The organism is Bosea sp. F3-2, from assembly GCF_008253865.1.
Lineage (GTDB): Bacteria > Pseudomonadota > Alphaproteobacteria > Rhizobiales > Beijerinckiaceae > Allobosea.
Genome location: NZ_CP042331.1, coordinates 389666 through 501798 on the forward strand (window position 1 = coordinate 389666; position 112133 = coordinate 501798).

Annotated in this window: 104 protein-coding genes and 1 pseudogene (2 of these 105 running past the window's edge); 68 read left to right on the plus strand and 37 right to left on the minus strand. The window is 66.6% G+C overall.

Annotation, left to right across the window (positions count from 1 at the left end; genetic code table 11):
* Positions 1–525, minus strand: the 5' portion of a protein-coding gene (locus tag FQV39_RS01910) for a TetR/AcrR family transcriptional regulator (RefSeq protein ID WP_149128766.1). Its footprint begins 144 nt before the window's first position; 525 of the gene's 669 nt are visible here — the first part of the coding sequence; its start codon is at positions 523–525; the stop codon falls past the left edge of the window.
* 117 nt (positions 526–642) lie between these two features.
* On the opposite strand from FQV39_RS01910, the gene pcaD reads away from it, so the two are divergent.
* Both pcaD and FQV39_RS01920 read left to right on the plus strand, forming a co-directional pair.
* Positions 643–1416: a 3-oxoadipate enol-lactonase gene (gene pcaD, locus FQV39_RS01915; RefSeq protein ID WP_149128767.1), complete on the plus strand. Its 774-nt coding sequence runs from the start codon at positions 643–645 to the stop codon at positions 1414–1416.
* Positions 1417–1595: 179 nt separating this feature from the next.
* Entirely contained in the window at positions 1596–4166 is a 2571-nt protein-coding gene (locus FQV39_RS01920; protein WP_149128768.1) for a bifunctional acetate--CoA ligase family protein/GNAT family N-acetyltransferase, read from the plus strand.
* A gap of 48 nt (positions 4167–4214) precedes the next feature.
* On the opposite strand, the gene FQV39_RS01925 is transcribed toward FQV39_RS01920, so the two are convergent.
* Positions 4215–4922, minus strand: coding sequence for a YcbK family protein (locus FQV39_RS01925; RefSeq protein ID WP_149128769.1), 708 nt, complete (start codon positions 4920–4922; stop codon positions 4215–4217).
* 340 nt (positions 4923–5262) lie between these two features.
* Between FQV39_RS01925 and FQV39_RS01930 the strand changes: the two genes are divergently transcribed.
* From FQV39_RS01930 to queA, 26 genes are all read left to right on the plus strand, one after another.
* Complete coding sequence (locus FQV39_RS01930) at positions 5263–5643, plus strand: NADH-quinone oxidoreductase subunit A (protein ID WP_400510278.1); 381 nt, start codon at positions 5263–5265, stop codon at positions 5641–5643.
* A 65-nt stretch (positions 5644–5708) separates the two neighbouring features.
* Entirely contained in the window at positions 5709–6293 is a 585-nt protein-coding gene (locus tag FQV39_RS01935; protein WP_149128770.1) for a NuoB/complex I 20 kDa subunit family protein, read from the plus strand.
* Between the two features lie 130 nt (positions 6294–6423).
* Positions 6424–7029 carry an NADH-quinone oxidoreductase subunit C gene (locus tag FQV39_RS01940; protein WP_149128771.1) on the plus strand — a complete coding sequence of 202 codons (606 nt, stop codon included), beginning with the start codon at positions 6424–6426 and terminating at the stop codon, positions 7027–7029.
* A complete protein-coding gene (locus FQV39_RS01945; RefSeq protein ID WP_149128772.1) occupies positions 7029–7469 on the plus strand; it encodes a GFA family protein in 441 nt (146 codons plus the stop codon). The genes FQV39_RS01940 and FQV39_RS01945 overlap by 1 nt, the downstream gene beginning before the upstream one ends.
* On the plus strand, positions 7466–8656 hold the full coding sequence (locus tag FQV39_RS01950; RefSeq protein ID WP_149128773.1) for an NADH-quinone oxidoreductase subunit D: 1191 nt from the start codon (positions 7466–7468) through the stop codon (positions 8654–8656). Before FQV39_RS01945 ends, FQV39_RS01950 begins: the two co-directional genes overlap by 4 nt.
* A gap of 117 nt (positions 8657–8773) precedes the next feature.
* A complete protein-coding gene (gene nuoE / locus FQV39_RS01955; RefSeq protein WP_149128774.1) occupies positions 8774–9703 on the plus strand; it encodes an NADH-quinone oxidoreductase subunit NuoE in 930 nt (309 codons plus the stop codon).
* 11 nt (positions 9704–9714) lie between these two features.
* Entirely contained in the window at positions 9715–11019 is a 1305-nt protein-coding gene (gene nuoF / locus FQV39_RS01960) for an NADH-quinone oxidoreductase subunit NuoF (RefSeq protein WP_149128775.1), read from the plus strand.
* Positions 11020–11023: 4 nt separating this feature from the next.
* Positions 11024–13087, plus strand: coding sequence for an NADH-quinone oxidoreductase subunit NuoG (gene nuoG, locus FQV39_RS01965; RefSeq protein WP_149128776.1), 2064 nt, complete (start codon positions 11024–11026; stop codon positions 13085–13087).
* Between the two features lie 6 nt (positions 13088–13093).
* The gene (nuoH, locus tag FQV39_RS01970; RefSeq protein ID WP_149128777.1) at positions 13094–14146 is read left to right on the plus strand and encodes an NADH-quinone oxidoreductase subunit NuoH; all 1053 of its coding nucleotides are present in this window, start codon (positions 13094–13096) and stop codon (positions 14144–14146) included.
* A gap of 2 nt (positions 14147–14148) precedes the next feature.
* Complete coding sequence (locus FQV39_RS01975) at positions 14149–14343, plus strand: hypothetical protein (protein WP_149128778.1); 195 nt, start codon at positions 14149–14151, stop codon at positions 14341–14343.
* Position 14344: 1 nt separating this feature from the next.
* On the plus strand, positions 14345–14575 hold the full coding sequence (locus FQV39_RS01980) for a hypothetical protein (protein ID WP_149128779.1): 231 nt from the start codon (positions 14345–14347) through the stop codon (positions 14573–14575).
* 19 nt (positions 14576–14594) lie between these two features.
* Positions 14595–15083 carry an NADH-quinone oxidoreductase subunit NuoI gene (gene nuoI, locus FQV39_RS01985; protein ID WP_038367698.1) on the plus strand — a complete coding sequence of 163 codons (489 nt, stop codon included), beginning with the start codon at positions 14595–14597 and terminating at the stop codon, positions 15081–15083.
* A 274-nt stretch (positions 15084–15357) separates the two neighbouring features.
* Complete coding sequence (locus tag FQV39_RS01990; protein WP_149128780.1) at positions 15358–15981, plus strand: NADH-quinone oxidoreductase subunit J; 624 nt, start codon at positions 15358–15360, stop codon at positions 15979–15981.
* The gene (gene nuoK / locus FQV39_RS01995) at positions 15981–16289 is read left to right on the plus strand and encodes an NADH-quinone oxidoreductase subunit NuoK (RefSeq protein WP_061968159.1); all 309 of its coding nucleotides are present in this window, start codon (positions 15981–15983) and stop codon (positions 16287–16289) included. Before FQV39_RS01990 ends, nuoK begins: the two co-directional genes overlap by 1 nt.
* Positions 16290–16318: 29 nt before the next feature.
* Positions 16319–18364, plus strand: coding sequence for an NADH-quinone oxidoreductase subunit L (gene nuoL / locus FQV39_RS02000; RefSeq protein ID WP_149128781.1), 2046 nt, complete (start codon positions 16319–16321; stop codon positions 18362–18364).
* A 4-nt stretch (positions 18365–18368) separates the two neighbouring features.
* On the plus strand, positions 18369–19880 hold the full coding sequence (locus tag FQV39_RS02005) for an NADH-quinone oxidoreductase subunit M (RefSeq protein ID WP_149133604.1): 1512 nt from the start codon (positions 18369–18371) through the stop codon (positions 19878–19880).
* A gap of 9 nt (positions 19881–19889) precedes the next feature.
* Positions 19890–21317 carry an NADH-quinone oxidoreductase subunit NuoN gene (nuoN, locus tag FQV39_RS02010; RefSeq protein ID WP_149128782.1) on the plus strand — a complete coding sequence of 476 codons (1428 nt, stop codon included), beginning with the start codon at positions 19890–19892 and terminating at the stop codon, positions 21315–21317.
* An 11-nt stretch (positions 21318–21328) separates the two neighbouring features.
* Positions 21329–22087, plus strand: coding sequence for a biotin--[acetyl-CoA-carboxylase] ligase (locus FQV39_RS02015; protein WP_248313205.1), 759 nt, complete (start codon positions 21329–21331; stop codon positions 22085–22087).
* Between the two features lie 104 nt (positions 22088–22191).
* Positions 22192–23862, plus strand: coding sequence for a ribonuclease J (locus tag FQV39_RS02020; RefSeq protein WP_149128783.1), 1671 nt, complete (start codon positions 22192–22194; stop codon positions 23860–23862).
* 170 nt (positions 23863–24032) lie between these two features.
* The gene (gene mce, locus FQV39_RS02025; RefSeq protein ID WP_149128784.1) at positions 24033–24437 is read left to right on the plus strand and encodes a methylmalonyl-CoA epimerase; all 405 of its coding nucleotides are present in this window, start codon (positions 24033–24035) and stop codon (positions 24435–24437) included.
* A gap of 5 nt (positions 24438–24442) precedes the next feature.
* A complete protein-coding gene (locus FQV39_RS02030; RefSeq protein ID WP_248313489.1) occupies positions 24443–24835 on the plus strand; it encodes a RidA family protein in 393 nt (130 codons plus the stop codon).
* Positions 24832–25062 carry a DUF1467 family protein gene (locus FQV39_RS02035; protein WP_149128786.1) on the plus strand — a complete coding sequence of 77 codons (231 nt, stop codon included), beginning with the start codon at positions 24832–24834 and terminating at the stop codon, positions 25060–25062. The genes FQV39_RS02030 and FQV39_RS02035 overlap by 4 nt, the downstream gene beginning before the upstream one ends.
* A gap of 556 nt (positions 25063–25618) precedes the next feature.
* Complete coding sequence (locus FQV39_RS02040) at positions 25619–26167, plus strand: peptidylprolyl isomerase (RefSeq protein WP_248313206.1); 549 nt, start codon at positions 25619–25621, stop codon at positions 26165–26167.
* Between the two features lie 25 nt (positions 26168–26192).
* Positions 26193–26849, plus strand: coding sequence for a hypothetical protein (locus tag FQV39_RS02045; RefSeq protein WP_149128787.1), 657 nt, complete (start codon positions 26193–26195; stop codon positions 26847–26849).
* Positions 26849–27319, plus strand: coding sequence for a peptidylprolyl isomerase (locus tag FQV39_RS02050; protein ID WP_149128788.1), 471 nt, complete (start codon positions 26849–26851; stop codon positions 27317–27319). The genes FQV39_RS02045 and FQV39_RS02050 overlap by 1 nt, the downstream gene beginning before the upstream one ends.
* A gap of 102 nt (positions 27320–27421) precedes the next feature.
* Positions 27422–28507 carry a tRNA preQ1(34) S-adenosylmethionine ribosyltransferase-isomerase QueA gene (gene queA / locus FQV39_RS02055; RefSeq protein ID WP_149128789.1) on the plus strand — a complete coding sequence of 362 codons (1086 nt, stop codon included), beginning with the start codon at positions 27422–27424 and terminating at the stop codon, positions 28505–28507.
* A 268-nt stretch (positions 28508–28775) separates the two neighbouring features.
* Here the strand turns inward: queA and FQV39_RS02060 are convergent, their stop codons facing one another.
* Positions 28776–29810: a purine-nucleoside phosphorylase gene (locus FQV39_RS02060; RefSeq protein WP_149128790.1), complete on the minus strand. Its 1035-nt coding sequence runs from the start codon at positions 29808–29810 to the stop codon at positions 28776–28778.
* A 193-nt stretch (positions 29811–30003) separates the two neighbouring features.
* Here FQV39_RS02060 and FQV39_RS02065 point away from each other — a divergent pair, with 193 nt between their 5' ends.
* The 3 genes from FQV39_RS02065 (at position 30004) to FQV39_RS02075 (ending at position 33314) form a co-directional block, all read left to right on the plus strand.
* A complete protein-coding gene (locus tag FQV39_RS02065; protein WP_149128791.1) occupies positions 30004–30666 on the plus strand; it encodes a tetratricopeptide repeat protein in 663 nt (220 codons plus the stop codon).
* Between the two features lie 147 nt (positions 30667–30813).
* Positions 30814–32202 (plus strand): ribosome biogenesis GTPase Der, encoded by a 1389-nt coding sequence (gene der, locus FQV39_RS02070; protein WP_149128792.1) that lies wholly within the window; start codon positions 30814–30816, stop codon positions 32200–32202.
* 14 nt (positions 32203–32216) lie between these two features.
* Positions 32217–33314: an NAD(P)/FAD-dependent oxidoreductase gene (locus FQV39_RS02075; protein ID WP_149133607.1), complete on the plus strand. Its 1098-nt coding sequence runs from the start codon at positions 32217–32219 to the stop codon at positions 33312–33314.
* Between the two features lie 12 nt (positions 33315–33326).
* On the opposite strand, the gene FQV39_RS02080 is transcribed toward FQV39_RS02075, so the two are convergent.
* The 11 genes from FQV39_RS02080 to rpsF all read right to left on the minus strand — a co-directional run bounded on the left by FQV39_RS02080 (position 33327) and on the right by rpsF (position 43440).
* On the minus strand, positions 33327–33596 hold the full coding sequence (locus FQV39_RS02080; protein ID WP_149128793.1) for a hypothetical protein: 270 nt from the start codon (positions 33594–33596) through the stop codon (positions 33327–33329).
* Between the two features lie 55 nt (positions 33597–33651).
* Positions 33652–34392 carry an SDR family NAD(P)-dependent oxidoreductase gene (locus tag FQV39_RS02085; protein WP_149128794.1) on the minus strand — a complete coding sequence of 247 codons (741 nt, stop codon included), beginning with the start codon at positions 34390–34392 and terminating at the stop codon, positions 33652–33654.
* A 16-nt stretch (positions 34393–34408) separates the two neighbouring features.
* Complete coding sequence (gene purF, locus FQV39_RS02090; RefSeq protein ID WP_149128795.1) at positions 34409–35881, minus strand: amidophosphoribosyltransferase; 1473 nt, start codon at positions 35879–35881, stop codon at positions 34409–34411.
* 38 nt (positions 35882–35919) lie between these two features.
* A complete protein-coding gene (locus FQV39_RS02095; RefSeq protein ID WP_149128796.1) occupies positions 35920–36537 on the minus strand; it encodes a CvpA family protein in 618 nt (205 codons plus the stop codon).
* 105 nt (positions 36538–36642) lie between these two features.
* Positions 36643–38043 carry a DNA repair protein RadA gene (gene radA, locus FQV39_RS02100; protein WP_149128797.1) on the minus strand — a complete coding sequence of 467 codons (1401 nt, stop codon included), beginning with the start codon at positions 38041–38043 and terminating at the stop codon, positions 36643–36645.
* Between the two features lie 178 nt (positions 38044–38221).
* Positions 38222–39349, minus strand: coding sequence for an alanine racemase (gene alr, locus FQV39_RS02105; protein WP_149133608.1), 1128 nt, complete (start codon positions 39347–39349; stop codon positions 38222–38224).
* On the minus strand, positions 39349–40836 hold the full coding sequence (locus FQV39_RS02110; protein ID WP_149128798.1) for a replicative DNA helicase: 1488 nt from the start codon (positions 40834–40836) through the stop codon (positions 39349–39351). Before FQV39_RS02110 ends, alr begins: the two co-directional genes overlap by 1 nt.
* Before the next feature lie 218 nt (positions 40837–41054).
* Positions 41055–41618 carry a 50S ribosomal protein L9 gene (gene rplI, locus FQV39_RS02115; protein ID WP_149128799.1) on the minus strand — a complete coding sequence of 188 codons (564 nt, stop codon included), beginning with the start codon at positions 41616–41618 and terminating at the stop codon, positions 41055–41057.
* Between the two features lie 32 nt (positions 41619–41650).
* Positions 41651–42598, minus strand: coding sequence for a DUF2232 domain-containing protein (locus tag FQV39_RS02120; protein ID WP_149128800.1), 948 nt, complete (start codon positions 42596–42598; stop codon positions 41651–41653).
* Between the two features lie 161 nt (positions 42599–42759).
* Entirely contained in the window at positions 42760–43005 is a 246-nt protein-coding gene (rpsR, locus tag FQV39_RS02125; protein ID WP_038367644.1) for a 30S ribosomal protein S18, read from the minus strand.
* A 3-nt stretch (positions 43006–43008) separates the two neighbouring features.
* Positions 43009–43440, minus strand: coding sequence for a 30S ribosomal protein S6 (gene rpsF, locus FQV39_RS02130; RefSeq protein WP_149128801.1), 432 nt, complete (start codon positions 43438–43440; stop codon positions 43009–43011).
* Positions 43441–44029: 589 nt separating this feature from the next.
* Between rpsF and fabD the strand changes: the two genes are divergently transcribed.
* The 7 genes from fabD to gmk all read left to right on the plus strand — a co-directional run bounded on the left by fabD (position 44030) and on the right by gmk (position 50762).
* Positions 44030–44974, plus strand: coding sequence for an ACP S-malonyltransferase (gene fabD / locus FQV39_RS02135; RefSeq protein WP_149128802.1), 945 nt, complete (start codon positions 44030–44032; stop codon positions 44972–44974).
* Positions 44975–45011: 37 nt separating this feature from the next.
* Positions 45012–45749: a 3-oxoacyl-[acyl-carrier-protein] reductase gene (fabG, locus tag FQV39_RS02140; RefSeq protein ID WP_149128803.1), complete on the plus strand. Its 738-nt coding sequence runs from the start codon at positions 45012–45014 to the stop codon at positions 45747–45749.
* A gap of 258 nt (positions 45750–46007) precedes the next feature.
* Positions 46008–46244, plus strand: a complete 237-nt coding sequence (locus FQV39_RS02145) for an acyl carrier protein (protein WP_149128804.1) — start codon at positions 46008–46010, stop codon at positions 46242–46244.
* 55 nt (positions 46245–46299) lie between these two features.
* On the plus strand, positions 46300–47571 hold the full coding sequence (gene fabF / locus FQV39_RS02150; protein WP_149133609.1) for a beta-ketoacyl-ACP synthase II: 1272 nt from the start codon (positions 46300–46302) through the stop codon (positions 47569–47571).
* Between the two features lie 200 nt (positions 47572–47771).
* Positions 47772–49115 (plus strand): endolytic transglycosylase MltG, encoded by a 1344-nt coding sequence (gene mltG / locus FQV39_RS02155; RefSeq protein WP_248313207.1) that lies wholly within the window; start codon positions 47772–47774, stop codon positions 49113–49115.
* 111 nt (positions 49116–49226) lie between these two features.
* Positions 49227–50108, plus strand: a complete 882-nt coding sequence (locus FQV39_RS02160) for a YicC/YloC family endoribonuclease (RefSeq protein ID WP_149128806.1) — start codon at positions 49227–49229, stop codon at positions 50106–50108.
* A 6-nt stretch (positions 50109–50114) separates the two neighbouring features.
* Positions 50115–50762 carry a guanylate kinase gene (gene gmk / locus FQV39_RS02165; RefSeq protein ID WP_149128807.1) on the plus strand — a complete coding sequence of 216 codons (648 nt, stop codon included), beginning with the start codon at positions 50115–50117 and terminating at the stop codon, positions 50760–50762.
* A 198-nt stretch (positions 50763–50960) separates the two neighbouring features.
* Here gmk and rsmA read toward each other — a convergent pair whose 3' ends face one another.
* The 5 genes from rsmA to lptF are packed head-to-tail and all read right to left on the minus strand — an operon-like array spanning position 50961 to position 57762.
* A complete protein-coding gene (rsmA, locus tag FQV39_RS02170; RefSeq protein ID WP_149128808.1) occupies positions 50961–51809 on the minus strand; it encodes a 16S rRNA (adenine(1518)-N(6)/adenine(1519)-N(6))-dimethyltransferase RsmA in 849 nt (282 codons plus the stop codon).
* Positions 51806–52825, minus strand: coding sequence for a 4-hydroxythreonine-4-phosphate dehydrogenase PdxA (pdxA, locus tag FQV39_RS02175; protein ID WP_149128809.1), 1020 nt, complete (start codon positions 52823–52825; stop codon positions 51806–51808). The genes rsmA and pdxA overlap by 4 nt, the downstream gene beginning before the upstream one ends.
* 53 nt (positions 52826–52878) lie before the next feature.
* Positions 52879–55428, minus strand: a complete 2550-nt coding sequence (locus tag FQV39_RS02180; protein ID WP_248313208.1) for an LPS-assembly protein LptD — start codon at positions 55426–55428, stop codon at positions 52879–52881.
* Positions 55429–55477: 49 nt separating this feature from the next.
* Positions 55478–56569: an LPS export ABC transporter permease LptG gene (gene lptG, locus FQV39_RS02185; protein ID WP_149128811.1), complete on the minus strand. Its 1092-nt coding sequence runs from the start codon at positions 56567–56569 to the stop codon at positions 55478–55480.
* The gene (gene lptF, locus FQV39_RS02190) at positions 56569–57762 is read right to left on the minus strand and encodes an LPS export ABC transporter permease LptF (protein ID WP_248313209.1); all 1194 of its coding nucleotides are present in this window, start codon (positions 57760–57762) and stop codon (positions 56569–56571) included. The genes lptG and lptF overlap by 1 nt, the downstream gene beginning before the upstream one ends.
* Positions 57763–57915: 153 nt before the next feature.
* On the opposite strand from lptF, the gene FQV39_RS02195 reads away from it, so the two are divergent.
* The 4 genes and pseudogenes from FQV39_RS02195 to plsY all read left to right on the plus strand — a co-directional run bounded on the left by FQV39_RS02195 (position 57916) and on the right by plsY (position 61192).
* Positions 57916–59409, plus strand: coding sequence for a leucyl aminopeptidase (locus FQV39_RS02195; protein WP_149128813.1), 1494 nt, complete (start codon positions 57916–57918; stop codon positions 59407–59409).
* Between the two features lie 197 nt (positions 59410–59606).
* Positions 59607–60059, plus strand: a complete 453-nt coding sequence (locus FQV39_RS02200) for a DNA polymerase III subunit chi (RefSeq protein ID WP_149128814.1) — start codon at positions 59607–59609, stop codon at positions 60057–60059.
* Positions 60056–60466, plus strand: a complete 411-nt coding sequence (locus FQV39_RS33565) for a hypothetical protein (protein ID WP_248313210.1) — start codon at positions 60056–60058, stop codon at positions 60464–60466. The genes FQV39_RS02200 and FQV39_RS33565 overlap by 4 nt, the downstream gene beginning before the upstream one ends.
* Before the next feature lie 74 nt (positions 60467–60540).
* Positions 60541–61192, plus strand: a pseudogene (plsY, locus tag FQV39_RS02210) (glycerol-3-phosphate 1-O-acyltransferase PlsY).
* A gap of 756 nt (positions 61193–61948) precedes the next feature.
* On the opposite strand, the gene FQV39_RS02215 reads toward plsY, so the two are convergent.
* Positions 61949–63823, minus strand: a complete 1875-nt coding sequence (locus FQV39_RS02215) for an ABC-F family ATP-binding cassette domain-containing protein (protein ID WP_149128815.1) — start codon at positions 63821–63823, stop codon at positions 61949–61951.
* On the opposite strand from FQV39_RS02215, the gene FQV39_RS02220 reads away from it, so the two are divergent.
* The 9 genes from FQV39_RS02220 (at position 63804) to FQV39_RS02260 (ending at position 74646) form a co-directional block, all read left to right on the plus strand.
* Complete coding sequence (locus FQV39_RS02220; protein ID WP_149128816.1) at positions 63804–64103, plus strand: hypothetical protein; 300 nt, start codon at positions 63804–63806, stop codon at positions 64101–64103. The genes FQV39_RS02215 and FQV39_RS02220 overlap by 20 nt on opposite strands.
* A gap of 153 nt (positions 64104–64256) precedes the next feature.
* On the plus strand, positions 64257–64757 hold the full coding sequence (gene coaD, locus FQV39_RS02225; RefSeq protein ID WP_149128817.1) for a pantetheine-phosphate adenylyltransferase: 501 nt from the start codon (positions 64257–64259) through the stop codon (positions 64755–64757).
* Positions 64758–65042: 285 nt separating this feature from the next.
* Positions 65043–66374, plus strand: coding sequence for a proline--tRNA ligase (gene proS, locus FQV39_RS02230; protein ID WP_149128818.1), 1332 nt, complete (start codon positions 65043–65045; stop codon positions 66372–66374).
* A gap of 43 nt (positions 66375–66417) precedes the next feature.
* Positions 66418–67707: a lipoprotein-releasing ABC transporter permease subunit gene (locus tag FQV39_RS02235; RefSeq protein ID WP_149128819.1), complete on the plus strand. Its 1290-nt coding sequence runs from the start codon at positions 66418–66420 to the stop codon at positions 67705–67707.
* Between the two features lie 266 nt (positions 67708–67973).
* Entirely contained in the window at positions 67974–68663 is a 690-nt protein-coding gene (locus FQV39_RS02240) for an ABC transporter ATP-binding protein (protein ID WP_149128820.1), read from the plus strand.
* 549 nt (positions 68664–69212) lie between these two features.
* Positions 69213–72686, plus strand: a complete 3474-nt coding sequence (dnaE, locus tag FQV39_RS02245) for a DNA polymerase III subunit alpha (protein WP_149128821.1) — start codon at positions 69213–69215, stop codon at positions 72684–72686.
* A 77-nt stretch (positions 72687–72763) separates the two neighbouring features.
* Entirely contained in the window at positions 72764–73492 is a 729-nt protein-coding gene (gene pncA, locus FQV39_RS02250; protein ID WP_149128822.1) for a bifunctional nicotinamidase/pyrazinamidase, read from the plus strand.
* Between the two features lie 11 nt (positions 73493–73503).
* Entirely contained in the window at positions 73504–74199 is a 696-nt protein-coding gene (locus tag FQV39_RS02255; RefSeq protein WP_149128823.1) for a helix-turn-helix transcriptional regulator, read from the plus strand.
* Between the two features lie 69 nt (positions 74200–74268).
* On the plus strand, positions 74269–74646 hold the full coding sequence (locus tag FQV39_RS02260) for a VOC family protein (protein ID WP_149128824.1): 378 nt from the start codon (positions 74269–74271) through the stop codon (positions 74644–74646).
* A gap of 120 nt (positions 74647–74766) precedes the next feature.
* Here the strand turns inward: FQV39_RS02260 and FQV39_RS02265 are convergent, their stop codons facing one another.
* Positions 74767–75936, minus strand: a complete 1170-nt coding sequence (locus FQV39_RS02265) for a GGDEF domain-containing protein (RefSeq protein WP_149128825.1) — start codon at positions 75934–75936, stop codon at positions 74767–74769.
* Positions 75937–76174: 238 nt separating this feature from the next.
* Between FQV39_RS02265 and FQV39_RS02270 the strand changes: the two genes are divergently transcribed.
* The 4 genes from FQV39_RS02270 to pyrH all read left to right on the plus strand — a co-directional run bounded on the left by FQV39_RS02270 (position 76175) and on the right by pyrH (position 79739).
* A complete protein-coding gene (locus FQV39_RS02270; RefSeq protein WP_149128826.1) occupies positions 76175–76567 on the plus strand; it encodes a pore-forming ESAT-6 family protein in 393 nt (130 codons plus the stop codon).
* A 252-nt stretch (positions 76568–76819) separates the two neighbouring features.
* Entirely contained in the window at positions 76820–77821 is a 1002-nt protein-coding gene (locus tag FQV39_RS02275) for a 30S ribosomal protein S2 (protein WP_149128827.1), read from the plus strand.
* Positions 77822–77999: 178 nt separating this feature from the next.
* Positions 78000–78923 (plus strand): translation elongation factor Ts, encoded by a 924-nt coding sequence (tsf, locus tag FQV39_RS02280; RefSeq protein ID WP_149128828.1) that lies wholly within the window; start codon positions 78000–78002, stop codon positions 78921–78923.
* A 108-nt stretch (positions 78924–79031) separates the two neighbouring features.
* The gene (gene pyrH, locus FQV39_RS02285; protein WP_149128829.1) at positions 79032–79739 is read left to right on the plus strand and encodes a UMP kinase; all 708 of its coding nucleotides are present in this window, start codon (positions 79032–79034) and stop codon (positions 79737–79739) included.
* A gap of 193 nt (positions 79740–79932) precedes the next feature.
* On the opposite strand, the gene FQV39_RS02290 is transcribed toward pyrH, so the two are convergent.
* Positions 79933–80346: a VOC family protein gene (locus tag FQV39_RS02290; RefSeq protein ID WP_149128830.1), complete on the minus strand. Its 414-nt coding sequence runs from the start codon at positions 80344–80346 to the stop codon at positions 79933–79935.
* 245 nt (positions 80347–80591) lie between these two features.
* Between FQV39_RS02290 and frr the strand changes: the two genes are divergently transcribed.
* The 11 genes from frr (at position 80592) to lpxB (ending at position 92522) form a co-directional block, all read left to right on the plus strand.
* Positions 80592–81155, plus strand: a complete 564-nt coding sequence (frr, locus tag FQV39_RS02295; RefSeq protein ID WP_149128831.1) for a ribosome recycling factor — start codon at positions 80592–80594, stop codon at positions 81153–81155.
* 53 nt (positions 81156–81208) lie between these two features.
* Entirely contained in the window at positions 81209–81967 is a 759-nt protein-coding gene (locus tag FQV39_RS02300) for an isoprenyl transferase (RefSeq protein WP_149128832.1), read from the plus strand.
* Complete coding sequence (locus FQV39_RS02305) at positions 81964–82794, plus strand: phosphatidate cytidylyltransferase (RefSeq protein ID WP_149128833.1); 831 nt, start codon at positions 81964–81966, stop codon at positions 82792–82794. The genes FQV39_RS02300 and FQV39_RS02305 overlap by 4 nt, the downstream gene beginning before the upstream one ends.
* A gap of 4 nt (positions 82795–82798) precedes the next feature.
* A complete protein-coding gene (gene dxr, locus FQV39_RS02310) occupies positions 82799–83980 on the plus strand; it encodes a 1-deoxy-D-xylulose-5-phosphate reductoisomerase (RefSeq protein ID WP_149128834.1) in 1182 nt (393 codons plus the stop codon).
* 22 nt (positions 83981–84002) lie between these two features.
* Positions 84003–85151, plus strand: a complete 1149-nt coding sequence (rseP, locus tag FQV39_RS02315; protein ID WP_149128835.1) for an RIP metalloprotease RseP — start codon at positions 84003–84005, stop codon at positions 85149–85151.
* A gap of 217 nt (positions 85152–85368) precedes the next feature.
* Positions 85369–87885 carry an outer membrane protein assembly factor BamA gene (gene bamA, locus FQV39_RS02320; protein ID WP_149128836.1) on the plus strand — a complete coding sequence of 839 codons (2517 nt, stop codon included), beginning with the start codon at positions 85369–85371 and terminating at the stop codon, positions 87883–87885.
* Between the two features lie 36 nt (positions 87886–87921).
* Complete coding sequence (gene lpxD / locus FQV39_RS02325; RefSeq protein ID WP_149128837.1) at positions 87922–88983, plus strand: UDP-3-O-(3-hydroxymyristoyl)glucosamine N-acyltransferase; 1062 nt, start codon at positions 87922–87924, stop codon at positions 88981–88983.
* Between the two features lie 207 nt (positions 88984–89190).
* Entirely contained in the window at positions 89191–89649 is a 459-nt protein-coding gene (gene fabZ, locus FQV39_RS02330; RefSeq protein WP_149128838.1) for a 3-hydroxyacyl-ACP dehydratase FabZ, read from the plus strand.
* Between the two features lie 37 nt (positions 89650–89686).
* Entirely contained in the window at positions 89687–90496 is an 810-nt protein-coding gene (gene lpxA, locus FQV39_RS02335; RefSeq protein ID WP_149128839.1) for an acyl-ACP--UDP-N-acetylglucosamine O-acyltransferase, read from the plus strand.
* Complete coding sequence (locus FQV39_RS02340) at positions 90493–91344, plus strand: LpxI family protein (RefSeq protein ID WP_149128840.1); 852 nt, start codon at positions 90493–90495, stop codon at positions 91342–91344. The genes lpxA and FQV39_RS02340 overlap by 4 nt, the downstream gene beginning before the upstream one ends.
* Positions 91344–92522 (plus strand): lipid-A-disaccharide synthase, encoded by a 1179-nt coding sequence (gene lpxB, locus FQV39_RS02345; RefSeq protein WP_149128841.1) that lies wholly within the window; start codon positions 91344–91346, stop codon positions 92520–92522. Before FQV39_RS02340 ends, lpxB begins: the two co-directional genes overlap by 1 nt.
* A 167-nt stretch (positions 92523–92689) precedes the next feature.
* Here the strand turns inward: lpxB and FQV39_RS02350 are convergent, their stop codons facing one another.
* The 3 genes from FQV39_RS02350 to gltX form a co-directional block, all read right to left on the minus strand.
* Positions 92690–93679 (minus strand): Bug family tripartite tricarboxylate transporter substrate binding protein, encoded by a 990-nt coding sequence (locus FQV39_RS02350; protein ID WP_149128842.1) that lies wholly within the window; start codon positions 93677–93679, stop codon positions 92690–92692.
* Between the two features lie 138 nt (positions 93680–93817).
* Entirely contained in the window at positions 93818–95107 is a 1290-nt protein-coding gene (gene gltA / locus FQV39_RS02355; RefSeq protein ID WP_149128843.1) for a citrate synthase, read from the minus strand.
* A gap of 648 nt (positions 95108–95755) precedes the next feature.
* The gene (gltX, locus tag FQV39_RS02360; RefSeq protein WP_149128844.1) at positions 95756–97177 is read right to left on the minus strand and encodes a glutamate--tRNA ligase; all 1422 of its coding nucleotides are present in this window, start codon (positions 97175–97177) and stop codon (positions 95756–95758) included.
* A gap of 155 nt (positions 97178–97332) precedes the next feature.
* Here gltX and FQV39_RS02365 point away from each other — a divergent pair, with 155 nt between their 5' ends.
* Positions 97333–99588, plus strand: a complete 2256-nt coding sequence (locus FQV39_RS02365; protein ID WP_248313211.1) for a ComEC/Rec2 family competence protein — start codon at positions 97333–97335, stop codon at positions 99586–99588.
* A gap of 158 nt (positions 99589–99746) precedes the next feature.
* On the opposite strand, the gene lexA is transcribed toward FQV39_RS02365, so the two are convergent.
* The 9 genes from lexA to FQV39_RS02410 form a co-directional block, all read right to left on the minus strand.
* Positions 99747–100457 carry a transcriptional repressor LexA gene (lexA, locus tag FQV39_RS02370; RefSeq protein ID WP_149128845.1) on the minus strand — a complete coding sequence of 237 codons (711 nt, stop codon included), beginning with the start codon at positions 100455–100457 and terminating at the stop codon, positions 99747–99749.
* 253 nt (positions 100458–100710) lie between these two features.
* Positions 100711–101922 (minus strand): molybdopterin molybdotransferase MoeA, encoded by a 1212-nt coding sequence (locus FQV39_RS02375; RefSeq protein ID WP_149128846.1) that lies wholly within the window; start codon positions 101920–101922, stop codon positions 100711–100713.
* Between the two features lie 43 nt (positions 101923–101965).
* Positions 101966–102466 carry a cyclic pyranopterin monophosphate synthase MoaC gene (gene moaC, locus FQV39_RS02380; protein ID WP_149128847.1) on the minus strand — a complete coding sequence of 167 codons (501 nt, stop codon included), beginning with the start codon at positions 102464–102466 and terminating at the stop codon, positions 101966–101968.
* Entirely contained in the window at positions 102463–103275 is an 813-nt protein-coding gene (gene trpC, locus FQV39_RS02385; protein ID WP_149128848.1) for an indole-3-glycerol phosphate synthase TrpC, read from the minus strand. The genes moaC and trpC overlap by 4 nt, the downstream gene beginning before the upstream one ends.
* A 7-nt stretch (positions 103276–103282) precedes the next feature.
* Entirely contained in the window at positions 103283–104296 is a 1014-nt protein-coding gene (trpD, locus tag FQV39_RS02390; protein WP_149128849.1) for an anthranilate phosphoribosyltransferase, read from the minus strand.
* A 16-nt stretch (positions 104297–104312) separates the two neighbouring features.
* Positions 104313–104930 (minus strand): anthranilate synthase component II, encoded by a 618-nt coding sequence (locus tag FQV39_RS02395; protein ID WP_149128850.1) that lies wholly within the window; start codon positions 104928–104930, stop codon positions 104313–104315.
* Positions 104931–105171: 241 nt separating this feature from the next.
* Positions 105172–106206, minus strand: coding sequence for an aldo/keto reductase (locus FQV39_RS02400; protein WP_149128851.1), 1035 nt, complete (start codon positions 106204–106206; stop codon positions 105172–105174).
* Between the two features lie 270 nt (positions 106207–106476).
* The gene (locus FQV39_RS02405) at positions 106477–107988 is read right to left on the minus strand and encodes a helicase HerA domain-containing protein (RefSeq protein ID WP_149128852.1); all 1512 of its coding nucleotides are present in this window, start codon (positions 107986–107988) and stop codon (positions 106477–106479) included.
* A gap of 126 nt (positions 107989–108114) precedes the next feature.
* Positions 108115–108396, minus strand: a complete 282-nt coding sequence (locus FQV39_RS02410; RefSeq protein ID WP_149128853.1) for a YARHG domain-containing protein — start codon at positions 108394–108396, stop codon at positions 108115–108117.
* A gap of 129 nt (positions 108397–108525) precedes the next feature.
* Here FQV39_RS02410 and FQV39_RS02415 point away from each other — a divergent pair, with 129 nt between their 5' ends.
* A complete protein-coding gene (locus tag FQV39_RS02415; protein ID WP_149128854.1) occupies positions 108526–109197 on the plus strand; it encodes a ceramidase domain-containing protein in 672 nt (223 codons plus the stop codon).
* Here the strand turns inward: FQV39_RS02415 and FQV39_RS02420 are convergent.
* The 3 genes in view from FQV39_RS02420 to FQV39_RS02430 are tightly spaced (at most 45 nt apart) and all read right to left on the minus strand, a layout consistent with a single transcriptional unit that may run on beyond the window.
* Complete coding sequence (locus FQV39_RS02420; protein WP_149128855.1) at positions 109172–109468, minus strand: hypothetical protein; 297 nt, start codon at positions 109466–109468, stop codon at positions 109172–109174. The two genes, FQV39_RS02415 and FQV39_RS02420, sit on opposite strands and share 26 nt — an antisense overlap.
* 45 nt (positions 109469–109513) lie before the next feature.
* Positions 109514–110545 (minus strand): AMP-binding protein, encoded by a 1032-nt coding sequence (locus FQV39_RS02425; RefSeq protein WP_149128856.1) that lies wholly within the window; start codon positions 110543–110545, stop codon positions 109514–109516.
* 9 nt (positions 110546–110554) lie between these two features.
* A protein-coding gene (locus FQV39_RS02430) for an extracellular solute-binding protein (RefSeq protein WP_149128857.1) crosses the window boundary here: on the minus strand, positions 110555–112133 show its 3' portion. Its footprint extends 248 nt past the window's final position; only the last 1579 of its 1827 coding nucleotides appear in the window; the start codon falls outside the window, past its right edge; it ends in the stop codon at positions 110555–110557.

Below are 112133 nucleotides of genomic sequence, written 5' to 3' on the forward strand. Positions count from 1 at the left end.
GCTCATGCCGCGCATCAGGCAGAGCGTGGCGTTGAAGGCCGCCTCGACCTCGGGCTTGTGCAGGCCCGTGCCGTCGAAGAAATCCTGCCAGGTGCCGTCGAGCGCCGCATGGAATTCGCGCGTCACCGACACCAGCTGTTCGCGCAGGTAGGAATTGTGGCGCGCGGCGGTCACATGCTCCAGCGTGACCAGGAAAAGCTTGCCGGAGAACAATTCCCACATCCGATCGACGAACTCGGAGAGGGACAGGCTCCCGGCTTTGACGAGTTCCGCGACCTCGCGGATCTCGCCGATCCAGCTCCGGAGCAGGTGGCTGACGGATTGGACGATCAGGTCGTCCTTGCCGGAAAAATGATGGTTGAGCGCGCCACGGGTCACGCCCGCGCGGGCCGCAATGTCTGCCGTTGTCGCAAGCGCATAGCCGCGTTCCACCAGGAGATCGAGCGTCGCATTGACAAGCCGCGCCCGCGTTTCCGTCGAGCGTTCCTCCTGCGTCCGGCGCTGCTTCTCGGCTGATGGCGGCATGCCGGAACCTTAGTCAGCCAAAAACAAACGGACAAGTACGCATGTTTCTTTTTTTTGATGTTGCGCACACTGGTATCTGGGGGACACAAAAGGACCGAAGCGGACGGAGCGAAAGCGATGCGGATCAAGATCGGCCATGAGGAATTCGAAGTGCGCATCGACGGCCGCGACACGGCGCCTGCGCTGCTGCTCTCGAATTCGCTCAGCTCGGACATGTCGATGTGGGACGACCAAATCCCGCTCTGGTCGCAGCGCTTCCGCGTGATCCGCTACGACCAGCGCGGCCATGGCCGCAGCATCGTTTCGCCGGCTCCCTATACGATGGAGCAGCTGGGTCGGGATGCGCTCGGCGTGCTCGATGCGCTCGGCATCGAACGCGCGCATTTCTGCGGGCTCTCGATGGGCGGCATGGTCGGCATGTGGCTGCTGACCCATGCACCGGACCGAATCGAACGCGCGGTCCTGGCCAACACCGCCGCCTATATGGGCCCGGTCGATCTGTGGAATGGGCGTATCGCGGCAGCTCAAGGCGGGGGTATGGAGGCGCTTGTCGATGCCACCATCGCACGTTGGTTCCCGGAACCATTCCGCCTTGCTGCGCCCGAAACCATGCAACGGATGCGAGCAATGATCCTGAATACGCCGGTGGTCGGCTATCAGGGATCGTGCATGGCGATCCGCGACATGGATCAGCGCGAGTCGATCAAGGCGATCCGCAATCCGGTTCTCGTGATCATCGGATCGAAGGACCCGGCCACGACGCCCGCCGACGGCGAGGCTGTCCGAGCAGCGATACCAGGTGCCCGCAAATGCCTGCTGGACGCGGCCCATATCTCGAATATCGAGCAGGCCGCGCAATTCGGCGCCGAGGTCGATGCATTTCTCGGATGATGGGAGCGGCAAGCTGGCGCGTCCTCATTGGCCGAGATCGAAGGTCTGTGACGCAGTGTCTCGTTTCATAGGCTCGTCACGGGATTTGCCTGATCGTATGTGAAAGCTGTCGTTGACGCTTGGCCGGAGTGGCCGGGATCGTTTCTGATGGCATCGCTGCAAACGGACATGGCCGACCGATGACGCTCGCCCTGATCAAGCGCCTGCTCGAGCCTGCCACGACGACGGTGATTGCCGGGGCCGCTGAAACCGACGAGCTGGCAAGGCAAATCCAGGCGGGCAGCTATCGCGGCAAGCTGGTCGTGCTCTCCGGGCCGAACGAGCTGGCGTCCATGCCGCCTTCCGATCTCGTCATCGCTTTCAGCGCGGCGGCGGAGAGGGCGCTGGTCGCCGCCAAGGAGCGCGGCTGCGCCGGTCTGCTGGTGCCGGACGGGGACGCAGCCGATCGCGATCGGCTGTCTGCGGCCGCCCGTGCCGCCGGGGTGAGGCTGGTCGGGCCGTCTTCGCTTGGGATCGCGGCGCCTCGTCTCGGCCTCAATGCGACCGCGGTGCCGACGCATCTTTCCGCTGGCACGCTGGCGCTGGCCGCGCAATCCAACTCCGTGGCCGCAGGAATCCTGGCCTGGGCCGGACGGCGCGAGATCGGTCTGTCCGGAGCCGTGGTGGTGGGCGAGGGGGCCGATGTCGATATCGCCGACTGCCTCGATCATTTTGCCGCCGATCCGCTGACGCGCACCATCCTGCTGGCGATCGACGAGGTCACGGATGCCGCGCGCTTCCTGTCCTCGGCCCGCGCCGCCGCGCGGATCAAGCCCGTGCTGGTCCTGAAGCCGCCGCCTCTTGAAGCCGCAACATCGGCGTTGACGCATGCGGGGCTGATCGTCACCAGCGACGCTGCGCATGACGCTGCCTTCCATCGCGCCGGATTGCTGCGCGTGAACGATCTCGACGAGCTCTTCGCCGCTGCCGAGACACTCGGTCGGGCGCGGGCTGCCGGGGCGGGCCGGCTCGCGATCGTCAGCAACGGGGAGGGCCTCGCGGCACTGGCTGCCGGCCGGTTGCGGCAGGTGGCGGGCTCGCAGCTACCACGCCGCGAACCCGAGATCGTCCGCAGCCCGCAGGACTATCGCGCAGCGGTTGCGCATCTGCTGGAGGAGGAGACGGTCGATGTAGTCCTCGCGCTGAACGCGCCGGTTGCGCCGGCCGATCCGCTGGAGTGTGCCCGCGCGATCGTCGATGCGCGCGGTGCAGCTCCTTCCAAGCCCGTCCTCGCGGCCTGGATCGGCGCTGGCGACAGCGCGGCGGCGATCTTCGCTGCGGCGGGAGTTCCTTCGTTCGCTACGGAACAGGATGCGGTGGTGGGGTTCCTGCATCTCACCCGCCACGCCCGGTTGATCAAGGAGCTGATGGCGACGCCGCCGTCGATCGATGACGATGACCCGCCCGACGTCGCCGCTGCCGAGTCGATCATCGCGCGGGCACTCGGAGAGGGCCGAAGCTGGCTCGAACCGGACGAGGTGACGCGTTTGCTTGCCTTGTTCCGGATTCCGACGCTCGATCTGGTCATTGCCCCCGACGCTGAGGCAGCGGTCGCTGCGGCCAAGGTGCAGTTCGCGGCAGGACGGACGGTCGCGCTCAAGATCGTCTCGCCCGAGGTTCCGCATAAATCGGATGTCGGCGGCGTCGAGCTCGACCTTGCCAATGAAGGCGCGGTCCGTGCGGCCGCGGAGCAGATGGCGGAGCGCCTTCGCCGGCAGCGGCCGCAGGCCCGCCTGACCGGCTTCATGGTGCAGCCCATGGCGCACCGGGCCAAGGCGCGGGAGCTGATCGCCGGGTTCGCCACCGACGCCTGCTTCGGCCCCGTGATCGTTTTCGGTCGGGGCGGAACGGCGGCGGAGCTGATCGCCGATACGCATGTCGCACTGCCGCCGCTCGATCTTGCCTCGGCTGAGGGCCTGGTCTCCCGCACCCGCGTCTCGCGCATCCTGGCCGCGTATCGCGATGTCCCAGCTGCGGACCGTCGTGCGATCGCCACCGTGCTGGTCGCTTTGGGGAAAATGGCCTCCGAGCTGCCGCAGATCCGGGAACTCGATCTCAATCCGATCCTCGCCGATGCGAGCGGCGCCGTCGCGGTCGATGCCCGCATCGCCCTGGAACCTGATCCCGCGCGTCGTCGCCGCCCAGCGATCCGTCCCTATCCTTCGGCCTGGACGCGGCGACTGGAGTTGGGCGAGCACCGCTTTTTCGTGCGCCCGATCAAGCCGGAAGACGAACTCCTGATCGGCGCGATGCTGAACAGGGTAACCCCGGAGGATTTGAGGCTGCGCTTCTTCGCGCCGCTCAAATCCTTCAGCCACACCTTCCTCGCACGCCTCACCCAGCTCGACTATGCGCGGGAGATGGCCTTCATCGCCACCGAGGATGGGAGCGGCGATGCTGCCGGCGCGGTCCGGCTGCATGCCGACCCCGGGCATGTCGAGGCCGAATACGCGATCCTGCTGCGCTCGGACCTGAAAGGCATGGGGCTTGGCCGCGCCTTGATGATCCTGATGATCGACTGGGCCAGGGCCGAGGGTATCCGCTGCGTCCATAGCCAGGTGCTGGCGGAGAACGGGCCGATGCTCGCTCTCTGCCAAAGCCTTGGCTTCGCCATCGCCCTCGATCCCGATGACGTTTCGGTGAAGCGGGTTACGCTGCGGCTGGATGCGCCGGGCCGTTCGGACGGCTCGAAGACGGACGGCCACGACTGAGATCTGGCAACCAGCAGCTTGCAGACGTGACGGCCAGCGCGCCGCTCCCTACCAGGGGCGGCGCGGTCCGATGTCGATGTGGATCAGCCCGTTCCAGTAGACGTGATGCCCGCCGACCTCCGGCAGGCTGCGCGCCCATTCCAGCACGATGCGCGGGCGCACGCCCGGCACGCGGAAATCCATCGCCTGGCAGCCCTTGTGGTAGGAGCCGCGCCGCGCACGCCAGGGCGGCCGCCAGGTCGAGGTCACCTTCACCGCGCCGTAGCGATCGACGATCTTGGCCAGGATCTGCTTCAAGGGATCCGGCAGGCAGGTGATCGAGGTGCCGGGATCGGTCGAGATGCCCGGCCGCTCGGGCTTCTCGTTCGGGTCGAAGTCGGGCTCGGCGCCGGCCTTCTGGCCGGGCGTCAGCTTTGGCCATTCCACGCCTTCGTCGTCGTCCGGCTCACCGGCGGCGGGCGGGGTCCCTTCGGCGGGCAGTGTCATCGACGCGGTGTCGATCGCGGGCGTTTCGGTCGACGGTGCCGCAGGAGGCGTGTCCTGTGCGGTCCCGGCGGTTGAGGGAGCGGTGGCGAGAACAGCCCGCGGCACGACGATATCCGGCAGCTTCGGCGTGCCCTCCAGATCGAGGTCGAAAGGCCGCTGCGGCGGCAAGGGCGCGCGCACGCGCTCGCCCTCCTGGGCGATGGCCGATGTCGCGGACAGCAGAAGGGCGACCGCCGAAACGAGCCCGGCGCGCAGGCAGGCGGGCTTCATCGCGCCGCAGGAACCGCTGCCGGTGTCGCGTCGAGGGTGGGCTGAAACGGTTTAAACATCGAAGGCCTTTCGGGCGAGGCAGGCTTGCCGGCCGGGAGCGATTCGGCACGGTGAACGGATTTCTGCCCGTCCTTGCGGCTGAAAATACGCGGTTCCGACGGAATTCCGCCCCGAATGACGGGGAGGCTGTGCGGACGCAGCCGAATTCTGCCCCATCCTGCGCTGCATTCAACCCGCTCGCGCGATTGTGCGGCGCGGCGGAGTCTTGCTTCATTCTAATCGAGGGTCTAAGCGACTGGGACAGCGAGCCGCCCCGCGGCCGTCTGAAGTGAGTTCGACCATGCAAGCTCTTCCGGTGTCATCGATCCTGAGCGACTACCTGCCGCTGGTGCTGTTCATCGGTGTCTCGGCGGTCATCGGCCTGGCCCTGCTGATTGCGCCCTTCGCGATCGCCTATTCGAAGCCGGATGCGGAAAAGCTCTCGGCCTATGAATGCGGCTTCAACGCCTTCGACGACGCCCGCATGAAGTTCGACGTCCGGTTCTACCTGGTCGCGATTCTCTTCATCATCTTCGATCTCGAGGTCGCGTTCCTGTTCCCCTGGGCCGTCGCCTTCGGCAGCCTCGGCTGGTATGGCTTCTGGTCGATGATGATCTTCCTCGGCGTGCTGACCGTGGGGTTCGTCTACGAGTGGCGCAAGGGCGCGCTGGAGTGGGACTGACTGTCCGGTCGCGAGGCGGCGCTCCGCTTCCAATCTGGCAGGCAAAGGTTCACGAGGATTAGGTCATGGCAATCACAGCGATCGATCGCGGCGACCCGCTCGTCGCGCCGGCACCGCGGGGGCTTCTCGGCCCGGACGGCAAGCCGGTCGGCACGCGTGATCCGTTCTTCGTCGAGATCAACAACGAGCTGGCCGACAAGGGCTTTCTCGTCACCGCCACCGACGATCTGATCAACTGGGCCCGCACAGGCTCGCTGATGTGGATGACCTTCGGTCTGGCCTGCTGCGCCGTCGAGATGATGCAGCTCTCGATGCCGCGCTACGATGTCGAGCGTTTCGGCTTCGCGCCGCGCGCCTCGCCGCGCCAGTCGGACGTGATGATCGTCGCCGGCACGCTGACCAACAAGATGGCCCCGGCGCTGCGCAAGGTCTACGACCAGATGCCGGAGCCTCGCTACGTCATCTCGATGGGCTCCTGCGCCAATGGCGGCGGCTACTATCACTACAGCTACTCGGTGGTGCGTGGCTGCGACCGCATCGTCCCGATCGACATCTATGTCCCGGGCTGCCCGCCGACGGCGGAAGCGCTGCTCTACGGCGTGCTGCTGCTGCAGAAGAAGATCCGCCGCACCGGCACGATCGAGCGGTAAGACAAGGGCGTCATGCTCGGGCTTGACCCGAGCATCTCCTGACGGAGAGGCGCCGAATGAGGATTGGGTTCAATCCTGCACGAGATGCCCGGGGCAAGCCCGAGCATGACGCGGGTGAGAAGGTGAGACGATGAGCGAAGCGCTCGTAAAACTCGGCGAAGAGATCAAGGCCGCGCTGCCCGGCGCGGTGACGGAGGCGGTCGTCGCCTTCGAGGAGCTGACTGTTCATGCCGAGGCGGCTTCGATCGTCGAGGTCCTGCGGGTGCTCTACAGCGATCCGCGCTTCCGCTTCGTCAATTTCACCGATATCGCCGGTGCCGACTATCCGGGCCGCGAGAAGCGTTTCGATGTGGTCTACCAGCTGCTGGCGCCGCACCATAACCGCCGCATCCGCGTCAAGGTCCAGACCGACGAGGCGACGCCCGTTCCCTCCGTCGTCGACGTCTTCCCGGCGGCGAACTGGTTCGAGCGCGAGGCCTACGACTTCTACGGCATCCTCTTCTCCGGCCATCCGGATCTGCGCCGCATCCTCACCGATTACGGTTTCGAGGGCTATCCGCTGCGCAAGGACTTCCCGCTGACCGGCTTCGTCGAGGTGCGCTACGACGACGAGCAGAAGCGCGTCGTCTACGAGCCGGTGAAGCTCAACCAGGAATTCCGCAACTTCGATTTCCTCTCGCCGTGGGAAGGCACGGACTATGTCCTGCCGGGCGACGAGAAGGCGAAGGGGGCGTGATGGCGGCCGCGGCGGAAAAACTGTCCGGCGGCTGCCTGTGCGGCGCGGTGCGGTTCAGCGCCGTGCCGACGAAGCGCGAGATGGACGTCTGCCATTGCGGCATGTGCCGGCGCTGGAGCGGCGGGGTCTTCATGGCCGTGCCCTGCGGCGAGGTCACCGTCGAGGACGAGAGCCAGGTCGGCAGCTATGTCTCCTCTGACTGGGCCATACGCCAGTTCTGCCGCAACTGCGGTTCGAGCCTGTTCTGGCGACTGCGCGAGGGCGGGGACCATGTCGCCGTGGCCTTCCAGAGCTTCGACGACACGAGCTCGTTCACGTTTCTCGAAGAGATCTTCATCGATGAGAAGCCGGCGCTCTACGACTTCGCCGGCGAGCGCCCGCGGCTGACGGGCGCGGAAGTGATGGCGCGCTTCCAGGCGCAGCAGGAAGGCCGGCAATGACCGAGCACAACATCCGCAACTTCTCGATCAATTTCGGCCCGCAGCACCCGGCGGCGCATGGCGTGCTGCGCCTCGTGCTGGAGCTGGACGGCGAGGTGGTCGAGCGCGTCGATCCGCATATCGGCCTGCTGCATCGCGGCACCGAGAAGCTGATCGAGGCCAAGACCTATCTCCAGGCGGTGCCCTATTTCGACCGGCTCGACTATGTCGCGCCGATGAACCAGGAGCATGCCTTTGCGCTCGCGGTCGAGCGTCTGGCCGGCGTGACCGTTCCGCGCCGCGGCCAGCTCATCCGCGTGCTCTATTCCGAGATCGGCCGCATCCTCTCGCATCTGCTCAACGTCACCACGCAGGCGATGGACGTCGGCGCGCTCACGCCTCCGCTCTGGGGCTTCGAGGAGCGCGAGAAGCTGATGATCTTCTACGAGCGGGCTTGCGGCGCGCGCATGCATGCGGCCTATGTCCGGCCCGGCGGCGTGCATCAGGACTTGCCGGTCTCGCTGATCCACGACATCGCCGAGTGGTGCGATCCCTTCCTCAAGGTTTGCGACGATCTCGAAGGGCTGCTCAGCGACAACCGCATCTTCAAGCAGCGCAACGTCGATATCGGCGTGGTCGATCTCGAGACCTGCTGGAAATGGGGCTTCTCGGGCGTGATGGTGCGCGGTTCCGGCGCGCCGTGGGATCTGCGCAAGTCGCAGCCCTACGAATGCTACGAGGAGATGGAATTCGACATCCCCGTCGGCAAGAACGGCGACTGCTTCGATCGCTACCACATCCGCATGGAAGAGATGCGCCAGTCAGTGCGCATCATGAAGCAATGCTGCGAGAAACTGCTGGCTCCCGATGGCGGCGGCCCGGTCTCCTCGCTCGACGGCAAGATGGTGCCGCCCAAGCGCGGTGAGATGAAGCGCTCGATGGAAGCGCTGATCCACCACTTCAAGCTCTACACCGAGGGCTACAAGGTGCCGGCCGGCGAGGTCTATGCCGCGGTCGAGGCGCCGAAGGGTGAGTTCGGCGTCTATCTGGTCTCCGACGGCACCAACAAGCCCTATCGCTGCAAGATCAAGGCGCCCGGCTTCGCCCATCTCCAGGCCATGGATTTCATGTGCCGCAAGCACATGCTCGCCGACGTCTCCGCGATCCTCGGCTCCCTCGATATCGTGTTCGGGGAGGTCGATCGGTGATCGCTGTTTCCGTCATGGTCGGCCTTGTGCCGACCATCCACGTCTTGAACGTGGTCGATGTTGCGAAGACGTGGATGCTCGGGACAAGCCCGAGCATGACGTCGAGAGAGAACTGATATGTCCGTCCGTCGTCTCGCACCTGATCCGGTCCAGCCCGCCTCCTTCGCCTTCACCCCGGCGAATGAGAACTGGATCGACCAGCAGATCGCCAAATATCCGGCTGGCCGCCAGGCCTCGGCTGTCATCCCGCTGCTGTGGAAGGCGCAGGAGCAGGAAGGCTGGGTCTCGCGCGCCGTGATCGAGACCGTCGCCAAGCGTCTCGGCATGGCGCCGATGCGGGTGCTGGAGGTCGCGACCTTCTACACCATGTTCAACCTGCAGCCGGTGGGCGAGTATTTCGTCCAGCTCTGCGGCACGACGCCCTGCGCGCTGCGCGGCGCGGAAGCGCTGAAGAAGGTCTGCGAGGAGGTCATCGGTCCGCAGTCGACCGTCACCGCCGACGGCAAGCTCTCCTGGCTCGAGGTCGAATGCCTCGGCGCCTGCTGCAATGCGCCGATGGCGCAGATCAATGTCGATTACTACGAGGATCTGACGCCGGCGAATTTCCGCCAGCTCCTCGACGATCTCCGCAGCGGCCGCCCGACCAAGCCCGGCCCGCAGAATGGCCGCGTCGGTTCCGAGCCGGAAGGCGGCGCGAACACGCTGACCGACAAGGCCCTCTATGATGGCTCGATGATCGGCGCCGGCGACTGGCAGAAGCGCGTCCTCGAACAGCGTAAGGCCGCTGCCGAGGCTGCTGCCGCCAAGGCCGCCGCCGAGGCGGAGGCGAAGAAAGCTGCCGAAGCCGAGGCCAAGAAGGCCGAAGCGACCCCCGCGGCGGTCGCCGAGAAGCCCGCGACCGAAACGGCTGCTGCCGGCCGCCCGAAGCCTTCCGAGCCCGTGCAGCCGAGCAGCGCTGCCCAGGACACGCCTGCTGCGGAGGGCAAGCCGAAGCCCACCCGGGCGCGTGCGAAGACCGCCAAGAGCGGCGACAAGCCGGCAGAGTGAGGCACCAGGACATGCTCGCAGATCGCGATCGCATCTTCACCAATCTCTACGGCCTGCATGACCGTACCCTGAAGGGTGCGATCCAGCGCGGTGCCTGGGACGGCACCAAGTTCATCCTGGAGCAGGGCCGGGACTGGATCATCGACGAGATGAAGACGTCCGGCCTGCGCGGGCGCGGCGGCGCCGGCTTCCCGACCGGGCTGAAATGGTCGTTCATGCCCAAGCAGAGCGACGGGCGCCCGCATTACCTCGTCGTCAACGCCGACGAGTCGGAGCCCGGCACCTGCAAGGACCGCGAGATCATGCGCCACGACCCGCATACGCTGGTCGAGGGCTGCCTGATCGCCTCCTTCGCCATGGGCGCGCATGCGGCCTATATCTACATCCGCGGCGAGTATGTCCGTGAGCGCGAAGCGCTGCAGCGCGCCGTCGACGAGGCCTATGAGGCCAAGCTCATCGGCAAGGACAACGTCCACGGCTATCCCTTTGATCTCTATGTGCATCACGGCGCCGGCGCCTATATCTGCGGCGAAGAGACGGCGCTGCTGGAGAGCCTCGAAGGCAAGAAGGGCATGCCGCGGCTGAAGCCGCCTTTCCCGGCCAATATGGGCCTCTATGGCTGCCCGACCACGGTGAACAACGTCGAGTCGATCGCTGTCGCCCCGACCATCCTGCGCCGCGGTGCGAACTGGTTCTCCTCGATCGGCACGCCGAACAATGTCGGCACCAAGCTCTTCTGCGTCTCCGGGCATGTGAACAAGCCCTGCAACGTCGAAGAGGCGATGGGCATCACCTTCCGCGAGCTGATCGACAAGCATTGCGGCGGCATCCGCGGCGGCTGGGACAATCTCAAGGCGGTCATCCCCGGCGGCTCCTCGGTGCGCATGGTCCCGGCCGAGCAGATCATCGACACGCCGATGGATTTCGACTCGCTGTCGAAGCTGCGCTCCGGCCTCGGCACGGCGGCGGTGATCGTGATGGACAAGTCGACCGACATCGTCCGCGCCATCGCCCGCATCAGCCATTTCTACAAGCATGAGAGCTGCGGCCAGTGCACGCCCTGCCGCGAAGGCACGGGCTGGATGTGGCGCGTCATGGAGCGCATGGCCGAAGGCCGCGCCCAGAAGCGCGAGATCGACATGCTGCTCGACGTCACCAAGCAGATCGAGGGCCACACGATCTGCGCGCTCGGCGATGCCGCCGCCTGGCCGATCCAGGGCCTGATCGCGCATTTCCGTCACGAGATCGAGCAGCGCATCGACGACTATGCCGCCAACCCGCACAGCGAACCTGTGCGCCTGATGGCGGCGGAGTGAGACCATGACGAAACTCCTCATCGACGGCGTCGAGGTCGACGTCCCGGCCGAGTACACGGTCCTCCAGGCCTGCGAGGCGGCTGGCGCCGAGGTGCCGCGCTTCTGCTTCCACGAGCGCCTCTCGATCGCCGGCAACTGCCGCATGTGCCTCGTCGAGGTGAAGGGCGGCCCGCCGAAGCCGCAGGCCTCCTGCGCCATCGGCGTGCGCGACCTGCGCCCCGGCCCCAACGGCGAGCCGCCGGTCGTCCTGACGAAGTCGCCGATGGTCAAGAAGGCGCGCGAAGGGGTGATGGAGTTCCTGCTCATCAACCACCCGCTGGATTGCCCGATCTGCGATCAGGGCGGCGAGTGCGACCTGCAGGACCAGGCCATGGCCTATGGCGTGGACACCTCCCGCTATGCCGAGAACAAGCGCGCGGTCGAGGACAAGTATATCGGCCCGCTGGTCAAGACCTCGATGACGCGCTGCATCCAGTGCACGCGCTGCGTCCGCTTCACCACCGAGGTCGCCGGTGCCTCCGACCTCGGCGCGATCGGCCGCGGCGAGGACATGGAGATCACGACCTATCTCGAGCACGCGATGAGCTCGGAGCTGCAGGGCAACGTCGTCGATCTCTGCCCGGTCGGCGCGCTGACCTCGAAGCCCTACCAGAACAAGGCCCGGCCCTGGGAACTCTCCAAGACCGAGAGCATCGACGTGATGGACGCCGTCGGCTCGGCCATCCGCGTCGACTCGCGCGGCAAGGAAGTCATGCGCATCCTGCCCCGCCTCAACGAGGCGGTGAACGAGGAGTGGATTTCCGACAAGACCCGCCACGTCGCCGACGGCCTGCGCACGCAGCGTCTCGACCGGCCCTATATCCGTGAGAACGGCCGCCTGCGCCCGGCGAGCTGGAACGAGGCCTTCGCCGCCATCGCCGCCAAGGTGAAGGCTGCCGCACCTGAGAAGATCGGCGCCATCGCCGGCGATCTCGCCGCGGTCGAGGAGATGTTCGCGCTTAAAGGCCTGATCGCCTCGCTCGGATCAGCCAATCTCGACGCGCGCCAGGACGGCACCAAGCTTCATCCGAAGTTCGGCCGCGCGTCCTACGTCCTCAACGCCGGCATCGCCGGCGTCGAGGAGGCGACCTCGCTCTTGATCATCGGCTCGAACCCGCGCCGCGAGGCACCGATCCTGAATGCCCGCATCCGCAAGCGCTGGCTGCGCGGCGACTTCAAGATCGGCGTCATCGGCGAGAAGGCCGACCTGACCTATTCCTACGACTATCTCGGCGCCGGCCCGGAGACGCTGGCCGATGTCGTCAAGTCGGTCGCGGCCGCCGGCGGCAAGCCGATGGTGCTGGTCGGGCAGGGCGCTCTTGCCCGCGCCGACGGCGAGGCCGTGCTCTCGCTCGCCGCCAAGGCGGCGCAGTCGCTGGGCGCGATCACCGAGGGCTGGAACGGCTTCGGCGTGATCCACACCGCCGCCGCCCGCGTCGGCGCGCTCGATCTCGGCTTCGTGCCGGGTGAGGGCGGTTTGGATGCTGCAGCGATGATCCAGCCCGGCGCGCTCGACGTGCTCTTCCTGCTCGGTGCCGACGAGATCGAGGTGCCGGAAGGCGCTTTCGTCGTCTATCAGGGCACCCATGGCGACAAGGGTGCCCACCGTGCCGACGTCATCCTGCCGGGTGCCGCCTACACCGAAAAGTCCGGCACCTATGTGAACACCGAAGGGCGCGTGCAGATGGCGGATCGCGCCACCTTCCCGCCGGGCGATGCCCGCGAGGATTGGGCGATCCTGCGTGCGCTCTCCGCAGCGCTCGGCAAGACGCTGCCCTTCGACTCACTCTCCGGCCTGCGCAAGGCGCTCTACGAGGCGCATCCGCATTTCGCGGCGCTCGACGGCCTCCCGGCCAATGACGCGGCGGAGATCGGCAAGCTCGCCGGCTTTGGCGGCAAGACCGACAAGGCGGGCTTCGCCCCGGCGGTCAGCGACTTCTATCAGACCAACCCGATCGCGCGTGCCTCCGCCGTGATGGCGGAATGCTCGGCGCTGGCCTCGGGCCGGCACCAGCAGGCGGCGGAGTAACCGGCCATGAACTGGGACCTCGTCCTCGATATCGCGATCATCCTCGGCAAGAGCCTGCTGCTGCTGGTCTGCCTCTTGGTCTTCATCGCCTACATCCTGCTCGCTGACCGCAAGGTCTGGGCGGCGGTGCAGCTGCGCCGCGGCCCGAACGTCGTCGGTCCCTGGGGCCTGTTCCAGAGCTTCGCGGACCTGATCAAGTTCGCGCTCAAGGAGCCGATCATCCCGGCCGGCGCCAACAAGGGCATCTTCCTGCTGGCGCCCTTCATCTCCTGCCTGCTGGCGCTCGGCGCCTGGGCGGTGATCCCGGTGGCGGAAGGCTGGGCGATCGCCGACATCAATGTCGGCGTGCTCTACATCCTCGCCATCTCCTCGCTCGGCGTCTACGGCATCATCATGGCCGGCTGGGCCTCGAACTCGAAATATCCGTTCATGAGCGCGCTCCGCTCGGCGGCGCAGATGGTGTCCTACGAGGTCTCGATCGGCTTCGTCATCATCACCGTGCTGCTCTGCGTCGGTTCGCTCAACCTCTCGGCCATCGTCGAGGCGCAGCAGAACCGCGGCCTCGCGCATGCGCTCGGCGTGCCGTGGCTCAGCATCCTGAACTGGTACTTCCTGCCGCTCTTCCCGATGTTCGTCGTCTTCTTCATCTCGGCGCTGGCCGAGACGAACCGGCCGCCCTTCGACCTGGCCGAGGCGGAGTCGGAGCTCGTGGCGGGCTTCATGGTCGAGTATTCCTCGACGCCGTACCTGCTGTTCATGCTCGGCGAATATGTGGCGATCATGACCATGTGCGCGCTGACGACGATCCTGTTCCTCGGCGGCTGGGCGCCGCCGGTCCAGCTTCCGCCCTTCACCTGGCTGCCCGGCGTGTTCTGGTTTGCGCTCAAGGTCTGCCTGGTGTTCTTCATGTTCGCGCTGGTGAAGGCCTTCGTGCCGCGCTACCGCTACGACCAGCTGATGCGCCTGGGCTGGAAGGTCTTCCTGCCGCTCTCGATCGCGAGCGTCGTCATCGTGGCGCTGGTGCTGCAGGTGACGGGCTGGGGGCCGGTCGGCGGATGAGCTTGGCTGCGATCTCCGGAATTGCATTCGGGATGATCGCAGGAGTGGTTCTGTTCGGCTTGGCCTGCTGGATGGCAAGGCGAAGCCGGATTTTCGATGCGCTGGATGTGGCGCTCGGAGGGGCGGTGGCTGCCGCAGTCGTTGGCGGCTTCGCCGGGTTTAAGACCGTGCAGTGGCTCGGGTTGCTGGCGGTATAATATGGCGGGTTGGCTCGGCGCCTCGATCGGCTTCGCGCTGGGCCTGCTGGAGTACCGGCTTATCGCGGCCGTGGTGATCGGGGCGCTTCGGCGCACGGATCGCTCGACGACGGAGGCCGAGAAGAATGATTACGAGCGTCGCATCCGCATCCTGCGCGCGGCGTTGATAGTGATGACGATCGGCTTCATGCCGATCCTGGGTTTCGTGATCGGCCGGACGCTGTTCGGCTGAGGATGGAAGGACGAAGGCGATGTCACTCGCGCAAGCCGCAAGGGGCCTGCTGCTGAAGGAGTTCGTCGGGGCGATCGGCCTGTCGATGCGCTACTTCTTCAAGCCGAAGGCGACGCTGAACTACCCGTTCGAGAAGGGCCAGCTCTCGCCGCGCTTCCGTGGCGAGCACGCGCTGCGCCGTTATCCGAACGGCGAGGAGCGCTGCATTGCCTGCAAGCTCTGCGAGGCGATCTGCCCGGCGCAGGCCATCACCATCGAGGCCGGCCCGCGCCGCAACGACGGCACGCGCCGCACCACCCGTTACGACATCGACATGACGAAGTGCATCTATTGCGGCTTCTGCCAGGAGGCCTGCCCGGTCGATGCCATCGTCGAGGGGCCGAATTTCGAGTTCGCGACCGAGACCCGCGAGGAGCTGTTCTATGACAAGGACAAGCTGCTCGCGAACGGCGCGCGCTGGGAACGCGAGATCGCGCGCAACATCGCGATGGATGCGCCCTATCGGTGATTGTCGCCTCTCCGGCGTCATCCCGGACAAGCCGCTTTAGCGGCGCTGATCCGGGATCCATCGGAGGGGACTGCGCTCTACGATGGATCCCGGGTCTGCGCTTCGCTTGCCCGGGATGACGTTGGAGGGTTTGCTTGAATTCACAGACCCGCCGCGCGGTTGTCCCGTCCGGCGGGCCTGATTATAGACGCTCCAAATTGCCCCGGGGCCTTGAGTCCCGGAGCACGAACCAAACGAGGACCGCGCCGAAAAGGGGCGGGAAGGGCTGGCCGAGATGAATGCCGCAGCGGCTTTCTTCTATCTCTTCGCAGGTGTCACCGTGGCATCCGCCTTCATGGTGGTGGCCTCGCGCAACCCCGTGCACTCGGTGCTGTTTCTGATCCTGGCCTTCGTCAACGCGGCCGGGCTGTTCATGCTGCTGGGCGCAGAGTTCCTCGCGATGCTGCTGGTCGTCGTTTATGTCGGCGCGGTCGCGGTGCTCTTCCTCTTCGTGGTGATGATGCTCGACGTCGATTTCGCCGAATTTCGCCAGGGCTTCCTGAACTATCTTCCGGTCGGTGCGCTGATCGGCTTCATCTTCGCCGTCGAGCTTTTGCTGGTCGTCGGCGCCTGGGCCATCGACCCGCAGATCGTCAAGGCGCCGGTCGCCGCGATCCCTGCCGGCATGACCAACACCGAGGCGCTCGGCCGCGTGCTCTACACCCAGTACATCTACTACTTCCAGGCGGCGGGCCTCGTGCTGCTGGTCGCCATGATCGGCGCGATCGTGCTGACGCTGCGCGACCGGCCCGGCATCAAGCGCCAGCACGTGCCGACCCAGAACGCCCGTACCAAGGACGCGGCGATGCAGGTCAAGCAGGTGCCCTCGCGCGCCGGCGTTCCCGAGGAGATGGCATGATGACGATCGGACTGGGCCACTATCTCGCCGTCAGCGCCATCCTGTTCACGCTCGGCGTGCTCGGCATCTTCATCAACCGCAAGAACGTCATCGTCATTCTGATGTCGGTCGAACTCATCCTGCTCTCGGTCAACCTCAACTTCGTCGCCTTCTCGAGCTTCCTGAACGACATCGTCGGACAGGTCTTCGCGCTGCTCGTGCTCACGGTGGCGGCGGCTGAGGCCGCGATCGGCCTCGCCATTCTCGTCGTCTACTTCCGCAACCGCGGCACGATCGCGGTGGAAGACATCAACATGATGAAAGGCTGAGCGCTGCCCGGCGCCTGGACCTCACGACCATGTATCACCTGATCGTCTTCCTCCCCCTGATCGGCTTCCTGATCGCTGGCCTCTTCGGCCGGCTGATCGGCGCGCGCGGCTCCGAGATCGTCACGACCTCGCTGCTCATCGTCTCGGCGATCCTGTCCTGGGTCGCCTTCGTCCAGGTCGGCTTCGGCTCCGCCACGACGCGGATCCAGGTCGCGAGCTGGATTTCCTCCGGCAGCCTGCAGGTCGACTGGGCCTTCCGCATCGACACGCTGACCGCGGTGATGCTGGTCGTCGTCAACACGGTCTCCTCGCTCGTGCACTTGTACTCGATCGGCTACATGCACGAGGATCCGCACCGGCCGCGCTTCTTCGCCTATCTCTCGCTGTTCACCTTCGCGATGCTGATGCTGGTGACGGCGGACAATCTCGTCCAGATGTTCTTCGGCTGGGAAGGCGTCGGTCTCGCCTCCTATCTGCTGATCGGCTTCTGGTACCAGAAGCCCTCGGCCAATGCGGCGGCGATCAAGGCGTTCATCGTCAACCGCGTCGGCGACTTCGGCTTCTCGCTCGGCATGTTCCTGGTCTTCGTGCTGTTCGGCTCGGTCGCCTTCGACGCGATCTTCCCGCGCGCGGGCGAATTTGCGAACCAGGGCTTCCGCTTCCTCGGCTATGACTGGAATGCGCTGACCCTGACCTGCCTGCTGCTGTTCGTCGGCGCGATGGGCAAGTCGGCCCAGTTCCTGCTCCACACCTGGCTGCCGGACGCGATGGAAGGCCCGACGCCGGTCTCGGCCCTCATCCATGCCGCGACCATGGTCACGGCCGGTGTCTTCATGGTGGCGCGCCTGTCGCCGCTCTTCGAATATGCCCCGGTCGCGCTCACCGTCGTCGTCGTCATCGGCGCCACCACGGCCTTCTTCGCCGCGACCGTCGGCCTGGTGCAGAACGACATCAAGCGCGTCATCGCCTATTCGACCTGCTCGCAGCTCGGCTACATGTTCGTCGCGCTCGGCGTCGGCAATTACGGCGCCGGCATCTTCCACCTCTTCACCCACGCCTTCTTCAAGGCTCTGCTCTTTTTGGGCGCCGGCTCGGTCATCCACGCGATGCACCATGAGCAGGACATGCGCCACATGGGCGGCCTCCGGAAGCACATCCCGCTGACCGCGGCGGCGATGACGATCGGCACGCTGGCGCTCACCGGCGTCGGTATCCCCGGGACCATTTTCGGCTTTGCCGGCTTCTTCTCGAAGGATGCGATCATCGAGAGCGCCTATGCCTCGGTAGAGCATGGCGGCTTCGCCAGCTCCTATGCCTTCGTGCTGCTGGTCGTCGCGGCCTGCATGACCTCCTTCTACTCCTGGCGGCTCTACTTCATGACCTTCGAAGGTGCGCCGCGCTGGGGCCATGGTCATCACGCCCATGACGACCACGCGCATGCCACTCACGGCCATGACGATCATGCCCATGCCGCGCATGGCCACGACGATCACGGCCATGGCCATGATCACACGCCGCATGAGAGCCCCTGGGTGATGCTGCTGCCGCTCGCCCTGCTCTCGGTCGGCGCGATCTTCGCCGGCGTCGCCTTCAAGGAGTCCTTCGTCGGCCACGACTTCGAGCATTTCTGGAAGTCGGCCCTGTTCATGGGCAAGGACAATCACATCCTGCACACCATGCACGAGGTGCCGAAATGGGTCGTCGCCTCACCGTTCGTGGCGATGGCGATCGGCTTCGTGCTCGCCTACTGGATGTATGTCCGCCGGCCGGACATTCCGGGCAAGCTCGCGGCGGCGAACCCGGTGCTGTACCGGTTCCTGCTCAACAAGTGGTACTTCGACGAGCTCTACGACTTCCTGTTCGTCAAGCCGGCGAAGTGGCTCGGCCGCTTCCTCTGGAAGAAGGGCGATGGCCTGGTCATCGACGGCCTCGGACCGGACGGCGTCTCGGCCCGCGTGGTCGATGTGACCAACCGGGTGGTCCGGCTGCAGACCGGCTATCTCTATCACTATGCCTTCGCCATGCTGATCGGCGTCGCGGGGCTCGTGACCTGGTATCTCGTGACCCGCGGGTGAGATGATGTTCGGTTTCGGTATTCTCACCGGTCTTCTGGTTCTGCCGCTGGTCGGCGCCGCCTTCATCCTGGCGCAGCGCGGCGATCAACCTTCCGTCGACTCCAACGCCCGCTGGGCGGCGCTGATCACGACGGTGCTGACCTTCGTGCTCGCCTGCGTCGCCTGGAGCCGCTTCGACACGGCCAATCCCGGCTTCCAGATGGTCGAGACCCATGGCTGGGTTTCCGACGCCATCAAGTACAAGCTCGGCGTCGACGGCTTCTCCTTCCCCTTCGTGGTGTTGACGGCCTTCCTGATGCCGTTCTGCATCCTCGCCTCCTGGACCTCGGTCGAGAAGCGGGTGCGCGAGTACATGGTCGCCTTCCTGGTGCTGGAGACGCTGATGATCGGCGTCTTCGTCGCGCTCGACCTTGTGCTGTTCTACCTGTTCTTCGAGGCCGGCCTGATCCCGATGTTCCTGATCATCGGCATCTGGGGCGGCAAGCGGCGCGTCTATGCCTCCTATAAGTTCTTTCTCTACACGCTGCTCGGCTCGGTGCTGATGCTGCTGGCGGTGATGGCGATGTACTGGAACGCCGGCACCACCGACATCCCGACGCTGCTGGCGCACAAGTTCCCGTCGCAGATGCAGCCCTGGCTGTGGCTTGCCTTCTTCGCCTCCTTCGCGGTGAAGATGCCGATGTGGCCGGTCCATACCTGGCTGCCCGACGCCCACGTCGAGGCGCCGACGGCCGGCTCGGTCATCCTGGCGGCGATCCTGCTGAAGATGGGCGGATACGGCTTCATCCGCTTCTCGATCCCGATGTTCCCGGAAGCCTCGGCACTGTTCGCGCCGCTGATCTACGCGCTGTCGGTCATCGCCATCGTCTACACCTCGCTGGTGGCGCTGATGCAGGAGGACATCAAGAAGCTGATCGCCTACTCCTCGGTGGCGCATATGGGCTTCGTCACCATGGGGCTCTTCACCCTGACGCCGCAGGGCATCCAGGGCGCGATGTTCCAGATGGTCAGCCACGGCCTCGTCTCGGGCGCGCTCTTCCTCTGCGTCGGCGTGATCTACGACCGCATGCACACCCGCGAGATCGCCGCCTATGGCGGCCTGGTCAATCGCATGCCGCTTTATGCCGTGGTGTTCATGGTCTTCACCATGGCGAATGTCGGCCTGCCGGGCACCGCGGGCTTCGTCGGCGAGTTCCTGACGCTGGTCGGCGCCTTCCGCGCCAACCCCTGGGTCGCCTTCTTTGCCACCTCCGGCGTCATCCTCTCGGCGGCCTATGCGCTCTGGCTCTACCGCCGGGTGGTCTTCGGCGCGCTGACCAAGCCCGAGCTCAAGGACATCAAGGACCTGAACGGCCGCGAAATCGCGATTTTCGTCCCGCTCGTCCTGCTGACGATCTGGTACGGCGTGCAGCCGCACACGATCCTCGACGCCTTCGCGGCGCCGACCGAAGCGCTCATCAAGAACTATCAGGCTGCACTCACTGTCGCGAAGACGGCAGTGGCGGCCGTGCAGTAAGGTCTCGTCATGGCTCTGCCCGCTCTCGGCCCGGCCCTGCCGGAAATCATCCTCGCCACTGGCGCCATCGCGATGGTGCTGATCGGCGCGATCCAGGGTGAGCGCGCGACACGCCTGCTCGAAGGCCTCGCCCTGGTGCTGCTCGCCGTCGCGCTGGTGCTGGTCATCTCGGCCGGCGGCAAGCTCCTGACCTTCAACAACGGCTTCATCGCCGACGGCTTCTCCCGCTTCATGAAGGTGCTGACGCTGATCGGCGCCGGCGCCACCATCCTGCTCTCGGCCGACACGCTGCGGCGCGAAGGCGCGATGCGCTTCGAATTCCCAATCCTGATCGTGCTCGCGACCATCGGCATGATGATGATGATCTCGGCCAATGATCTCATCAGCCTCTATGTCGGTCTCGAGCTGCAGTCGCTCGCGCTCTATGTCGTCGCCGCCTTCGACCGCGACAACGCCAAATCGACCGAGGCGGGCCTGAAGTACTTCGTGCTCGGCGCGCTCTCCTCCGGCATGCTGCTCTACGGCAGCTCGCTGGTCTATGGCTTCACCGGCACGGTCACCTTTCCGGGCATCGCGGCGGCGACGCAGGGTGGGCATGCCGGCATTGGCCTGATCTTCGGCATCGTCTTCATCGCTTCCGGCGTCGCCTTCAAGATCTCGGCCGTGCCGTTCCATATGTGGACGCCGGACGTCTACGAGGGCTCGCCCACTCCGGTCGCGGCCTTCTTCGCCTCGGCGCCGAAGATGGCCGCCATGGCGATGGTGATCCGCATCTTCGTCGGCGCCTTCCCCGGCGCGATCCAGGATTGGCGCCAGATCATCGTCTTCATCTCGATCGCCTCGATGGCGCTCGGCGCCTTCGCCGCGATCGGCCAGCGCAATATCAAGCGCCTGCTCGCCTATTCCTCGATCGCGAACATGGGCTACGCGCTGGTCGGCCTCGCCGCCGGCACGCCCGACGGCGTGCAGGGCGTGATGACCTATATGGCGATCTATCTCGCCACCACGCTCGCCGCCTTCGCCTGCGTGCTGATGATGCGCCGCGACGGCAAGCTGGTCGAGGATATCAATGAGCTCGCCGGCCTGTCGCGCACCAATGGCTGGATGGCGTTTGCGCTGTCGATGATGATGTTCTCGCTCGCCGGCATCCCGCCGCTCGCCGGCTTCTGGGCGAAGTGGTACGTCTTCCTCGCCGCGATCGACGCCAAGCTCTATGTGCTCGCCGTCGTCGGCGTGCTGACCAGCGTCGTCGGCGCCTATTACTATCTGCGCCTGGTCAAGGTGATGTACTTCGACGATCCGAAGCCGGCCTTCGAGACCGCGGATTACGGCGTGCGTACAGTGCTGCTGGTCTCGACCATCTTCGTGCTGGTGCTTTCGTTCCTGCCGGCGCCGCTCTTCGACTCGGCAGCGGCTGCGGCCAAGTCGCTCTTCTGAGCTGACGGCGCGTGCTCGGTGACGCCGCCCGCGCCGCGGGCTACCGGCTGATCATCCGCGACGAGGTCGGCTCCACCATGGAGGAGGCCCGTCGCGCGCTCGATCAGGGCGAGCCGGGCAAGCTCTGGATCGTCGCCCGCAGCCAGAATGCGGGCAGGGGGCGTCACGGCCGGCAATGGGGCTCCCCGCCCGGCAACCTCTATGCGAGCCTGCTGCTGAGCGACCCTTGCGAGCCGGTTCTGGCACCGCAGCTCGGCTTCGTGGTCGGACTTGCACTACATGATGCCGCTGCAAAGCTGCTCGGCCCGGCCGCGTCCGGGCTGAAACTGAAATGGCCGAACGATCTGCTGCTCGGCAACGCCAAGACCTCGGGCCTGCTGCTCGAGGGCGAGAGCCGGGCAGGGCGCCTCAACGTCATCGTCGGCTGCGGCGTCAACATCGCCTCCTGCCCCTCCGACACGCCGTACCCGGCAACCTTCCTCAAGGCGGTGGCGCCTCAAGCCTCTGTCGAGGCGATGCTGACGGGCTTGAGCGATGCCTTCGCCCAGCGCTTTGCGGTCTGGGCCCAGCCAGGAGGCTTCGGGCCGACCCGCGCCGCCTGGCTCGAACGTGCGGCCTTTCTCGGCGAGACCATTACCATCCGGCTTCCGGAGGGACCGCTTGCGGGCCAATTCGTCGGCCTTGATCCGACGGGGCGCCTCGAACTCGAAACCGAAGCCGGCCGCCGCGTGATCGATGCGGGCGATCTGTTCTTCGGCCCGCCGCGTTAATTTCCTGCCGTGCGGTCTCGATCTGGAGACCGCGCCGATGGCATGCTAGGGCTCAACGCCATCACGCGGCATAAACCAAATCATTGCTAAAATCAGGAATCCCCGTGACCCGCTCCAGCGACCAGCTCGTTTTCGTTCCCCTCGGCGGCCTCGGTGAGATCGGCATGAACGCCGCTCTCTACGGCTTCGGGCCTGAGGGGAGGCGCAAATGGATCCTGGTCGATTGCGGCTTGTCCTTCGCCGGCCCGGAAGCGCCGGGCGTCGATATCGTCCTGCCGGATCTGCGCTACATCATCGAGGAGCGGGCGAACCTCCTCGGCATCGTCATCACCCACGCCCATGAGGACCATATTGGCGCGCTTGCCGCGCTCTGGCCCTCGCTGCGGGCGCCGGTCTACTGCACGCGTTTCGCTGCCGGCCTCCTCGCCACGCGCCGCCTCTCCGAGCCCGGCGCACCCAATGTCGAGATCAATGTCGTGGCGCAGGGCGGGCGGATCACGCTCGGCCCCTTCGACATCGAGTATGTGCCGGTCGCGCATTCCATCCCCGAGTCGAATGCGCTGGCCATCCGCACCCCGGCCGGCCTCGTCGTCCATACCGGCGACTGGAAGATCGATCCGACGCCGCGCGTCGGCCTGCCGACCGATGAGAAGCGCCTGCGCGAGCTCGGCGAGGAGGGGGTGCTGGCGCTGGTCTGCGATTCGACCAATGTCATGCGCGACGGCATCAGCCCGAGCGAGGCCGATGTCGCCGCCAAGCTCAAGGAACTCGTAGCCTCGGCGCCGGGGCGTGTCGCTGTCACCACCTTCGCCTCCAATGTCGCGCGGCTGCGCGCCGTCGCCGAAGCCGCGATGGCCACCCAGCGCGAGGTCGTGGTCGTCGGGCGCGCCATGGATCGCGTCATCGATGTGGCGCGTGAATGCGGCTATCTCGACGGCATCCCGGCTTTCCGGCCGGTCGATGCCTATGGCTACCTGCCGCGCGACAAGGTCGTGGCGCTGGTGACCGGAAGCCAGGGCGAGCCGCGCGCCGCGCTCTCGCGCATTGCCGCGGACGATCACCCCGAGATCGCGCTCTCGCCCGGCGACCGCGTGATCTTCTCCTCGCGCACCATTCCCGGCAACGAGAAGTCGGTCGGCAACATCCTGAACGCGCTCGCCCGCGACAATATCGAGATCATCACTGACCGCACTCATCTCGTCCATGTCTCCGGCCATCCGCGCCGCGAGGAACTGGCAAGGCTCTATGGCTGGGTGAAACCGCAGATCGCCATCCCCGCGCATGGCGAGGATCTGCATCTGGCCGAGCATGAGAGTTTTGCCCGCAGCCTCGGCGTGAAGCATGTGTTGCGCGCCGGCAATGGCGACGTCGTCGCGATCTCGGGTGAGGGCGCCAGGAAGGTCGATGAGGCCCCGCATGGCCGGCTCTATCAGGATGGCTCCCTGCTGGTGAACGCGCTGGAGAAGACGGTGCAGGAGCGTCGGCGCTTATCCTTCGCGGGCATCGTCTCGATCGCGGTCGCGATCGACGAGAAGGGCGGTATTGCCGGCGATCCGGAGATCGCGGTGCTCGGCCTGCCGCCGCGCACTCGCGACGGCACCGATTTCGACGAATATGTCGCCGACACCGTCGCCGATCTGCTCGACGGCATTCCGAAAGCCCGCCGCCGCGACCCGGAAGCTCTTCGCAACGCGCTGGAGCGCGGCGTGCGCAGCGCCGTCAACGAGGAGTGGGGCAAGAAGCCGCTGGTGCATGCGCTGGTGGTCGAGGTGTAGTAGTGTCGGCTATTCGCCGTCATCCCGGACGTCGCGGAGCGAAGATCCGGGATCCATCATAGAGTGGTGACGCTGCCCTATGATGGATCCCGGAGCGGCGCGGCTGCGCCGCTTGTCCGGGATGACGGCGTGTTTCCGAGCCCGAAAGCCGAACTGCGGAAAGACGTGTCATGATCGGACGCCTCAACCATGTCGCCATCGCGGTGAAGGACCTCGCGGCCTCGACGGCGCTCTATCGCGATACGCTGGGCGCGCGTGTCTCGCAGCCGCAGCCTGAGCCGGCGCACGGCGTCACCGTGGTCTTCGTTGAGTTGCCCAACACCAAGGTCGAGCTGCTGGAGCCGCTCGGCGCCGATTCGCCGATCGCCAAATTCCTTGAGCGCAACCCGGACGGCGGCATCCACCACATCTGCTATGAGGTCGACGATATCCTTGCCGCTCGCGACCGGCTGAAGGCGCAGGGCGCGCGTGTCCTCGGCTCGGGCGAGCCGCGCATCGGCGCCCATGGCAAGCCGGTGCTGTTCCTGCACCCCAAGGATTTTCTCGGCACGCTGGTCGAGCTGGAGCAGGCGTGACCGTCATGTCCGAGATCGCCTTCCTCGGAGAGCCCGAGTCCGGCTCGCCGCGCCCCTTCAGCGCGGCGACCGTCGCCGGCGGACTGGTCTTCGTCTCCGGCCATTCGGCGCCGCATGACCCCGCGCGCGGCGTCCATCGCGGCGAGACGCCGGCGGAGGAGGTGCGCAATGCGCTGGGCCGTATCGCCGAGATCCTGGCCGAGGCCGGCAGCGGGCTTGATCGCGTCGTGCAGATGACCATGCTGATCACCGATCCCGCCGATTACGCCGCTTGCAACGCCGAATATGTCAGGCATTTCCCGAACGGCCTGCCGGCGCGCCATACTGCGCGCTTCGGCGTGCCGACCGCGGCCCGGGTCGCCTTTTCCTGCATTGCCCTGGCCGGGAGAGGCGCATGAACATCGTTGGCGGGCTCGCGCTCTATTTCGTGATCTGGTGGATCACGCTCTTCGCCGTGCTGCCTTTTGGCATCCGCAGCCAGCATGAGACCGGTGATGTCGTCGAAGGCACGGAGCCCGGCGCGCCGGTCCTGCCGGGGCTGCTCAAGAAGGCTGCGATCACCTCGGTCATCGCCGCGGTGATCTTCGCCGGTGTCTGGTATGTCTGGGTGACCTACGACATCTGAGCGCGCTGCCCCGGGCTGGGGGCGCTTACACTTGCAGTCGATCAGGGAAGGCTCGGTCGGCAACTCGCCGGAGAGCCGGCAAAGAAAAAGGCAAGGCGGACGCCTTGCCTTGGGTAGTCTTTTTTTACCGCAGTATCGGCGCGCGTCTGGTTGCGTGCGACTCGGATACTAGGCGGGCGTTTGTCCTCCCGAGACCTGGTCCGCAGCGCCGTGACTAGCACAGCGCTCCCAGCGGGAGATGGCTTAGCTGATTGTGACGGCTCTGTCATCAGTTTAGACAAATTCAGCCTCAAAATTTTGCAAGTTTGATCTCCATTGCACTTGTGCAGTGCAGCAATGTTTTTTTCTGCCGGTACCAGCAGCAGTGGTCGCTCTAGCATCGGACCGAAAAGTGGAATTCACTTTTCGGAAAATCCGATGCGATCACAAAAGCCTAGATCGCCGTTACCGCGCCCTGTCGGGCGCGCGGCGATCTGGGGCAGGTGCCTTGTTCCCGTCAAAGGATATCGCTATCGACGGCCATCCGCCGGGCTCGCCGGTGGCCATGGAGATCTTCATGCTGCGCAGCTCGCTCGCCGCTCTTGCCCTCGTCGCCTCGCTCGGTTTCGCGCAGGCCCAGAGCCCGAAACCGGATCCGGACAACACCGTCGTCCTCGAGACCAAGGACGGGCCGGTCACGATCCGCCTGCGGCCGGACCTTGCGCCGAAGCATGTCGCCCAGATCAAGGCGCTGGTGAAGCGCGGCTTCTATGACGGCATCGTCTTCCATCGCGTCATCGACGGCTTCATGGCCCAGACGGGCGACCCGACCGGCACGGGCACGGGCAAGTCCGATCTGCCGAACCTGCCGGCCGAGTTCTCCCAGACGCCCTACAAGGTCGGTTCGGTCGGCATGGCGCGTTCGGCCTCGCCGGATTCGGCGAATTCGCAGTTCTTCATCTGCTACGAGGGCTGCGGCTCGCTGACCGGCCAGTACACGCTCTTCGGCGAGGTCGTGTCCGGCATGGACGCCGTGCGCAAGATCAAGAAGGGCGCGCAGGGCAGCGGCCAGGTCACCAATCCGGACAAGATCGTCCGCATGCGGATGGCCTCCGACGCCAAGTGAGATGAAACCGGGGAGGGCTGGAACCATGCTGCGGACGGCCCTCATCGGCACTCTCACGGTGCTTTCCCTCGGCGCCGCCGCGGCGCTTGCGCAGGATACGCACGACCTCGGTCTGCCGCCGCCATCCGGCTCGCAGAATCCCGTCCTGCCGCCAGCTTCGGGATTCCAGAATCCGATCCTGCCGCCACAGAGCGGCCAGCGTTACAACCCCGGCATCGGTGGCCCCTTCGGCGGCGACAACGATATTCCGGGCATGGAGCAGCGTCGCGTCGGCTCCTCGCGCCTGATGCGCGGCGGCGGCGAGATCGGCCTGATCGGCTCGGTATCGCCGGAGACGCCGCGGGAGGAGGAGGGCGAGACCGTCGACAAGCTGGCCGATATTGCACCGGCGCTGCGACGCTGCTGGAATCCGCCGCCATTGCCGGGAGATCTCACTGGCGCGATGGTTTCGCTTCGCTTCAGCCTGCGCCGCGACGGCAGCCTCTTCGGTCAGCCGCGCGTGACCTGGGAGACGCGCCGCGGCGATCCCGAGTTCCAGCGGCGCTTCAGCGATTCCGCCGTTGCCGCGATTCATGCCTGCACGCCGATGAGGTTGTCGAAGGGCCTCGGAGCGAGTATCGCGGGGCGACCCTTCATCATCCGTTTCCACGGCCGTGTGCCGCCTAACGAAAGGCAGAGCTAATGTCGCTCGATCCCGAAAACACCATCGTGATGGAAACCACCAAGGGCCGCGTGGTCATCAAGCTGCGCCCCGACCTCGCTCCCGGCCATGTCGAGCGCATCAAGCTGCTGGCCCGCGAGGGCTTTTATGACGGCATAGTCTTCCATCGCGTCATCGACGGCTTCATGGCCCAGGTCGGCTGCCCGCACGGCACCGGCACCGGCGGTTCGAGCTATCCGGACCTGAAGCAGGAGTTCAACGCCGAGCCGCATGTCCGCGGCATCTGCTCGATGGCCCGCGCCCAGAACCCGAACTCGGCCAACAGCCAGTTCTTCATCGTGTTCGACGACGCCCGCTTCCTCGACAAGCAGTACACGGTCTGGGGCCAGGTCGTGGAAGGCATGGACAATGTCGACAAGATCAAGCGCGGCGAGCCGGTCCGCGATCCCGACTCGATCGTCTCGATGAAGGTGATGGCCGACGCGGCCTGATCGCTTCGCTCACGTCGAGCCCTCGTTCCGGGACGCGCGGCGCAGGCCGTGTTCGGCGCCCGGAATGAGGGCTCTTTGCTTTTTGGGACGAGATGCAGCCCGATGGATGTCGGCCTCTTCGATTTCGACCTGCCGGAAGACCGGATCGCGCTGAGGCCCGTCAGCCCGCGCGATGCGGCGCGGCTGCTCGTGGTGCGTCCCGATGCGCCCGAGCCGCTGGAGGATCGCGGCATCCGCGATCTCGTCTCGCTGCTCCAGCCGGGCGATGCACTCGTCCTCAACGATACGCGCGTGATCCCGTCCCGCCTGCGCGGGCGGCGCTATCGCGGCGCGGATTCGGCCCGCATCGAGATCATGCTGCACAAGCGCGAGAGCGATGATCGCTGGCTCGCCTTCGCCCGGCCGGCCAAGAAGCTAGCACTCGGCGAGACCGTGGACTTCGATTCGGAGGGAGCGAGCAACGCCTGCGAGCTCGGCCGCCTGCAGGCCGAGGTCATCGGCAAGAGTGAGGGCGGCGAGGTCGAGCTGCGGTTCAGCCTGACCAGCGCCTATCTCGACGAGGCGATCGCGCGGCTCGGCGAATTGCCGCTGCCGCCCTATATCGCCGGCAAGCGCCCGACCGACAGTGCCGATACCACCGACTACCAGACGAACTTCGCCTGCAACGACGGCGCCGTCGCGGCGCCCACCGCCGGGCTGCACTTCACGCCGGAGCTTCTGGCGGAACTGGAGGCGCGCGGCGTCTCACGCCATTTCGTGACGCTGCATGTCGGCGCTGGCACTTTCCTGCCGGTGAAGGCTGACGACACCGAAGACCATCGCATGCATGCCGAATGGGGCACGGTCTCGGCCGAGACGGCGACGGCCCTGAATGAGGTCAAGGCGAGGGGCGGGCGGATCGTCTGCGTCGGCACGACCTCGTTGCGCCTGATCGAGAGCGCGGCGGCCGAGGACGGCACCATTCGGCCCTTCTCCGGTGACACGGCGATCTTCATCACGCCGGGCTATCGCTTCCGGGTGGTCGACATGCTGGTGACGAATTTCCACCTGCCGCGCTCGACACTGTTCATGCTCGTCTGCGCCTTCTGCGGGCTCGACATGATGAAACGGGCCTATGCCCATGCGATCGCAGCGAAATATCGCTTCTATTCCTATGGCGACGGCAGCCTGCTCTTCCGGGCAGGCTGACCGTAGAGCGAAACACGCTGTCATTCCGGGGCTTCGCGCCAGCGAAGAACCCGGAACCCATGAACACGACGCTTCGTCATGGTCGGGCTTGTCCCGACCATCCACGTCTTCCTTCACCGAAAGTGGTGTTCAAGACGTGGATGCTCGCCACAAGGGCGAGCATGACAATCTGGAAGTCGGTCTTGTTCATGGGTTCCGGGCTCGGGCCTGCGGCCCGCCCCGGAATGACGGCGTTGTGCCATGTCCCGCTGGCGGTTTACGGCGAAGATCACTTCGCCGGCAGCGGCGGCACGCCCTTCTGCCATTCCGCCCAGTTGGCGGTGATGTGATCGACGACCCGCGAGCCGACAGCCTCGATATTGGCGACGGTCTCGGCAAACCCGCCTGCGGTCTGGCCGGGCGCCGGGTCGAGATGCTGCAGCGTCGTCTCGTTCGGATTGCCCTGGTCGAAATTGACCGCGCCGCGCAGGCTGAGGATGCGGTCGGTGCCGAACTGGCGCTTGATCACCAGCGTGATCGCGGCGTTCTCCATCTCGGTGATGACATAGTCGTCGGCGCCGTAGAGCTTGGCCATGTACTGTGCCTCCTTCGACAGGCCGGGCCCGTGGAAGAAGGTGTCGCCGGTCATATGCGTGCCGACCGTCACGGAAGGTGCAGCCAGCGCGCGCTTGTCGGGGTAGCGCATGCGGTACTGCTTGGCCGAATCCGAATCCTGCAGATTGACGCCGGAGCTGAGCTTCACGGCCCAGTTGACCAGCACCGGGTTGAGCTGGAAGACGCGATAGCTCTCATAGCCCTTGCGCGGCATGAAGACCGGCTCGCCCGGCTTGCCTTCCTCCGGCGCCCAGCGATGGCCGAGATCGTAGTCGACCAGCCAGCTGCCCCAGGAGACGTCGCCGATGGTGCCGCGCGAGGGCGGCGTGCCGGCGACGCCGCTGAGCACGAAATAGGCCTGCGAGAAGTCATAGGCCGGGTCGAGCAGGATCGCCTGCATCGAGGAAGACGAGTTGACCTTGCCCATGCCGAGCACGGCGCCGCAGACGCCGTCATCGTTGCAATAGACCGGCTTCAGCGCGCCTTTCACCGGGTGCGGCTGGCTTGCCTTCCAGTAGCGCTCGTACCAGTGCTGGAACTCGCCGGCCCGGTCACCGGTGTTCTCCCCGATCTCGAACATGGCGCCGACGAAGACCTTGACCTTGGTCGGCTGGGTCTGCGCCGCGGCGGGCAGCGCGAGTGAGCCGAACGCAAAGGCGGCAAGGGAGAGGGCGGCGAGGCCACTCCGTCTGGCGGTGATCTGATTCATGGGTTTCTCCACGGCCGAAAACTGAAGGGGCCGTCCGGGTCGGGCCGAGCAAGGGCTGTGCCGTTTCTGCCATGGTGCGGGCAGGAGCGTCCATCGCGGCTTTGTCATAGGCGCGACGATCCATTCGCTGAACCGGCTCGCCTTCCCGGCCTGAAAATGCTACCGGGCTCGCAACAGGGATTTTGACAGTCAAATGGCCGATATTTTTCGCGAGATCGATGAGGAAGTCCGGCGCGACAAGGCGGCCGAGCTTTGGAAGAAATATGGCTGGCTCGTCACCAGCCTTGCCGTGCTGGCGGTGCTCGCCGTTGCAGGGTGGCAATTCTGGCAGCATCGCGAGAACCAGGCTGCGCAGGCTGTCGGTGCCCGCCTCGAAGCGGCGCTCAAATCGTCTCGTGACGGCGACAGCAAGCAGGCCGAGACCATTCTCAAGGAGCTCGCCAGCAGCGCGCCCGCCGGCTACCGCCTGATCGCGCGCTTCCGCCTTGCCGCCGAGACCGCCAAGGGCGACGCTGCCGCCGGCATTGCCGCCTTCGATGCGCTCGCCAACGACGCCACGCTGGATGCGACCTACCGGGATCTCGCCAAGCTGCGCGCCGGTATCCTGCGCGTCGATCTCTCGCCCTACGCGGAGGTCAAGGCGACACTGGAGCCGCTGGCGAGCCCGCAGGGCGTCTGGCGTCATTCGGCCCGCGAATTCCTCGGCATCTCCGCGCTCAAGGCCAACCAGTTCGACGAGGCCGGCCGCGGGTTCGATGCCGCGATCACCGACCCGCAGGCGCCGCAGGCCCTGCGCCAGCGCGTGGAACTGTATCTCGCCCTCGTCCGTGGCGGGCCCGTCACGGTGAAGAACTAGACGATTCCGTTACCACCACGCGCGTCATCCCGGGCGACCGGAGGGAGACCCGGGATCCATGCCGGAGCACTTCCGAATAAGGTTCAGGCATGGATCCCGGCTCGGCGCTTCGCTTGGCCGGGATGACCACGGAATATGTGAAAACTGATGACAGCCATCGTCGCCCTCATCGGCCGGCCGAATGTCGGCAAGTCGACGCTGTTCAACCGGCTCGTCGGCAAGAAGCTCGCGCTGGTCGATGACCGGCCGGGCGTGACGCGCGATCGCCGCGAAGGCGACGCCACGCTCGGCCATCTGCGCTTCAAGGTGATCGACACGGCCGGTCTGGAAGAAGCGGACAAGGAATCGCTCGCCGGCCGCATGCGCGCCCAGACCGAGACCGCGATCGCCCAGGCCGATGTCGTGGTCTTCATGATCGATGCGCGCCTCGGCCTGACGCCGATGGACCAGCCCTTCGCCGAGCTGGTCCGGCGCTCCGGCAAGCCTGTCATCCTCCTCGCCAACAAGGCCGAGGGGAAGAAAGGCGCTGACGGCATCATCGACGCCTATTCGCTCGGCCTCGGCGATCCCGTGCCGTTCTCGGCCGAGCATGGCGAGGGCACGGCCGATCTGCTCGAGGCGCTGGCGCCCTTCATCGCCGACGAGCCCGAGGAAGACGAGGACGAGGCCTGGGAAGATGTCCCGGCGGACAACGCGGACGAGGACGACAATCCCGACCGGCCGCTGCGCGTCACCATCATCGGCCGCCCCAATGCCGGCAAGTCGACGCTGGTCAACCGCATCATCGGCGAGGAGCGGCTGCTGACCGGTCCCGAGGCCGGCATCACCCGTGACACCATCTCGGTGGATTGGGAATGGCGCGGCCGCAAGGTCAAGCTCTTCGACACGGCCGGCATGCGCAAGCGCGCCCGCATCGAGGAGAAGCTGGAGAAGCTCTCCGTTGCCGATTCGCTACGCGCCATCCGCTTCGCCGAGGTCGTGGTGGTGCTGCTCGACGCCACCATCCCCTTCGAGAAGCAGGATCTGACGCTGGTCGACCTGACCGAGCGCGAGGGCCGGGCCGTCGTCATCGGCCTCAACAAATGGGACCTCGTCGCCGACAAGCAGGGCCTGCTCGCAGAGCTCAAGGAAAAGGCCAACTATCTGCTGGCGCAGGTGCGCGGCGTGCCGATCGTGCCGCTCTCAGGGCTCGCCGGCGAGGGCATCGACCGGCTGATGCAGGCGGTGTTCTCGGCCTATGAGGTCTGGAACCGCCGCGTTTCGACTGCGCGGATCAACCGCTGGCTGGAAGGCGTGCTCTCGGCCCATCCGCCGCCGGCCGTGGCGGGGCGGCGCATCAAGATCCGCTACATGACGCAGGCCAAGGCGCGGCCGCCGACCTTCGCGCTGTTCGGCAACCAGCTCGAACACCTGCCGATCTCCTATGTACGCTATCTCGTGAACAATCTGCGGGAAGGCTTCGATCTGCCGGGCACGCCGATCCGGCTGCACCGGCGCGGCGGCCAGAACCCCTATGACAAGGAGCGCAAGGGCTGATGCGGCAGGGGGCGATGCGGGTTGCGGTCGTCGGCGCCGGTATCGCCGGGCTTTCCACTGCCTGGTCGCTGAACAAGCGCGGGCATGACGTCACGCTCTTCGAGCAGGCGCCGCAGATCCCCAACCCCTATGCGGCCTCGGGCGACCAGCATCGCATCATCCGCCGCGCCTATGGCGCCGCCGACGGCTACGCCCGCACCATCACCGAGGCCTTCGAGGCCTGGGACGAACTCTGGGCCGATCTCGGAAAGCGGCATTACGCGCCGTGCGGCGTGCTCGGCATCTCCCAGACGGAAGGCGATGAGGGCGAGGAGTATCGCGAGGGGCTCGACCGCACGGGCTCGCCCTATCAGCTCTACGATGCCGCCGAGGCAGCGCGGCGCTATCCCTTCATCGATCCGGCGACGATCCGCTACGCCTATCTCAGCCCGGAGGGCGGGGCGCTGTTCCCAGCCCGTATCGCGGGCGACCTCGTGCGCCTGCTGCGCGAGCGCGGCGTCGCGATTCGCGAGGGGGCGGAGGTTGCGGTCATCGACCCGGAAGTGGGCAGGCTGACCCTGGTCGATGGCGAGCAAGCGAGCTTCGACCGCATCGTGGTTTCAGCCGGGGCCTGGGTGCTGAAACTGCTGCCCGATCTCGCCGGGACCCTGACCACCTATCGCACCGCAGTCGTCTATCTCGATCCGCCGGAGGATCTGAAGGCAGCCTGGCAGGCGGCGCCGACCATCGTCGATGTCGGCGGCACCATCGACGGCTATGTGCTGCCGCCGGTCGATGGCACCGGTCTCAAATTCGGCGCCGGCATCCACAAGCGCCCACGCCAGCCGGGCGAGGAGCGCGAGCCGCGCCCGGGCGAGGGCGAGGTGCTGCGCGACTGTTTCTCGCCGCCCTTCGCGCGCATCGCCGAATATCGGGTCGATCGCGTCGTGACCTGCGCCTACACCTTCACCGCCGACCGCAAATTCTTCGCGCGCCAGATCGGCCGAGTCACGGCGGTCTCGGCCTGCTCCGGCCATGGCTACAAATTCGGTGCGGCCGTCGGGCGGCGTGTCGCTGCGGCGGTCGAGAGTGGCGATCAGGCCGGGCTGCTGCGCTGGCTGCGGGCGGAGTAGCGGCTGCGGCGATCAGCCGGGAAATTCCTGGTCCATGATCTCTGCGTCCGGCCGCTGTCGGTCGAGGCTTTCGCGGTAGCGGACGCAGCCGCGCAGGAATTTAGGCCAGGGTGGGACAGCGATCTCGGGGTCGACCGTTTCCGGCAGCAATTCCCAGAGTTGCGGGTGGTGCCAGCACAGATCATGGCCGGTCGCGTCCCTGTGTGCCCTGATGCCGGCGCGAAGCCGTTTCACCTCGTCGAGAAGCTGTTCTCGCGACAGGGTTTCAAGATCGTCATCCATGGGCCCTCCTGCTGCAGGAACGAGGCAGCAGGATTCTGGTTCGCGGCCCGGATGCTCAGGCCGGCAGCTGTGGCGTCAGCACCTTGCCCTGCGGGAAATCGAAGATCTTGCCGCTCTCGGTCCAGTCCGGCGAGGCGAGCCTGACCAGATGCGGCGCCAGATCCTCCGGCGTCTTCAGCGTCATCGGGTCCTCGCCCGGCATCGCCTCGGCGCGCATGCGGGTGCGCAGCGGCCCCGGATTGACCAGCATGACCTTGACCGGCGTCGTCGCCGTCTCCGCGGCGTAGGTGCGCGCCAGCGCCTCCACGGCGGCCTTGGAGATCGAGTAAGGCCCCCAATAGGCGGTGCACTTATGCGCGGCGCCGGAGGACATCAGCAGGACACGGCCCGCATCCGAGGCGCGCAGCGCCGGGTCGAGCGACTTGATCAGCCGCCAATTGGCGGTGACGTTGGTGTCGAGCACCTTGGCCCAGTCCTTCTCGGTCGCGTGGCCGAGCGGGGTCAGGGGGCCGAGGATGCCGGCATTCGCCAGCAGGATGTCGAGCTTGCCCCAGCGCTCCAGCAGGGCCGGGCCTAGCTGTTCCAGCCCCGTGGCATCGCCGAGGTCGAGCGGCACGAGCGTGGCGCTGCCGCCGATCTCGCGGATCTCGTCGTCGAGCTCCTCCAGAGCGCCGGCCGTGCGGGCAAGCGCGACGACATGGGCGCCGGCCCGCGCGAAGGCAAGCGCGGCGGCACGGCCGATGCCGCGCGAGGCACCGGTGACGAGCGCGAGGCGCCCCTCGAGAGGCTTGGTCATGTCGGCTTCCGGTGGCTCAGCCGGCCTCGGCCAGCAGGGAGATCTGCTGCTTGGCGCTTTCGCCGATCACGTCGGTCAGTGAGGTCGGATAATCGCCGGTGAAGCAGTGGTCGGTGAATTGCGGCCGGGCAGGGTCGCGCCCCTCATGGCCCATGGCGCGGTAGAGCCCATTGACCGAGATGAAGGCCAGCGAATCCGCGCCGACGAACTGCCGCATCTCCTCCAGCGAATGCGTGGCGGCGAGCAGCTTCTCGCGGTCGGGCGTGTCGATGCCGTAATAGTCAGGATGGGTGATCGGCGGCGACGAGATGCGGAAATGCACCTCGCGGGCGCCGGCCTCGCGCATCATCTTCACGATCTTGAAGGAGGTCGTGCCGCGCACGATCGAATCGTCGACCAGCACGATGCGCTTGCCCTCGACCACCGAGCGGTTGGCCGAGTGCTTCAGCTTGACGCCGAGCTCGCGGACCTTCTGCGTCGGCTCGATGAAGGTGCGGCCGACATAGTGGTTGCGGATGATGCCGAGCTCGAAGGGGATGCCGCTCGCCTGCGCAAAGCCGAGCGCGGCCGGAACGCCGGAATCCGGCACGGGCACCACGACATCGGCATCGGCCGGCGATTCCTGCGCCAGGACCGCACCCATCGCCTTGCGGCGCTCATAGATGCTGCGGCCCTTCACGATGGAGTCGGGGCGGGCGAAATAGATATACTCGAAGATGCAGGGCCGCTCCGGCACCGGCGGGAAGGGTTTATGGCTCTCAATGCCGCTCTCGGAAATGATCACGACCTCGCCGTTCTCGACCTCGCGGATGAACTTGGCGCCGATGATGTCGAGCGCGCAGGTCTCCGAGGTCAGGATCGGGCAGCCGTCGAGCTCGCCCAGCACGAGCGGGCGGATGCCGAGCGGATCGCGCGCGCCGATCAGCTTCTTGTTGGTGATGCCGACGAAGGCATAGGCGCCCTCGATCTGGCGGATCGCCTCGATGAAGCGATCGATAAATTGCTGCTTGCGGCTGCGCGCCACGAGATGCAACAGGACCTCGGTGTCGGAGGTCGACTGATAGATCGCGCCGTCGCGGACGAGCTCGCGCCGCAGCGTCAGCCCGTTGGTGAGGTTGCCGTTATGCGCCACCGCGAAACCGCCGCCATGCAGCTCGGAGAAGAGCGGCTGGACGTTGCGCAGGATGGTCTCGCCCGTCGTCGAGTAGCGGACATGGCCGATGGCCTGCTTGCCCTTGAGCTTGTCGATGACGCTTGCTTCCGAGAAGGCGTCGCCCACGAGACCGAGACGGCGCTCGGAATGGAAGCGCGTGCCGTCGAAGGAGACGATGCCCGCCGCCTCCTGGCCGCGATGCTGGAGCGCGTGCAGGCCGAGCGCCGTCAGCGCCGCCGCGTCGGCATGGCCGTAAATGCCGAAGACGCCGCATTCCTCCCGCAGCCGGTCGGCATTGGGGTCGAAGGCGGTCTCAGTCTCGGTCTGCGAGTTCATGGCGAGCTCCACGCGGGGACGGTGACTCTACGCGTCAATTAGGGACGGGATGGGGCGGGCGCAACCGGCGCCGGCGTCGCCGGGCTGCGCGGTTCCTCCGCCGGGGCCTCGGTGGTTTCCTCCGGCTTCTGCTTTTTCAGCAGGTTCTTGATGAAGTCGGCATTCACATCCTGCGGCAGCATCGCGAGCAGCGAGCGCCCGGTCTCCTCCAGCACGGGCTTGGCCTTGGCGTCCTTGGCCCAGACCGGCATCTTCTCGTTGCCGACCAGCCCGGCGAAGAAGAGATAGCCGATCACCGCCAGCAGCAGCCCGCGCGCGGCGCCGAAGACGAAGCCGAGCGTGCGGTCGAGCGCGCCGATGCGCGAATCGAGCACGAAGTCGGAAATCTTGGCCGTCACGATCGAGACGACGATCAGCGTGCCGAGGAACAGAGCGGCGATCGAGGCGACGAGGGCGATCGTATCCTGCGCCGAGCTTGCCGGGATGTATTGCTTCACGAAGGGCAGGAGCTGCGGGTGGAAGATCCAGGCCACCGCCGCGGCGGCGATCCAGGAGGCGATCGCAAGCACTTCGCGCGTAAAGCCGCGGACGGCAGCGAGCAAAGCCGAGATCAGAATCACGCCGATGACGACGAGATCGAGAATGGTGACAGGCATGGGAGGGCCGCTTTGCTGTGGTCTGGTCCGGCCGGCCGCAAATAAGGTGGCCGTTTCGGCTTTGCTATACGCGTTCCCGCCGTCTGCGTCACCCTTGCGGGGAAGTCATTTCACATCTCTGCGAGGTGCGCGCGCGGCAATATCGGCAACGAGTTCCGTGACATGGCCGAAACGGCGCAGGTTGAGCCCGCCGCCATCGCCGTGATCCGCTCCGCCTGCGGGCATCAGTGCGGCCTCGAAGCCGAGCTTGGCCGCCTCGCGCAGGCGCGCCGCCGTGACCGACACCGGCCGAATCGCGCCCGAAAGCGCGATCTCGCCGAAATAAACCCCTTGCGGCGGCAGGGTCGCGCCGCTGAGTGAGGACACCAGCGCGGCCGCGACTGCGATGTCGGCCGCCGGCTCGTTGACTCGCAGTCCCCCCGCGACGTTGAGATAGACGTCGTGCTGCCCGAGCCGCAGGCCGCCATGCGTTTCGAGCACGGCGAGCACCATGGCGAGCCGGCTGTTCTCCCAGCCGACCACGGCGCGCCGCGGCGTGCCGAGCGCGGTCGGGGCGACCAGCGCCTGGATCTCGACCAGCACCGGCCGCGTGCCTTCGATGCCGGCGAAGACCGCCGCGCCCGGCGCCGGCTGGTCGCGTCCCGCGAGGAAGAGCGCGGAGGGATTGGTGACCTCCGACAGGCCCATGCCGGTCATCTCGAAGACGCCGATCTCGTCGGTCGCGCCGAAGCGGTTCTTCTGGCCGCGCAGGATGCGGAAGGCATGGGCGCCTTCGCCCTCGAAGGAGAGCACGGCATCGACCATGTGCTCGACCACGCGCGGGCCGGCGATCTGCCCGTCCTTGGTGACGTGGCCGACGAGGATCAGGCAGACGCCGCTGGTCTTGGCGTAGCGGATCAGCGCCTGCGCCGAGCCGCGCACCTGCGTCACCGTGCCCGGCGCGCTTTCGACCTCGCCCGACCACATGGTCTGGATCGAGTCGATCACGACAAGGGCAGGGCGCTGGCCCTGGCCGAGCGTCGCGACGATGTCCTCGACATTGGTCTCCGCCGCGAGATCGACCGGCGCCTCCGCCAGCCCCATGCGCTCGGCGCGCAGCCGGACCTGCCCGGTCGATTCCTCGCCCGAGACATAGACAACGCGCCTGCCGGAATTGGCGAGCGCGGCGCAGGCCTGCATGAGCAGCGTCGACTTACCGATGCCGGGATCGCCGCCAATCAGCAGCACCGAGCCCGGAACGAAGCCGCCGCCGGTGACGCGATCGAGCTCGCCGATGCCGGAGACGATGCGCGGGGCATCCTGCGTCTCGCCCTTCAGCGTTTCCAGCGCGAAGACACGGCCGCGCGCCCGCCCGCTTGACGAGGGCCGGCCGCCACCGGGAACGGGCGCGACCTGCGCATCCTCGACCAGGGAGGACCATGTCCCGCAGGCATCGCACTTGCCCTGCCAGCGATGATAGACCGCGCCGCAGGCCTGGCAGTGATAGGTCGGGCTGCGCTTGGCCATCAGCGAGGCTCCGCCGTCATTCCGGGGCGCGCCGCAGGCGCGAGCCCGGAAACCATGAACGCGACCTCATTGGGTAAAGCGCTGCGGTTGCAACTCGCTTCACGATGGATGCCGTGTTCATGGGTTCCGGGCTCGCGCCTGCGGCGCGCCCCGGAATGACGATGGAGTTCGTCACGTCCTACAGCCCCACATACCGCCGCGCATAGCGCCGGCCGAGGCTGGTCAGGATCTCGTAGCCGATCGTCTTGGCACCGGCGCCGACGGCTTCAAGGTCGAGCGGGCCGCCGATCAGCGTCACGCTCGCGCCGCGCTGGGCCGCGCTCGCAGGCGCCTCGGTGACGTCGATGATGATCAGGTCCATCGAGACCGTGCCGACGAAGGGGCAGAGGATGCCGTCCAGCAGCGCGGAGCCGCCGGTCGTGCCGTCGGTCCAGCTGCCGTTGCGCGGATAGCCGTCGGCATAGCCGAGGCAGATCGTGGCGAGCCTGCGCCTGCCCTTGGCGGTCCAGCGGCCGTTATAGCCGACCTGCGTGCCGGCCTCGACCTCACGGACCTGGATGATCCGGGCCTCGAGCCCGATGACGGGCTGCATCGGGTTCGGCTTCCCGGGCGTCGGGTTACCGCCATAGAGCGCATAGCCCGGCCGGGTGAGCTGGTAGGATGGACAGTTCTCGAGGAAGTGCCCCGAGGAGTTCTTGAGCGAGGCCGGAATATCGGGGAGAGCGGCCGCGATCTCGGCGAAGGCGGCGATCTGGCGGGCATTGGCCGGATCGGTCTTGTCCTCAGACGACGCGAAATGGCTCATCAACAAGCCGATATCGGCGGCGGCGATCACGCCGGATTTCTCGCGGGCGAGGTTGAGCCCTTCGCCGGGCCAGAGCCCGAGCCGGTTCATCGCGGTGTCGACATGCAGCGCGGCGGGGCGCGTCCTGGCGCCGCTCTGCCGGAACGAGGCCCATTCCAGCAGCTCCTCATGCGAGCCGAGAACCGGCGAAAGCGCATGTTCGGCATAGGCGCCGCAGGTGCCGGGCAAGAGCCCGTTCAGCACATAGATCGTCGCCTCGGACGCGACCTTGCGGGCGCGGATGCCCTCGGAGACATGAGCGACGAACAAGCTCTTGCAGCCGGCTTTCGTCAGCGCCGTCACGGTTGGCTCGATGCCGAGGCCATAGGCGTCCGCCTTGACGACGGCGCCCGCCTCGGAACCGGCTTGCTTGCCGAGAAGGCGCCAGTTCGCCACCAGCGCGTCGAGGTCGATGGTCAGCGTCGCGCCATAGGCGCCGGTATCAAGCGGATCTGCAGACATCATTCACGGTCCGGGAGGCGGAGGTCGTCGGCGCGGTCGGAGAAGCGCGTCACGTCGGCGTCGAACTGCAGGGCGACCGCTCCGGTCGGGCCGTGACGCTGCTTGCCGATGATCAGCTCGGCGACGCCGTGGGCGGCTTCCATCTCGATCTGCCACTTGTTGTGCTCTTCGGTGCCGGGACGCGGCTCCTTGCCCTTGAGATAATACTCTTCTCGATAGACGAACATCACCACGTCGGCGTCCTGCTCGATCGAGCCCGATTCGCGCAGGTCCGAGAGCTGCGGGCGCTTGTCGTCGCGGCTCTCGACCTGACGCGAGAGCTGGGAGAGCGCGATGATCGGAACGTTGAGCTCCTTGGCCAGTGCTTTCAGGCTGGTGGTGATCTCGGTCAGCTCCTGCACGCGGTTCTGCCCGCTCTTGGCCGAGCCGGAGAGGAGCTGGAGGTAGTCGATGAAGAGGACGTCGAGCCCCTTCTGGCGCTTGAGGCGTCGGGCGCGCGCCATCAGCTGCGCGATCGAGATGCCGCCGGTCTGGTCGATATAGAGCGGCAGCTTCTCGATCTGTGCGGCGACGTCGGTGAGCCGGGCGAAGTCGCCCTCGGTGATGCGCCCCTGCCTGATCTTGTAGGAGGAGATGCTCGATTGCTCGGCGACGATACGGGTCGCGAGCTGGTCGGCCGACATTTCGAGCGAGAAGAAACCGACGATGCCGCCATCGACGGACTTGATCGTGCCGTCCTCCTGCCGCTCGCCGCGCCAGGCCTTGGCGATGTTGAAGGCGATATTGGTCGCGAGCGAAGTCTTCCCCATGGCGGGGCGGCCGGCGAGCACGAGCAGGTCGGAGCGCTGCAGGCCGCCCATACGCTGGTCGACGTCGCGCAGGCCCGTCGAGATGCCGGAAAGACCGCCGGCGCGTTGATAGGCGCTTGCGGCCATATCGATGGCGAGGCGAAGTGCCCCGTCGAACTTCTGGAAGCCGCCTTCGTAGCGGCCCTTTTCCGCGAGTTCGTAGAGCTTGCGTTCGGCTTCCTCGATCTGCTCGCGCGGCGCCATCTCGACGGGAGCGTCATAGGCGACGTTGACGAGGTCCTCGCCGACGCCAATGAGCTGGCGGCGCACCGCGAGGTCATAGATCGTGCGGCCGTAGTCGCCGGCGTTGATGACGGTCGTCGCCTCCGCGGCGAGCCGGGCGAGATACTGGCTCGGCGTGATCTCGCCGAGGTCGAGGTCGTTGACGAAGGTCTTGAGCGTGATCGGCGTCGCAATCTTGCCGGCCCGGATCAGGCTCGCCGTCAGCTCGAAGACGCGCTGGTGGATCGGCTCGAAGAAATGATCCGCCAGCAGGAAGTCGGAGACGCGATAGAAGGCGTCGTTGTTGACCAGGATCGCACCCAGCAGCGCCTGCTCAGCCTCGATGTTGTGAGGCTGGACGCGATACTCCGCCTCACGGTTGTCGAGGCGGGCGACGAGGGCTGTAGCGGTGGCCATGGCCGTCCCGATAAATCAATGTTGATTGATACTTCAAGCCGACATTTGGCCGCTCACGCGCATGGTGCCACAGCGACTCTGTCGGGAATGATCTAGCTTAACACTTTGTCAGCCAGCGCCAGCAGGCAAATGCGGTTACCCCCGTTCTCCAGAGGCAGGAAACGAAAAAGGCGCCGTGTTGCCACGGCGCCCTTGACACAGCTTGGGAGCGATTTGGCTCAGCGCTCGTCGTCGCCGGCCTCGGCCAGCGCCGCGCCGACCTCGAGGCCGAGGTCGTCCAGATCGAACTCCTCGCGGGCGGTGACGTTCTCGCCGGCGGCCTGACGGTGAGCCTCTTCAGCCGAGCGGGCGACGTTGACGGTGATCGTGACCGCGACTTCCGGGTGCAGCACGACCGGGACGGTGTGCAGGCCCAGCGTCTTGATCGGATGGTTCAGCGTCACCTGGCCGCGCGAGACATTGAAGCCGTCCTTGGTCAGCGCATCGGCGATGTCGCGGGTCGAGACCGAGCCGTAGAGCACGCCGGACTCGCCCGACTGGCGCAGGATGGTGACGCTCTGGCCATTGAGGCGCTCGGCGACCGAATCGGCCTCGGACTTCAGCTCGAGGTTGCGGGTCTCGAGCTCGAGCTTCTGGCTCTCGAAGCGCTTCTTGTTGTCCTCGGTGGCGCGCAGCGCCTTGCCGCGGGCGAGCAGGTAGTTACGGCCGAAGCCGTCGCGGACGCGGACGATGTCGCCCATCTGGCCGAGCTTGGCGACGCGCTCGAGCAGGATCACTTCCATGGGTCTTCTCCTTGATGTCTTCAGTCTGGGTTTCAGGAATGGGTAGGCGGAGGCGGCAGCGCGGCCCGCTTGCGCAGGCCGAGAAGCGTGTCGACGAGGCCGACGAGCGCGAGCAGCGGCGTCAGCACGGCCTGCATCACGATGAGCGCGACATAGACCGAGACCAGCATCGGCAGCCGCCAGGGGCGGCCGCGCGAGATGTCGTGCAGCAGGCAAAGTCCGCTGAACATGAAGGCGGCGAACAGCGCGCCGACCAGGGCGATCGCAGCGACGCCGATAAAGCCGCCCAACGCCGCGACCACGGCAGCGGCGGCCAGGAGCAGCAGCGCCTGGCGCGGCAGGGAGGCCGATGGAATGAAGGGCCAGGGGCGCGGCAGTCGGTCGGACATCTTCACGGTGCGCGCCGCCAGCCAGAGATTGGCGGTGATGGTGGTGACGAAGGAGGCACCGATGCCGAGCGGCACCGCAGGTGCCAGGTTCTGCGCGAGTTCCTGAACCTGGACGTCGGCCGGTAGCGCGATCAGCTTGCCGCGCACCATCTCGTTCAGCAGGTTCTCGATCATGCGCGCGATCACCGAGCGATAGGTCTCGTAATCGGTGGTCATCACCAGCGCGCTGCCGACGGTGGCAAGCGCGGCGGTGGCGGCGATCCAGAGCAGCAGGTTGCCGAGCGGGTACCATTCGACTCCGCCCTGGGCGTCGCCGCGGGCGAGCAAAGCGAGATAGGCGATCCACCAGGCTGGCAGGCCGATGATCAAGGCGAAGGCGATGCCGCCCGTCGGCGCGAGCGCGACGGCGACGGCGAGCGCGCCGGCAGCCGTGGCGAACAGTCCGGAACGGTGGTTCCAGCCGAGCGAGGCGATGAAGATCGGGAGGGGGGCGGCAGAATACAGCAGGGCCGCCAGCGGCGATCCGGTGATCACCACTGAGAAGAGCAAGGCCGAAACGAGGCCCGCGCCGATGCCGACAATCGGAATCATGCGTCCGTCCTGCTGTCCCGCTGCTCGTCGCCTTCCGGCTCGGCAGGGTGAGAGGCTCCTGGCCTCAACGAACCCGAGGGAGTTTCACCGCCGGGCGACTGGTTGATCTTGAAAGCGAGAACCGGAGGCGCCGGGGCGCCTCCGGGAATATCAATATCCGCTCAGCGGATGACGTAGGGCAGCAGGCCGAGGAAGCGGGCGCGCTTGATCGCCTGGGCGAGCTCGCGCTGCTTCTTGGCGGAGACCGCCGTGATGCGGGACGGCACGATCTTGCCGCGCTCGGAGATGTAGCGCGAGAGCAGACGGACGTCCTTATAGTCGATCTTCGGAGCGCCTTCGCCCGAGAACGGGCAGGACTTGCGGCGGCGGAAGAAGGGGCGACGGGCGCCAGCGGATGCAGTCGACATGGATCAGGCCTCCGCTTCGGCGGTTTCGGTCGCTTCGTCTTCACGACGCGGACGATCGCGGCGCGGGCCGCGGTCGAAACGGTCGCCGCCACGCTCCGGACGGTCGTCGCGGTCACGCTTCTGGAGCATCGCCGACGGACCTTCCTCGAGCTCGTCGACGCGGACGGTCAGGAAGCGCAGGATGTCCTCGTTGATGCGCATCTGGCGCTCCATCTCCAGCACGGCGGCGGAGGGGGCCTCGATGTTCAGCAGCGTGTAGTGCGCCTTGCGGTTCTTCTTGATGCGATAGCCGAGGGACTTGACGCCCCAGTACTCGACCTTGCGGATGGCGCCGCCATTCGCTTCGATCACGCCCTTGAACTGCTCGACAAGAGCTTCGACCTGCTGCGCGCTGACATCCTGCCGCGCGAGCAGCACATGCTCGTACAATGCCATATGTGGCCTTCCTTGTTTCACCCTGCTTCGCCCGGCGCGGAGCCCTCCGAGCCCTGGATAAGGCCCGACAGGATTTCATCGAAGGCGGAGACACGGGATGCCGACTCCATCGGAGCCTGCGCAGACCCAAGCGGGCACGCGCCATCCGTTCAGCCTCCGGCCGAACAAGCAGGAGGCGGTCGTTACAGCGTTCAGGGCGTCATGGCAACCGGAATCTCGTGCGAAGGGCGGTCTCCGAAGCACTCCGTCATTCCGGGGCGGCCCGCAGGGTCGAGCCCGGAACCCATGAACATGACATGCTTCCAGCAGCGTCATGCTCGCCCTTGTGGCGAGCATCCACGTCTTGAACATTGCCCTCGAAGGACAAAGACGTGGATGGTCGGGACAAGCCCGACCATGACGGGAAACGTCGTGTTCATGGGTTCCGGGCTCTTCGCTGACGCGAAGCCCCGGAATGACGGCGTGGTTCCGTACGAAAACGGCAAGCTCTGGCAGGGAAAATTTGGCCTCCGCGCTTGACTTGGTAGCAAAACCGATGTGACAGCCCCGTCATATAAGACCAATGGTGAAGACCGGGGCGTTTCACAGCATGACGACAGCGTTCATCTTTCCGGGCCAGGGCTCGCAGGCGGTCGGCATGGGCAAGAGCCTGGCCGAAAACTTTCCCGTCGCGAAGTCGGTCTTCGACGAGGTCGATGCGGCGCTGTCGCAAAAGCTCTCGGCGGTGATGTGGGATGGTCCCTCCGAGGAATTGACCCTGACCGCCAATGCCCAGCCGGCGCTGATGGCCGTCAGCCTTGCAGTGGTGCGGGTGCTCGAAGCCGAGGCCGGGCTTGATCTGAAGCGCGACGCCGCTTTCGTCGCCGGCCACTCGCTCGGCGAGTATTCGGCGCTCGCCGCCGCCGGCAGCTTCTCCATCGCCGACGCCGCCCGGCTGCTGCGCATTCGCGGCGACGCCATGCAGAAAGCGGTTCCGGCCGGGCAGGGCGCGATGGCGGCTCTCCTCGGCGCAGAGCTTGATCAGGCGCGCGCGATCGCGGCCGATGCTGCCCAGGGCGAGGTCTGCGAAGCGGCGAACGACAATGGCGGCGGCCAGGTCGTCCTGTCCGGCGCCAAGGCCGCGGTCGAGCGGGCGATCGCGCTTGCCGGCGAGCGCGGCGTGAAGCGCGCCATGCTGTTGCCGGTCTCCGCGCCGTTCCACTGCGCGCTGATGCAGCCGGCTGCCGATGCGATGCGCGAGGCGCTGGCGAAGGTGTCGATGCAGGCTCCGGTCGTGCCGGTGATGGCCAATGTCGGCGCCGCGCCGCTCAGCGCGCCGGAGGCGATCCGGGATTCGCTCGTGGCGCAGGTCACGGGTACCGTGCGCTGGCGCGAATGCGTGCAGGCCATGGCTGCTGCCGGCGTCAGCGATTTCGTCGAGCTCGGCAGCGGCAAGGTGCTTGCCGGCCTGGTGAAGCGTATCGTCGCCGGCTCGTCGCCGGTGTCGATCGGCACGGCAGAGGATATTGCCGCCTACAAGGCCCGCAACGCCTGACGGGCAAGAACGGCAGGATGCCGAAAAGGGAGCGAACATGTTTGATCTGACCGGCCGGAAGGCCCTGGTCACCGGCGCCACCGGTGGCCTCGGCGGAGCCATCGCACGGACCCTCCACGCGCAGGGTGCGAGCGTCGCGATCTCTGGCACGCGCGCCGAGGCGCTGGAAGCGCTGGCGGCCGAGCTCGGCGAGCGCGTCGTCGTGGCGCCCTGCAACCTGTCGGACAAGGATTCGGTCGAGGCGCTGGTGCCGACGGCCGAGGAGAAGCTCGGCGGGCTCGACATCCTCGTCAACAATGCCGGCATCACCCGCGACAACCTGTTCATGCGTCTGAAGGACGAGGACTGGGACAGCGTTCTCGCCGTCAACCTGACCGCCGCCTTCCGCCTGTCGCGTGCGGCCGTGAAGTCGATGATGCGCAAGCGTTACGGCCGAATCGTCTCGATCGGCTCCGTGGTCGGTACGATGGGCAATCCGGGGCAGGGCAACTACGCTGCCGCCAAGGCCGGCCTGATCGGCATGTCGAAGGCGCTCGCCGCCGAGGTCGCGAGCCGGAACATCACGGTCAATGTGGTCGCTCCCGGCTTCATCGAGTCGCCGATGACGCAGGCCCTGAACGAGAAGCAGCGCGAAAGCATCCTCTCGGATGTGCCGATGGGGCGGCTGGGCGCGGGTGCGGACGTCGCCGCCGCCGTCGCCTTCCTCGCCAGCACGGAAGCCGGCTACGTCACCGGCCAGACGCTGCACGTCAACGGCGGAATGGCAATGATCTAGGGGCGTTAGCGCCATTTCTAGATTGGTTTTGATAACGTCGCAGCGCACTCGCCAGCCTTGAAAGGTTATGTTAACTAGCGCCGTCGCGCTGCTGGCGAGCGAGCCGAGGGGACTTGACGAAACCTCGGTTGTTGCGTTTGTGCAGGCTTCGAGCTTTCCGGATCGCGTGCATCGCACGATGGCGCGGCGGCTCGGAAGAAAAGTCCCTAACGCGCGTCGCGCTCTGCGATGCGTTTTCAGTTTCTAAGGAAGAGACTCATGAGCGATGTCGCCGAGCGCGTGAAGAAGATCGTGGTCGAGCACCTCGGCGTCGAGCCCGAGAAGGTCGTCGACGGCGCCAACTTCATCGAAGACCTGGGTGCGGACAGCCTCGACACCGTCGAGCTCGTGATGGCCTTCGAGGAAGAGTTCGGCGTCGAGATCCCGGACGATGCGGCTGAGACGATCGTGACGGTCGGCGATGCCGTGAAGTTCCTCTCGGCGAAGAGCGCCTGATCGGCCCTTTGGGCTGATCGACACAGAAAGCATCATGGCTTCTCGCAGTTTTCCGATGCGGCGCGTGGTCGTGACCGGGCTCGGCATGGTGACGCCGCTTGCTTGCGGCGTCGAGCCGACCTGGACGCGTCTCCTGGCCGGTGCCAGCGGCGCCGGCCCCATCACCAGCTTCGACGCCAGCGACCTGCCGACGCAGATCGCCTGCAACATCCCGCGGGGTGACGGCAGCGACGGGACCTTCAATCCCGACGACTGGATGGAGCCGAAGGAACAGCGCAAGGTCGACGAGTTCATCGTCTTCGCGATGGCCGCAGCCACGCAGGCGCTGAAGGACGCCGGCTGGAAGCCGGAAAGCTACGAGGACCAGATCCGGACCGGTGTCGCCATCGGTTCCGGCATCGGCGGGCTCGGAGGCATCTACGAGGCCTCCCTCCTGCTCAAGGAGCGTGGGCCGCGCCGGCTCTCGCCGTTCTTTATCCCGGGGCGTCTCATCAATCTCGCCTCCGGCTACGTCTCGATCGAGCACGGGCTCAAGGGCCCGAACCATTCGGCCGTGACGGCCTGCTCGACGGGGGCGCATGCCATCGGCGATGCCTCGCGTATGATCGCGCTCGGCGATGCGGATATCATGGTTGCCGGCGGCGCCGAATCGGCCGTCAATCGCATCGGCATCGCGGGTTTCTGCGCCTGTCGCGCGCTGTCGACCGGTTTCAACGACACGCCCGAGAAAGCGTCTCGCCCCTATGACAAGGACCGTGACGGCTTCGTCATGGGCGAGGGCGCTGGCGTCGTCGTGCTCGAGGAGCTCGAGCACGCTCTGGCCCGTGGCGCGCGCATCTATGCTGAGGTTGTCGGCTACGGCATGTCCGGCGACGCCTATCACATCACTTCGCCGGCCGAGGATGGCGACGGCGCCTATCGCTGCATGCAGATGGCGCTCGGCCGGGCCGGCATCACGGCGGCCGATCTCGACTATATCAACGCCCACGGCACCTCGACGCCGCTCGGCGACGAAATCGAGCTGCGCGCTGTCGAGCGCCTGCTGGCGAACGCTCCGAAGCGGCCTTCGATGTCCTCGACCAAATCGGCGACGGGCCATCTGCTGGGCGCGGCCGGAGCGATCGAGGCGATCTTCACCGTGCTGGCGATCCGCGATCAGATCGCGCCGCCGACCATCAATCTCGACAACCCTTCCGTCGAGACGGATATCGATCTCGTCCCGCATGTCGCGCGCAAGCGCGAGATCGATTACGCCCTGTCGAACTCCTTCGGCTTCGGCGGCACCAACGCCTCTCTGGTGCTGCGGCGCTACCACCCCGGCGGCTGACCTGAACGGGTCAGCGCCGTTTTGCCATAATGTTGGGTAGAGTTTGGCGCCAGCGTGGGCGAATGCGTGATTCCGCGTTCACAGCCACGGGGAAACCGGTTCTAATACGGCGGTTTCAAACCTGATGCGCCTGGGGCCGGAATCGTCCCGGCGCTTGGTCGTGCCGAGACAGTTTACTTTATCCTGCGAGCGTCTTGATCGTGAATGATACGCCCCGCGTCGCCCCGAAAAGTCCGAGCGAGGCCCTCAAGCCCGTAGCGCCGCCAGCGCCGCCGCCCAAGGCGCGCCGCCGTCGCCGCAGCCCCTTCCTGTCGATGCTGAGCGGTCTTTTCACGATCGCTCTGGTCGGTGCCGGCGTTGCCGGCGCGGGCATTGCCGTGGTCTCCAGCCAAAGCAAGGCGCCAGGCCCGCTTGCGAGTGACCGCGTCCTCATCATCCCGAAGGAAAGCGGGCTGACCGAGATCGCGGAGCTGCTGCAGCGGGAGGGGCTGATCGAGCACCCGTTGAGCTTCCGCATCGCGGCGATCGTGGGCGGCGACTGGCACAAGCTTCAGGCCGGCGAGTACCTGTTCAAGGCGCGCGTCAGCCCGAAGGAGATCCTCGACATCATTTCCAGCGGCAAGGTGGTCGAGCATTCGATCACCGTCCCGGAAGGGCTGACGAGCGAGCAGATCGTCGAGCGTCTGCGTAACAACGAGCTTTTGACGGGCGAGATCGCCCAGGTGCCCAAGGAAGGCTCGGTCCTGCCGGACACCTATCGGTTCCCGCGCGGGTTTTCGCGGCAGGCGATCATCGACCGCATGGCGCGCGATCAGCGCGTGATACTGGCGCGGATCTGGGAGCGCCGTCCTGCCGACCTGCCGGTCAAGACGCCGCAGGATCTCGTGATCCTCGCCTCGATCGTCGAGAAGGAGACCGGGCGCGCCGATGAGCGCCCGCGCGTCGCCGGCGTCTTCATCAACCGCCTGAACCAGAAGATGAAGCTGCAGTCCGATCCGACGATCGTCTACGGCCTCGTCGGCGGCAAGGGCACGCTCGGCCGTCCGATCCAGCGCAATGAGATCACGCAGGCGACGCCCTACAATACCTATGTCATCACCGGCCTGCCGCCGGGGCCGATCGCCAATCCCGGCCGCGCCGCGATGGAGGCAGTGGTCAATCATTCGCGGACCAGGGATCTGTACTTCGTCGCCGATGGCAGCGGGGGCCATGCCTTCGCGGAGACGCTCGACCAGCACAACCGCAATGTCGGCCGCTGGCGCCAGATCGAGACGACACGCAGCCAGCAGCAGGGCGGAAAGCCCTCCGGCGACGCGGTCGACAAGGTCGAGCCGCCGGCGGGGCCCGACAACCGGACCGAAGCTCCGGCATCGACCCAGCCTGGCGCCGACAATGCCGGCATGCCCGTGGCCCAGCCGGCCGGCGCCGTGGCCGGCACCCGCGCTCGCGCGTTCGATGCCTCGGAAGGCACGGCGCGCGATCCGCTGCTCAACAAGACCTTCGATCTGAACTCGCCCAAGCAGGTTCCGCAGCTCAAGCCCTGAGCGGCGGTCCATCATCGGGCGGGGTCATCCCCATTTTCCGCTGTTCCGGCGCTTGCCGCGGCCAGAGTGCGCCACTACGGTCCCGCCGCATCACAAGAGGAGCGGCAGGCCATGGCCATCGAAAGCATGACGGGCTTTGCCCGCGCCGCGGGAACCGCGGGCATCCATGGCTGGGCCTGGGAGATCCGCAGCGTCAACGGGCGCGGGCTCGATCTGCGCGTCCGGGTGCCGCCCGGCTTCGAGGTGCTCGCGGAGGCGGCACGCAAGCATTTGGCTGGCGCCTTCGCGCGCGGCACATTGCATGTCAATCTGGCTGTCACCAGCGATGCCGGTCCGCCGCGCCCCCGCGTCAACGAGGCCGTTCTCGCTGCCTTGCTGCAAGCGGTCGAGCGGTTGCCGCCGGCGGCGGGGATCAACCCGCCATCCTATGATGGCTTGCTCGGCATTCGTGGCGTCGTCGAATTCGCCGACGAGGCGCAGGATATCCTCGGGGCCGTGGAGGCCCCGGCGCTTGCCGGCCTGGAGGCTGCGGCTCTGGCTCTAAAGGAAGCCCGTTCCGCCGAGGGGCGCGCTTTGGAGGCGATCCTTCTCGGCCATCTCGAAACCATCGCGCGGCTTGCCGGCGAAGCCGAGCAGCATCCGGCGCGCAGCAGCGAGGCTATCCGGGCGCGTATCGCCGCGCAGGTCGAGGCCTTGCTCGGCGCCAATAACGGTTTCGATCCGCAGCGCCTGCACCAGGAGGCGGCGCTGCTCGCGGTGCGAGCCGATATCCGCGAGGAGATCGACCGTTTGCATGCCCATGTCGGCGCGCTGCGCGAGCTCCTGACCAAAGGCGGCCCGATCGGCCGCAAGCTCGATTTTCTGGCACAGGAATTCGGCCGCGAAGCCTCGACGCTCTGCGCCAAGGCCAACGACCCCGGCCTCTCGCGCATCGGGCTCGAGCTGCGCACCGTCGTCGATCAGCTGCGCGAGCAAGTTCAGAATGTGGAGTGAGCCGTGATGGCCGAAACGACCCGTCCGGCCCGGCGCGGCCTGATGCTGATCCTGTCCTCGCCGTCAGGCGCCGGCAAGTCGACGCTGACGCGCAATCTCTGCCAGCGCGAAACCAATATCGACCTCTCCGTCTCGGTGACGACGCGGGAGCGACGGGCTTCGGAGATCGATGGCGTCCACTACCGCTTCATCGATCGCGATACCTTCGAGGCGCTGCGCGATCATGACGATCTGCTGGAATGGGCCGAGGTCCATGGCAATTGCTACGGCACGCCGCGCAAGCCCGTCGAGGCGGCGCTGGCGCGCGGTCGCGACGTGCTGTTCGACATCGATTGGCAGGGCACGATGCAGATCGTCGACAAGGCGCGCGAGGATGTCGTGACGATCTTCATCCTGCCGCCCTCGATGGCGGAGCTGCGTTCGCGGCTGGTGCGCCGCGCCGAGGATGCGCCGGAGGTCATCGCCAAGCGTCTTGCCAACGCCCGTTCCGAGATCGCACGCTGGGAGAAGTATGATTACGTCATCGTCAATGACGACCTGAACGACGCCTACGACTCGATCAAGGCCATCCTCACCGCCGAGCGGCTGAAGCGCGGCCGGGCGATCGGCCTCGCCGATTTCGTCGAGACCCTGCTCGACGAGACGATGTCCTGAGCACCGTCGAGCCGGCCTGCGTGGCCGGCTGACGGGGCCGGCTCTAGCGCATTTTCGGTCAGTCTGAACCGTCATTGCGAGCGCAGCGAAGTAATCCAGGGGACTGGGTTGAACGTCTCACCCAGTCCCCCTGGATTGCTTCGTCGCTTCGCTCCTCGCAATGACGGCTTCTGCGATCCAACCTGATCGAAAAATGCGCTAGAGCCGGCTGCCAAGCGCGTTGGCCAGCGCGACGAAGCCGGAAACCGGTATCTCCTCGGCGCGCGCCGTCTCGGTGAGGCCAGCAGCGGCAATGATCGGCGCGGGATCCGGCAGCACTGCCTTCAGGCTTTGCCGCAGCATCTTGCGCCGCTGGCCGAAGGCCGCGAGCGTGACCCGCTCAAGCAGGCGCCGGTCGCAGGGCTCGGGGTGTTCGCGAGGGATGAGCTGGACGATCGAGGAGGTGATCTTCGGCGGTGGCACGAAGGCGCTGCGCGGCACGTCGAACAGGATCTTCGTTTCGCAGCGCCAGTTCGACAGCACGGCGAGCCGGCCGTAATCAGCCCGCTGCTCCGGCGTCGCGACGATCCGTTCGGCCACCTCGCGCTGGAACATCAGTGTCAGCGAGCTCCACCAGGACGGCCAGGGTTCGAGGCTGAGCCAGCCGACCAGCAGGGGCGTTCCGATATTGTAGGGCAGGTTGGCGACGATTTTCGCCCGCTCATCCTTGAGATGGGGCGACAGATCGACGGCGAGCGCATCGCCGTCGATGATTTCCAACCGGCCCGGGTAGTGCGCTGCGATCTCGGCCAGCGCGGGCAGGCAGCGCCGGTCGCGTTCGATCGCGATCACCCGCCCGGCGCCGCTAGCGAGCAGGGCCCGCGTCAGCCCGCCCGGGCCGGGTCCGATCTCCACCACGGTCTCGCCGTCGAGTGGCCCCGCCGCTCTTGCGATGCGGCTCGTCAGGTTGAGGTCGAACAGAAAATTCTGGCCGAGCGCCTTTTGCGCCATCAAGCCATGGCGCTCGACCACCTCGCGCAACGGCGGCAGATCGTCGATTTGACTCATGGTGCGGAGGCCTGCATCCGACCCTCGGCCATGCGTGCCGCAAGCTTCAGCGCGGCGCAGAGGCTGTCGGGCCGCGCGATGCCCTTGCCGGCGATGTCGAAGGCCGTGCCATGGTCCGGCGAGGTCCGGATGAAGGGCAGGCCGAGCGTGACGTTCACCCCTTCGTCGAAGGCGATCGTCTTGATCGGGATCAGCGCCTGATCGTGATACATCGCCAGGGCCACATCATATCCAGCCCGCGCCCGGGCATGGAACATCGTGTCCGCCGGATAGGGACCGCGCGCATCGATGCCTTCCGCCTGTAGCGCGGCGATGGCCGGCGCGATGATTGCCATGTCCTCGCAGCCCATCGCGCCGTTCTCGCCGGCATGGGGGTTGAGGCCGCTGAGAGCGAGGCGCGGCGCGGCGATGCTGAAGCGGGCTTTCAGCTCGGCCGCGACGATGCGGGCCGTGTCCACGATGAGATCGGTCGTCAGCAGCTCGGGCACGCGGCGCAGCGGTTCATGGATCGTCACCGGCACAACCGCGAGCTCTTCGCACCAGAGCATCATCACCGGTCGTGGCTCGTCTCCGCCATCCGCTGCGAGATGGGCCAGGTATTCGGTGTGGCCGGGATGCCGGAAACCAGCCTGGTAGAGCACCGATTTGGCGATAGGGTTGGTCACGACCGCGCCAGCTTTGCCGGCCCTGACGGCGGCGACAGCCGTGTCGATCGAGGCGATGGTGGCCGGCGCCGTGGCGGGATTGGGCTGGCCAGGTTCGGCTGCGGCGGTCGCCGTGAGCGCGATGACCGGCAAGGCTTCCGGAAAAATTTTCCCGGCATCGTCCCAGCCGCAGACGCGTAGCGGGACATGCCAACCCAACCGGTTCGCCAATCCGGCGAGATGGTCGGGGCTGGCAATGCAGGCGAAGGCCGGCAGGTTGCGCTCGCGGCGCTCAAGCCAGGCGCGCAGGGCAAGCTCCGGCCCGATGCCCGCCGGATCGCCCTGTGTCAGCGCAAGCGGCAATGGCGGCAAGGCGGAACTCCGCGTCGAAGAAGAAACGGGTCGCCCCGGCGACCCGGATATCGTCACTGGCCGACGCCGTCGGCCGACGAAGAACTGCCGGCGAGGTTCTGCGAATAGCTGAGTTCGCCCAGTGTGCGCAGCTCGAGACGGAACATGACCGTGCGGGTGTCCTTGGCCGCGCCCGACTGCCCGTCAGCATAGCTCTGCGAATAGCTGATGTCGAAGATCGTGCACTCGTCGGTGTAGTTGACGCCGAACGAGGTCGAGGCGGTCTGGAACGGACTCGAGGTGGGATAGACCGGGACCGCCGCAGCGGTCGGCGCGGCGAGATAGGAGGCATAGGCGGTGCGATAGATCTCGCGATCGTATTTGTACTTGTCGAGATCGAACAGCACGCCGGCCCGGAGACGCCAGTTATCGGCAACGCGCAGCGAGCCGTTGAGCGACAGACCTTCGCGCCGGCGCGAGATGCCGAGTTCGGGCTGCGGCTCGTAGCGGCCATAGCCGACCGAGGCGGTGATCACACTGTTCGCATAGGTCGCGGCGGCGTCGATCCGCTGCGCTTCGAAGGTCGTCGAGTTCAGGCGCGCCGCTCCGGTCAGGAAGAAGCCCTTGAACGGCGAAAGCTGGGCGCGGGTGACGATGTCCGAGCTGTTCGTGTCGAGGCCGGAGTCGAGGCCGGTATTGACGAGGTCGCCGGTGGCAAAGGAGTTGCGCCCGCCGAGCTGGAAGGACTGGCCGACGAGGAAGTTGGCGAAAGCCTCCTTGCCGAACCGGCCGGTATAGAGCGCGCCGACATTGGCGCGGGTGCCACCCTCGACGCGGTCATAGCCGGAGAACTTGCCGCTCCATTCGAACAGGTTCGTGGCATCGAAGACGAGACTCTGAGCGTCCTCGTTGGCGATGCGCAGGGCGTGCGTCTCATTCGGCCGGGCCACGATCTGGGCGACCGGCTCGATGATATGGGTGCCCCAGTCGGTCTTGGCGACGAAGGGATAGCGGTACATGAGGCCGATGGCCGGCATGACCCGGCCGAAGACCTCGTCGGAGGTGTCCGCGATCGTCGTGACGCGCGAATTGATCACGCTGCTGGTGTCGGGATTGATCGAGAAGATGTCGGCCCGCAGCGAAGCATAGGGCGTCCAGATTTGCCCGAGCGGGTCGATGACGTTGCGCCGCCAGGAAACCTGGGCCGTCGCGCGCGAGACATTGCCGGCGAGGCCACGCACCAAGCAGGTGCTCTTCTCGTAGACGGCGCAGCCGTCATAGAGCGAATAGGTCGGCGCCGTGATCAGGTAGGTGTTCTGCTGCGGCAATTGCGTGAACGCGGCAGTGTCGCGGTGCAGGCTGGTGACGTTGACGGTGAACTCCAGTTCGCCGCCGAGGAAGGACGGCTTGTGGACGCGCTTGTCGTAGTCCAGCACCGGCAGGACCACGGGCTGCTGCTTCTGCCAGTCCTGATAGTTGAGCGGCTGGAAATAGTAGCCACGCAGATCGAACCAGGCGGTCGGGCTCTGGCCGTTCAGATAAGCCGTCGAGATCGATTCCTGCAGATAGGTCGTGGTGCTGAAGGCCTCGTTCTTGACGCGGTAATTCTTGTAGAACCAGCGGTCCGTCGACATCGCGGCGTTCCAGCCGAACGACCAGTTCTGATTGATGAAGAACTTGCCGTTCGTCTCGATCGAGCCGCGGAACTCCTTGTCGCGCGGGCCGAGCGGGCTTGCGAGGAAGGCGTCCTGATCCTGCTGGAAAATGCCTGATGCGCGGATGGCATAGGAGCCGTTGACCAGACGATGCCGCCACTCCGCTTGGCCGAGCAGGCCCTGGCGGGTGAGGAAGGTCGGGGTCAGCGTCAGGTCGTAGTTGGGCGCCAGATTGAGGAAATACGGCAGGCCGACACCGAAGCCGAGCGCCGAGGTGTTGATGAATTTCGGCGACAGGAAGCCGGATTTGCGCTTCACCGTCGAGTCCGGGCCCGACATGTACGGCATATAGGCCATCGGGATGCCCAAGAATTCCAGCCGCGCGTCCTCGTAGTAGACGGTCTGCTCGGACTTCTTATGGATGATCCTGGCTGCACGAACCTGCCAGAGCGGCGGCTTTTCCGGATTGTCCTTGCAGGGCTCGCAGGCGGTGTAGATGCCCTTGTCGAAGATGAAAGTCTCACCATCGCTCCGCTCCGCGCGCGGAGCGGAGAAGCGGGTGCGGTCCGGGTTCACGACGCGCAGGGAATCGATGAAGCCGTCACGGAAGTCATCGGTCAGGTTGAACCTGTCGCCGGTGATGACGGTGCCGTTGGTCTCAGTGATACGGGCGTTGCCGATGGCGGTGACCCGCTTGTTGGCCTGGTCATAGATGACGCGATCGGCTTCGATCGTCCGACCCTGATACAGAATCTGGACGTCGCCGACGGCAGCGACCGTCTTCTTGTCATTGTCGTAGACGAGCTCGCGCGCATCCACGACCATCCGCTCCTGCGGCTTGGCGGCGGCAGCGGCAGGTGCGGGCTTGGAGCCGGCCGCCCGATTCTGGGCATAGGCCGGCCCGGCCAGCAGATAGGCCAGGCTGGAGGCGAGAGCGGTCGCCGCAGCAAAGTACGCCACGCGTTTCACGCCCGAAACCATCCGTTAAACCTAAAATTAACCATAGGCACAGTACGATTCACCCGTCTTCCTGATGGAGGAGGGCGAGGGTGCCCAGCATCGTCCCCAATGCTGCGGGCAACCACGCCGCGACGATCGGATTGACGATTCCCGACGATCCGAGTTCCTCCGACAGCTGGGTCGCAACATAGAGCACGAACCCGGCTGCGACGCCACCTATCACCAACTTGGTCACACCACCAAAGCGGAAAAATCTTAAGGAAACCGATGCGGCCACCAGCACCATGGCGATCAGCAGCAGTGGGCGCGCCATAAGTGACTGATATCGCAGCTCATAGGGCGTCGTATCGAGACCAGCGCGCTGCGTCCGATCGATGACCGTGGGCATGGACCAGAAACCCACCGCATCAGGCGGGGTGAAGCTCTGTCGCATCTGTTCTGGCTCCAGGGTCGTCGCGATCATGTAGCTCGCGAAACTCTGTGGCTCTTCCGTGGCGGAGGTGATGCGCGCCTCGGCAAGTTCCCAGTGTCCCGTGCGCAACACAGCCTGCTTCGCATCGACGCGTTCCTTGAAGGATCCGTCGTGGTTGAACATGAAGAACGTCACCTGAGACAGGCCATCCTCGTCCGGCAGGGCGCTGGCTGCGCGGATGATGGCCTGACCATCGACGCTGCGCTGCCTCAGCCAGACATCCTGAGCAGCGCCCGTCTTGCCGCTTGCGCGGATGAACAGCCGCGTTTCGAGTGCGGTTGCCTTGCGCTTCAGATCGGCCGCGAGCGGGTTGTAGATCATGATCGAGATCAGACCGACCACCCCGGCGACGGTCGCCGCCGGTTGCAGGAACTGCCAGGCCGAAACGCCGACCGAGCGCGCGACCACCAGTTCCAGCTTACGACTCAGCGTGAGCAGAGCGAACATGCCGCCGAACAGTGCGGCGAAGGGGAAGATCTGCTCGGCCACGGCTGGTGCCCGGAACAAGGCGAGCTGTACGATCCGGGGCGTCGTGGCGATCGGGGAATCGCCCGCCCGGCGCATCAGCTCGACGAAATCGAGCGTGCCGATCAGGAAGAAGAAGGTGCCGAAGACGCTGAGGATCGCGCGGGCAAAGCGCTTCGTCAGATAGCGCCCGAAGGTCGAGAACAGGAGCATCAGGCGCGCCGGAAACGAGCCGCAAGACTGGCGAGCGGCATGGTCAGAGGGGCTGCGAGCCGCGCCATGACCGGGCGCAGGCGCTCACCGTAGAAGATGACGGCGAGGGCCAGCACGATGGCGGTGACCGGCAGGATGTAGAGCAGGGCGGCGGCGAAGGGCGAACGGACGCTCGCCGTCCAGGCCGCGTAGGCGGCGATGCGGGTCGCACCGACGATCATGATTGCGGCCTGGATCGCCAGCGCGCGTCCCTGGCGGGTGGTCCGCGCTTCGCCGATCGCCGCGAAGGCGATCAGCATGAAGGCGAAGGGGTAGAGCGGCGCCGACAGGCGGTTGTGCAGCTCGGCCCGGAAACGGCCTTCCTGAATCTTGTAGTAGCTTTCGTTCGGATCCTGGTTGATGAGCTGCCAGGTCGAGCGCTCGCGCGGCTTGTAGACCACCTTGTCGCCGTCGCCCTCGCCGGGGCCGCCGCTCGGATCACCGGTCAGCGCTGAGAGATTGAGCGCGTAGCGTTCGAAGGAGATGATCGAGGTCGTGGTGGTGTTCTTGGCCTCGCGCTGGATGGTGCCCTTTTCGAGCATCAGGAAGCTCTGGCCTTCGGCCTCGACCGTCCGTCCGCGCTCGGCGAGATAGATCGAGGGCTGCGCCGGGTCGCGACGATCCTGCATGAAGATGCCGACCAGCGAGTCGCCGGCCTTTTCGCGGTAGTGGAAGGTGATGCCGGAATCGAGCGAGACGAACTGTCCCTCCTTCACGACATTGGCGACGAAATCGGCGCGGATCAGCGTGATCAGATCGCGCAGCATGCGGAAACTCGCCGGCATGACCGAGATCGTCATCCAGGCAACGACGACCGCGGTGATGATGGTCAGGGCAAGGAAGGGGCGGACGATCCGGTGCGGCGCCACGCCGGCGGCGTTCATCACGATCAGCTCGGAATCGCCGTTGAGTTTGTTGAGCGTGTAGAGCGTCGACATGAACAGGGCGACCGGCGCGATGCCGGCGATCAGGGCGGGCAGCGACAGCAGCGTGACGGTCAGGAAGATCAGGACCGTCTGGCCCTTGCCGGTGATGAGGTCGACCTCGCGCAGGGCCTGCGTGACCCAGATGACGCCCGTGAGACCGAACAGCAGCACGATCGCCGCCCCGGCCGCGATCTTCAGGATGTATCGGTCAAGGCGGTTGAACAGCACGTAGCGCTTCCGGCAGTCGGGAACGGGAGATTCCCGAGGTGGTTCGTCGGACCCCATATGGTATAGGCGCGTCCGAGGCGCAAACGGGAATCGTTTACCGCCGGCCAACCCTGTGTCCTTCCCCGGCACTTGTCGCAAGATTGTGAGCGGATCATGTCCCAGCGCCTGAAGCTCGAGGTCAAAGCCCAGAATGCCGTCGAAGGGCAGGATCTCGTGATCCTCGTCTCGGATCGGCTTGTGCTGCCATCCGCGGCCGAGACCGTGGCGGGACCGGCTGCGCAGACCCTGCTCAAGCGGGCCGCCGCCGCCGAGCGCTACAAGGGCAAGGCCTATGCCGGTCTCACCCTGCCAGCGCCCGAAGGAGCCGCCTATGAGCGGCTGATCGTCGTCGGCGTGGGGGACGAGGGCAAGAATGACGAGCTTGATTTCGTCAAGGTCGGCGGCGCCATCGCCGGCCGGCTCGGTGGGGGCCGCACGGCGGAGGTCGTCCTGGCGCTGCCGGCGGGGACGATAGACACCAGGCAGGGCGCCGAGCTGGCGCTGGGCCTGAAGCTGCGCAGCTATGCCTTCGACCGCTACAAGACGAAGAGCAAGGACAAGGACGACGCCGAGCCGATCGCGGTGACGTTGCGCTCGCATGATCCTGCCGGCCTGAAGAAGGCCTTGAAGGCGGCCGATGCCGTCGCCGCCGGCGTCGTGCTGGCGCGCGACCTCGTGAACGAGCCGCCGAACGTCCTCTATCCCGAGGAGTTCGCGGATCGCGCCGCCAAGCTGAAGAAGCTCGATGTCGAGATCGAGATCCTCGACGAGAGGGATCTGAAGAAGATCGGCATGCGCGCGCTGCTCGGCGTCGGCCAGGGCTCGCGTCGCGAGAGCCGCGTCGTCGTCATGCGCTGGAACGGTGCCGGCAAGGACGAGCAGCCGGTCGCCTTCGTCGGCAAGGGCGTGACCTTCGATACCGGCGGCATTTCGCTGAAGCCCGGCGCCGGCATGGAGGACATGAAGGGCGACATGGCCGGCGCGGCCTGCGTCACCGGCCTGATGCATGCGCTGGCCACCCGGAAGGCCAAGGTCAACGCGATCGGCGTCATCGGCCTCGTCGAGAACATGCCTGATGGCAACGCCCAGCGTCCCGGCGACATCGTGACTTCGCTCTCCGGCCAGACCATCGAGATCATCAACACCGACGCGGAGGGCCGGCTCGTCCTTGCCGACGTGCTCTGGTACACGCAGGAGCGCTTCAAGCCGCGCTTCATGATCAATCTGGCCACGCTGACCGGCGCGATTCTCGTGGCGCTGGCGCAAGAGAATGCCGGCCTGTTCACCAACAGCGACGAGCTGGCTGAGCGCCTGACGGCTGCCGGCGTCGCGACTGGCGAGACGGTCTGGCGCATGCCGCTGGGCAAGGCCTACGACAAGATGATCGATTCGAAGTTCGCCGACATGAAGAACTCGGCCGGGCGCTATGCCGGCTCGATCACCGCCGCGCAGTTCCTGCAGCGCCATGTCAACGACACGCCCTGGGCGCATCTCGACATCGCCGGCACCGGCATGGGCGCCAAGGACAGCGAGATCAACCGCTCCTGGGGGCCGGGCTGGGGCGTGCGCCTGCTCGATCGGCTCGTGGCCAATCACTACGAAAGCTGACGTGGTTGCTTCGCTGTTTTCCGATCGAACCGCCACCGTCATCCCGGACGGAGCAAAGCGGAGATCCGGGATCCATCAAAGGGCTCCGGAGTTCTACGATGGATCCCGGGGCAAGCCCGGGATGACGGCGAATGTTCCACGTAAGGGCAGCGGATTTTATCGAAGACCGTCTCTCATTTTGATAGAGAACGGTTTCGATGGCTGAGATCCTGTTCTTCCATCTGCAGTCCCGCCCCCTGGAGCAGGTCCTGCCGACGATCCTCGACCGGGCGCTCTCGCGCGGCCAGAAGGTCGTCGTCGAGGTCTCCAGCCAGGAGCGGCTGAGCGTGATCGACGATCACCTCTGGACTTACGCCGATGAGAGTTTCCTGCCGCATGTCACGGCGCTGGAGGCGGACGCGGCGCAGAACCCGGTGGTCATCACCACGCAAGGTCATAATCCGAACGCCGCGCAGGTGCGGATCTGCGCCGACGGAGTCCGCATTCCCGACGCAATGCAAGACTACGAGCGCGTCGTTCTGATATTCGATGGAGACGATCCCGAGGCGCTGACAGCCGCCCGCGAGGATTGGAAGAAGGCCCGGGCCTCCGGCCATGCCGCCAGCTATTGGCAGCAGGACGAGGCCGGTCGCTGGGAGAAGAAAGCGTGAGACTGCCGGTTCTGTTTCTCTGCGCTGCCGCGCTCGCGGGCTGCTCGGTCGATATGGGCGGTTTCGCCTTCCAGTCCGAAACCAAAGGCGGGGTGACCACGACGCGGAGCAGCAGCGCCAGCGCCGGAATCTCGACGCAGGAGCCGGTGCTGACGCCCGAGGGCGATTGCAGCGTCGGCGCCTCGCTCGACCCCTCGACACGCCCGCTGCCGAAGGAGATCGCGCCGGGCATCACCGAATGCGAGCTGGTGAAGCTCAAGGGCGCACGGCCGACCGACGTGCTCATCGGCGAGAGCGGCAAGGGCCAGCGCGAAGTCCAGGTGCTCTATGCCGAGCCGGGCGGGCGCGAGATCTACATGTTCACCGACAACCGCCTGAGCCGGATCGTCAAACCGGGGCAGGGGTGAGGCCGGACGATCTGGGCGGAGCTGCTTGTCGGCCGGGCCCGGAATGCTAGCCTGGGCGTCTTCGAGGAGACGCCATGGCCTTCTGGATCGCGAGCGCCGCCGGCCTGGCGGCGGCCTATCTCCTCGGCTCCATCCCCACGGCCTATCTGGCGGGGCGATGGGTCTTCGACCTCGACATCCGCGAGCATGGCTCCAGATCGGTCGGGGCCACGTGCCCTGCGCGTCCTCGGCGCCTGGCCGGCGCTGGGTGTGCTGCTGGTCGACATTCTCAAGGGCGTGGCCGCGGTCGCGCTGGCGCGTTGGCTCTTTGCTCCCCCGCTCGTCGCACCGCCGCCGGCGCTCGATCCACAGGCCTGGGCGCCCTGGGCCGTCAGTGCGGCCGGGCTTGCCGCGCTGCTGGGCCATAGCCGGTCGCTCTGGCTGGGATTCTCCGGCGGCAAATCCGTCGCGACGGGCCTCGGCGTGGTCCTGGCCCTGTCCTGGCCGGTCGCGCTCGGCGCCCTCGCGGTCTTCGGCGCCGCCATGGCCTGTTTTCGGATTGTCTCCCTCGGTTCGATCCTGGCGGCTTTGGCGGCGATCGTCCTGATCTGCAGCCTGGAGCAGCCCTTGCCCTATCGATTGCTGGTCGTGGCCGGCGGCCTCTACGTCGTCGCCCGCCACCGCGCCAACATCCAGCGGCTGCTGGCGGGCACGGAACCGCGCATCGGGCACAGCCTGGACCGCTAGCCGGCTCGGAGAGTTGCTGAACGGGATCAGCCGGAACCGCCCACGTCATTCCGGGGCGGCCCTTCGGGCCGAGCCCGGAACCCATGAACACGAGGTTAATAGGGCCGGCTGCGTTCCACCTTGCGACGGAACTTGTCCCCGGTGCTTCGCGCTATGCCTATCCTCTCCCCGTCCTGCCCGACCATGGGGGCTGTCGCGAGGCATCGTGCGGCCGGGCGGGATGGCGGTGTTCCGGGTCTCGTCGCAGGTGGCGGGGCCCGGAGGGTCCGCTCGCCGCCGGGCCGAACAGGCAGGCCCGGTAAGCCTGGCGAGGGGAACCAAAGAGAACCGCGGGCGGGGTTCGGGCGGGGCCGGCAGGCGCCGCATCGACTTCGACACTCGACATCGACATTCGGCACGCGGCTCCGAGCCGTGCGCCGCCCGGACCCCGCGCATCCCCTTGGATGCCCAAGCCCGAAAACCCCGCAGGCGAGGCCTGGACGGGGCTTTCGGTGCGCGCAAGATCGCGTGTCATTCCGGGGCAGGCCGCAGGCCTGAGCCCGGAACCCATGAACACGAGGGGTTATCCGCCCAACGTCATGCTCGCCCTTGTGGCGAGCATCCATGTCTCGAATATGGCGCTCGACCAGCGAAGACGTGGATGGTCGGGACAAGCCCGACCATGACGGTCAGCGTCATGGCCATGAGTTCCGGGTTCTTCGCTACGCGAAGCCCCGGAATGACGGCGCGTTGGAAGGGCCGGTGGAGCCGAGCGCTTCACGCGCTCTCCAGTTCCTCGCCGAGCAGCAGCCATTCCTCTTCGGCGGCCGTGAGCGCCTCCGCCAGTTCGGCTCGTTGCCGCGAGAGCTGCAACGCCTTCTCCGGCTCGCGCGAAAAGGCGCCGTTGGCGAGCGCTGCGTCGACCTTCTCGATCAGCCCTGTCAGCTTGGCGATGCGCGCCTCGGCAAGATTGAGCTTTTGCCGCAGCGGGCCCTGCGCCGCTCGCTTCGTCGCGGCCTCCTTGCGCTCGCCCGGCTTCGGCTTGGCGGCTCCCGCCTCGGGAGCGGGCTTGCCGCGCCGCTCGGCCTTGGCGCTGTCGAGCACGAAGGCGCGGTAGTCCTCCATGTCGCCGTCGAAATTCTTCACCGTGCCGTTCGCGACCAGCCAGAGCCGGTCGGCGCAGGCCTCGATCAGGAAGCGGTCGTGGCTGACGAGGATGACGGCGCCGGGATAGTCGTTGATCGCCGTCATCAGCGCCGTGCGGCTGTCGATGTCGAGATGGTTGGTCGGCTCGTCCAGGATCAGCAGATGCGGGCCGTGGAAAGTGGCGAGGCCCAGCATTAGCCGAGCCTTCTCGCCGCCCGAGAGCAGCTTGACCGGCGTATCCGCCTTGGACGCGGGGAAGCCGATCTGCGCCGCCTTCGAGCGCACCCTGGCTTCCGGCGCATCCGGCATCAGGTCGCGCAGATGGCCGACCGGCGTGTCCTCCGGCCGCAATTCGTCGAGCTGATGCTGGGCGAAATAGGCTGTCTCCAGCTTGCTCGACTTCTTCATCTCGCCCGAGAGCGGATCGAGCCTGCCGCCGATCAGTTTGCAGAAGGTCGATTTGCCGTTGCCGTTCGAGCCGAGCAGGGCGATCCGGTCGTCGGGGGCGAGGTTGAGCTTGAGCCGCGACAGCACCTTGCGCTCGCCATAGCCGGCGCTGGCGTCGTCCAGCACGATCATCGGCGGCGAGAGTGGCTTCTCCGGGCCCGGGAAGACGAAGGGCTGGACGTCGCGGTCGACGATCGCCGCGATGGTCTCCATCTTCTCCAGCCGCTTTACGCGCGACTGCGCCTGGCGCGCCTTGGTGGCCTTGGCCTTGAAGCGATCGACGAAGGCCTGCAGGTGCTTGCGCTCGGCGTCCTGCTTCTCCTTCGCGCGGGCGAGCTGCATTTGCTTCTCGGCACGCTGCTTCTCGAAGGAGGAATAGCCGCCGCGATAGAGCGTGAGCTTGCCCTGGTCGAGATGCAGGATGTGGTCGACGCTGGTGTCGAGCAGTTCGCGATCGTGGCTGATCACCAGCACCGTATGCGGATAGCGCTCCAGATAGTCGTAGAGCCAGAGCGTACCTTCGAGGTCGAGATAGTTGGTCGGCTCGTCGAGCAGCAACAGGTCGGGCTCGGAGAACAGCACGGCCGCGAGCGCGACGCGCATGCGCCAACCGCCCGAGAAATCGGAGCAGGGGCGCTGCTGTGCCGCCTCGTCGAAGCCGAGGCCGTGCAGCACCATCGCGGCGCGTGCCGGCGCGGAATGGGCGCCGATATCGGCGAGCCGCGTCCCGATCTCGGCAATGCGGTGCGGATCGGTCGCGGTCTCGGCTTCCTGCATCAGCGCTGTGCGCTCGGTATCGGCGGCGAGCACGACCTCGATCAAAGATTCCGGCCCGCCCGGTGCCTCCTGCGCTACGCCCCCGATGCGCCGGCCCTTGGGCAGGCTGATGTTGCCGCTCTCGGTGCCGAGATCGCCCGTGATGATCTTGAACAGTGTCGTCTTGCCGGTGCCGTTGCGGCCGACGAATCCGACGCGCGCGCCGTCCGGAATGGCGGCGCCGGTGTGGTCGAGCAGCAGGCGCTCGCCGAGGCGATAGGTGATGTCGTTGATCGTCAGCATGGCCGTGGGTTTAGGCGGTTTGCCTGCGAAAACGCAATGCAAACCCGGAAGATCGGGCCTGCGGTCACCGTTTCGTCACAATCTCGCCTCGGGGCGGCCCGCTGTCGCCTTCACCCAACGGAACTGGAGTAATTTCCGATTCGCGAGGCAGTCTTCGATGCATGCCTACCCGTTCGATGTCGCGTCCCGCCATGTTTCCTTGCTGGCGTCCCTGATGATCTGTCTTTCGATCATCCTCGGCAGTGCCGCCGCGCTTACCGCGATCGTCCCGTCTTCCTGACATTGTATCGCGCTTGCCTCGGCGCAGCTTTCGCCGGGCCGGGATCGGGTAGGCGGCTTGTCGCGCCGCGGGCGATCTATCTGTTTGTCTTAGCATCGGATTTCTCCGAAAAGTGGATTCCACTTTTCGGTCCGATGCTCTAACGCTGGCACCATGGCACGCATCGCTTTCTACACCGGTTCCTTCGACCCCGTGACCAACGGCCATGCCGACGTGATCGCGGCAGCCGCCGGGCTCTGCGACAAGCTGGTCGTCGCGATCGGCGTCCACCCCGGCAAGACGCCGCTTCTTTCCGTCGAGCAACGCGCCGGACTGCTGCGCACTGTCGCGACGCCGCTGCTTGCGGCGAAGGGGGCGGTGCTCGATGTCGTGACCTTCGACGATCTCGCCGTCGATGCCGCGCGGCGTGCGGGAGCTTCGATCATCATCCGCGGCCTGCGCGACGGCAGCGATCTCGACTACGAGATGCAGATGGCCGGCATGAACGGCACGATGGCGCCGGATGTGCAGACGGTGTTCCTGCCGGCCTCGCCCGGCGTGCGCCACATCACCGCGACGCTGGTGCGCCAGATTGCGGCGATGGGCGGGGATGTCTCGCCCTTCGTGCCCGCGCCCGTGCTTTCCGCGCTGAAGGCGCGCTTCGCTAAGGGCTGAAGCGCAGAAACGCCGTCATTCCGGGCTTGACCCGGAATCCATCGTAAGGCTCCGCGCTCTACGATGGATTCCGGAGCGGCGCCGCTATCGCGGCTTGTCCGGAATGACGGGTGAGCTCTCCGAAAGAGCTCCACGTGACGGGCTGCGGCGAAAGGCACACAACTTCGCCATCTTCCGTCGCTTTCTGCTGATTTTGGTTTGCATTTTGCCGAGAGCGATGGTGTCTCTCAGATGAAGCGACTCGTCGTGCAGGTTCTTGCGCGATGCCCTCCGACAGGTTTTCCGATGCGTCTTTCCCGCTATTTCCTGCCCCTCCTGCGCGATACGCCCAAGGAGGCGGAGATCGTCTCGCACCGGCTGATGCTGCGCGCCGGCATGATCCGCCAGCAGTCGGCCGGCATCTATTCCTGGCTGCCGCTGGGCCTGCGGGTGCTCAACAAGATCAGCAACGTCGTCCGCGAGGAGCAGAATCGCGCGGGCGCGATCGAGATCCTGATGCCGACCATCCAGTCGGCCGATCTCTGGCGCGAGAGCGGGCGCTACGACGCCTATGGCAAGGAGATGCTGCGCATCAAGGATCGGCATGATCGCGAGATGCTCTACGGCCCGACCAATGAGGAGATGGTCACCGACATCTTCCGGAGTTATGTGAAGTCCTACAAGGACTTGCCGCTCAATCTCTATCACATCCAGTGGAAGTTCCGCGACGAGGTGCGTCCGCGCTTCGGCGTGATGCGGGGCCGCGAATTCCTGATGAAGGACGCCTATTCCTTCGACATCGACAAGGATGCGGCCCGGCATGCCTATAACCGCATGTTCACCGCCTACTTACGCACCTTCGCCCGGCTCGGCCTGAAGGCGATCCCGATGCGCGCCGATACCGGCCCGATCGGCGGCGATCTCAGCCACGAGTTCATCGTGCTGGCCTCGACCGGCGAGAGCGAGGTCTTCTGCCATAGCGACTACCTGACCTTCGATACGCCGGCGGCCGACACCGACTTCGAGAGCGTCGCCGGGCTGCAGGGCGTCGTCGACAAATGGACGAGCCTCTACGCCGCGACTGAGGAGATGCACGACAAGGCTGCCTTCGAAGCGATCCCCGAGGGCAAGCGTCTTTCGGCCCGCGGCATCGAGGTCGGCCACATCTTCTATTTCGGCACCAAGTATTCCGAGCCGATGGGGGCGACCGTGACCGGGCCGGACGGCCAGCAGGTGCCGGTCCATATGGGCTCCTACGGCATCGGCCCGAGCCGTCTCGTCGCGGCGCTGATCGAGGCCGGCCATGATGATGGCGGCATCGTCTGGCCCGACGAGATCGCACCCTTCGACGTCTCCGTCATCAACCTCAAGGTGGGCGACGCGGCGACCGACGGCGCGGCCGAGCAGATCTACAAGCACCTGCTCGCCAAGGGCTACGACGCCGTGCTCGACGACACCGAGGAGCGTCCGGGCGCCAAGTTCGCCACCGCCGACCTGATCGGCGTGCCCTGGCAGATCATCGTCGGGCCGAAGGGCCTGGCCGATGGCAAGGTCGAGCTCAAGCGCCGCGCCGGTGGCGAGCGCGAGCTGGTCTCGCTGGAAGCTGCGCTCGATCGCTTCAAGGGCCGGGCGGCGTGACGGAGCGCCGCGCCAAGGGGCCCCGCATGATCAGAGCCGCTTCATGAGCGCTGTCGCGGAGAATGCTGCCGTTCCGACCGGAACGAAGCCCTTCGCCGGCTTCGAATGGCTGCTGGCCGGGCGCTATCTGCGCACGCGCCGGCGCGAGGGCTTCGTCTCGGTCATCGCCGGCTTCTCCTTCCTCGGCATCCTGCTCGGCGTCGCCACGCTGATCATCGTGATGTCGGTGATGAACGGCTTCCGCAAGGAGCTGCTGGAGAAGATCGTCGGGGTGAACGGGCATATCTTCGCGACCCCGATCGACCGGCCGCTCGACGATTACGACAGCGTCGCCCAGAAGCTCGCCAAGATTAATGGCGTCAAGCTCGCGATCCCGCTGGTCGAAGGTCAGGCGCTGGCTTCCTCGCAGATCGGCAACAACGGCGTGCTGGTCCGCGGCGTGCGCGAGGCCGACATCAAGGCGATTCCCTTCATCGGCGGCAATATCAAGGCCGGCACACTCGAGGGCTTCGATACGACGCCAGGCGTCGCCATCGGCCGGCGCCTCGCCAATGCGCTGGGGCTCCAGGTCGGCGATTCGATGACGCTGGTGTCGCCGCAGGGTGCCTCGACGCCCTTCGGCACGGCACCGCGCATCAAGGCCTATCCGGTCAAGGCGATCTTCGAGATCGGCATGACCGAGTTCGACGGCACCTTCGTCTACATGCCGCTCGCCGAGAGCCAAGCCTATTTCAACCGCGACGGCGACGTGAACGTCATCGAGATCTTTGTCGACAATCCCGACCGGACACAGGGCGTGCGCGATGCGATCGAGGCCGATGCGCCGCGCCCGCTGGTGCTCTCGGACTGGCGGCAACGCAACCGCTCCTTCTTCAACGCACTGGAGGTCGAGCGGAACGTGATGTTCATCATCCTGACGCTGATCGTGCTGGTCGCGGCGCTGAACATCGTCTCCGGCCTGATCATGCTGGTGAAGGACAAGACCGCCGACATCGCGATCATGCGCACGATGGGCGCGACGCGCGGCACGGTCCTGCGCGTCTTCCTGATCACGGGGGCAGCGATCGGCGTCATCGGCACCGTCGCCGGCCTCATCCTCGGCGTGCTCTTCGCCAACAATATCAAGTCGATCATGGCGGCGCTGAACTGGATCACCGGCGCCAACCTCTGGGACCCGACGGTGCGCTTCCTCAGCGACATCCCCTCCGTCATCGACTGGCGAGAGGTGGTGAGCGTCGTTCTGATGGCGCTGACGCTGTCGCTGCTGGCGACGCTCTATCCGGCCTGGAAGGCCGCCCGGCTCGATCCCGTAGAAGCACTGAGGATGGGCTAAGGGTTTGTCCTCCCGATGAGCACGATCATGATCGAGCCAAAACGACTTCCGGCAAGGAGGCGCCCGAAGCCCGATGCCATAGGCATCGGGCGAGGGACCGACGCGGCAGGCAGTCGTTTTCGCTCGACCCCGACGGGGCGCGGGCCTTTTGAGCGGCTGCGGCGTCGCGCGGCCTTGCAAACCGGGTGGTTTGCGGCGTCCACGCTCCTGGCCGCCGCTCAAAATGCCCAGCGTCAGGACCGCGCTCATCGGGAGGACAAACCCTAATGGCACAGGAGATGCCAGCACTCTTCCTCTCGCAGGTCGAACGCTTCTATCCGCAGAGCGACGCGCCGCTCGAAGTGCTGCGCCGGGCCGATTTCGCCCTCTGGCCGGGGGAGGTCGTCGCGCTGGTCGCGCCGAGCGGCACCGGCAAGTCTACGCTGCTGCATGTCGCCGGACTGCTGGAGAAGCCGGACGCCGGCGAGGTCTTCGTCGGCGGGCTCGCCACGACCAAGCTCGACGATACCGGGCGCACGCGCCTGCGCCGCACCGAGATCGGCTTCGTCTATCAGTTCCACCATCTCCTGCCCGAGTTCACGGCGCTGGAGAATGTCGTGTTGCCGCAGCGCATCCGGGGCCTGCCGCGCGATGTGTCCGAGGAGCGGGCATCGGAGCTTTTGACCTTCCTCGGCCTTGGCGAGCGGCTTGACCATCTGCCGAGCGAGCTTTCGGGCGGCGAGCAGCAGCGCGTTGCCATCGGCCGGGCCGTCGCCAACGGGCCGCGCCTGCTGCTGGCCGACGAGCCGACCGGCAATCTCGATCCGCACACCTCGCAGCATGTCTTCGGCACGCTGATGGCGCTGGCGCGGGCATCTGGGCTCGCGGCACTGATCGCGACGCACAACCTGCAGCTGGCGCGCCAGATGGACCGGCGAGTGACGATCCGCGAGGGACTGGTCGTCGCGCTGGATTGAGGGCGCCGCCATCTTCCTGTGGATGCGTAGACCCGCGGGCCCAGGGAACGAGACGTTGCAGAAGCGCATCGTCATTCCGGGCTTGACCCGGAATCCATCGTAGAGCGCCGGAGTCCTTCGATGGATTCCGGATCTGCGCCGCCGGAGGCGGCTTGTCCGGAATGACGGCGCGGTTGCGGGGCTCTCGGGATATTAACCGGCCGAATTCGCCGTTAGGCAATCGTTAACCGCCCGGGAGGCCACGCCGTCCGGCATCAACCAGACGGATTGACGAGAACAAAACATGAACTAATATGAACCTATCAAGAACGACGGAGGTTCTCATGACTGCAGCGCGTAAATTCGCCGCCGGCCTTGCCGAGATCGCCTCGCTCGGCGTCTTCCTCGGCATGATCTGGCTCTGGGCTGCGATCTTCTCCGGGCCGCATGTCTGATTGCGGCAGGAGCCATCCACAGCACCGCCAAGGAATCCTCGACGCCGGCTGCGCCGAGGTTTCATAAGGAGAACGGACAAGACGAGTCGCGCGGCGGCGACAACGGGAGAAGGACATGGGTCGGGAAGCTGGCGAGGCGCGCATCCTGTCGGACATCGGCTTCGTCCATCTCCATGTCCATTCGAGCTATTCGCTGCTCGAAGGTGCGATGACCGTCTCTACCCTCGCCAAGATGGCCGCCGCCGACGGCCAGCCGGCGCTGGCGCTCACCGACAGCGACAACCTCTTCGGCGCGCTCGAATTCTCCGAGAAACTGGCAGGATCGGGCCTGCAGCCGATCGTCGGCGTGCAGCTCTCGGTCGATTTCGCCGATGACAATGAGAGTGGCCGCAAGCCGGCCCAGCCGCAACGTCTGCCGCATATCGTTCTGCTTGCGATGGACGAGGCCGGTTACGGCAATCTGATGAAGCTCGTCAGCGAAGCTGCGCTGGCGACCGGCGGCGCGGGGCAGCCGATTACCACGGTCGCGCGGCTCTCCGCCTTCAACGGCGGGCTCATCGCCCTGACCGGCGGCCATGGCGGGCCGGTCGACACGGCGCTGCGCAACGGCCAGCTCCCGCAGGCGACATCCCGCCTCGCGACGCTCGCCGAAATCTATGGCGACCGGCTTTATGTCGAGATCCAGCGCTATGGCGGCGAAGGCGAGGCGGCTCTGGAGGCCCATCTCCTGCGCCTCGCCTATGATGCCGATCTGCCGATCGTCGCGACCAACGAACCCTTCTTCGCCAAGGCCGCCGATTTCGACGCGCATGATGCGCTGCTGGCAGTGGCCGAGGGCCGACTCGTCTCGGATGGCGAGCGTCGCCGCGTCACGCCGGAGCATTATTTCGCCACGCGCGCCGAGATGAAGAAGCGCTTCGCCGATCTGCCGGAGGCGCTGGCGAGCACGGTCGAGATCGCGATGCGCTGCCACTGGCGCGTCTCGACGCGCAAGCCGATCCTGCCGCGCTTCGGCGAGGAAGGGCGGGACGAGGCTGAGGAACTGCAGGCGCAGGCCCGCGCCGGTCTGGCTGCGCGGCTTGCGAAGCATGGCCCGGCCGAAGGCTTCACGGTCGAGGATTACGACAAACGGCTCGATTTCGAGCTCTCGATCATCACCCGGATGAAGTTCCCGGGCTACTTCCTGATCGTCTCGGACTTCATCAAATGGGCGAAGGCCCACGACATCCCGGTCGGCCCGGGCCGCGGCTCGGGCGCGGGCTCGCTCGTCGCCTATGCGCTGACCATCACCGACGTCGACCCGCTGCGCTTCGGCCTGCTTTTCGAGCGCTTCCTCAATCCGGACCGCGTCTCGATGCCGGACTTCGACATCGACTTCTGCCAGAACCGGCGCGAAGAGGTGATCGAGTATGTGAAGCACCATTACGGCCAGGAGCGCGTCGCGCAGATCATCACCTTCGGCACCTTGCTGGCGCGCGGCGTGCTGCGCGACGTCGGCCGCGTGCTGGAGATGCCCTATGGCCAGGTCGACAAGCTGACCAAGCTCGTGCCGCAGAACCCGGCCAAGCCGATCTCGCTGAAGGAGGCGATCGAAGGCGAGCCCAAGCTGCAGCAGGCCGCCGAGGAGGAGCCCGTCGTCTCCCGGCTTCTGGAGATTTCGCAGAAGCTGGAAGGGCTTCATCGGCATGCTTCGACCCACGCCGCAGGCGTGGTGATCGGCGACAGGCCGCTCGAACAGCTCGTCGCGCTCTCGGTCGATCCGCGCACCGGCATGCGCGTCACCCAGTTCAACATGAAATGGGTCGAGCAGGCCGGGCTGGTGAAGTTCGACTTCCTCGGCCTCAAGACGCTGACGACGCTGACCACGGCGGTGAAGCTCATCGCCCAGCGCGACATCCATATCGATCTCGCCAAGCTGCCCTTCGACGACCCGACCACCTACGCCATGCTGGCCCGCGGCGAGACGGTCGGCGTGTTCCAGGTGGAATCGGTCGGCATGCGCAAGGCGCTGGTCGAGATGAAGGCCGACCGCATCGAGGACCTGATCGCGCTGGTCGCGCTCTACCGGCCGGGCCCGATGGACAACATCCCGACCTATTGCCGCCGCAAGCTCGGGCTGGAGGATCCGACCTATCTCCATCCGGGGATGGAGCCTTATCTGCGCGAAACCCACGGCATCATCGTCTACCAGGAACAGGTGATGCAGGTGGCGCAGGCGCTCTCGGGCTATTCGCTCGGCGAAGCCGATCTGCTGCGCCGCGCCATGGGCAAGAAGATCAAGGCCGAGATGGACGCCCAGCGCGATCGTTTCGTGAAGGGCGCCATCGAGAACAGCATCAAGAAGGACACGGCGTCCGAGATCTTCGACCTGCTGGCGAAGTTCGCCGACTACGGCTTCAACAAGAGCCATGCGGCGGCCTATGCCGTCGTCGCCTTCCAGACCGCCTATCTGAAGGCGAATTTTCCGGTCGAGTTCCTCGCCGCGTCGATGACGCTCGATATGGGCAACACCGACAAGCTCTCGGAATTCCGTCGCGACGCCGAGCGGCTCGGCATCAAGGTCGAGCGTCCCGCGATCAACCGCTCCGGCGTCGAGTTCGACGTGGCCGAGGGCAAGATCTTCTACGCGCTCGGCGCCATCAAGGGCGTCGGCCGGGCGGCCGTGGAAGCCGTGGTGAGCGCCCGCCAGTCCGGCGGGCTCTTCCGCGACCTCGCCGATCTCGCGCGCCGCATCGACACCAAGCTGGTCAACCGCCGCACGCTGGAGGCGCTCATCGCGGCCGGCGCGCTCGACGAGCTGGAGGAGGATCGCGCCCGCGCCGTGGCGGCGATCGACGGCATGCTGGCCCTCTCAAATCGCACCCGCGACGAGGCGGCGGCCGGCCAGTTCGATCTCCTGGGCGGTGGCGTGGTCCAGGAAGCCTTCCGCATCCCGCAGGTCGAGCCTTGGGCGCCGGCGGAGAAGCTCAAGCGCGAGCATGAGGCCGTCGGCTTTTTCCTGTCCGGCCACCCGCTCGACGATTACGAGCATGTGCTGAAGCGGCTGCGTGTGCAGCGCTATGCCGATTTCGCCCAGACGGTGCGTGCGAATGGCACCGGCGTCGGCAAGGTCGCGGTCTCGGTCATCGACAAGTCGGAACGGCGGACCAAGTCCGGCTCCAAGATGGGCATCGTCAACCTGTCCGATCCGAGCGGCCAGTTCGAGGCCGTGTTGTTCTCCGAAGGGCTGATGCGCTTCCGCGACCTGCTCGAGCCGGGCAGGGCGCTGGTGCTGCGCCTCTCGGCCGTGCTCGACGGCGAGGAGGTCAGGCCCCGCATCGAGGATGTCGAGGTGCTCGATGATCTCGCCTCGCGCCAGAAGCAGGATCTGCTGATCTATCTGCGCGACGACAAGGCTGTGGCTTCGATCGCCGAGCGCATCCGCCCGCGCGAGGCCGTGCGCGCCGAGGGCAAGGTCTCGATCGTCATGATTCTGGACGATGGCGCCCAGGAAGTCGAGATCGAGCTACCGGGCAAGTTTCCGATCAACCAGCAGATCGCCAATGCGGTGCGCGCCGCGCCGGGCGTCGTCAGCGTCGAGCTGCGCTGACAAACCGTTCCGGGCATGGTTGTTGCCTTGCCGCAGGCGCGTCGCTGGCGCAGGTTAGTGTTGGTTGGAGGCGGGCCATGACGGATCGGGGCGGGATCGACAGGCGCGGGTTGATCGCGGGGGCGACGATCCTGACAGCGGCGGCAGCCTCGCGCGCAGGCAAGGCACAGGAGCAGCCCGTGATCGACGAGCGTACCGTCCTCATCGTCGTCGATGTCCAGAACGATTTCTGCCCCGGCGGCAGCCTCGCCGTCGCCAAGGGCGACGAAGTCGTCCCGGTCATCAACGCGCTGGCAAAGCGCTTCTCCAACATCGTGCTGACGCAGGATTGGCATCCTCCGGGCCACTCCTCCTTCGCGTCGAGCCATCCGGGCAAGAAGCCGTTCGAGACGGTCCAGATGTCCTATGGGCCGCAGGTGCTCTGGCCGGATCACTGCGTGCAGGGCACGAAGGGAGCGGAGTTCCACGCCGATCTCGATCAGGCTCGGGCCCAGACCGTCATCCGCAAGGGCTATCGCCGCGAGATCGACAGTTACTCGGGTTTCGTCGAGGCCGATCGCCGGACGCCGACGGGCCTGACCGGCTATCTTCGGGAGCGCGGCATCCTGCGTGCGGTCATCGCCGGGCTGGCGACCGATTTCTGCGTGAGCTGGACGGCGCAGGATGCGGCCCGAGCCGGTTTCGACACCTATGTCGTCGAGGATGCCTGCCGTGCCATCGATCTCGAAGGCTCGCTCGCCAAGGCCTGGGCCGAGATGGCCGAGCTCGACGTGACGCGGATCAAGGCCAGCGACCTGCCGGGCTGAGGTCCAAGCCCTTGTCGCGTGCGCAGCGTCTGCTCGATCTTGTCCAGGTGCTGCGCCGGCACCGCCGCCCGGTCTCGGGGCGCAGGCTGGCCGCCGAGCTCGGGGTCAGCATCCGCACGCTCTATCGCGACATCGTCACCTTGCAGGGGCAGGGGGCGCCGATCGAAGGCGAGCCCGGGCTCGGCTATGTGCTGAAGCCGGGCTTCATGCTGCCTCCGCTGATGTTCAGCGAGGAGGAGATCGAAGCGCTGGTGCTGGGTTCGCGCTGGGTGGCGGACCGCGCGGATGGGGCGCTGGCGCTTGCGGCGCGCGACGCCATGGCCAAGATCGTCGCCGTGCTGCCGGTGGATATGGCCGGGCGCATCGAAGATGCGGCGCTGATTCTCGGCCCCGGACGAAAGGCCGTCGATGCTCCCGAGATCGATCTCGCCGCGATCCGTCAGGCCATCCGCGCCGGGCGCAAGGCCGCGATCGGCTATCGCGACGACAAGGGCCGTGTCAGCGAGCGCGTGGTCTGGCCGCTGGCGCTCTCCTTCTTCGAGCATGTCCGCGTGCTCGTCGCCTGGTGCGAGCTGAGGCAGGATTTCCGGCATTTCCGAACGGATCGGCTCACGCGGTTCGCGATGCAGGAGAGCCGCTATCCGCAACGGCGGCAGGTGCTGCTCAAGCTCTGGCGCGAGCAGGAAGGAATTGCCTCAACCCTGTGATCGACACTGCCGGAAATTGGCAGCATCTGATTCTAGTCTCCCGCCATCTCGAAACCTTGGGAGGCCATCATGTTCGACGCCCACTTCATCCTGCTTCATGTCGACAGCCCTGCAGCGAGCGCCCGCTTCTATGCGGAATTGCTCGGCAGCGAGCCGCTCGAGCAGTCGCCGACCTTCGCGATGTTCGCGCTTCCCTCGGGCGTGAGGCTGGGCCTGTGGTCGCGTCATACCGTCGAGCCGGCCACGGCGGGATCCGGTGGCGCGGCCGAGATCGCCATGATGGTCCCGAGCTCTGAGGCTGTCGATGCAGCCTGCTCGGACTGGCGCAAGCGCGGCATCGCCATCCTGCAGGAGCCGACGGACCTCGATTTCGGCCGCACCTTCACCGCGCGGGACCCGGACGGGCACCGGTTGCGGGTGTTCCATCCCTTTCCCGAGCAGGCTTGAGCGCGCTGCCGTCAGGCGCTAGATCGCCATGCGTCCCATCGGGCGTGAAGTGGCGATCTAACACTTTGTTTGAGCATCGGATTTCTTCGAAAAGTGGATTCCACTTTTCGATCTGATGCTTTAGGCGTCGACTGGCTTGAGCTGCGCCTGGACCCGGTCACGGCCGAGGCGCTTGGCCCGGTAGAGCGCTTCATCGGCCTCCGCCAGCAGCTGGTCGAGGCTGCGGGTGCGCAGATCGCTTTCGGCGACGCCGATGCTGAGCGTCGGCGGGCCCGCCAGGTCGTTGAACTCGGCCAGCGCATCCTTGAAGACACCGCGAATCCGCTCGGCCACCCGGACGGCCTCGCGCACGCCGACGCCGGGGAGGATGACCGCGAACTCGTCGCCACCCTGCCGGGCGAGGATGTCGCCGCTGCGCAACTGACCCCGCACGGCATGTGCGAAGACCCGCAGGATCTCGTCGCCCGCCGCATGGCCGCGGGTGTCGTTCAGGGCCTTGAAATGGTCGATGTCCACGAGAAGGACGGAGGCCCGCACTTCGCCCCGGTGCCCGCCTCGGACCTGTTGGTCGAGCCATTGCTCGACACCGGAGCGGTTCATTGCGCCGGTCAGAGGGTCGCGCCGGGCAAGCGTCGCGAGCATGCGGTTGGAGCGTTCGGCAGCAAGCAGCAGCAGTGCCTGCCCGCGCAGGATGATGAAAGTGACGCCGATCGCCGCGAGCCAGGCATTCGCTCCGGCGTCGCGCGGGAAGAGCGTCGTACCGACGCGATCGAACGCTCCCAGCCCGATGCGCCCGACATAGACCAGAACCGTCGGAGCAAACAGCGCCACCAGCAGCCAGGCCGAGCGCAGCTTCTCCTGCAATCCGAGGCGAATGGCTTCCCGCACGATCGCGGCGTCGCAGAAGGCCATCACGACTGCGACGATTATGACCCGTGTCGCATAACCCTGCTCACCCGGCGAAAGCGAGAGCAGGATCCAGACCGCAAGCAGGACGATTCCGAAGCCGAACCAGTGGAGCTCGCGCCCGCCGAAGTGGCGGATGCCGAACAGCAGCAGCAGGCAGCCGGCCAGCATCGCCGTATTGGCGAATTCGATCGAGATCAGGTCCGGAATCACGTCGCGGAAAGCCGCGCCGAGGAGGCCTGCTCCGATGCACAAGCTGCTTGTTCCCCACCAGACCGGGCTGCGGGTGAAGCGCCCGGTCGCGAAGGTCATCAGCTGCATCACACCGATGATGAAGCAGGTGAGCGCGCCGGTGACGAAGATCGTCCGGAGGTCGAGGATCATGCCCGCGCCGGCCCGTTTCGCAGACGCGGAGCGGGCGCGATCGGCGTCTCTGCGTGCGGGGAAGGGCGGCCGCGCGATAGGCGGGCGAGGGTTCGCCGATGTCCATGCCCACAGTCGACGTCCTGCCCGGCCTGCATTGTCGCAGGTTGAGGAAGGTGGACGCAGAGGCTAGTCAGAATGCGGGTGGGGGCGAGCATGGTGGCATGCTTGGGATCATAATAGTCCGAGGATATCCAATATGATCTTTTATAAGTCGTTGATCGCCGCGTCGGCCGCCGCTGTTCTGGCGTCCGCCGCTCCATCCTTCGCCCAGACGCAGGCAGACCAGTTGAAGGTCGCCTATCAGGCAGCTCGCAATCAGCTCGGCATTCTCGGCTATTGCGCCGAGAAGGGCCATATCGACGCTTCCGCCGGTGAGGCCCAGAAGAAGCTGATCGCGCTCATTCCCGCGCCGGTCGACGCCAGCGGCGGCGATGCGGCGGAAGCCGCGGGCCGCAAGGGCACGATCTCGGCCATGGGCATGGAGCAGAACATCGAGGTGATCGCCAAGGCGCAGAACGGAACGCCGGCCGCCTATTGCAAGCAGATCGGCGATCTCGTGAAGCAGATGGGCGCCAAGCTGCCGAACTGACGACGGGCGCGGATCTCCCGCCCGCACCAGAATGATCGATCAATCGTCCCGCGCGTCGTTTCGCGCGGGATTTTCACAAGTCGAGCCGGATTTTCTTGGCCTCGGCGACTTGCAATATGGCGCCATCCCTAGTAAGGCGCAGCCCATCCCACATGGAGTGCACCGCCTCGCTTCCGAGGCGTTCCGGTGACGCGGCAGCTCATGCCTTGTTCATTCGCACTCCAGAGGCTCAACCGGAAGGACAAGAATACCATGGCTTTGCCTGATTTCTCCATGCGCCAGCTCCTCGAGGCCGGTGCCCACTTCGGCCACCAGTCCCATCGCTGGAACCCGAAGATGTCGCCGTTCATCTTCGGCGTCCGCAACAACATCCACATCCTCGACCTGTCGCAGTCGGTGCCGATGCTGCATCGCGCCCTGCAGGCGGTCTCGGACACCGTCGCCCGCGGCGGCCGCGTCCTGTTCGTCGGCACCAAGCGCCAGGCGCAGGACTCGATCGCTGACGCCGCCAAGCGCTCGGCCCAGTACTACGTCAACTCCCGCTGGCTCGGCGGCATGCTGACCAACTGGAAGACCATCTCGGCTTCGATCCAGCGCCTGCGCAAGGTCGACGAGCTGCTCAACGGCGGCGGCACCGGCCTGACCAAGAAGGAGCGCCTGATGCTGTCGCGTGAGCGCGACAAGCTCGAGAAGGCGCTCGGCGGCATCAAGGATATGGGCGGCACCCCCGACATGATCTTCGTGATCGACACCAACAAGGAGCAGCTGGCGATCAAGGAGGCTCAGCGCCTCGGCATCCCCGTTGCCGCGATCGTCGACTCGAACTCGGATCCGGACGGCATCACCTTCCCGGTCCCGGCCAATGACGACGCCGGCCGCGCCATCCAGCTCTACTGCGACCTGATCGCCCGCGCGGCGATCGACGGCATCGGCCGCGCCTCGGGCGACCAGGGCATCGACGTCGGTGCCGCCGAGGCTCCGGTCGTCGAGGAGGCTCTCGAGCCGGCCGCCGAAGGCCATCAGGTCTTCGAGACGCTGACCGCCCCGCGCGGCGCCCCGGACGATCTGACCAAGCTCTCCGGCATGGGCCCGGACGCGGTGCAGAAGCTGAACGACGGCGGCATCTTCCACTTCTGGCAGATCGCGGCGATGTCGCCGGCCGACGTGACCAAGGTCGATCACGATCTCAAGCTCGGTGGCAAGATCGAGCGCGAGGGCTGGGTTGCCCAGGCGCGCGAGCTCGCCGACGCCTGATGCAGGCTGCGTGATGGCGGCGCGTCATCGGCGCGTCGCAATCAGGCTCTCGATTTGACGCCAATAAGCGCCGACGACCGGAAACGGAGCGTCGGCGTTTCCCCATAAGGCGTCCGGACACTCCGATCCGCGGCCGGCCCTCCGGGCATGCGCCGCACCGACAGCAAGGACAGGACAGATGGCAGCGATCACCGCCGCGATGGTGAAGGAACTCCGCGACAAGACCGGCGCGGGCATGATGGACTGCAAGACCGCCCTTTCGGCGACCGACGGCAACATGGAGGCCGCCGTCGACTGGCTGCGCGCCAAGGGCCTGTCGAAGGCCGCCAAGAAGGCCGGCCGCGTCGCCGCCGAAGGCCTCGTCGCCGTTGCGGTGCAGGGCCATGAGGGCGTCGTCGTCGAGGTCAACTCCGAGACCGATTTCGTCGCGCGCAACCCCGAGTTCCAGGCGCTCTCCAAGACCATCGCCGATGTCGCGCTCGAGCGCGGCGGCGACGTCGAGGCGCTGCTCGGCCATCACTATCCGGGCGGCGGCACCGTGCAGGAGGCGATTGCCAACGCCATCGCGACCATCGGCGAGAACATGACGCTGCGCCGCGTGTCCTCGCTCAAGGTCTCCGCGGGCGTGATCGGCTCCTATGTCCACGGCGCGATCGCCGACGGCCTCGGCAAGATCGGCGTCATCGTCGCGCTGGAGTCGACGGCTAAGTCGGACGAGCTCGCCACGCTCGGCCGCCAGCTCGCCATGCACGTCGCGGCGACCAACCCGGTTGCGCTCGACCTCGCTTCGGTCGCCCCGGAGGTTCTGGAGCGCGAGAAGGCGATCCTGGCCGAGAAGAACGCCGGCAAGCCGGCCCATGTGCTCGAGAAGATCACCGAAAGCGGCCTGAAGAGCTACGCCAAGGAATATTGCCTGCTGGAGCAGGCCTATATCCATGACGGCTCGAAGTCGGTCTCGCAGGTCCTCAAGGAGATCGAGGGCAAGGTCGGCGCCCCGGTCAAGCTGACCGGCTTTGCCCGCTTCGCGCTCGGCGAGGGCATCGAGAAGGAAGAGCAGGACTTCGCGGCCGAGGTCGCTGCCGCCGGCGGCACCACGGGCTGACAAGCTCCGATATGAATGACAGAAAGGCCGCGCATTGCGCGGCCTTTTTTGTAGGAAGATAGGGCTGCGTCGAATCGCGGCCGGCCCCAGCAAGACGGAGAGACATCGATGAGACCCCAACGCGTTCTCGTGAAGCTCTCCGGCGAAGCCCTTGCCGGGCCGCAGGGATCCGGCCTCGACGGCGTGACCCTGACCGAGCTTGCCGCCGATATCGCCCATGCCTCGCGCGAGGGTGTCGAGGTCGGCATCGTCGTCGGCGGCGGCAACTTCTTCCGCGGCGTGCAGGGGCTTACCAAGGGGCTCGACCGCACCACGGCCGATTCGATCGGCATGCTCGGCACGGTGATGAATGCGCTCGCACTGGAGCACGCCATCGAGGCGGCCGGTGCGCCGGCGCGCGCCATGTCGGCGGTGCCGATGCCGTCGCTCTGCGAGAGCTATGCCCGCAAGCGCGCGCTCGACCATCTCAGCAATGGCAAGGTCGTCATCCTCGGCGGCGGCACCGGCAACCCGTACTTCACCACCGATACAGGCGCGGCCCTGCGTGCGGCCGAGCTCGGCTGCAGCCATCTGCTCAAGGCGACGCAGGTCGACGGCGTCTACAGCGCCGACCCGAAGACGGATCCGACTGCGACCCGTTACGACACGCTGACCCATGAGGATGCGATCAAGCGCGACCTCAAGGTGATGGATACGGCTGCCTTCGCGCTCGCTCGCGATGCGAGCCTGACCATCGTCGTCTTCTCGATCGCCGAGAAGGGCGCGCTCGCTGCCGTGCTGCGCGGCGAGGGCAGGGCGACCTACGTAACGCCCTGAGGGGCGTCGCCGCGCCGGAGCCTGTCGGCTCTTTTGGCAGCGCGCCTCAGGCCGTCATTGCGAGGAGCGAAGCGACGAAGCAATCCAGGGGGACTGGGCTGAACCGTTCCACCCAGTCCTCCTGGATTGCTTCGCTGCGCTCGCAATGACGGCCTGCGTCGCTCCTCGCAAGGCGGCCCGATGCGAGCGGAGCTTAATAGGTCCGCCAGAGACCGGGCGTCATCAATTCGAGCAGATGCCCGTCGGGGTCGCGGAAATAGAGGCTCTTGCCGCCGCGATCCCAATGCATGCGCCCTTCGACGGCGATGCCGAGCCGATCCAGCTTCGCCTCCCAGGCGGCTAGCTCTTCAGCATCGATGGCAAAGGCGATGTGCAGCGAACCGCTGCCGTCATGCGGCGGAATGCTGCCATTCTCGGAGCGCTGGGTCTGCAACGATGCCCCGCGCAGGAACAGCAGCAGCACGCTCGCGCCACCGACATCATAGGCGAAGAGGGTCTTCGTCTTGAGCAGGGGCGTAAGGCCGAGCTTGCCTTCATAGAAATCGCGGGCGCGGCCGAGATCGTCGACATAGAGCGCGGTCTCGACGATGCGGTTCAGGCGGGGCACGTTTTTCTCCGTGGTTCTTTGCCGGCGGTGCTGGCTTGCGGCCTCGCAAGCCTCTAAACTGATTTATGTATCTTGAGGCAGCGGACCAACCTGTCCCGCCGCTTCGCTATGATCCAGCTCGACCGACCGCTTTTCCCTTGCCCAGTCTCGGGGAACATGCTGTTCGAGCATGTAATTCTTGACCCTGCGCGGCCTCGCCGCCATGGTCGCGCCGATTTTGGATTATCTGCAAGGTCCTGATTGAAATGGCCCAGACGACGTTCGACCTCGCCGACCTCAAGCGCCGCATGGCTGGTGCCGTGCAGTCCTTCAAGAGCGATCTCGCCTCGCTGCGTTCCGGCCGTGCTTCGGCCAACATGCTCGACCCGATCCATGTCGAGGCCTATGGCGCCCGCACGCCGCTCAGCCAGCTCGCCACCGTGAGCGTGCCGGAGCCGCGCCTGCTGAGTGTCCAGGTCTGGGACCGCTCGATGGTGAACGCCGTCGACAAGGCGATCCGCGAATCCGATCTCGGCCTCAATCCCCAGACCGAGGGCCAGGTGATGCGCATCCGCATCCCGGAGCTGAACGAGCAGCGCCGCAAGGAGATGGTCAAGGTCGCCCACAAATACGCCGAGGACGCCAAGGTGTCCGTCCGCCATGTCCGCCGCGACGGGCTTGACGTCGTCAAGAAGCTCGAGAAGGACGGTGACATGACCAAGGACGACGCCGCCCGCCAGTCCGATCTGGTCCAGAAGGCGACCGACCAGCACATCGCCGAGATCGATCAGGCGCTCGCGGCGAAGGAAAAGGAAATCCTGCACGTCTGATCCCTGGCGCGGGGCGAGCCCCGCGCTTTTCCGGCCGAGCGAGGCTCATCCGTATGTCATCCGGTCAGAGCGAGGCAGATGTGCCCAACCCGGCCCATGTCGCCATCATCATGGACGGCAATGGACGCTGGGCGCAGATGCGGGGTCTGCCGCGGCAGGAGGGCCATCGCCGCGGGCTGGAGGCGTTGCGGCGCGCCGTTCGCAATGCCAGCGATCTCGGCATTTCGGTCCTGACCCTCTACAGTTTCTCGACCGAGAACTGGCGCCGCCCCTTTGCGGAAGTTTCCTTCCTGATGGGGCTGCTCAAGCATTTCGTCGAGAAGGATCTGGCCGAGCTGTCGGCGGCCAATGTCAGGGTCCGCATCATCGGCAATCGCGAGAACCTTGCCGCTGATCTGCGCCGTCTGGTCGAACATGCCGAGGCCAGCACCCGTGCCAATACCGGCCTCGTTCTGGTCATCGCCTTCAACTACGGCTCGCGCGACGAGATCGTGCGCGTGGCGCGGCGCCTTGCCGCGGATGCGGCGGCGGGGCGCATCGACCCGGCCGCAATCGACGAAGCTGCGATTGCCGGCCATCTCGACACGCACGACCTGCCCGATCCCGAGCTGGTGATCCGCACCTCGGGTGAGACGCGCATCTCCAATTTCCTGCTGTGGCAGGCGGCCTATGCCGAGTTCGTCTTCGTGCCGGTGATGTGGCCGGATTTCGATCGTGCCGTCTTCGAGGACGCTCTGGCGCAATATCGGCAGCGCGAGCGCCGCTTCGGCGGCGTGTCCGCTCCCGCTGACCGCAGCGTGGGCGTCGCGTGAATGGGCCCGTCCCTACTGCGCCGCGACCGGGCCCGGGCGAGCTGAAGCTCCGGGTCGTCTCGGCGCTCGTGCTCGCCGCGCTGATCCTGCTTGCGACGGTCTGGGGCGGCTGGCCGTTTCGTCTGATCTGGATCCTGGTCGCAGGCGTCGTGGCCTATGAATGGCTGGCCATCGTCAGCCGGGCCAATGCGGTTCCGGCTGGCATCGGCGTGGTCGTCGCCGGTCTCGCCCTGGCCTTCTCCCCAGCGAGCCCGGCCGCGCTGGCAGGCACGGCAGCCGCGGCGGCGCTGCTGGGTGCGCTGGCCACGCCTTTCGTGCGCTCTCGCCTCGCACTGGAACTCTGCGGCGTCGCCTATGCACTCGCCTTTGCGCTCGTCACGCCGGCCATGCGCGATTTGCCGGGCATCGGGCTGGCTCTTATCCTGTGGAGCTTCGCGGTGGTCTGGCTCACGGACATCGCCGCCTATTTCACGGGTCGCAGCCTTGGCGGCCCCAAGCTGATGCCGAGCGTCAGTCCGAAGAAGACCTGGTCCGGCGCGCTTGGCGGTGCCGTGGCCGGGACGATCGGCGGCTATCTGGTCTGGCGACTGTCGCCGGCTTTCGAAGGGCTGACTGCAGCCGGTCCGGTCATTGCCGCATCGCTGGCCGGATCGATTGTCAGCCAGGCGGGCGATTTGTTCGAGTCCGCGCTGAAGCGCCGCTTCGATACCAAGGATTCAAGCAAGCTGATCCCCGGGCATGGCGGTTTTCTCGACCGGCTTGACGGCTACTGGGCTTTCCTCGTGCTGGCCGGGCTTGCGCTTTTCGCGATCCATCTCAACATCTGAGCCGATGCCGCTTCGTACAGTCACCCTTCTCGGAGCGACCGGCTCCGTCGGACGTTCGGTTCGCGACATCGTCTCGGAAAACCCGGAGCGGCTGGCGATCCGAACGGTTGTCGGCGGCCGGGATGCAACGGCGCTGGCGCACGTCGCGATCGAAACGGGAGCCTCCTTCGCCGCATTGGCGGACGAGGCTGGTGGCCCGGCATTGCGGGAGGCGCTGGCGGGCACGGGTGTTGCGAGCGGGGCAGGGCGAACGGCCGTGCTGGAGGCCGTGGCGCGTCCCGCCGATATCGTCGTCAGCGCGATTTCAGGCGCGGCGGGGCTGGAGGCGACTTTCGCCGCGCTTTTGCCCGGGCGAACAATCGCGCTCGCCAACAAGGAAAGCCTGGTTTGCGCCGGCGAGGCCGTCATGACCCGGGCTGCCCAGGTCGATGCGCGTCTGTTGCCGCTCGATTCCGAACATAACGCGCTGTTCCAGGTTCTCGGGACGGAGCCTCTCTCCGCGGTCCACAGCATGACCCTGACTGCGTCGGGTGGTCCTTTCCGGACCTGGAGCGCGGAGCGGATCGCTGCGGCCGGACCCGAGCAGGCGCTGAAGCATCCGAATTATGCGATGGGTGCCAAGATCACCGTCGATTCCGCAAGCATGATGAACAAGGGGCTCGAGCTGATCGAGGCCCGCTTCCTGTTCGGGCTGGAAGCCGATCAACTCGACGTCCTTGTCCACCCGCAGCAAATCGTACACGGGCTGGTCACGTTCCGGGACGGTTCGGTGAGTGCCGGCATGGCCTTGCCGGATATGCGGGTTGCTGCGGCCCATTGTCTCGGCATCGATGGCCGCCTCGATGCGCCGCCAGCCCGGTTCCTCGATCTTGCGACCTCGGCACCGCTGAGCTTCGAGAGACCGGACCTCGACCGGTTTCCGGCGCTCGGCCTTGCGATGGCTGCATTGCGCGAAGGGGGAGCCATGCCCGCCGTGCTCAACGCTGCGAATGAAGTGGCCGTTGCAGCATTTCTGGCCGGGCGGCTGCGCTTTGCCGGAATCCCCGCGCTTGTCGAGGCGGTCTGCGCAGCCATGCCTGCGGCAAGAGAACCCCCGCGCGATGTCGCGGCCGCGCTGGCCGTTGACCAAGATTCCAGACGCCGGGCCGCCTCGCTCTTGTCGCAAGCGCCGTTCACTGCCACCTAAGGACGAGGAACGGGAGAGTTCGATGGAATTTGCGGCGTCACTTTGGAATGCCGGGCATTTCGCGCTGGGCTATCTGGTGCCGTTCCTGTTCGTTCTCACCCTCGTCGTCTTCGTCCACGAGCTTGGACATTTTCTCGTCGGCCGCTGGTGCGGCGTCGACGTGCAGACGTTCTCGATCGGCTTCGGGCGGGAGTTGTTCGGCTTCACCGATCGCCACGGTACGCGCTGGCGTTTCGCGCTGATTCCGCTCGGCGGGTATGTGAAATTCTCGGGCGACGCGGATGCTGCGAGCGCCCCCGATGACGCGGCCGTGCAACGGATGACGCCCGAGGAGCGCGCCCGCTCGCTTCCGGCACAGTCGATCGGTGAACGCGCAGCCATCGTCGCTGCCGGCCCGATCGCCAATTTCCTGCTGGCGATCATGATCTTCGCCGGAACGATCTTCTTGTTCGGCAAGCAGGTGCTGATCCCGCGCGTCGACGCCGTCGTGGCCGGGAGTGTTGCAGAGACTGCCGGGCTCAAGGCCGGCGACATCGTCATTGCGATCGACGGGCACAAGGTCGACAGCTTCTCCGAGATGCAGCGCATCATTTCCACCCGGCCGGAGGAGCGTCTGACGGTCACGGTGGATCGCAGCGGCAGCACGCTGAATCTGCCGGTCACGCCGGCTCTGTCCGAGCTCAAGACGCCGGTCGGGACGCAGCGCATCGGCGTCATCGGAGTCAGGGCCTCGCCGAAGCCCGAAGATTGGACGACGCAGCGCTTCGGCGTGATCGATTCCCTGCGGATGGGCGTTTCCGAGACCTGGTTCGTCGTCACCCGCACCTACGACTATATCGCGAAGCTGCTGAAGGGGCGCGAATCCACCGACCAGCTCTCCGGTCCGATTCGGATCGCCCAGGTTTCCGGCCTCGTCGCTTCCAGTGGCGGCCTGCTCGGGCTGATGAATCTCGCGGCGATCCTGTCCGTTTCGATCGGGCTGATGAATCTTTTGCCGGTGCCGATGCTCGATGGCGGCCACCTGATGTTTTACCTCTACGAAGCGCTGCGCGGCCGCCCGCTCAGCCCTCGCGCGCAGGAAATCGGCTTCCGGCTGGGGCTTGCCCTGGTGCTCATGCTGATGTTGTTCGTGACCTGGAACGACATCGTTCACGTGCGTGGAATGCTCTGAAATCCGGGTATCCGTGGCGCTTTGCGGCGAAATCACGGCACGCCGCGTGGCCCGTCCGCAACGAGATCGTTAAAAATCCTTTGTTAACGATGATCGCGGTTTGCACCCTGCTGGAAACTTTGTAGAAGCGATTGAACCGCAATGTCCCCGTGCTGCTGTCTTCTGACGGCGGTCCCCGTTCGGGGTGGTGACCCAGAGATATGGAATAGGCGACCCGATGACGTCGACCCAACAGAGCCGGCCGACCAAACTGCGGCTCTCTCGATCGATCGGACTTTCGGCTTTGATGCTGGCCGTGAGTGGTGGTGTGGCGTTTGCGCAGGCTGTGGTCGTCCACGGCAATCGGCGCGTCGATGCGGAGACCATCCGCTCCTATGCCGCCGGACGGGAGAACCCCCAGGAGATTCGCGAGAGCCTTCTCGCCACCGGCCTGTTCAGCAATGTTCAGGTCAGCCGCCGCGGTTCCCAGACCGTCGTGACGGTTCAGGAGCAGAACGGCACGGTCAACCGCGTCGCTTTCGAAGGTAACCGTCGCCTCAAGGGCGATCAGCTTGCGCCGCTGGTGCAGTCCAAGGCCGGCGGTCCGCTCAGCCAGGCGCTGATCGATTCCGATGTCCAGCGCCTGCGCGAGGCCTATCGCCGCGCCGGCTATGGCCTGTCCTCGGTCAGCGGCCGCATCGCGCCGCTGCCGAATGGTCGCCAGGACGTGGTCTTCACCATCAACGAGAGTGGCAAGACCGGCATCAAGTCGATCAATTTCAGCGGCAACGCGGCTTATTCGTCGAGCCGCCTGCGCGGCCTGATGAGCTCGACCGAGTCGAATTTCCTGAGCTGGATCAAGACCTCCGACGTCTACGATCCGGACCGGATCAGCTCCGATCTCGACCTCATCCGCCGCTTCTACCTGAAGAACGGCTTTGCCGACTTCCAGGTCGTCAACAATACGGCTCGCTTCGATGACGCGGCCGGCGGTTGGGTCGTCGACATCCAGGTCGAGGAAGGCCCGCAATACAAGGTCGGCAACGTCGCCGTCGATTCCGCGCTGCGCGATATCGATCAGGCGGCGCTTCAGCGCTACGTCGCGACGTCGGCGGGCGATACCTACAATGCCGAGGCGGTCGAGAAGTCGCTGGTTGCGCTGACGACCGAGGTTGCTCGTCGCGGCCATGCCTTCGCCCAGGTCCGCCCGCGCGGCGATCGCGATGCGTCCGGCCGCACCATCGGCATCACCTACGTCGTCGACGAAGGGCCGCGGGTCTATGTCGAGCGCATCAATGTGCGCGGCAACACCCGCACCCGCGACTATGTGGTTCGCCGTGAGCTCGATCTCGGTGAGGGCGATGCCTACAACAAGGTGATGATCGACCGCGCCGAGCGCCGTCTCAACAATCTCGGCTTCTTCAACAAGGTCCGGATCACCAACGAGCCCGGCTCGGCGCCGGATCGTGTCGTCCTCAACATCGATGTCGAGGACAAGGCGACCGGTTCGTTCTCCATCGCCGGCGGTTATTCGACCTCGGACGGCATCATCGGCGAAGTCTCGCTGTCGGAGTCGAACTTCCTCGGCCGTGGTCAGTTCGTCCGCATCGCGGGCACGCTCGGCCAGCGCACGCAGGGCATCGATTTCTCGTTCACCGAGCCCTATTTCCTGGGCTATCGCGTGGCGGCCGGCATCGACCTGTTCTCGAAGTACAACGACAATTACAACACCGGCCGTTTCGAGAGCCGCGTGACGGGTGGTCAGCTGCGCTTCACCTTCCCGATCACGGAAGAGTTCTCGATCACGCCGCGCTACTCGCTCTACCAGACCAATATTACCATTCCGAACGAGGCCAATCGCCCCTATAACGATTGTAGCTTCCCGATCCCCGGCATTACGCCGACGGGCGGCCCCACCGACTTCTATAACTGCGTGACCAACGGTGAAGCCACGGTGGCGGTCAAGGAAGCGCAGGGCGACACCCTGACTTCGCTCGTCGGCCTGAACTTCAACTACAATTCGCTCGACAGCGTGCAGAACCCGCGCAACGGCTTCATCGCGGAGCTGAAGCCGGAATTCGCCGGCCTCGGTGGCGACTCCAAGTTCCTCCGTATCGCGGCCGATGCGCGCTACTATCGCGAGATCTTCGACGACGTCGTCGGCTTCCTCCGCGTTCAGGGCGGCCACGTCCAGGCGACCAGCGGCAATCTGCGGATGGCCGACCACTACTTCCTCGGACCGACACTGGTTCGCGGTTTCGCGCCGTCCGGCATCGGTCCGCGCGACGTGCTGAACGACCCGACCGCGAACGCCGTGGGTGGCACCACCTATTTCGGCGGCACCGTCGAGGTGCAGTTCCCGATCTGGGGTCTGCCGCGCGATCTCGGTCTGCGGGGCGCGGTCTTCGCCGATGCCGGCACGCTGTTCAACTATGATGGCGGATCGGGCGTTGTTACGAACCCGGCCTTTGCCGGCTGCCCGGCCGGGTCGACGGCCCGTCAGTACGCTGTCTTTGTTCAGCCGAACTCTGCCCAGTCGAACGTCGGTTGTATCCGCGACAAGAACATCTTGCGCTCGTCGGTGGGTGTGAGCTTGCTCTGGCAGTCGCCGCTGGGTCCGATCCGGTTCGACTACGCCTATGCTCTGACCAAGGACGACGGTCAGTTTGGCGTGAATCCGGCCACCGGCTTGGCCGGCAAGTACGGCGGCGACCGTCTGCAGGCCTTCCGCTTCTCGGGCGGCACCCGCTTCTGACGCAGCGGGGCCAAGCGCCCCGCTCCGGACCTCATCATGGCAGATCCCATCTTCTTTCCTTTCGCGGCCTCGCTCGATTTCGGCGAGGTCGCAAGCATTTCGGGCGCGCAATTGCCCGCAGGCACCGAAGCGGCGCGCCGCGTCGAGGGGGCGGCGGCCCTGGAAATGGCCGGCCCGTCCGACCTCGCCTATATGGATAATCCCAAATACACCGAGGCGCTGGCGGCAACGAAGGCGGGGCTGTGCCTGGTTTCGCCGCGCTTCGCCGACCGCGTTCCTGCGGGCACGGTCGCCCTGGTCTCGCCTGCGCCGTATCACGCCTTCGCCAAGGTTCTGGCGCGGTGCTTTCCCACGGCTTTGCGACCCGAATCCGTGTTCGCGTCCCAGGGCGTGGCGCCCGGAGCCATCGTTCATGCCACGGCGGTTCTCGAGCCCGGCGTCACGGTCGACCCTGGCGCCGTCATTGGCCCCGGCGCCGAAGTCGGAGCAGGCACCGTCGTTGCATCGCATGCGGTGATTGGTCCGCAGGTTCGGATCGGCCGCAATTGCTCGATCGGAGCAGGCAGCACCATCCAGTCCGCGCTGATCGGCAACCGCGTGATCATCCATCCCGGCGCCCGCATCGGGCAGGATGGCTTCGGTTTCGCCATGAGCCCGAAAGGACATATGAAGGTGCCGCAGGTCGGCCGCGTCATCATCCAGGATGATGTCGAGGTCGGCGCCAATAGCTGCATTGATCGCGGCGCCAGCCGCGATACGGTGATCGGCGAAGGTACGAAGATCGATAACCTTGTCCAGATCGGGCATAACTGCGTTATCGGCCGCCATTGCGTGATCTGTGCTCAGGTCGGCCTCGCCGGCTCCTCGACGCTTGAGGACTTCGTCGTGCTCGGCGGCCAGGTCGGTCTGGCCGGGCATCTCACGGTCGGGGCCGGTGCCCAGATTGCCGCTCAGAGCGGTGTCGCCGGCGATGTTCCGCGCGGCTCGCGTTATGGCGGCTATCCAGCTCAGCCGGCGCTGGCATGGGCGCGGGAGAGCGCCTTGCTCAAGACGCTGGTCGCCAAGCGCGGCCGGAAATCCGACACGCCCGAGGAGTGAAGCCGGCCAGCCGGATAGCGGCGAACAAGCTCTGGGTTCCTTCTTTCGCAGTGCTGAGAAATTTATGTTGCCGAAGCTGCCCGGTTTCCGGCAAACGGGCGGAACGCTTTGGAATTGCTGCCGATTGCGGAAGCGGTTTTCGCAATCGATCGTGTTGAAGAGAGTGCGAGGCGCCGCTCAGGGACGGGGCCCGGGAGAAGACAGACGATGAGCGAGGCGACGACGACGCTGGGTGTGATCGACATCCAGAAGATCATGGCCAGCATTCCCCACCGCTACCCTTTTCTGCTGGTCGATCGGGTTGTCGAGATCAACGGCGACGAATCCGGCGTCGGCATCAAGAACGTGACTGTCAATGAGCCGCAGTTTACGGGCCATTTCCCGGAGAACCCGGTTTTTCCGGGCGTCCTGATGATCGAAGCCATGGCGCAGACCGCCGGCGTGCTGGTTGTCAATGCACGGGCTGTAGGTGAGCAGGAGGTCAAGACGGTCCTGTTCACGACGATCGATAAGGCCAAGTTCCGCAAGCCGGTTATCCCGGGCGACACGCTGCGCTTCCACCTCACCAAGCTCGCCCGCAAGCGCAACATCTGGTTCTACCGCGGCGAGGCGCGGGTGGAGGGCGTGCTCGTGGCCGAGGCCGAGATTTCGGCAATGGTCGTCTGAGCCACCAGCAGTGCAGCGAGATCAGGATTCGGTGCCGATGAGCTCTTCGATTCACCCGATGGCGATCGTCGATCCCAAGGCCCAGCTCGGGGCGGGGGTCCAGATCGGACCGTTCTGCACGGTCGGCCCCGATGTCGTGCTGGGGGATGGCGTCGAGCTCGTCAGCCATGTCGTCGTCGCCGGCCGCACCACGATCGGTCCCCGCACGCGGATCTATCCCTTCGCCTCGATCGGTCATCCGCCGCAGGATGTGAAGTACCGGGGAGAGCCTTCGACGCTCACCATCGGCGCGGATTGCCAGATCCGCGAGGGCGTTACCATGAATCCAGGCACGGAAGGTGGCGGGATGGTGACCTCCGTCGGTGACCGCTGCTTCTTTTTGGCCAACTGCCATGTCGGCCATGACAGCCGCCTCGGCAACAACGTCATCTTCTCGAACAACGTGATGTGCGCCGGTCATGTCACGGTCGGCAACTTCGTCGTCGTCGGCGGCGGCGCTGGCTTGCAGCAGTTCATCCGTATCGGCGATCATGCCTTCATCGGCGGCGGCGCGGGAGTGTTGAGCGATGTCATTCCCTTCGGCACCATACGCGACAACCCCGCCCACCTTGTCGGGTTGAATCTCGTCGGCCTGAAGCGCCGCGGCTTTACGCGCGAGCAGATCCACGAGCTGCGCCGCGCCTACCGCCTGCTCTTCGCCGATGAAGGAACCTTGACCGAGCGGGTCGAGGACGTCGCGTCCGAGTTCGCCTCGCATCCGCTGGTCCACGAGATCCTGGATTTCATCAGGGAAGGTGGCGACAAGGCGCTCTGCATGCCGCACGACGTCGCTTCGACGGAGCGGTGAGCGCCGCGGGAACCGCACGCGGCCCGCTCGTGCTGATCGCGGGCGCAGGCGAGTACCCAGTCCGATTGGCCCGAAGCCTCGCCGACCATGGCGAGCGGCCCTTCATCGCGGCGCTGGAAGGCGCGGCCGACCCTGCTGCTTTCGCCGATGCCGATGTGCAGAGTTACCGTCTCGGCCAGCTCGGCAGCCTGCTCGGTGAGCTGCGTCGACGCGGCATCGCTGACATCGTCATGCTGGGAAGCCTGCCGCGACCCAGCTTCGGGGCGCTGCGGCCTGAAGCCTCGACCTTGAAGTATCTGCCTTACTTCGCCCGTGCCTTCCAGGGTGGCGACGACCATCTCTTGCGCGGCGTCGTCCGTTTCTTCGAAGAGCAGGGCTTCTGCGTCCATGGCCCGGCGGATATCGCGCCGGAGCTGACCGTACCGCCAGGGCCGCTCGGCCGCAGGCAGGCGGCGGCCGGGCAGCAGGCCCTGCTCGAGCGTGGGTTTTCGCTGCTGGCGGCGCTGTCGCCGTTCGATGTCGGCCAGGCGGCGATCCTCGCCGACCACCGGGTCATCGCGATCGAGGCCGCCGAGGGCACCGACGCGATGATCAAGCGCGTGGCGGATCTCGTCGCGCGGGGACGCCTCAAGATCGGCAAGGGCGACGGTGTTCTCGTGAAGGCTCCGAAGATGGGGCAGGATCTCCGCGTCGATATGCCGGCCATCGGCCCGGACACCCTGCGCAACATCGCCGAGGCGGGCCTGTCGGGCATCGGGCTCAAGGCAGGCGAGGTGTTGGTCGGCGACCGCGCGGCGCTTGGGCGGCAGGCGGATCAGCTTGGCCTGTTCATCGAGGGTATCGCCTGATGCGACCCTTCAAGCTCGCCATCATCGCGGGCGAGGCCTCTGGCGATGCGCTCGCCCTGCGCTTCATGGCGGCCCTGCACGAGCGATTGGGCGATCGCCCCATCGAGCTGCGCGGCGTCGGCGATCACGGCCTGCCGCAAGCGGGGCTGCTGCCGTTCTTTCCGCAAGCCGATATCGCGGTGATGGGCTTCGGCCCCGTGATTGCGCGTCTGCCGCTGCTCCTGCGGCGGATGGAGGACGCAGCCCGTGGGATCGCCGACTTCCAGCCCGATCTGCTGCTGACGATCGATAGCCCTGACTTTTGCCTGCGCGTGGCGAAGAAGGTTCGCGCGCGGGCCCCTCACGTCCCGATCGCGCACTGGGTTTGCCCAAGCGTCTGGGCCTGGCGCTCCGGTCGGGCGCGTCGCATGGCGCCGCATGTCGATCGCATCCTGGCGCTGCTGCCTTTCGAACCAGCTGCTCTCGCGCGACTTCGCGGTCCTGAGACGATCTATGTCGGCCATCCGTTGATGGAGCGCCTCGCCGAATTGCGGCCGAACCCGGCCGAGCAAGGTGCCCGGGATGATGCGGTGCAGCCGCAGGTGCTGGTCCTGCCCGGCAGCCGGCGCTCCGAAATCCACCATTTGATGCCGGTTTTTGGCGAGGCGGTCGCACGGGTTGCGGCGGCTGTTCCCGGCGCGCGCTTTGTTCTGCCGGCCGTCGCCCGACTCCAGCCGATGATCGCGGAGGCGGCGGCGCGCTGGTCGGTTGCGCCGGAGATCGTCAGCGGCGAGGCGGCCAAGCTCGCCGCCTTCCGTGAAGCCCGGGCGGCTCTGGCCGCCTCCGGCACCGTGACGCTCGAATTGGCCTTGTCCGGCGTGCCGACGGTTGCGGCCTATCGCGGGGCAGGCTGGGAGGCAGTGCTAGCCCGACGGCTCGTCAAACTGCCGAGCGTGATCCTGCCGAATCTGATTCTTGGTCGGAACGTCGTCCCGGAGTTCATCCAGGAGGATGCGATGGCGGAGGCCTTGAGCCGGCATTTGCTGGCGGCGCTTGCCGAGGGCCCCGAACGGCAGGCGCAGCTCGATGGCTTCGCCGAGGTTGAGACCATCATGCGCTCGGCCGGGCCGAGCCCGGCCGCCAACGCCGTCGAAGCGGCGTTAGCGCTGGTCGCCTCGCAGGTCCGTCGCGAAGCTTGAGCCTCAATCAAGCGGCCTTTTGACGGAAACACGCCGTCATTCCGGGCTTGACCCGGAATCCATCGAAGGGGTGGCGCTCTACGATGGATTCCGGATCGGCGCCGCTGACGCGGCTTGTCCGGAATGACGGCGTGTTTCGATGCAAAAGAGCTGACCCTAGAGCCAGCTTACTCGACGACCGCGCCGGACGCCTTGGCGATCGGCGCCCATTTGGCGAGCTCGGTCTTGACGTGCTCGCCGAGTTGCTCCGGCGTCGAACCGACGATGTCGGCGCTGACGTCGTTGAGCCTCTTCTTCACATTCTCGTCCTTGAGCGCCTGGTTGGCGGCCTGGTTGATCTTCTCGACGATCGGGCGGGGCATGTTCGCCGGCCCGAACAGGGCGTTCCAGGTATAGGTCTCGTAGCCGGCAAGCCCGCCCTCGGCGATGGTCGGGATCTCCGGGAAGGAGGGGACCCGTTCCTTGGTGGTGACGCCGATCGCCCTGAGCTGGCCGTTGCGAATGAACTGGGCCGAGGAGGGCAGGTTGTCGAACATGATCGGCACCGCACCGGCGACGACGTCGTTCAGCGCTGGGCCGGCGCCACGATAGGGCACATGGTTCATCTGGACGCCGCCGAGCGACTTGAACAGCTCGCCGGAGAGGTGCAGCGGCGTGCCGACGCCGGAGGAGGCGTAGGAGTACTTGCCCGGATTGTCCTTCAGCACCTGCAGCATCTCCTTCACCGTTTTGGCCGGGAAGTCGGGATGCACCACCATCACGTTGGGAACGATCGCGAGCAGGGAGATCGGGGTGAAGTCCTTCACCGCATCGAAGGTGACGGTCTTCAGGATCGCCGGGTTGAGGGCATGCGTCGAGATCGTGCCGAGCAGGAGGGTGTAGCCGTCCGGCGCGGCGCGGGCGACGGCGGTGGAGCCGATATTGCCGCCGGCCCCGGCCCGGTTCTCGATCACCACGTTCTGGCCGAGCAGCTCGCTCATCTTCTGGCCGACGAGGCGCGCGACGATATCGGTCGAGCCGCCGGCGGCGAAGGGCACGACCAGTGTGATCGGGCGGGTGGGGTAGGCGGCCTGGGCCTGGGCCTGCGTGCCGGCGAGGCTCGCGGCTCCGGCGCCGATCAGGAAGCTGCGGCGGTCGAGAAGGTGGTTTTCGGTCATGCACGGGTCTCCGTTGGGAGACGCAACTTTACTCTGAGATGCCTGCGGATCACCCGCGCGACTTTCATCAATCATCTGAAACAATAAGGGCGCGGTGGAGACCACCGCGCCCTTTCTGGTGTCAGCGATGCGTCGCGCTCAGCGGCGGCCGATCGGCGTGTAGTCGCGCTGCGGCGAGCCGGTGTAGAGCTGGCGCGGGCGGCCGATCTTCTGGGACGGATCCTCGATCATCTCCTTCCACTGCGCGATCCAGCCGACGGTGCGGGCGACGGCGAAGAGCACGGTGAACATCGAGGTCGGGAAGCCCATCGCCTTCAGCGTGATGCCCGAATAGAAATCGATGTTCGGATAGAGCTTCTTCTCGATGAAGTACTCGTCGTGCAGCGCGATGCGCTCCAGCTCGACGGCGACGTCCAGCAGCGGGTCGTCCTTGATGCCGAGCTCGTTCAGCACCTCATGCGTGGTCTTCTGCATGATCTTGGCGCGCGGGTCGTAGTTCTTGTAGACCCGGTGGCCGAAGCCCATCAGGCGGAACGGATCGTTCTTGTCCTTGGCCTTGGCGATGTATTTCGGGATGTTGTCGACGGTCCCGATCTCCTCGAGCATCTTGAGCGCCGCCTCATTGGCGCCGCCATGGGCGGGCCCCCACAGGCAGGCCGTGCCGGCCGCGATGCAGGCGAAGGGGTTGGCGCCCGAGGAGCCGGCGAGACGCACGGTCGAGGTCGAGGCGTTCTGCTCGTGGTCGGCGTGCAGGATGAAGATCCGGTCGAGCGCGCGCGACAGCACCGGGTTGACCTTGTACTCTTCGGCCGGCACCGCGAAGCACATGCGCAGGAAGTTCGAAGTGTAGTCCAGCGAGTTCAGCGGATACACGAAGGGCTGGCCGACGGTGTACTTGAACGCCATCGCCGCCAGCGTCGGCACCTTCGCGATCATGCGCATCGAGGCGATCATGCGCTGATGCGGGTCCGAGATGTCGGTGGAGTCGTGATAGAAGGCCGACATCGCGCCGATCGAGCCGACCATGACGGCCATCGGGTGCGCGTCGCGGCGGAAGCCCTGGAAGAAGCGGGCCATCTGCTCATGCACCATAGTGTGGCGCGTGACGCGATAGTCGAAATCGGCCTTCTGCGCGGCCGTCGGCAGCTCGCCGTAAAGCAGCAGATAGCAGGTCTCGAGGAAGTCGCCGTGCTCGGCGAGCTGCTCGATCGGGTAGCCGCGATAGAGCAGCACGCCCTGGTCGCCATCGATATAGGTGATCTGCGACTCGCAGCTCGCCGTCGAGGTGAAGCCGGGGTCGTAGGTGAACATGCCGGTCTGGGCGTAGAGCTTGCCGATGTCGATGACGGCAGGGCCGACCGACCCTTGCTTGATCGCCATGTCGACGGTCTTGTCGCCGACCTGGAGCTGGCTGGTGTTTCCGCTCATCGATACCGATCCTTTCAAGGCTCGCTGCTGTTCAGCCCCTGTTTCACCTGCCAGCTGGCGCTGTCGCGCCAAGCTTCCTCCATCCGAAGGCCGCGATATGACGGGAACATGTCGAAGGCGGAGATAGAAGGTGACCCATGTGACTGATTTACAAGCAATATTCGTGCCCCGCCACGGTGTGGCCGCGCAACGCACTTGCGCGTCACTAGACCATTTGCCCAGTGCATTCAACCAAGCCTAAAGGCGATTGGAACCGCGTCTCGCTCATATCCGCGTGAGCAGGCGCATTCTGGTGTCGCGACGGGATTTCGTCATTGCGAGCACCCAGGTCTTGCCTGCGTATCGGCCCTCGGCTGGTGCTGAGCTCGCGTCATGACGGGAGGCTCTTCCCCTCCCCCTTGTGGGGAGGGGATAGGGGTGGGGGTCGGACGACGGGGTGCAGCGCGGTGACGTGAGGCGGCGCTGGTCGAGCGAGATTTTGGACCGGTCACCAGGCGGAGCGACCCCCACCCCCATCCCCTCCCCACAAGGGGGAGGGGAAGAGCGCGCGACCATCTCGATCGCGTGCTGCACCGCGCGGATTGGCCGCCGGCCGGTGCTGAACTCCAATGACGAAATCCCGTCGCGACGCCGGAGCGCGGCTGCCGTTCACGCGACCTGGTCGGCGAGCCGCGCCAGCGTCTCTTCGCGGCCGAGCACGGCCATCACGTCGAACAGCCCAGGCGACATGGCCCGGCCGGTCAGCGCGGCGCGCAGCGGCTGCGCCGCCTGGCCGAGCTTGATACCGCTTTCCTCGACATAGGCGCGCACGGCCGCCTCCAGCGGCGCAGGCTCCCAGTCGCCGACGGCGGCGAGTTTTTCGGCGATCTGCGGCAGGCGTTGGCGCGCGGCTTCGTCGAGCAGGCTCTTGGCCTTGTCGTCGAGCTGCAGCGGGCGCGGGGCGTAGAGATAGAAGGCGCTGTCGAGCAGCTCGACCAGCGTCTTGGCGCGCTCCTTGAGGCCGGGCATCGCGGCGAGGAACTTCGCTTCGAGCTCCGGCGACAGCGTCGCGCCGAGACCGCGCGCCGGGCCGATCTCCGGCAGGATCACCTTGAGCGCGTCGAGGAGCTCTCGCTCGCTCGACTGGCGCATGTAGAGCCCGTTGAGGTTCTCCAGCTTGGCGTAGTCGAAGCGCGCCGGCGAGCGGCCGATCGAGGACAGGTTGAAGGCGTCGATCATCTCCTGGGTCGAGAAGACCTCCTGGTCGCCATGGCTCCAGCCCAGCCGCACCAGATAGTTGCGCAGTGCCGCCGGCAGATAGCCCATCGAGCGATAGGCATCGATACCGAGCGCGCCGTGGCGCTTCGAGAGCTTGGCGCCGTCCGGTCCATGGATCAGCGGGATATGCGATAGGCTCGGCACGTCCCAGCCGAGCGCGCTGTAGATCTGGGTCTGGCGGGCGGCGTTGGTGAGATGGTCGTCGCCGCGGATGACATGGGTCACGCCCATATCGTGGTCGTCGACCACGACGGCGAGCATATAGGTCGGCGTGCCATCCGAGCGCAGCAGCACGAGGTCGTCGAGATTCTCGTTCTGCCAGACGACGCGGCCCTGCACCTCATCGTTCACCACGGTCTCGCCGGTCTGCGGCGCCTTGAGGCGGATGACGGGCTTCACGTCGGTTGGCGCGGTCGCCGGGTCGCGGTCGCGCCAGCGCCCGTCATAGCGCAGCGGCTTGCCCTCGGCGCGCGCCTTCTCGCGCATCTCCTCGAGCTCGGCCGGGGTGGCGTAGCAGTAATAGGCCTTGCCGGCGGCGAGCATCTGCTCGGCCACCTCGCGGTGGCGCGCCGCGCGCTGGAACTGATAGACGGTCTGGCCGTCCCAATCGAGGCCGAGCCATTCCAGCCCATCGAGGATCGCGGCGATGGCGGCTTCGGTCGAGCGCTCGCGGTCGGTGTCTTCGATGCGCAGCAGCATCTTGCCGCCTTGCCGGCGGGCATAGAGCCAGTTGAACAGCGCCGTGCGGGCTCCGCCGATATGCAGGAATCCGGTGGGCGAGGGCGCAAAGCGCGTGACGACGGCGTTGCTCATGGGGAGGCGACTCCGGCCGGGCGGCAGCAACCGTCCGGGGCAAGACAGGGAAATGGCGCCGGTCGTGACATGACAACCGGCGCGCGCCCTGTAACATGGCTTGGCCGGAAAGGTTAAGCGTTCAAATCGCAGCGCCAGCGGGGGAGGGGCGGAGAATGCAGCCGGGGCCGCCGGGGCAGGACAAGCCGCGCGGCGCGCGAGCCGAAGCCTTGCCCTTGCGTCTGCGGCCGTCATGGCTGGCCCCTGCGCGTCTCGACGCCTGGCTGCGCGACTGGCAGGCGCGCTTCGGCCGTGCACTTGAGCTGGAAGCCGAGCGCCGCCGCCCGTTCCTGTGGCTGCCCGTGGCGATGGGGGCCGGCATCCTGCTTTATTTCGCGGCCGACCGTGAGCCGGCTTTGTGGGCGCCGCTCGCCGGTTTCGGCATGAGCGTGGTGTTCGCCTATATCCTGCGGACTCGCCGTTTGGCCGCGATGGCCAGCCTGGCGGCGGCCGCTGCCTTCGCCGGCTTCGCGGCCGGTGTCTGGCGTACCGCGGATATCGCGGCGCCGATGCTGGAGCGACCGCGAATCGGCAAGCTGACGGGCTTCGTCGAGAGCGTGGAGGCACGCGACAACGGCGCCCGCATCGTGCTGCTGGTAACGGATTTCGCCGGGATTCCGGCAGCCGAGCGTCCGAGGCGCGTGCGCGTCAATACCCGTGCCGGTTCCGTGGCGCCGGGAGATCATGTCGTCGCGACGGCGCGGCTGCTGCCCCCGCCGGGGCCGGCACGGGCGGGCGGCTATGATTTCGGTCGCGATGCCTTCTTTCGGGGCATCGGCGCTGTCGGCAGCATCGCGGGCAAGATCGCCCTGGCGCCGCCGCCTTATCCGATACCGACGCGCCTTGCCGTCGATGTCGCCATCGACCAGGCCCGCAATGCCTTGACCCAGCGTATCGCCGAGGTGGGGGGCGGGCAGGGTGGGGCGGTCGCCGCCGCCCTCGTCACGGGAAAGCGGGGGCTGATCACCGAGGCGACGAACAACGACCTGCGCGCCGCCGGCATCTACCACATCGTTTCGATCTCCGGCCTGCATATGGTGCTCGCTGCCGGGACGATCTTCTGGCTGGCGCGCGCCCTGCTGGCGCTCTCCCAGACAGCCGCGCTGCGCTGGCCGATCAAGAAGATCGCGGCGGTCGCGGCGATGATCGGCGCGACCGCCTACTGCATCTTCTCGGGCAGCGATGTCGCGACGGAGCGCTCGCTGATCATGACGCTGGTGATGCTCGGCGCGATCCTCGTCGATCGTGCCGCGCTGAGCATGCGCAATCTCGCGCTTGCCGCGATGATCGTGCTGCTGCGCGAGCCGGATGCGCTGCTCGGGCCGAGCTTCCAGATGTCCTTCGGAGCGGTTGCAGCATTGATCGCCTTCGCCGAACGCTGGGAGGGCCGCAAACGTGCTCAGCCGCCTCCGGTGCTGCCGTGGCCGTTGGGGCCGGTCTGGACGGCGGCGCTCGGCATCCTCGTCACCACCTTGCTGGCGACGGCTGCGACAGCGCCCTTCGGTGCCTATCACTTCCAGACTTTCAACCCCTTCGGCCTGCTCGGCAATGCGATGGCTCTGCCCTTCGTCTCGCTCTTCGTCATGCCGGCGGCCGTCTTTGGCGTGCTGGCCTATCCCTTCGGGCTGGACTGGCCGGCATGGGCGCTGATGGGGCTGGCTTCCGATGTCGTGCTCAAGGTGGCGCATTGGGTCGCGACCATCGACCATTCCACCGTGATGATCGCGGCCTTCGGCCCGGTGGTGCTGGTCTGCTTCGTGCTGGCGCTGCTGTGGCTGACGCTCTGGACCACAGCCTGGCGCTGGCTGGCGGCGTTTCCTCTCATGCTCGGCGTCGCCATCGCCGGCAAGCCGGAACGGCCGGAAATTTTCGTCGAACGCGACGGTTCGGGACTGGCGGTGCGGGGCTCAGATGGCCGCCTCGCGATTGCGGGCAAGCCTAGCCGTTTCGTGCTGCAGCAATGGCTTGCAGCCGATGGCGACAGACGTTCGCCGGACGATCCGACCCTGCGCGCCGGCATCGCCTGTGATGCGCTCGGCTGCGTCGCGAAAATCGCCGACGGGCGCACGGTTTCCTACGCGCGCGAGCGGCTGGCGATCATCGAGGATTGCCGTCGCGCCGATCTCGTCGTCACGGCGATTCCCTGGAACGGGACCTGCAAGGCCCGGCTGGTCGACCGGATGGCGCTCTCGCGCGATGGCGCGACGTCGCTCTATCGAGCCGGTGCCGGCTGGAGCAGCCACATCTCCGAACGGGCCTCGGCAGAGCGCCCCTGGAGCCGCCCTAAAGCATCGCCTCCCGCACAGCCGTCACCGCCATCGACGCCGGCGTTGCAAGCCGGCTTCGCGAACAGCGACCCGGATTCCTTATAAGGCGCTCTTCAGGCGAGGCACATCGCGGGCCGTCATTGCGAGGAGCAAAGCGACGAAGCAATCCAGGAGGACTGGGTGAGACGTTCAGCCCAGTCCTCCTGGATTGCTTCGTCGGCTGCGCCTCCTCGCAATGACGATTCCTCCGATCTTACGGCGGTCTAATAGCGCCGCATCAGATTGACGAGGCGGCCCTGGATCTTGACCCGGTCAGGCCCGAGCACGCGCGTCTCATAGGCGGGGTTGGCGGCTTCGAGCGCGATCGAGGAGCCGCGCTTGCGCAGCCGCTTCAGCGTCGCTTCCTCATCGTCAATCAGCGCCACGACGATGTCGCCGGTATTGGCCGAGTCCTGCTTGCGGATGATGACAGTGTCGCCGTCGAGGATGCCGGCTTCGACCATCGAGTCTCCACGCACTTCCAGCGCGTAATGCTCGCCGGAGCCGAGCATGTCGGGCGGTAGCGAGACGGTGTGGCTGCGGTTCTGGATCGCCGAGATCGGCGTGCCGGCGGCGATGCGGCCCATCACCGGGATCGCGATGGAGGAGCGGCTGTCCTCATCGGCGGCAGGGCGGGGCTTGGCGAGACTGGGCTGCGCGCCGAGGCCGCCCTGGACGACCGCGGGATTGAACCTTGGCCGCTGCTGCGGGGCACCGAGCCCGTCAGGCATCTTGATGATCTCGAGCGCACGCGCCCGGTTGGGCAGGCGGCGGATGAAGCCGCGCTCCTCCAGCGCCATGATCAGCCGGTGAATGCCGGATTTGGAGCGCAGATCGAGCGCATCCTTCATCTCGTCGAAGGAGGGTGGCACACCGCTCTCGCGCAAGCGTTCCTGGATGAAGCGCAGGAGTTCGTGTTGCTTGCGTGTCAGCATGATCCCCGCGGGCCCCTCGAAGGCTGGATTCGAAACAAAGCAGGAACACCATACGCGTTCCACTTGTGTTCCGCAAGCAGCGATGCCGTCGCGGAATGCGCGGGCATTTCACCGATAAGAAAACACTTCGGACATTCCGGACAACCCGCGTTAGCAGCGCCGTTCCGGAATCCATCGTAAAAGCCTGGCGCTCTATGATGGATTCCGGGACAAGCCCGGAATGACGGTGCGCTTGCGGAAAAGACGGTCCAGGCTACCGCAGCGGCAGGATGCGGCAGCCGTCGCCTTTTTTTGCCGGCGCGGCATGGGCTGGCCGGATTGTCAGCGCCTGCGCCCGCGCCAACGTGCCGAGCATCGAGGAATCCTGCCGGTCGAAGGGCGTCGCCATCCAGCCATCCGGGGTCAGCTCCAAAGTGGAGCGCAGATAGTCCTCGCGCTCGTCATTTCCTGGCATGTCGCGGCCGAGACGGGCTGGGATGCTGCGGTCGCGGTCGGCCTCGGCCATGCCGAGCAGCGCCTCGATCAGCGGCAGGACGAAGAGATGGCCGCAGACGATCGAGGAGACCGGGTTGCCGGGCAGGCCGACCACGACCATCCGACCGAGCCGGCCGGTCATCATCGGTTTGCCCGGCCGCATCGCGATCTTCCAGAAGCCGAGCGACATCCCGGCCCGCGTCAGCGCCTCTTGTACAAGGTCATGGGCGCCGACCGAGGCACCTCCGAGCGTGATGAGGACATCGGCATCGGCGGCCCGCGCCTGGCCGATCCTGGCGGCGAGGTCGGCATGATCGTCGCGGGCGATGCCGAGATCGAGAACGGCGCCGCCGGCCTTCTCGACCAGCGCGGCAAGCGAGAAGGAGTTCGAGGCGACGATCTGGTCCCGCCCCACCGGCTCCCCCGGCGCCACCAGCTCGTCGCCGGTGGCAAGGATCGCGACGCGCGGCTTGCGCCGAACCGGCAGCGAGGGATGGCCCATCGCGGCGGCGAGGCCGAGGGCCGCGCTGTCGAGCACGCGCCCGGCCGGCAACAGGGCGTCGCCTTCGTGGAAATCCAGCCCGGCTGCCCGCAGGAACTTCCCCTGGGCCGGCGGCACGCGCACGCGGATCGTCGGACTACCGACGCCATCGGCATCCTCCTGGATCAGGATGGTGTCGGCACCTTCCGGCATCGGCGCGCCGGTGAAGATCCGTACGGCTTCACCGGGGCCGACAATCCCCTCGAAGGCCCGGCCGGCAGCGGATTCGCCGATCACGGCGAGCGAGACGCCTTCGGCCATGTCATCACCGCGCACGGCATAGCCGTCCATGGCGGAATTGGCGAAGGGCGGCTGGGTCCGAAGAGCCTTCAGGTCACCCGCGAGCACCCGCCAGGCGCATTGCGCGAGCGGCAGGCTTTCGGCCCCGGTCGGCCCCGGAATGCTGTCGAGCAGCGCCTTGCGCGCGACGGGGACCGGGGTGAGCGCCATCAGAGCACGGTGCCGAAAAGTGGAAACCGGTTTTCGGATGACATCATGCTCGACTTCCTCGTTGCGGAGCCTTCGCCTCATAATCGCCGGACTGGCCGCCGGATTTGTGCAGCAGCCGGATGTTCTCGATCCGCATCGCCCGATCGACCGCCTTGACCATGTCGTAGACGGTGAGGCAGGCGACGGAGACAGCGGTGAGCGCTTCCATCTCGACGCCGGTCTGGCCCTTCATCTTGACCTCGGCACGCACGCGCACGCCCGGCAAGGCCTCGTCGATCTCCAGATCGACCCCGATCTTGCTGAGCAGCAGCGGGTGGCAGAGCGGGATCAGCTCGTGCGTGCGCTTGGCGGCCATGATGCCGGCGAGGCGCGCCGTGCCGAGCACGTCGCCCTTCTTGGCGTTGCCGTCGCGCACGATCCTGACCGTCTCCGGCGCCATCACGACCTGGCCTTCGGCGATGGCGACGCGGGTCGTCTCGGCCTTGTCGCCGACATCGACCATATGCGCCTGGCCTTGGGCGTCGAGATGGCTGAGCCGGCTCACGCCGCGTTCTCTTGCGCGGTGCCTGTCAGCAGGGTCCGCGTTGCGGCCGCAACGTCTGCCTGCCGCATCAGGCTCTCGCCGACGAGGAAGCTGTTGACGCCGGCCTTGTTGAGGCGGGCGATGTCGGCATGGGCGAAGATGCCGCTCTCGCCGATGACGATGCGGTCCGACGGGACGCGCGGCGCGAGCCGTTCGGTCACCGCGAGGTCGACATGGAAGCTGCGCAGGTCGCGGTTGTTGATGCCGAGCAGCCGGCTTTCGAGCTTGAGCGCCCGGTCGAGCTCGGCATCGTCATGCACCTCGACGAGCACGTCCATGCCGAGCGCGTGCGCGGTCTCGTTCAACGCCCTGGCGGTGTCGTCGTCGACGCCGGCCATGATGATCAGGATGCAGTCGGCGCCCCAGCTGCGCGCCTCGTAGACCTGATAAGGCTCGTAGAGGAAATCCTTGCGCAGCGCCGGCAGGCCGGAAGCCTCGCGCGCCTCAGTCAGGAATTCCGGTCGGCCCTGGAAGGAGGGCGCATCGGTCAGCACGGAGAGGCAGGCTGCGCCGCCGGCGGCATAGGCGCGGGCGAGCGAGGGCGGATCGAAATCGGCGCGGATCAGCCCCTTGGATGGGCTCGCCTTCTTGATCTCGGCGATCAGGGCCGGCTTGCCCTCCGCGAGCTTGGCGGCGAGGGCATCGGCGAAGCCGCGTGGCTTGCCGGCAGCACGGGCGCGACGCTCGATCTCGGCCGGCGGGATGACGGCCTTGGCGGCCGCGATCTCCTGGCGCTTGTAGGCTTCGATTTTGGCGAGGATGTCGGTCATGCCGTCCTCACGCGTTCGAGGCTTTGATGAGGGCGTCGAGCGTCGCCTTCGCCTTGCCGGAATCGAGGGCGGCCGTCGCCTGGGCGAAGCCGTCCTTCAGGCTCGCGGCCTTGCCGGCGACCAGCAGCGCTGCCGCGGCATTGAAGGCGGCGATGTCGCGGAAGCCGGTCCTCTCGCCGGCGAGCACGGCATTCAGCGCGGCCGCGTTCTGCTCGGGCGTGCCGCCGCGCAGCTCCTCCGGCTTGGCCGGCTCGAGGCCGACATCGCCGGGGCTAATCGTGAAGCTCTCGACCTTGCCGTTCTCCAGCGAGACGACGCGGGTCGGCCCGGTCGTGGTGATCTCGTCGAGCCCGTCGGAGCCGTGCACGGCCCAGACGCGGGTCGAGCCGAGCGAGGCCAGCACCTTGACCATCGGCTCCAGCCAAGTCTCGGAAAAGGCGCCGATGAGCTGGCGCTTGACGCCGGCCGGATTCGACAGCGGACCGAGCAGGTTGAAGATCGTGCGTGTGCCGAGCTCGGTGCGCACCGGCGCGACATGGCGCATCGAGGCGTGATGCGTCGGCGCGAACATGAAGCCGACGCCGGCCTCAGCGATGCAGCGTTCCGTGCCCGCCGAATCGAGGCCGACCTTGACGCCGAGCGCGGTCAGCACGTCGGCCGCGCCGGAGCGCGAGGAGGCGGCGCGGTTGCCGTGCTTGGCGACGGGCACGCCGCAGGCGGCCGTGATGATCGAGGCCAGCGTCGAGACATTGTAGGAGCCGGAGGAATCGCCGCCGGTGCCGACGATGTCGATCGCCTCGGCCGGGGCCTTCACGGGCAGCATCTTGCCGCGCATCGCGCCGACGGCGCCGGCGATCTCGTCGATTGTCTCGCCGCGCACGCGCAGCGCCATCAGGAAGGCGGCGGATTGCGCGTTGGTGACCTCGCCGGAGAGGATCGTGTCGAAGGCGTCCCGCGCCTCCTCGCGCGAGAGCGTCGCTCCGGTCGCGACCTTGGCGATGAAGGGTTTGAAGTCGTCCATGGAAACTCTGCGGAATTCAGGCTGATGGGGTCAGGGCGGCGGCTTCGTGCTCGCTGCGCCAGCGCTGGGCGAGATCGAGGAAATTCCGCAGGATCGTCGCGCCATGCTCGGAGGCGATGCTCTCCGGATGGAACTGGACGCCGTGGACCTGCAGCTCCCGATGCGAAAGCGCCATGATCAGGCCGTCATCGGTCTCGGCCTCGATGTCGAAGACGGTCGGGCAGGATTCGCGGTCGACGACGAGCGAGTGATAGCGCGTCGCCTGCAGCGGCCCGTTGATGCCGCGGAACAGGCCGCGCGCCCTGTGCCGGATCGGCGAGACCTTGCCGTGCATCGGCACGGGCGCGCGGACAACTTCGCCGCCGAAGGCCTGCCCCATCGCCTGCAGGCCGAGGCAGACGCCGAAGATCGGCTTGCGGCCGGCGCCTTGCCGGACCACGTCGAGACAGATGCCGGCTTCGTTCGGCGTGCAGGGGCCGGGCGAGAGCACGATCGCATCATGCTCGCCGCCCAGCGCTTCTTCGACCGACAGCGCGTCGTTGCGCCAGACATCGACCTCGGCCCCCAGGCCACCGATCAGGTGGACCAGGTTCCAGGTGAAGCTGTCGTAGTTGTCGATCAACAGAACGCGCATGGCCGGACCTGTGAATATGGCCACAGGTCATGCACGTTCGAGGGCGGGGTGGTCAAGTTTTGCGCGGAGCTGTTTGCAGCGCTGACGGCTAAGGCAGTGCGACCCCTCATCCGTCTCGGCTTCGCCGAGCCACCTTCTCCCGCAAGGGGAGAAGGAAGGCGCCGACCGGCCCCCTCTCCCCTTGCGGGAGAGGGTTGGGGTGAGGGGTCGCGCCAACGCCTCCCGTCACAGCACGTACGGATCAGACCGCCGGCGGGTTGAGGCGGGCGAAACCCTCCTGCCGTCGATAGGGGAAGTACGGGTAGGGCGCCGTGCGGACGCTGGCGGCATCGAGTTGCGCGACCTGCTCGGCCGTCAGGTTCCAGCCGACGGCGCCGAGATTGTCGCGCAGCTGCTGCTCGTTGCGGGCGCCGATGATGACCGAGGAGACCGTCGGGCGCTGCAGCAGCCAGTTGATCGCGACCTGCGGCACACTCTTGCCGGTCTCCTGTGCGATGGCGTCGAGCACGTCGACGATGGCGTAGAGCTGTTCGTCCTCGACAGGCGGGCCGAATTCGGCGGTTTCATGCAGGCGGCTGCCGGCCGGAAGCGGCTGGCCGCGCCGGATCTTGCCGGTGAGGCGGCCCCAGCCGAGCGGGCTCCAGACCAGCGCGCCGACGCCCTGATCGAGGCCGAGCGGCATCAGCTCCCATTCGTAGTCGCGCCCGACGAGCGAGTAGTAGACCTGATGCGCGACATAGCGCGGCCAGCCATGGCGCTCGGCAGCGGCAAGCGACTTCATCAACTGCCAGCCGGAGAAGTTGGAGACGCCGACATGGCGCAGCTTTCCGGCGCGGACGAGCGCGTCGAGCGTCGAGAGAACCTCCTCGACCGGCGTGCCGGCATCGAAGGCATGCAGCTGGAGCAGGTCGATATAGTCGGTCCCGAGCCGGCGCAGCGCATCCTCGGTCGCTTTGATCAGCCGGCTGCGCGAGGAGCCGGCATCGTTCGGGCCGTCTCCCATCGGCAGCGTCGTCTTGGTCGAGATCAGCACCTTGTCGCGCCGTCCCTTGATCGCCTCGCCGAGCACCTGCTCGGAGGCGCCGTTCGAGTAGACATCGGCGGTGTCGAAGAGGTTGAGCCCCGCTTCGAGGCAGATATCGACGAGGCGGCGCGCTTCCTCAGCATCGGTGGTGCCCCAGGCGCCGAAGAGCGGCCCCGTTCCGCCGAAGGTGCCTGCGCCGAAACTCAGGGCGGGAACCTTCAGTCCCGAATGGCCCAAACGCCGATATTCCATGATCCGATCTCCTGTGATGACCGGAACATGGCGGCGCGAAGCCGGCGTGATTAGTCTGCCGGCGGGAACAGCATTCGTGAGTTGAAGTCATCGAGTTGGTACGGCGCCGAATTCCGAACCGTGTGCGGTTCGAAAGAAAGCGCGGGTCATCCCGGCCGCAGCGAAGCGGAGAGCCGGGATCCATGCCTGAACCTCAACCGGAAACGCTCCGGCATGGATCCCGGGTCAAGCCCGGGATGACGGCGTGGTTCCGTGGAAGATCCGGAAGGGTCAGCCGCGAGCGCTGCGCGGCATCCCGGCCGTGCGCGGCTGCGCTTGGCCAGGCGCGGTCTCGACGCCCAGCGCGGGCAGGGCGAGTGTCCTGAGCCCACGGAAATCGACATGGCAGACGATCAGGCCGCGCTCTTCGATATAGCCGAGCAGGCGGCGCGCCCGGCTGGGCGAATGGCTGCCATAGACCTCGGCGAGCTCGGCATCGCTGGGACAGGGCCTGCCTTCGATGGCAGTGCGGGCGATGTAGAGGAAAAGCCCCTGCAGGTCTTCCGGCAGCGTGCCGGAGGCCGCCACCGCCGCCTGCCAGCCCTCGCTGGTCGCGACGCTGTCGCTGACGCCGGCCCGCGCCACGGCGAGCCTGCGGCGGAACTCCTCGAGGCTCAGATTCGTGCGGCCCAGCCGGCGCATCCGGCAGCGCACGGTGAAATCCTGGTAGAGCACCGCGACCTGGCGCGAGCGCGCCTCGGGATCGGCCATCAGCTCGCGCAGGATCTCGACCATGATCGCCTCGCGCTCTTCCGGCTCCAGCTCGATCTCCGGCTCGGGCTCCGGCTGCGGAGCAGGACGGTAGGTCTCGATTCGGCGCAACACCTCGTTCGGGTCGGGTCGCGGGCGCGGCGCCGGCCGCACCGGCCGTGCCATCGGCGGCGGCTCGTCCTCGCCGGGCGTGAAGATCAGCTTGCCGGCCTCTTCCGGCGCCTGCTCGGGCAGGGGCATCAGGCCCGGCGCGCCGCCGCGATCGACCGAGGAGACCGCGCCGATCCTGAGCGGCAGCGGCCGCTTCGACAGGGCGGGGCCGAGCGCCACGAACTGGCCGCGTTCGAGGTCGCGGAACATCTCGGCCTGGCGGCGGTCCATGCCGAGCAGGTCTGCCGCGCGTTGCATGTCGATATCGAGGAAGGTGCGACCCATCAGGAAGTTGGAGGCTTCCGCCGCGACGTTCTTGGCGAGCTTGGCGAGGCGCTGGGTCGCGATGACGCCGGCGAGACCGCGCTTGCGGCCGCGGCACATCAGGTTGGTCATGGCGCCGAGCGAGAGCCGGCGCGCCTCGTCGGAGGCCTCGCCCGCCATCACGGGCGCGAAGAGCTGGGCTTCGTCGACGACGATCAGCATCGGGAACCAGAGCGAGCGGTCGACGTCGAAGAGCCCGCCGAGGAAGGCCGCGGTGGCGCGCAGCTGCTCGTCCGCCTCGAGATTTTCGAGGTTCAGTACCACCGAGACGCGATGCTGGCGCACGCGCAGCGCGACGCGCTGCAACTCGGCCTCCCCGCATTCGGCATCGACCACGACATGGCCGAACTGGTCGGCAAGCGAGACGAAATCGCCCTCCGGATCGATGATGGCCTGCTGGACGAGCGGTGCGCTCTGCTCCAGCAGGCGCCGCAGCAGATGCGATTTGCCCGAGCCGGAATTACCTTGCACGAGCAGCCGCGTCGCCAGCAATTCGGCGAGATCGATCAGACCGGGCTCGCCGGTCCTTGTCGTTCCCATCTCGATCGCTGTCGTCATACCGGTCGTGAATCGCCTTGAGTGGTCGGGCGCAGGCGCGCGACCGGGGCTTCTAGCATGGCCTCGCTCCCGCTGGACGCAGGGCAGCCCTGCCTTCCACAGGCAATCGCCGCCGAGAACGCGAGGCTAGCGCGGGCAGCGTAGCGCCCGTTCCTGCCGAACGATGTCGGCAATCACGCGGCGGTCATTTGCCGATAATGGCACGTCCTCGATGTTGTCGTATTGGCAGCCTGCATTGCCGAAGGCCGCGATCGCGCGCTGCGTGCGGAAGCAGTAACCCTGCGCCTTGTAGATCTCGTTGCGGGCGGTCCAGAGGCTCGCGCAGGTCTCGGGGGTGGCGAGGGCCGGGGCTGTTGCTCCGGTTGCGAGCAGAAGGAACGCGGACAACGAAAGGCAAAGGCTGCGCATGCTGGCGGTCTCCGGCACTGAGGATGCGAGCTTTGCGGAAGCGGCTGCCGCAAGGCAACAGTCGGCATGCGACATGATGCCGTCGCAACAGCGGGCTTCGGTAGGAGCGGTCAAAGGGCGGGTGGCGCGATGCGGTTCGGCTATTGCGAAAGACTGGATGCGAGCTTCTGGGCCGAGCCCATCAATGCGGTGACGAACGCCGCCTTCCTTGTGGCGGCGCTGATGGCTTTCTGGCTATGGCGCCGGCAGGAAGGGCGCGACCGTATCGCGCTCACGTTCATCCTGCTGGTCTTCGCGATCGGGGTCGGCTCCTTCCTGTTCCACACCATGCCGAATCGCTGGACGGTGCTGGCCGATGTCGTGCCGATCCAGCTCTTCGCCTTCGGCTATTTCGCATTTGCGCTCAGCCGGTACCTCGGGGCGTCCGGATTGGTCACGGCGATCGGAACGCTTGCCTTCTTCGGCCTCGCGCTCGCTCTCTCCTGGGCGGGGCGTGCAATCCTGCCGGCGATGGTGGCGGGCTCCGCCGGCTATGCGGCCTTCCTGCTGGGGCTTGTCGGCATTGCGTTGGCCATGCCGCGGGATCCGGAGCTCAATCGGCCGCGGAAGCTACTGGCGCTGGCCGGCGCGGTTTTCGCCGCCTCGTTGACGATGCGCAGCATCGACGGGCCGCTTTGCGGGGCCTTGCCGCTTGGCACGCACTGGCTCTGGCACCTGCTAAACGCCCTGGTGCTCTACACATTGCTGCGCGCTGCGCTGCTCTCCGGCAGCAAGTCTACTTCGCCAGTTCCAGGCAGGTGATGAGCTGGACATAGCTCGGCGGCCCGCCAAGGCCCGCGCCCTCGGTGCAGGTCGTCCGGGCACGGGCCGGGTATTCCGACCAGCGCGCTTCCAGCGCGGTACGTGCCTTTTCCTCGTCGTCGCGGCAGGCACTGGTGGGGCGGCCGATACCCGTGGCCGACTTATCGGCGCTGCCACAGGAGGCGTTGATGTCGAAGCGCGGCACCGTGTCGGCCACGGGAATAGTCGGGCTCGCGGAGAGGGAAAGCAGGACAAGACCGACGGAAAGCATGGTGAACACTCCGCAGAATGCGCCCCATCATCGTCCTTGCGCGGTTCAGCCCGTGGCTGTCTGGCGCCGGGTGACGGTGATATCCGAAGCACTATGCACCGCGATGTCGACGATGGCGAGATCGGGGCGATCAATTGCCGGATAGGGAAGCTCGCTGCCGGTCCGCTGCACGAAGACAAGGCTGGCGAGCGCCGGGTGGCCCGCCAGGCGCGAATGGGCCAGCGCCGGCTCCATATTGCCGGGCAACACGAGATGGACACTGCGGCCGCCTTCGATGCAGGCCTGCAGATCGCCGAGGTGGAACAGGCCGAGCGGCAGCAATTCAACGCCGGTGAGCATCGCCATGCCCGGTCCGCTGGCGAGCGCCGCGAGATCGCCGCCGACCAGGGTGCTGACGATCCGCGAGGAGGTCATCGGCTTCAGCGCTCGCGAGATGTCGAGCGCCTTGCCGAGAATTTCCCGCTCAGAGATCCTTTGCGGGCCTTCGAGCGAGATGGCATCGGCGACCTGCAGCCAGGGCCGCTCGACCGGGCCGGGCAGGGGATGCAGGCTCGCATTGGCCAGCAGGGCGTCGAGCGGAGCGACGCCATCGGGCACGTCTGGACCGAAGCCGCCGACGAAGCGGGTGCTGAAGGCGCGCATCGCGAGGTTGCGGAGCGTCAGCAGGGGGCGTAGCGGCCCGACGCGACTGACGCCGAGCGCCATGATCGCGCCCGCAGCCTCGATGAGACGCAGGAGCTCAAGTTCGTTGCCGTGCAGCGGCAGCATCAGCGGGGAGAGCCCGGCCCGCAGGCAGGCGAGCACGGAAACGACCGCCTCGGGTCCCAGAGGCGCCAGGATCGCCACGCTTGCGCCCGGCTGCCCCTTGTTGACGGTCAGAAGCCGTGCGAGCTGGTCGATGCGTTGATCGAGCTGCAGGAAATTGATCGAGGCCGGGCCGACATCGCTCCAGCCGCGCCGCCCCGGCGGATCGCGGAGCGCTGCCTCATAACCGCGCCCGCGCGTCAGGGCCTTGAGCAGCGTGTCGAGATCGAGCCCATCGAGCAGGGCGGAAGCCTCGTCCTGTTCTGCTCGCATCGACAGACCCTAGTTCGCCGGAGCCGGCGTGGCCGGGAGGCGCGCCAGCGTTTCATTGGAGAGGAAATAGGCCGGCTGGCGCCCTGCCATCACCACGTCCCGCGCAAGGGCGAGCCAGGTGTCGGGCAGGTAGTAGAGCGGCACGACGTAGAAGCCCGACAGCAGCAGCCGGTCGAGCGCCCGCACGGCGGCGACGAAATCCTCCCGCTCGCGGGCGCCGAGCAGGGCCTGCAGCACCGCATCGACGGCGGGCGATCTCACCCCGGCATAGTTGAGCGAGCCCTTGCGCTCGGCATTCGCTGCACCCCAGCGCCCGATCTGCTCGTTGCCGGGCGAGGCGGAGGCCGGCCAGGTCCACTGGATCATGTCGAAATCGAAGGCCGAGAGCCGCCGCCAGTACTGGACGTCGTCGATCAGCCGGACATTGGCCGTGATGCCGAGGCGGCCGAGCGACTGCGCATAGTTCAGCGCCAGCCGCTCCTGCGGGCGGCTGGTCACGGTGATCTCGAAGGTAAAGGGTTCGCCCTTACCGTTGCGCAGCACCCCGTCCTGCAGCGCGTAGCCGGCCACCCTGAGCAGGTCGAGCGCCTTGCGCGCCTGTTCGCGGTCCCGGCCCGACCCATCTGTTTCCGAGGGTTTCCAGGTGCCTGACAGGATATCCTCGCGTACCGCATCAGGAAAAGCGGCGAGCAAGGCCTTCTCGCGCGCATCGGCGGGGATGCCGAGGGCGGAGAGCGGCGAATCGGAAAAGAAGCTGCCGGCGCGTCGATAGACGCCATGGAACAGGTTGCGGTTGACCCATTCGAAGTCGAACAGCAGGCCGAGCGCCTCGCGCGCCCGGACGTCGGAGAACACCGGGCGGCGTGTGTTGAAGACGAGGCCCGTCATCCCCTTGGGCGTGTCGAAATGCAGGGTCTGGCGGGTGATGCGCCCGTCATGGACCGCGGGGATGTCGTAGCCGGTCATCCAGCGCGTCGGATCGCCTTCGAGCCGGGCGTCGTAGAGCCCGGCCTTGAACGCCTCGAACAGGGCGTTGGAGTCGCGGTAGAAGTCGTAGCGGATCTCGTCGGCATTGAAGAGGCCGCGGGTCAGCGGGTGATCCTCGGCCCAGAAATCCTTCCGCCGCTTCAACGTCAGCGATTCGCCCGGCCGGACCTCGCTGACCGCATAAGGGCCGGAACCGAGCGCCGGCTTGAAGCTCGTATCGCCAAATGTCTCGGCATTGGTCGCGTGCTTGGCGAAGATCGGCAGCGCGCCGATCACCAGCGGCAATTCGCGATTTGAGCCGTCGCCGAGCTCGAACTCGACCCGCTTCGGCGAAGGCGCCGACGCCTTGGTGATCCGAGCAAGGCTGGAGCGATGGAAGGGCTTGCCCTTCGTCTTCAGCATCTCGACCGTGAAGAGCACGTCCGGGGCGGTGACGGGCGCGCCGTCCGAGAAGGTTGCGCGAGGGTCGATCTCGAAGGCGAGCTTCCTGCGATCGGCGTCGAGCTCCGCCCGCGAGGCCAGCAGGCCATAAGCGGTGAAAGGCTCGTCGGCCGAGCGGAAGAGCAGGCTCTGCTGCACATATCTCGGCACGGCATCGGGC

What these genes read in the sequence shown, in the direction of transcription:
- pcaD (WP_149128767.1), top strand. Translation starts at nt 643, where the DNA reads ATGCGGATCAAGATCGGCCATGAGGAATTCGAAGTGCGCATCGACGGC.
- FQV39_RS01920 (WP_149128768.1), top strand. Translation starts at nt 1,596, where the DNA reads ATGACGCTCGCCCTGATCAAGCGCCTGCTCGAGCCTGCCACGACGACG.
- FQV39_RS01925 (WP_149128769.1), bottom strand. Translation starts at nt 4,922, where the DNA reads ATGAAGCCCGCCTGCCTGCGCGCCGGGCTCGTTTCGGCGGTCGCCCTT.
- FQV39_RS01930 (WP_400510278.1), top strand. Translation starts at nt 5,263, where the DNA reads ATGCAAGCTCTTCCGGTGTCATCGATCCTGAGCGACTACCTGCCGCTG.
- FQV39_RS01935 (WP_149128770.1), top strand. Translation starts at nt 5,709, where the DNA reads ATGGCAATCACAGCGATCGATCGCGGCGACCCGCTCGTCGCGCCGGCA.
- FQV39_RS01940 (WP_149128771.1), top strand. Translation starts at nt 6,424, where the DNA reads ATGAGCGAAGCGCTCGTAAAACTCGGCGAAGAGATCAAGGCCGCGCTG.
- FQV39_RS01945 (WP_149128772.1), top strand. Translation starts at nt 7,029, where the DNA reads ATGGCGGCCGCGGCGGAAAAACTGTCCGGCGGCTGCCTGTGCGGCGCG.
- FQV39_RS01950 (WP_149128773.1), top strand. Translation starts at nt 7,466, where the DNA reads ATGACCGAGCACAACATCCGCAACTTCTCGATCAATTTCGGCCCGCAG.
- nuoE (WP_149128774.1), top strand. Translation starts at nt 8,774, where the DNA reads ATGTCCGTCCGTCGTCTCGCACCTGATCCGGTCCAGCCCGCCTCCTTC.
- nuoF (WP_149128775.1), top strand. Translation starts at nt 9,715, where the DNA reads ATGCTCGCAGATCGCGATCGCATCTTCACCAATCTCTACGGCCTGCAT.
- nuoG (WP_149128776.1), top strand. Translation starts at nt 11,024, where the DNA reads ATGACGAAACTCCTCATCGACGGCGTCGAGGTCGACGTCCCGGCCGAG.
- nuoH (WP_149128777.1), top strand. Translation starts at nt 13,094, where the DNA reads ATGAACTGGGACCTCGTCCTCGATATCGCGATCATCCTCGGCAAGAGC.
- FQV39_RS01980 (WP_149128779.1), top strand. Translation starts at nt 14,345, where the DNA reads ATGGCGGGTTGGCTCGGCGCCTCGATCGGCTTCGCGCTGGGCCTGCTG.
- nuoI (WP_038367698.1), top strand. Translation starts at nt 14,595, where the DNA reads ATGTCACTCGCGCAAGCCGCAAGGGGCCTGCTGCTGAAGGAGTTCGTC.
- FQV39_RS01990 (WP_149128780.1), top strand. Translation starts at nt 15,358, where the DNA reads ATGAATGCCGCAGCGGCTTTCTTCTATCTCTTCGCAGGTGTCACCGTG.
- nuoK (WP_061968159.1), top strand. Translation starts at nt 15,981, where the DNA reads ATGACGATCGGACTGGGCCACTATCTCGCCGTCAGCGCCATCCTGTTC.
- nuoL (WP_149128781.1), top strand. Translation starts at nt 16,319, where the DNA reads ATGTATCACCTGATCGTCTTCCTCCCCCTGATCGGCTTCCTGATCGCT.
- FQV39_RS02005 (WP_149133604.1), top strand. Translation starts at nt 18,369, where the DNA reads ATGTTCGGTTTCGGTATTCTCACCGGTCTTCTGGTTCTGCCGCTGGTC.
- nuoN (WP_149128782.1), top strand. Translation starts at nt 19,890, where the DNA reads ATGGCTCTGCCCGCTCTCGGCCCGGCCCTGCCGGAAATCATCCTCGCC.
- mce (WP_149128784.1), top strand. Translation starts at nt 24,033, where the DNA reads ATGATCGGACGCCTCAACCATGTCGCCATCGCGGTGAAGGACCTCGCG.
- FQV39_RS02030 (WP_248313489.1), top strand. Translation starts at nt 24,443, where the DNA reads ATGTCCGAGATCGCCTTCCTCGGAGAGCCCGAGTCCGGCTCGCCGCGC.
- FQV39_RS02035 (WP_149128786.1), top strand. Translation starts at nt 24,832, where the DNA reads ATGAACATCGTTGGCGGGCTCGCGCTCTATTTCGTGATCTGGTGGATC.
- FQV39_RS02040 (WP_248313206.1), top strand. Translation starts at nt 25,619, where the DNA reads ATGCTGCGCAGCTCGCTCGCCGCTCTTGCCCTCGTCGCCTCGCTCGGT.
- FQV39_RS02045 (WP_149128787.1), top strand. Translation starts at nt 26,193, where the DNA reads ATGCTGCGGACGGCCCTCATCGGCACTCTCACGGTGCTTTCCCTCGGC.
- FQV39_RS02050 (WP_149128788.1), top strand. Translation starts at nt 26,849, where the DNA reads ATGTCGCTCGATCCCGAAAACACCATCGTGATGGAAACCACCAAGGGC.
- queA (WP_149128789.1), top strand. Translation starts at nt 27,422, where the DNA reads ATGGATGTCGGCCTCTTCGATTTCGACCTGCCGGAAGACCGGATCGCG.
- FQV39_RS02060 (WP_149128790.1), bottom strand. Translation starts at nt 29,810, where the DNA reads ATGAATCAGATCACCGCCAGACGGAGTGGCCTCGCCGCCCTCTCCCTT.
- FQV39_RS02065 (WP_149128791.1), top strand. Translation starts at nt 30,004, where the DNA reads ATGGCCGATATTTTTCGCGAGATCGATGAGGAAGTCCGGCGCGACAAG.
- der (WP_149128792.1), top strand. Translation starts at nt 30,814, where the DNA reads ATGACAGCCATCGTCGCCCTCATCGGCCGGCCGAATGTCGGCAAGTCG.
- FQV39_RS02075 (WP_149133607.1), top strand. Translation starts at nt 32,217, where the DNA reads ATGCGGGTTGCGGTCGTCGGCGCCGGTATCGCCGGGCTTTCCACTGCC.
- FQV39_RS02080 (WP_149128793.1), bottom strand. Translation starts at nt 33,596, where the DNA reads ATGGATGACGATCTTGAAACCCTGTCGCGAGAACAGCTTCTCGACGAG.
- FQV39_RS02085 (WP_149128794.1), bottom strand. Translation starts at nt 34,392, where the DNA reads ATGACCAAGCCTCTCGAGGGGCGCCTCGCGCTCGTCACCGGTGCCTCG.
- purF (WP_149128795.1), bottom strand. Translation starts at nt 35,881, where the DNA reads ATGAACTCGCAGACCGAGACTGAGACCGCCTTCGACCCCAATGCCGAC.
- FQV39_RS02095 (WP_149128796.1), bottom strand. Translation starts at nt 36,537, where the DNA reads ATGCCTGTCACCATTCTCGATCTCGTCGTCATCGGCGTGATTCTGATC.
- radA (WP_149128797.1), bottom strand. Translation starts at nt 38,043, where the DNA reads ATGGCCAAGCGCAGCCCGACCTATCACTGCCAGGCCTGCGGCGCGGTC.
- alr (WP_149133608.1), bottom strand. Translation starts at nt 39,349, where the DNA reads ATGTCTGCAGATCCGCTTGATACCGGCGCCTATGGCGCGACGCTGACC.
- FQV39_RS02110 (WP_149128798.1), bottom strand. Translation starts at nt 40,836, where the DNA reads ATGGCCACCGCTACAGCCCTCGTCGCCCGCCTCGACAACCGTGAGGCG.
- rplI (WP_149128799.1), bottom strand. Translation starts at nt 41,618, where the DNA reads ATGGAAGTGATCCTGCTCGAGCGCGTCGCCAAGCTCGGCCAGATGGGC.
- FQV39_RS02120 (WP_149128800.1), bottom strand. Translation starts at nt 42,598, where the DNA reads ATGATTCCGATTGTCGGCATCGGCGCGGGCCTCGTTTCGGCCTTGCTC.
- rpsR (WP_038367644.1), bottom strand. Translation starts at nt 43,005, where the DNA reads ATGTCGACTGCATCCGCTGGCGCCCGTCGCCCCTTCTTCCGCCGCCGC.
- rpsF (WP_149128801.1), bottom strand. Translation starts at nt 43,440, where the DNA reads ATGGCATTGTACGAGCATGTGCTGCTCGCGCGGCAGGATGTCAGCGCG.
- fabD (WP_149128802.1), top strand. Translation starts at nt 44,030, where the DNA reads ATGACGACAGCGTTCATCTTTCCGGGCCAGGGCTCGCAGGCGGTCGGC.
- fabG (WP_149128803.1), top strand. Translation starts at nt 45,012, where the DNA reads ATGTTTGATCTGACCGGCCGGAAGGCCCTGGTCACCGGCGCCACCGGT.
- FQV39_RS02145 (WP_149128804.1), top strand. Translation starts at nt 46,008, where the DNA reads ATGAGCGATGTCGCCGAGCGCGTGAAGAAGATCGTGGTCGAGCACCTC.
- fabF (WP_149133609.1), top strand. Translation starts at nt 46,300, where the DNA reads ATGCGGCGCGTGGTCGTGACCGGGCTCGGCATGGTGACGCCGCTTGCT.
- FQV39_RS02160 (WP_149128806.1), top strand. Translation starts at nt 49,227, where the DNA reads ATGGCCATCGAAAGCATGACGGGCTTTGCCCGCGCCGCGGGAACCGCG.
- gmk (WP_149128807.1), top strand. Translation starts at nt 50,115, where the DNA reads ATGGCCGAAACGACCCGTCCGGCCCGGCGCGGCCTGATGCTGATCCTG.
- rsmA (WP_149128808.1), bottom strand. Translation starts at nt 51,809, where the DNA reads ATGAGTCAAATCGACGATCTGCCGCCGTTGCGCGAGGTGGTCGAGCGC.
- lptG (WP_149128811.1), bottom strand. Translation starts at nt 56,569, where the DNA reads ATGCTCCTGTTCTCGACCTTCGGGCGCTATCTGACGAAGCGCTTTGCC.
- FQV39_RS02195 (WP_149128813.1), top strand. Translation starts at nt 57,916, where the DNA reads ATGTCCCAGCGCCTGAAGCTCGAGGTCAAAGCCCAGAATGCCGTCGAA.
- FQV39_RS02200 (WP_149128814.1), top strand. Translation starts at nt 59,607, where the DNA reads ATGGCTGAGATCCTGTTCTTCCATCTGCAGTCCCGCCCCCTGGAGCAG.
- FQV39_RS02220 (WP_149128816.1), top strand. Translation starts at nt 63,804, where the DNA reads ATGTCGTTGATCGTCAGCATGGCCGTGGGTTTAGGCGGTTTGCCTGCG.
- FQV39_RS02215 (WP_149128815.1), bottom strand. Translation starts at nt 63,823, where the DNA reads ATGCTGACGATCAACGACATCACCTATCGCCTCGGCGAGCGCCTGCTG.
- coaD (WP_149128817.1), top strand. Translation starts at nt 64,257, where the DNA reads ATGGCACGCATCGCTTTCTACACCGGTTCCTTCGACCCCGTGACCAAC.
- proS (WP_149128818.1), top strand. Translation starts at nt 65,043, where the DNA reads ATGCGTCTTTCCCGCTATTTCCTGCCCCTCCTGCGCGATACGCCCAAG.
- FQV39_RS02235 (WP_149128819.1), top strand. Translation starts at nt 66,418, where the DNA reads ATGAGCGCTGTCGCGGAGAATGCTGCCGTTCCGACCGGAACGAAGCCC.
- FQV39_RS02240 (WP_149128820.1), top strand. Translation starts at nt 67,974, where the DNA reads ATGGCACAGGAGATGCCAGCACTCTTCCTCTCGCAGGTCGAACGCTTC.
- dnaE (WP_149128821.1), top strand. Translation starts at nt 69,213, where the DNA reads ATGGGTCGGGAAGCTGGCGAGGCGCGCATCCTGTCGGACATCGGCTTC.
- pncA (WP_149128822.1), top strand. Translation starts at nt 72,764, where the DNA reads ATGACGGATCGGGGCGGGATCGACAGGCGCGGGTTGATCGCGGGGGCG.
- FQV39_RS02260 (WP_149128824.1), top strand. Translation starts at nt 74,269, where the DNA reads ATGTTCGACGCCCACTTCATCCTGCTTCATGTCGACAGCCCTGCAGCG.
- FQV39_RS02265 (WP_149128825.1), bottom strand. Translation starts at nt 75,936, where the DNA reads ATGATCCTCGACCTCCGGACGATCTTCGTCACCGGCGCGCTCACCTGC.
- FQV39_RS02270 (WP_149128826.1), top strand. Translation starts at nt 76,175, where the DNA reads ATGATCTTTTATAAGTCGTTGATCGCCGCGTCGGCCGCCGCTGTTCTG.
- FQV39_RS02275 (WP_149128827.1), top strand. Translation starts at nt 76,820, where the DNA reads ATGGCTTTGCCTGATTTCTCCATGCGCCAGCTCCTCGAGGCCGGTGCC.
- tsf (WP_149128828.1), top strand. Translation starts at nt 78,000, where the DNA reads ATGGCAGCGATCACCGCCGCGATGGTGAAGGAACTCCGCGACAAGACC.
- pyrH (WP_149128829.1), top strand. Translation starts at nt 79,032, where the DNA reads ATGAGACCCCAACGCGTTCTCGTGAAGCTCTCCGGCGAAGCCCTTGCC.
- frr (WP_149128831.1), top strand. Translation starts at nt 80,592, where the DNA reads ATGGCCCAGACGACGTTCGACCTCGCCGACCTCAAGCGCCGCATGGCT.
- FQV39_RS02300 (WP_149128832.1), top strand. Translation starts at nt 81,209, where the DNA reads ATGTCATCCGGTCAGAGCGAGGCAGATGTGCCCAACCCGGCCCATGTC.
- dxr (WP_149128834.1), top strand. Translation starts at nt 82,799, where the DNA reads ATGCCGCTTCGTACAGTCACCCTTCTCGGAGCGACCGGCTCCGTCGGA.
- rseP (WP_149128835.1), top strand. Translation starts at nt 84,003, where the DNA reads ATGGAATTTGCGGCGTCACTTTGGAATGCCGGGCATTTCGCGCTGGGC.
- bamA (WP_149128836.1), top strand. Translation starts at nt 85,369, where the DNA reads ATGACGTCGACCCAACAGAGCCGGCCGACCAAACTGCGGCTCTCTCGA.
- lpxD (WP_149128837.1), top strand. Translation starts at nt 87,922, where the DNA reads ATGGCAGATCCCATCTTCTTTCCTTTCGCGGCCTCGCTCGATTTCGGC.
- fabZ (WP_149128838.1), top strand. Translation starts at nt 89,191, where the DNA reads ATGAGCGAGGCGACGACGACGCTGGGTGTGATCGACATCCAGAAGATC.
- lpxA (WP_149128839.1), top strand. Translation starts at nt 89,687, where the DNA reads ATGAGCTCTTCGATTCACCCGATGGCGATCGTCGATCCCAAGGCCCAG.
- lpxB (WP_149128841.1), top strand. Translation starts at nt 91,344, where the DNA reads ATGCGACCCTTCAAGCTCGCCATCATCGCGGGCGAGGCCTCTGGCGAT.
- FQV39_RS02350 (WP_149128842.1), bottom strand. Translation starts at nt 93,679, where the DNA reads ATGACCGAAAACCACCTTCTCGACCGCCGCAGCTTCCTGATCGGCGCC.
- gltA (WP_149128843.1), bottom strand. Translation starts at nt 95,107, where the DNA reads ATGAGCGGAAACACCAGCCAGCTCCAGGTCGGCGACAAGACCGTCGAC.
- gltX (WP_149128844.1), bottom strand. Translation starts at nt 97,177, where the DNA reads ATGAGCAACGCCGTCGTCACGCGCTTTGCGCCCTCGCCCACCGGATTC.
- FQV39_RS02365 (WP_248313211.1), top strand. Translation starts at nt 97,333, where the DNA reads ATGCAGCCGGGGCCGCCGGGGCAGGACAAGCCGCGCGGCGCGCGAGCC.
- lexA (WP_149128845.1), bottom strand. Translation starts at nt 100,457, where the DNA reads ATGCTGACACGCAAGCAACACGAACTCCTGCGCTTCATCCAGGAACGC.
- FQV39_RS02375 (WP_149128846.1), bottom strand. Translation starts at nt 101,922, where the DNA reads ATGGCGCTCACCCCGGTCCCCGTCGCGCGCAAGGCGCTGCTCGACAGC.
- trpC (WP_149128848.1), bottom strand. Translation starts at nt 103,275, where the DNA reads ATGACCGACATCCTCGCCAAAATCGAAGCCTACAAGCGCCAGGAGATC.
- trpD (WP_149128849.1), bottom strand. Translation starts at nt 104,296, where the DNA reads ATGGACGACTTCAAACCCTTCATCGCCAAGGTCGCGACCGGAGCGACG.
- FQV39_RS02395 (WP_149128850.1), bottom strand. Translation starts at nt 104,930, where the DNA reads ATGCGCGTTCTGTTGATCGACAACTACGACAGCTTCACCTGGAACCTG.
- FQV39_RS02400 (WP_149128851.1), bottom strand. Translation starts at nt 106,206, where the DNA reads ATGGAATATCGGCGTTTGGGCCATTCGGGACTGAAGGTTCCCGCCCTG.
- FQV39_RS02405 (WP_149128852.1), bottom strand. Translation starts at nt 107,988, where the DNA reads ATGACGACAGCGATCGAGATGGGAACGACAAGGACCGGCGAGCCCGGT.
- FQV39_RS02410 (WP_149128853.1), bottom strand. Translation starts at nt 108,396, where the DNA reads ATGCGCAGCCTTTGCCTTTCGTTGTCCGCGTTCCTTCTGCTCGCAACC.
- FQV39_RS02415 (WP_149128854.1), top strand. Translation starts at nt 108,526, where the DNA reads ATGCGGTTCGGCTATTGCGAAAGACTGGATGCGAGCTTCTGGGCCGAG.
- FQV39_RS02420 (WP_149128855.1), bottom strand. Translation starts at nt 109,468, where the DNA reads ATGCTTTCCGTCGGTCTTGTCCTGCTTTCCCTCTCCGCGAGCCCGACT.
- FQV39_RS02425 (WP_149128856.1), bottom strand. Translation starts at nt 110,545, where the DNA reads ATGCGAGCAGAACAGGACGAGGCTTCCGCCCTGCTCGATGGGCTCGAT.